A 114,294-nucleotide genomic window follows, 5' to 3' on the forward strand; every position below is an offset into this window, starting at 1 on the left:
AGCCAGATCGCGATGATCTTCCAGGACCCGCTGTCGTCGCTGAACCCGGTGGTACCCATCGGGGTCCAGGTCACCGAGATCCTGGAGCGCCACCGGGGCCTGAAGGGCGAGTCCGCCCGCAAGGAGGCCGCGTCCCTGCTCGACCGGGTCGGCATCCCGGACCCGAGCCGGCGCCTCAAGGAGTACCCGCACCAGCTGTCCGGCGGCATGCGCCAGCGCGCGCTCATCGCCATGGCGGTGGCGTGCGCCCCCCGCCTGCTCATCGCCGACGAGCCGACCACCGCCCTGGACGTCACCATCCAGGCGCAGATCCTGGAGCTGCTCAAGGAACTGGTGGACCAGGAGGGCACCGCCCTGCTGATGATCACCCACGACCTGGGCGTCGTCGCCGGACTGTGCGACCAGGTCAACGTCCTGTACGCGGGCAAGGTGGTGGAGTCCGCGGGCCGCCGCGAGCTGTTCGCGCACCCCACCCACCCGTACGCGCACGGCCTGCTCGGCTCCATCCCGCGCCTGGACGCCCCGCGCGGCGAGCCGCTCAACCCCATCCGCGGCTCCATCAACGACAAGATCGCCTGGGCCGACGGCTGCGCCTTCGCGCCCCGCTGCGACCACTACACGATGGAGTGCCTCACCGGCACCCCCGAACTGACCGAACCACGAGCGGCCGGACACCAGGTGCGCTGCGTCAACCCGGTCCTGCCCCCGGTCCTGCCCACGGCGGAGGTCTCGGCATGAGCCTGCTCGAACTCAAGGACCTGAAGGTCCACTTCCCCATCCGCAAGGGCATGATCTTCGACCGCACGGTCGGCCATGTGTACGCGGTCGACGACGTCTCCCTCTCCGTCGAGTCCGGCCAGACGTACGGGCTCGTCGGCGAGTCCGGCTGCGGCAAGACGACGCTGGGGCGCGCGGTGCTGCGCCTGGTCGACGTCACGGACGGCGAGGCCGTCTTCGACGGTACGGACCTGGCGAAGCTGCCGGACGAGGAGATGCGCCGCTTCCGGCGGCGGCTCCAGATGGTGTTCCAGGACCCGCTGGGCAGCCTCAACCCGCGCCAGAACATCGAGTCGATCCTCTCCGAGGGGATGGCCGCGCACGGGATCGGCGCCAACCAGGAGGAGCGCCGCGAGAAGATCAAGGCGATCCTCGCGCGGGTCGGCCTCCCGGACAACGCCCTGTCCCGCTACCCGCACGAGTTCTCCGGAGGCCAGCGCCAGCGCATCGGCATCGCCCGCGCGCTGGTCCTCGAACCGGACCTGATCATCTGCGACGAGCCGGTCTCCGCGCTCGACGTGTCGATCCAGGCGCAGGTCGTCAACCTCCTGGAGGAGCTCCAGGAGCAGCTGGGCCTGACGTACCTGGTCATCGCGCACGACCTGGCCGTGGTCCGCCACATCTCGGACGTCATCGGCGTGATGTACCTGGGCTCCCTGGTGGAGGAGGCGCCGAGCGACGCGCTGTACGCCGCGCCGAAGCACCCGTACACCAAGGCCCTGATGTCGGCGGTGCCGGTGCCGGACCCGGAGGTCGAGGACCGCCGCGAGCGGATCCTGCTCCACGGCGACCTCCCGTCGCCCGCGAACCCGCCCACCGGGTGCCGCTTCCACACGCGCTGCCCGTGGAAGCAGGACACGCTGTGCGCGACGGACCGGCCGGAGCTGCGGGACGCGGGCGGGGGCCACAAGGTGGCCTGCCACTTCGCGGCCGAGATCGAGGCGGGCACGGTCGAGCGGACCCGCGCGACGGGCATCGAGGCGGTCACGGAGACGGCGGCGGTGGCTGCCGAGCCGGAGCCTGAAGCCGATCCGAAGGCGGCGGACCAGGTCGTATGACGGCCGGGAGCACCGGACGATGTAGAACTGTCCGGTGCTCCAGGAACTCTTCACGCCCTCCGTCCAACACGCGCTCGAGCTCGTCGGGATCTTCGTCTTCGCGATCTCGGGCGCGCTGCTCGCCGTACGCAAGAACTTCGACGTGTTCGGCATCGCCGTCCTCGCGGAGGTCACGGCGCTGGGCGGAGGGCTGTTCCGGGACCTCGTCATCGGCGCCGTACCGCCCGCCGCGTTCACCGATCTCGGTTACTTCGTGATGCCGCTGGTCGCCACGGTCCTGGTCTTCTTCCTGCACCCGCAGGTGGAGCGCACCCAGACCGCGGTGAACGTCTTCGACGCCGCCGGCCTCGGCCTCTTCTGCGTGTCGGGCACGACGAAGGCGTACGAGCACGGCCTCGGTCTGACCTTCTCCGCCGTGCTCGGCCTCGCGACCGGCGTCGGGGGCGGCGTGCTGCGCGACGTGCTCGCCAACGAGGTGCCCTCGCTGCTGCGCTGGGACCGGGACCTGTACGCCGTGCCCGCGATCGTCGGCGCCACCATGGTCGCGCTCTGCATCCGCTTCGATGTGCTGAACCCCTTCACCAGTGGCCTCGCCGCCCTCACCACGTTCGTCCTGCGCCTGCTGGCCCTGCGCTTCCACTGGCGTGCGCCCCGGGCCTGGAACCGTCGCTCGGCGCGCTCCGAGGACGAACTCCCGCAGAAAGCTACCGCTTAGTAGTTACTTGTTGTACGGTTCCGTGCCATGGACAGCGAGTTCGAGTTCGACCGCGACACCGCGGTGACCCTGCGCGAGCCGGGCGTCTACGACGCCGAGCTCTCCGCCGGCTGGACGATCATCCACGCCGTCAACGGCGGCTACCTCCTCGCCCTGCTCGGACGCGCTCTCGGGGACGCCCTGCCGCACCCCGACCCGTTCACGATCTCGGCGCACTACCTCACGCCGTCGGTGCCCGGACCCGCCGTGATCCGCACCGAGACCGTCCGCACCGGCCGCACCCTCTCCACCGGCCAGGCGTCCCTCTTCCAGTACGCGGACGACGGCTCCGAGGTCGAGCGCATCCGGGTCCTCGCCTCCTACGGCGACCTCGACGCCCTCCCCGACGACGTCCGCACCACCGCCAAGCCGCCCGCCATCCCGCCGCGCGAGCACTGCTTCGGCCCCTCCGACGGCCCGGCCCCGCAGATCCCGGGCTCCTCCGCGATCACCGAGCGCCTCGACATCAAGCTCGACCCCGCGACCCTCGGCTGGGCCCTCGGCGCCCCGTCCGGCAAGGGCGAGATGCGTGGCTGGTTCGGCCTCGCCGACGGCCGCGACCCGGACCCGCTGTCCCTCCTCCTCACCGTCGACGCGCTGCCGCCGACCTCCTTCGAGCTGGGCCTCAAGGGCTGGACCCCGACCGTCGAACTCACCACCCACATACGCTGCCGCCCCGCCCCCGGACCGCTGCGGGTCGCCATCACCACGCGCAACCTCGCCGGCGGCTTCCTGGAGGAGGACGCCGAGGTCTGGGACAGCGCCGACCGCCTCGTCGCCCAGTCCCGCCAACTCGCCCGCGCGCCCCGGTCATAGCCGGCGTCCGGCCGGGTGCTCGCGGGCGAGGACGCCACCCGGCCCCCGCCTCGTAGAATCGAGGCACCATGGCCTACCTCGACCACGCCGCGACGACTCCGATGCTCCCGGAGGCGATCGAGGCGATGACCGCCCAGCTCCCCGTCACCGGCAACGCGTCCTCGCTGCACTCCGCCGGGCGCCGGGCCCGCCGTACCGTCGAGGAGGCCCGCGAGACCCTCGCCGAGGCGCTGGGGGCACGCCCCAGCGAGGTCGTCCTCACCTCCGGCGGCACCGAGGCCGACAACCTCGCCGTCAAGGGCCTCTTCTGGGCCCGCAGGGCCGCCGACCCGCGCCGCACGCGGGTGCTGGCCAGCCCCGTCGAGCACCACGCCGTCCTGGACGCCGTGCACTGGCTCGGCGAGCAGGAGGGCGCCACGGTCGAGTACCTGCGCGTCGACGCGTACGGGCGCGTCCACCCGGACGCGCTGCGCGAGGCCATCGAGCGGGACCCGGACAGCGTCGCGCTCGCCACCGTGATGTGGGCCAACAACGAGATCGGCACCATCATGCCGGTCGCCGAACTGGCCGCCGTCGCGCGGGAGTTCGGCGTCCCCCTGCACTCCGACGCCGTACAGGCCTTCGGCCAGGTCCCGGTCGGCTTCGCCGACTCGGGGCTAGCCGCCATGACGGTCTCGGGCCACAAGATCGGCGGACCGTACGGCATCGGCGCCCTGCTGCTGGGCCGCGAGTACACCCCCGTCCCGGTGCTGCACGGCGGCGGCCAGGAGCGCCACGTCCGCTCCGGCACCCTCGACGTCCCGGCCGTCGCCGCCTTCGCCGTGGCCGGGCGCCTCGCCGCCGAGCGCCGGGAGGCGTACGCCCGCGAGGTTGGCGCCTTGCGCGACGCGCTTGTCGACGCCGTCCGCACGGCCGTCCCGGACGCCGTCCTCGGCGGCGACCCCGACCCGGCGGGCCGCCTGGCCGCCAACGCGCACTTCGCCTTCCCCGGCTGCGAGGGCGACTCGCTGCTGCTGCTCCTGGACGCCCAGGGCATCGAGTGCTCCACCGGCTCCGCCTGCACGGCCGGCATCGCCCAGCCCAGCCACGTCCTGCTCGCCACCGGCATCGACCCCGACCTGGCGCGCGGCACCCTGCGCTTCACGCTCGGCCACACCTCCACGTACGCGGACGTCGAGGCGGTCGCGAAGGCCATCGGCCCGGCGGTGGAGCGGGCGCGGACGGCGGGCCTCAGCTAGCGGCGGACCCGGAGCCGGATCCCGCGGGCGCCGCGGCGCGCACCAGCTTCATGTACCGGTCCCAGTCCCAGTGCGGACCGGGGTCGGTGTGATCCGTGCCCTCCACCTCCACATGGCCGATGACGTGCTCCCGGTCGGCGGGTATGCCGTACCGCGCGCATATGCCCGCCGTCAGCCGCGCCGACGCTTCGTACATCGCCGCCGTGAAGTCCTGCGGGCGGTCCACGAACCCCTCGTGCTCGATGCCGATGCTGCGCTCGTTCATCTCCCGGTTCCCGGCGTGGAAGGCCACGTCGAGCTCGCGGATCATCTGGGCGATGTGCCCGTCCTTGCGGACGACGTAGTGGGTCGCGGCGCCGTGCCCCGGGTTCTTGAAGACCCGCAGGGCGGTCGGATAGCTGCCCTGGACGACATGGATGACGACCCGGTCGATCGTGTAGTCGTCGGGGCGGTCCGCGCGCCGCCAGTTGGCCCGGGCCGCCGCCGTCCACTCCGCGCCCCGGTGGTCCAGCTCGCCCTCGACGCGCTTCTTCTCCATGCCGGGCAGCCGCCACCAGGCACGCTTCAGCTCGTCCCGGGCCAGCACCGCCGTGCCCGCCATGGCCGCGCCGCCGCCGATCAGCACCGCGCGCCGGCCGACCCGTCGCTTCCCCGCCCTGTCCGTACGCCCCATGTGATCGTCAACGCACGCGCGTACCTATTCGGTTCCCGGACGCTTCCCTCGGCCCCGTACCCTGGTAGCGCTATGACTCAGACTCCGCAGCGGACCCCCCAGCGCCCCCTCCGTGTCCTCGCCGCCATGTCGGGCGGCGTGGACTCCGCCGTCGCCGCCGCCCGTGCCGCCGAAGCAGGCCACGACGTCACCGGGGTGCACCTGGCCCTCTCCGCGAACCCGCAGTCCTTCCGCACCGGCGCACGCGGCTGCTGCACCATCGAGGACTCGCGGGACGCGCGCCGCGCGGCCGACGTCATCGGCATCCCGTTCTACGTGTGGGACCTGGCCGAGCGGTTCCGCGAGGACGTCGTCGAGGACTTCATCGCCGAGTACGAGGCGGGCCGCACCCCCAACCCGTGCCTGCGCTGCAACGAGAAGATCAAGTTCGCGGCCCTGCTCGACAAGGCGCTCGCGCTGGGCTTCGACGCCGTCTGCACCGGCCACTACGCGACCGTGGTGACCAAGGAGGACGGCACCCGGGAGCTCCACCGCGCCTCCGACATGGCCAAGGACCAGTCGTACGTCCTCGGCGTCCTGGACGAGAAGCAGCTCGCCCACGCCATGTTCCCGCTGGGCGACACGCTCACCACCAAGGACGAGATCCGCGCCGAGGCCGAGCGCCGCGGCCTCGCCGTCGCCAAGAAGCCCGATAGCCACGACATCTGCTTCATCGCCGACGGCGACACCCAGGGCTTCCTGGCGTCGCGCCTCGGCAAGGCGGAGGGCGACATCGTCGACGAGACCGGCACCAAGCTCGGCACCCACGACGGCGCGTACGGCTTCACCATCGGCCAGCGCAAGGGCCTGCGCATCGGCCACCCGGCGCCCGACGGCAAGCCCCGCTACGTCCTGGACATCTCCCCGGTGAACAACACCGTCACGGTCGGCCCCGCCGAGGCCCTCGACGTCACCGCCCTCACCGCGATCAAGCCCCGCTGGTGCGGCACGGCCCCCTCGGGCCCCGGCACCTACACGGCCCAGCTCCGCGCCCACGGCGGCGAGACGCCGGTGACGGCCGAGCTGGTCGACGGCGAACTGCACGTCGCCTTCGCCGAGCCGGTCCGGGGCGTGGCCCCGGGCCAGGCGATCGTCCTCTACGACGGCACCCGCGTGGTCGGCTCGGCGACGATCGCGACGACCACGCGCCGCGACGCCCCGGAGCCGGCCACGACGGCCTGACCCGGAAGACGGGTCCTCGTCGGCTTCGTCCCCGGCTCCTAGTCGGCGGCCTCCCCGAAGAAGCCCCGCAGCACCGGCGCCAGCACCTGCGGTGCCACCTCGTGTACCTGGCCCGTCAGGGTGGTGTGCCGGGCGCGGGGCACCGCCGCGGCGACCGCGCGGGCCGTGTCGCGCGTCCGGGCCGGGCTCGCGCCACCGTCGAGGACCAGCACGCGCGCGGAGACGGCGGCCAGCCGCTCGGCCGGCGCCGGGACGGCCCCGTACGGCGGCTCGTACACCGACAGCCGGCGGATCGGCAGCCCCGCCGCGGCCGCCTCCAGGGCGAGCACCCCGCCCGAGGAGGTGCCGTGGACGTACGCGCTGCCGCCCGCCCGCGCGATGAGCGCCGCCAGGTCCTGGAGGTCGGTCTCCCCGCCGCGCCGGTCGTAGGTGTACGTGGTGAAGCGCGGCGCCAGCAGCCGGGCGAGCGCCGCCTCACCCGCGCCCGTGCCGGGCGCCCCGCTCACCAGGATCAGCGGCGGTCCGTCGCCGCGCCGCTCGTACTCCGGCACCGTCGTGTTCAGGTTCTCCATACGGGGGCAGACCGGAGCCGGACGCGAAACTCATCGCCGCGGCGTCACATCACCTCTGTTTCGTAGAAACAGAGGTGGTCCTTGATCGCGGCGACCTCCGCCTTGGGCTCGGGATACGCCCAGGCCGCGTCCTTCGCCCCGTCCAGGGACCAGTACGACGCCGTCCCCTTGAACGGGCAGTACGTGTGCGTGTCCGAGGGGGACAGCAGGTCCATCCGTACGTCCGCCACCGGCAGGTAGTAGCGCACCGGGCAGCCCGTCTCCCGCAGCACGAGCGGCCGCCGGCTCTCGGCGATCACCCGGCCCCCGTGAACGACGCGTACGTGGTCCGTGCCCGGCTCGACGGTGATGCGGTGTCCTGTCGTCGTCATGACCGGTCCAACGGCGGCACCCGGCCCCCGATTCCCCGTACCGTTGCGCCATGAACATCTGCGTCTTCCTCTCCGCCGCCGACCTCGACGACCGCTACACCGGCCCCGCCCGCGAATTCGCCGAGCTGCTCGGCAAGGGCGGCCACACGCTCGTCTGGGGCGGCTCCGACGCCGGCCTGATGAAGGTCGTGGCGGACGGGGTCCAGGACGCGGGCGGGCGGCTCGTGGGGGTCTCCGTGGAGTTCCTGTCCCACAAGGCCAGGAACGGCGTGGACGAGATGGTCGTCGCGAGGGACCTCGCCGAGCGCAAGGCGCAGATGCTCGCCAAGTCCGACGCGATCGTCATCATGGTCGGCGGCACCGGCACCCTGGACGAGGCCACCGAGATCCTGGAGCTGAAGAAGCACGGCCTGCACGCCAAGCCGGTGGTGCTCTTGAACACGGCGGGCTTCTACGACGGCCTGAAGGAGCAGTTCCGGCGGATGGACGCCGAGGGCTTCCTGCCGGTGCCCCTCACCGACCTGGTGTTCTTCGCGGAGGACGGGGTCTCGGCGCTCGCGTACCTCGAGGAGGCCGCCGGGATCCAGTAGCCGGATCCAGTAGCCGGTCCGGTAGTGCGAGCATGGCTCGTATGGCTACACATCTGATCACCGGGGCAGGGTCCGGCATCGGCGCGGCGATCGCGCGACGGCTGCACGCGCGGGGCGACGACCTCGTCCTGCTGGCCCGCGACGCCGGGCGCGCCAAGGAGCTGGCCGAGGCATACCCGGGTGCCCGTACGCTCGTCGGCGACCTCGCCACCCCCGACCGGCTCTCCTGGGCCTTCTCGCACCAGTCCCTCCCCGACCGGCTCGACTCGCTGCTGCACGTCGCGGGCGTCGTCGACCTCGCCCCGGTCGGCGACCTGACCCCCAAGACCTGGCGCCACCAGCTCGACGTGAACCTGCTCGCCCCCGCCGAGCTCACCCGGCTGCTCCTGCCCCAACTGCGGCTCTCCCAGGGACATGTCGTCTTCGTCAACTCCGGCGCCGGTCTCAGCGCCCACGCCGAGTGGGCCGCGTACGCCGCCTCAAAGCACGGCCTCAAGGCGCTGGCCGACGCCCTGCGCCACGAGGAGCACGCCAACGGCGTACGCGTGACCTCGGTCTACCCGGGCCGTACGGCCAGCCCCATGCAGGCCAAGGTGCACCAGCAGGAGGGCAAGGAGTACGACGCCTCCCGCTGGATCGACCCGGAGTCCGTCGCCACCACGATCCTCACCGCGCTCGACCTGCCGCGCGACGCGGAGATCAACGACCTGACGGTACGGCCGGGACGGTAGGGACGACGGGCCTCCTCACGCCGGCGCGTACGCTTCCCGGGTGAGCGAGAACAACGACTTCAGCTGGGGCCCGGCCACCGGGGTCGGGTCCATGCCGGGCGGCGACGCGCGTGAGGCCGTCAAGACCGTCACCGGGTCCTTCGAGGACTTCCCGCATCTCCCCGAACTGCCCGCGCGCGGCCCCGGCGCCGACATGATCGGACGCACCCTCGGGATGCTGGTCGAGATGTACGCCCACCTCGAGCCGAGCGGCTGGCGGATCAGCGACCGCCCCGGCCGCGACACCCGGCGTGCCCGGTCCTGGCTCGGGGAGGACCTCGACGCACTGGAGGAGTACACGCAGGGGTACGAGGGGCCGGTCAAGGTCCAGGCCGTGGGCCCGTGGACGCTGGCCGCCGCGCTGGAGCTGCGCGGCGGCGAGGCGGCGCTCGGCGATCCGGGCGCGTGCCGCGACCTGGCGGCGTCGCTGGCCGAGGGGTTGCGCGCCCACCTCGCGGACGTACGGCGCCGGGTGCCGGGCGCGCGGGTGGTGCTGCAGCTGGACGAGCCGTCCCTCACCGCCGTCCTGCGCGGGCAGGTGCGCACGGCGAGCGGCTACCGGACCTACCGGGCGGTCGACCGGCAGGTGGTGGAAGGCGCGCTGCGGGACATCGTCGGGGTGAGCGACGGTCCGGTGATCGTGCACTCGTGCGCGCCCGACGTGCCCTTCGCGCTGCTGCGCAGGGCGGGCGCCGCGGGCATCTCGTTCGATTTCTCTTTGATCACCGAGCGTGACGACGATCAGATCGGTGAGGCGGTCGAGGGCGGCACGAAGCTGTTCGCGGGCGTCGTGGGGTCCACCGACGGCCCGTTGTCAGACCCTGCCGGTAGCGTCATGGGTGTCAGGACGCTGTGGCGCAGGCTGGGGCTGCGTCCGGGGGCTCTCGCGGAGTCCCTGGTGATCACCCCGTCGTGCGGGCTGGCGGGCGCCTCGCCCGCGTACGCCCGGGCGGCGCTCGCCCACTGCGTCAGGGCGGCGAGATCGCTCGCGGACAACCCTGAGTAACGTAGGCAACGGGAGGATTACGGTGGCTGTCGAACAGCAGGACGCGGTGCCGGCCGAGGTACGGGAGAAGCACGCGCAGCTGGCCGAGCAGGTGGAGGAGCACCGCTTCCGGTACTACGTGAAGGACCAGCCGGTCATCAGCGACGCGGAGTTCGACAAGCTGCTGCGCGCGCTGGAGGCGCTGGAGGAGGAGTATCCGGAGCTGCGGACGCCCGACTCGCCGACCCAGAAGGTCGCCGGGGCGTACGAGACGGGGTTCACCGCCGTCGAGCACCGCGAGCGCATGCTCTCGCTGGACAACGCCTTCGACGACGCGGAGCTGGCCGCCTGGGCGGACCGCGTCGCCAAGGAGGTCGGCACCTCCGCGTACCACTTCCTGTGCGAGCTCAAGGTCGACGGCCTCGCCGTGAACCTGACGTACGAGAAGGGGCGCCTGACGCGCGCCGCGACGCGCGGCGACGGCCGCACGGGCGAGGACATCACGCCGAACGTCCGCACCATCGCGGACGTCCCGGACCGGCTGAGGGGCGAGCGGATCCCGGAGCTCGTCGAGATCCGCGGCGAGGTCTACTTCCCGATGGAGAAGTTCGAGGAGCTCAACGCCCGCCTGGTGGAGGCCGGCGACAAGCCCTTCGCCAACCCGCGCAACGCCGCGGCCGGTTCGCTGCGCCAGAAGGACCCGAAGGTCACCGCCACCCGCCCGCTGCACATGGTGGTGCACGGCATCGGCGCCCGCGAGGGCCTGGAGATCAGCCGGCTGTCGGAGGCGTACGGCCTGCTGCGCGAGTGGGGCCTGCCGACCGCCCGGCACAACAAGGTGGTCGACGATATCGAGGGCGTGCGGGAGTTCATCGCGTACTTCGGCGAGCACCGCCACTCCGTGGAGCACGAGATCGACGGCGTGGTCGTCAAGCTCGACGAGATCCCCCTCCAGGGGCGCCTCGGCTCCACCTCCCGCGCCCCGCGCTGGGCGATCGCCTGGAAGTACGCGCCGGAGGAGGTCAACACCAAGCTGATCGACATCCGCGTGGGCGTGGGCCGCACGGGCCGGGTCACGCCGTACGCCCAGGTGGAGCCGGTCACGGTCGCGGGCTCGGAGGTCGAGTTCGCCACCCTCCACAACCAGGACGTGGTCAAGGCCAAGGGCGTGCTCATCGGCGACACGGTGGTGCTGCGCAAGGCCGGTGACGTCATCCCGGAGATCCTCGGCCCCGTGGTGGACCTGCGGGACGGCACCGAGCGGGAGTTCGTGATGCCGTCCGAGTGCCCCGAGTGCGGCACGCCGCTGCGCCCGATGAAGGAGGGCGACGTCGACCTCCGCTGCCCGAACGGGCAGACGTGCCCCGCGCAGTTGCGCGAGCGCCTCTTCTACCTGGGCGGCCGCAAGGCCCTCGACATCGAGAACTTCGGCTATGTGGCGGCGGCCGCGCTGACCAGGCCCCTGGAGCCGGCCGAGCCGCCGCTGAGGGACGAGGGCGACCTGTTCGACCTGACGATCGAGCAGCTGCTGCCCATCAAGGCGTACGTCCTGGACCAGGACAGCGGGCTGCCCAAGCGGGACCCCAAGACGGGCGAGGAGAAGATCGTCACGGTCTTCGCCAACCAGCAGGGCGAGCCGCGCAAGAACGCGCTGGCGATGCTGGAGAACATCGCGGCGGCCAAGCAGCGGCCGCTGGCCCGCATCATCACGGGCCTGTCGATCCGCCACGTCGGCCCGGTGGCGGCGGAGGCGCTGGCGCGCGAGTTCCGCTCCATCGACCGCATCGAGCAGGCGACCGAGGCGGAGCTGGCGGCCGTCGAGGGCGTCGCCGACACCATCGCGGCCTCGGTCAAGCAGTGGTTCGAGGTGGACTGGCACCGCGAGATCCTGCGCAAGTGGCGGGCCGCCGGGGTCCGGATGGAGGAGGAGAGCACCGGGGAGGACGAAGGGCCGCGCCCGCTGGAGGGGCTGACGGTCGTCGTGACCGGCACCCTGCGGAACTACACCAGGGATGGCGCGAAAGAGGCGCTCCAGAGCCGCGGAGCGAAGGTGACGGGTTCCGTTTCGAAGAAGACGTCCTTCGTGGTCGTCGGCGACAATCCCGGTTCCAAGTACGACAAGGCCATGCAGCTGAAGCTTCCGGTTCTGGACGAGGACGGCTTCACCGTCCTGCTGGAACAGGGTCCTGACGCGGCGAAGGACGCCGCGCTCCCGCTCGAACAGTAGGAGCGAAAGGACGGGTTCCGGACACGGAACGATGGGAAATCATCACCCGTTCAGCGCATACCAGATGGATAAGGGTGGCCGGGTCGCATTCGGGCAAGAGCTGTAGAGCGGTGCCCGTCGAAGCCTTCCGCGGCCTACTGTTGAGACGTGCGCCTGTCGTGCGCGGCCGCGGAGTTTCGGTTTCGGCCGTGGTGGCATGACAACGGGCCATCACGTGGCAACGGCACAGCCGGCTGTGAGAGGGACGGAATGAAACCGACCGAGAGTGCCGCCCCGGTCTCACGGCCGTGTGTGTACGCGGCCTGCGAGGGCATCGCGTCGAGGCTCCCCGCCATGGTGGTGGTCCTGGCCGGACTGCTCCTCGCGACCGGGCTGTTCAGCGCGGTCCGCGACGGCCACGCGCTCTTCCCCGGCGCCGCGGCGGGCTGGTCGCTCGCCGTGCTCACCGGCATCATCGTCGGCCACCTGGTGGCGCTGGGCCGCGACCGCTGGTGGGGCGGCACCGGCTCGGGCGCCGCGCTCACCCTCGCGGTGCTGCTCCTGTACGGGTGGGTGCCGGCCGGGCTGGTCAGCCTCGCGGTCGTCGTCCTGGTGGGCGTGGCCCGGCGGCACCGCTGGCGCCAGGGGCTGCTGCACGGCGCCGCGGACATCCTCGGCATCGGGGCGGCGGCGCTGGTGCTCGCCGCCTTCGGCGACGTACCGAGCGTCGAACGCCCGTGGCGACCGCTCGAATGGGGGATCGAGGCCGTCCCGGAGGTGGCGCTGGCGGCCACGGCGTATCTGGTGGTGACCCGGCTGCTGCTGTGGTACACGCTCGCCCCGCAGAGCGGCGGACTGCCCACGGCCGCCCGCACCGCGCTGCTGCGCCAGGGGCTCGTGGCGGTCGCCCTGCTCGGCATCGCCCCGCTGATCTGCGTGGTGGCGGTCTCCCTGCCGGTGCTGCTGCCGCTGTTCGCCGTCCCGCTGATCGCGCTGGACTCCACGCTGTGGATCGCCCGCGCGCGGGCCGAGGAGCAGCTGCGCGACCCGCTGACCGGGCTGCCCAACCGCCAGTGGCTGCTGGAGCGGACCTGGACCGCCCTGGAGGACGCGGAGGGCGAGGGCGCCCGTGCCGCGCTGGTCCTGATCGACCTCGACCGTTTCCGGTCGGTCAACGACACGCTCGGTCATCTGGCGGGCGACCGGCTGCTGCTCCAGATCGCCGACCGGCTCCGGCTGGCGCTGCCGCGCGGCGCCGAGGCGGCCCGGCTCGGCGGCGACGAGTTCGCCGTCCTCCTGCCCACCGCCGACTCCACGACCAGCGCCCAGCGGGTGGCCCGGCAGCTGGCCGCCGAGCTGTCCTCGCCGCTCGACCTCGACGGCCTCACGCTCGTCCTGGAGGCCAGCGCGGGCGTCGCGGTCTTCCCCGACCACGCGCGCGACGCCGAAGGGCTCCTCCAGCGCGCCGACGTCGCCATGTACCAGGCCAAGCGGGACCGCACGGGCGTGGAGGTGTACGAGTCCAAGCGCGACTCCAACACCCCGGACCGGCTCGGCCTCCTCGGCGACCTGCGGCGCGCCCTGGACGCCGGCGACGTCGAGCTGCACTACCAGCCCAAGGTCGGCTTCGACGGCCATGTGGCGGGCCTGGAGGCCCTGGTCCGCTGGGTCCACCCGGAGCGCGGACGGGTCCCCCCGGACGAGTTCATCGCCATCGCCGAGTCCTCCGGCCTGATGCCCCACCTCACCGAGTACGTCCTGGAGACCGCCCTCGGCCAGGTCGCCAAGTGGCGCGCCCAGGGCCTGGAGGTCCCCGTAGCCGTCAACGTCTCCCCGCGCGACGTCCACAGCCCCGGCTTCGCCGGCGCCGTCGCCGCCCGGCTGGCCCGCCACGGGGTGCCCGCCGGATTCCTGCAACTGGAGATAACCGAGCACGTCCTGCTGGAGGACCCCCAGCGCGCCGCCGACACCCTCGCCGGCCTCACCGGCCACGGCGTCAAGATGTCGCTCGACGACTTCGGCACCGGCTACTCCTCGCTGGTTCACCTGCGCCGCCTCCCGGTGAGCGAGCTCAAGATCGACCGCTCCTTCGTGGCGCGCCTCGCCGTGGACAACGAGGACGCCGAGATCGTCCGCTGCACCGTCGACCTCGCCCACTCCCTCGGCCTCCTCGTCGTCGCCGAGGGCGTCGAGGACGACGAGACCTGGGAGCGTCTGCGGGACCTGGGCTGCGACGCCGTCCAGGGCTGGCTGGTCGCCGCCGCGATGCCCCCCGCCGAAACCACAGCCTGGCTGCGCGCCCGCGATCACCAGACCCCCGCCCCCGCCCAGCTGCCCCCGGCCGAACTCCCGGCCCCGCCGCCCCCGTCCCCCCAGAGCGCGGACCAGGTGGTTCCGTAGAGCCGCCGTACGGGCCCTCGCCCGGCGGCTCCGCGGCGCCCCCGGCAAACCGTTTCACGGGCACGGGGCCCGGCCCCATAGGATTGGGCCAAAACCATCACACTCACCCCTGAGGATCGCTGCATGCCTGGCATCACGCGCGAGGAGGTCGCCCACCTCGCCCGGCTGGCGCGTCTGGAACTGAAGGGCGAAGAGCTCGACCACTTCGCCGGACAGCTCGACGACATCATCGGCGCGGTCGCCCGCGTCTCCGAGGTCGCCGACCAAGACGTACCGCCGACCTCCCACCCGCTGCCGCTGACCAACGTCATGCGCCCGGACGAGGTCCGTCCTTCGCTCACCCCCGAGCAGGCGCTCTCCGGCGCGCCCGCCCAGGAGCAGCAGCGTTTCAAGGTGCCGCAGATCCTGGGGGAGGACTAAGACCATGACGGACATCATCAGGCTCACCGCCGCCGAGATCGCGGAGAAGATCGCCTCCGGCGAGCTCACCGCCGTCGAGGTCACCGAGGCCCACCTCGCCCGGATCGAGGCCGTCGACGAGAAGGTCCACGCCTTCCTGCACGTCGACCGCGAGGGCGCCCTCGCCCAGGCCCGCGCCGTCGACGAGAAGCGCGCCAAGGGCGAGAAGCTCGGCCCCCTCGCGGGCGTGCCCCTCGCGCTGAAGGACATCTTCACCACCCGGGACATGCCGACCACCGTCGGCTCCAAGATCCTGGAAGGCTGGCTTCCGCCGTACGACGCGACGCTCGTGCAGAAGCTGCGCGCCGCCGACGTCGTCATCCTCGGCAAGACCAACATGGACGAGTTCGCCATGGGCTCCTCCACCGAGAACAGCGCGTACGGGCCGACCGGCAACCCCTGGGACCTCACCCGCATCCCCGGCGGCTCCGGCGGCGGCTCCTCCGCCGCCCTCGCCTCCTACGAGGCCCCGCTCGCCATCGGCACGGACACCGGCGGCTCCATCCGCCAGCCCGCCGCCGTCACCGGCACGGTCGGCGTCAAGCCGACGTACGGCGGCGTCTCCCGCTACGGCATGGTGGCGTTCTCCTCCTCCCTCGACCAGGGCGGCCCCTGCGCCCGCACGGTCCTGGACGCGGCGCTGCTCCACGAGGTCATCGGCGGTCACGACCCGCTCGACTCCACCTCCATCGACGCCCCGGTCCCGCAGGTCGTCGAGGCGGCCCGCAATGGGTCCGTGCAGGGCATGCGCGTCGGCGTGGTCAAGCAGTTCCGCGGCGAGGGCTACCAGGCCGGCGTCCTCCAGCGGTTCGACGAGTCCGTCGAGCTGCTCAAGGAGCTCGGCGCCGAGATCGTCGAGCTGGACTGCCCGTCCTTCGACCTCGCTCTCTCCGCGTACTACCTGATCGCCCCGTCCGAGTGCTCCTCCAACCTCGCCCGGTTCGACGGCCTCCGCTACGGCGTGCGGGTCGGCGACGACGGCACGCGCTCCGCCGAGGACGTCACCGCCCTCACCCGCGAGGCCGGCTTCGGCCCCGAGGTCAAGCGCCGCATCATGCTCGGCACGTACGCGCTCAGCTCCGGCTACTACGACGCGTACTACGGCTCCGCGCAGAAGGTCCGCACGCTCATCACCCGGGACTTCGAGAAGGCCTTCGAGCAGGTCGACGTGATCGTCTCCCCGACGACGCCGACCACCGCCTTCCCGATCGGCGAGCGCGCCGACGACCCGATGGCGATGTACCTGGCCGATCTGTGCACCATCCCGACCAACCTGGCCGGCAACGCCGCCATGTCGCTGCCCTGCGGCCTCGCCCCGGAGGACAACCTCCCGGTCGGCCTGCAGATCATCGCCCCCGCCATGAAGGACGACCGCCTCTACAAGGTCGGTGCGGCCGTCGAGGCCGCCTTCGTGGAAAAGTGGGGGCACCCGCTGCTGGAGGAGGCTCCGTCGCTGTGAGCGCACTGACCAAGGCCAAGGGCTTCAAGAAGTCCAAGACCGGTACGTATCTGTCCATCGGCACCACCGCGTTCGGCGCCGTCAGCGTGGTCAAGCAGCTGCGCAAGGCCCGCGGTGAGAGCGACACGCTCCTGCTGCTCGACGCCGTCGTGTCCGCCGCCGCCATCGCCACCGGCCTCGCCATCCTGCTGCGCGAGCTCAAGCGCGCCGGTGACGACGACGTCCTGCTGGGCTGAGAGGGAAAGTTTCACCGTGACCGTCATCACCGAACTGGTGCCGTACGAGGACGCCCTCGCCGCCTACGACCCCGTCATGGGCCTCGAGGTGCACGTCGAGCTCGGCACCAGGACCAAGATGTTCTGCGGCTGCTCGACCGAGCTGGGCGCCGACCCCAACACGCAGACCTGCCCCACCTGCCTCGGCATGCCGGGCTCGCTGCCGGTGGTCAACGCCACCGCCGTCGAGTCCGCCATCAAGATCGGCCTCGCCCTCAACTGCGAGATCGCCGAATGGTGTCGCTTCGCCCGGAAGAACTACTTCTATCCGGACATGCCGAAGAACTTCCAGACCTCCCAGTACGACGAGCCGATCGCCTTCAACGGCTACCTGGACGTCCAGCTGGAGGACGGCGAAATCTTCCGCGTGGAGATCGAGCGCGCCCACATGGAGGAGGACACCGGCAAGTCGACGCACGTCGGCGGCGCCACCGGCCGTATCCACGGCGCGTCGCACTCCCTGCTCGACTACAACCGCGCCGGCATCCCGCTGATCGAGATCGTCACCAAGCCGATCACCGGCGCCGGCGAGCGCGCTCCCGAGGTCGCCAAGGCGTACGTCGCCGAGCTGCGCGAGCTCATCAAGGCGCTCGGCGTCTCCGAGGCCCGGATGGAGATGGGCCAGATGCGCTGCGACGTGAACCTGTCGCTGCGCCCCCACGGCGTCGAGAAGTTCGGCACCCGCAGCGAGACCAAGAACGTCAACTCGCTGCGCTCCGTGGAGCGGGCCGTCCGCTTCGAGATCAGCCGCCACGCGGGCGTGCTGAACGCCGGCGGCACGGTCATCCAGGAGACCCGCCACTTCCACGAGGAGGACGGCTCCACGACCTCCGGCCGTGTGAAGGAGGAGGCCGAGGACTACCGGTACTTCCCGGAGCCGGACCTCGTCCCCGTCGCCCCGTCCCGCGAGTGGGTCGAGGAGCTCCGCCAGGGGCTGCCGGAGCTGCCGCGCGTGCGCCGCAACCGGCTGCGCGAGGAGTGGGGCGTCTCCGAGCTGGACATGCAGGCCATCCTCAACGCGGGCGCCGTCGACCTCATCGTCGCCACGACCGAGGCGGGCGCCCCGTCCGACCAGGCCCGCAAGTGGTGGATGGGCGAGCTGGCGCGCAACGCCAACGAGTCCGGCACCTCCCTGGACGCGCTGCCCATCACCCCGGCACAGGTCGCCCGCATCACCGAGCTCGTCACGTCCGGCGATCTCAACGACAAGCTGGCCCGCCAGGTCATCGAAGGCGTGCTCGCAGGCGAGGGCGACCCGGACACCGTCGTGGAGAAGCGCGGCCTGAAGGTCGTCTCCGACGAGGGAGCGCTGGGCGCGGCCGTGGACGAGGCGATCGCGGCCAACGGCGCCATCGCGGACAAGATCCGCGGCGGCAAGGTGGCCGCGGCCGGCGCCCTGGTCGGCGCGGTCATGAAGGCCACGCGCGGCCAGGCGGACGCGGCCCGCGTGCGCGAGCTGATCCTGGAGAAGCTCGGCGTGACCGAGGGCTGACCCGCCCCGGCTCGCCTTCGGCGACATCGCCCCGGCCCCCGTACTCCCGCGTGGAGTACGGGGGCCGCGGCGTGTCCGCCCGAGGAAGGGAAGCGGCCCCCTGCCGCCGGGGGGAAGAGCGGCAGGGGGCCGTCGGTGAGGGACGGATCGCCGTCCCAGAGGGGGTGCGGTGCTTGTGCCCCGCATCGCGCGGCGCATGCCTGCGCCGCGCCGGTTTTTCTTCCTTGCCCTGCCGTCGACTCTCCGACGTGTGCGTCCGCCGGAGCGGGGCATACGGCGGAGCGGAGGTGGAAAACAATGGTTCCCTTGCTTCTCGTTCTTCTTCTCGCACTGCTCCTTTTCGGTGCGGGATTCGCACTCAAGGCCCTGTGGTGGATAGCCGTCATCGTTCTCGTGGTGTGGCTGCTCGGTTTCGTGATGCGTTCCACTGGACCCAGCGGAACGCGCGGGCGCTGGTATCGCTGGTAGGCGGTTCCGGTGGACCCGGAAAAGGAGCTGCTGAACGGGCTGACCGTCGACGACAGCCGGCCCGAGCAGCCCATCCTGCTCGACGGGGACGGGCGACCGATCCGTACCTGGCAGGAGAACTACCCGTACGACAGCAAAGTGCGTCGCGCGGAGTACGAGCGCACCAAGCGCGTGCTGCAGATCGAGCTGCTGAAGCTCCAGCGGTGGATCAAGGACACCGGTGGGCGGCTGGCCGTGATCTGCGAAGGCCGGGACGCCGCGGGCAAAGGCGGGACCATACAACGGTTCATGGAACGCCTGAATCCCCGCGGCGCCCGGGTCGTCGCCCTGGACAAACCCACCGAGAGGGAGGCCGGACAGTGGTATTTCCAGCGTTACGTCTCTCATCTTCCCGGCCCCGGTGAGATCGTTTTCTTCGACCGGTCCTGGTACAACCGGGCCGGAGTGGAAAAGGTCATGGGGTTTTGCACGCAGGAGCAGTACGAACTGTTCCTGCGGCAGTGCCCCCAATTCGAGCGGCTGCTGGTGGAGGACGGAATCCTCCTGGTCAAATTCTGGTTCTCGGTCTCCCGTGCCGAGCAGCGGACGCGTTTCGCGATCCGCCAGGTGGATCCCGTACGGCAGTGGAAGCTGTCGCCGACGGATCTCGCGTCCCTCGACCAGTGGGACGACTACACCGAGGCGAAGGTCGCCATGTTCCGGGCGACCGACACGGAGGAAGCGCCGTGGACGGTCGTCAAGAGCAACGACAAGCGCCGGGGGCGGCTGGAGGCCATGCGGCACCTGCTGTGGCGGATCGACTACGACCGCAAGGACCCGGAGGTGGTCGGAGAGCCCGACCCCTTGATCATCGGGGCCGCGGACACCCTGCTGGAGCCGGGTGAGGAGGACAGCGCCCTGTCGCCCACGCCGCTGGCGGACCACATCAGCGGGCCGGGCGAGCATCCGCCGCGCTGAACCACGCCGAGCGGGAACACGAGGGCCCCGCCGCTCCGGAAGGCGGAGCGGCGGGGCCGTCAACCGGGACCGGTTGTCGTCCCGTGGGGGGTGAGGTGCTCCTGCCCGGCGCCGCGTGGATCATGCCTGACTGGCGTGTACTGGCCGCGAGCGCCTGCGCCGGATCGGCAGAGGCGGGCAGCGGCGCGTCGAGCCGGGCCAATGGTCCGGCACGGAACCACCCGCCGCCCCGCTGTCCCGGCCGCCCCGACTCCGCCCCCTCCTTGGACTTCCCTCGCGACCTGTTGGACGTTCACCTTTCGTCCCTCCCGGGGCCTTCCCAGGGTCACGTGGCCTCACTACCGTCCGGCCCGTACCACTCAATGGCTCGCACCCGGACCATTGGGCGACCACGGGACGTCGACTGGGAGGTCGGGCTTGTCACCGGAGAACCCGCGGGGGATTTCGCGCAGGAACGTGCTCGGGCTCGGGGGAGGCGCCCTCGGTGCCGCTGCCGCCGGCTCGCTCCTGCCGCCGTCGTTGCGAGCCGCGCTCGCCGCCGAGCCGGCCGCCGGCGGGCTGCGCGCCGTGCAGCACGTGGTGATCCTGATGCAGGAGAACCGTTCCTTCGACCACTACTTCGGCACGCTGCGCGGCGTCCGCGGCTTCGGTGACCGCAACGCCGTCGAACTGCCCTCCGGCAGGCCGGTTTTCGAGCAGCCCGCGCCGCTCGGCCGCACCGTGCTGCCGTTCCCCGTCCGGGACGCCGCCGAGGCGCAGAAGAAGGACCTCCAGTACATCGGCGACCTCGACCACTCCTGGAACGGCGGAGCCAAGGCCTGGCGCGACGGCTGGATGGACGGCTGGGTCTCGGCGAAGACCGCCGCCACCATGGCGTACTACGACCGGCGCGACATCCCGCTGCACTACGAACTCGCGGACACCTTCACCATCTGCGACGCGTACCACTCCTCCATCCACACCTCCACCAGCCCCAACCGCAACCACCTGTGGTCCGGCTGGACCGGCTTCGAGGCCGACGGCTCGCGCGCCGTGACGAACGCCGCGTACGCCGAGGGCACCCACCCCGGCTACCCGTGGCCGACCTACGCCGAGCGCCTGGAGGCGGCGGGCCGCACCTGGAAGACGTACACGGAGTGGGAGAACTTCACCGACAACAACATCGAGTTCTTCACCACCTTCAAGGCGATCGCCCGCAAGGCGCTGGCGGCCACCGGCGGCCACACCTACATGGAGTCCTTCTACGCGGCCGTGCGCGACACCGACGACGCCGCCGAGCGGGCCCGGCTGCTCGCCGCCCTGGAGGACGGCGTCGCCACGCTCGACCCGCAGGAGCGCTCCCTCTTCGAGCGCGGGCTGCGGCGCGTCGAGACCGGCACGCTCGCGGACGCCTTCCGGGCCGACGTGGCCGCCGGCGCGCTTCCCGAGGTCTCCTACCTCGTCCCGTCCGCCATCGACTCCGAGCACCCCGGCTCCTCGTCCCCGATCGCCTCCGCCACCCTGGTCTACAAGGTGCTGGACGCCCTCGCCTCCCACCCCGAGGTCTGGCGCCACACCGTCTTGCTGATCAACTACGACGAGAACGACGGCTTCTTCGACCACGTCCCGCCGCCCGTGCCGCCCGCCGACGACCCCGACGAGCGCTGGAAGGGCCTGCCCACCGGGCTCGGCATCCGCGTGCCGCTGCTCGTCGTCTCGCCCTGGACGGTCGGCGGCTACGTCTGCTCCGAGGTCTTCGACCACACCTCGGTGATCCGCTTCCTGGAGAAGTGGACCGGGGTCGCGGAACCCCACATCACCCCCTGGCGCCGCCGGGTCACCGGCGACCTGACGTCCGCCTTCGACTTCCGGCGCGGCCGGCCGCAGCCGGAGGTCGACCGGCCGGGCGCCATCCCGCCCTTCACCGGCCGCTGGCGGCCGCAGCCCCCGCTCGTCCAGCACATGCCCGTACAGGAGCCCGGCACGCGCCCGGCGCGCGCGCTGCCGTACCAGCCGGACGCGTACGGGCGGGTCGAGAGCGGCGCCTTGGCCGTCACGCTCAGCAACAGCGGCGCGGCGAGCGCGCCCTTCGCCCTCTATCCGTACGCGGGCGAGTTCGCCACCCCGCAGCACCGGGATGTAAGGGGTACGGCGCAATGGAGGGTGCCCCTTACCGGGCTCCCCGGGGGCGCCTACCGCTTCACGATCACCGGCCCCAACGGCTTCCGCCGCGAGTTCGCGGGCCCGGCCTCCGGCGGCGCCGAGGTCACCTCGCACCTCGACCCGGCAGAACGCGACGTCCACCTCACCCTGCGGAACACCGGCAGCGCCCCGGCCGCCTTCACCGTCCGGCCGCTCGGGTACGTCGACGAGGCCGACCTCGGCGACTGGACCCGCACCCTCACCGTGAAGCCCGGCCGCAGCCGTACCGTCGTGCACTCCGCCGCCGACGCGCACGGCTGGTACGACATCGAGGTCACGGGCCCCGACGGCTTCCGGCGCCGCCTCATGGGCCACATCGAGAACGGCCGCGCGAGCGTCTCGGGCTGACCGGTCCCACCCCGCACGTGGGCTTGCTCACTGGCCGCCGACCGACGCTGTGAGGAAGCCCACGAAACGGACAAACGATCACTTTAGGCTGCCAGAGTGACTATCCGAAGGTCATGCGTTCTTTGCGGGCAGTTCCCGATAAAGAGCTGGAACCACTCAGGGAGCGAACCCGTTGGCAGCCCTCGCACGGTGGTGCATCAACCACCGCCTTGTCGCCGTCCTGCTCTGGCTCCTCGCCTTCGGCGGCGTCACGGCGGCCGCGAGCGCCGCGGGCCCCGCGTACTCCAACGACTACGGCGTCCCCGGCACCGAGTCCGGCCGCGCGGCGGCGCTCCTGGAAGAGGGCTTCCAGAGCGCCGGCGGTGACGGCGACACCATCGTCTGGCACACGGACCGCGGCAGCGTCCGCGCCACCGCTCTCGAACAGCGCATGACCGACATGCTGGACGAGGTCGCCGAGCTCCCCGGCATCGCCGACGTCATCAGCCCGTACGGCGCCGCAGCCGGCCAGATCAGCGAGGACGGCCGCACCGCCTACGCCACCGTCATCTTCGACCGGCCCGTCGACGACATCCCCAAGGAGCAGGCCCAGGCCGTCGTCGACACCGCGCGCGAGGCCGCCTCCGACGGCGTCCGGGTGGAGCTCGGCGGCAGCGCCATCGCGCTCACCGAGGCCCCCACCTCGCACACCGCCGAGATGGTCGGCGTCGCCGTCGCCGCCGTCGTCCTCTTCCTCGCCTTCGGCTCGCTCGCCGCCAGCCTCCTGCCCATCGCCACCGCGATCGTCGGCGTCGGCACGGCGTACGCGGGCATCGGACTGCTCGGCCACGCCATGACGGTCGCCGACTTCGCCCCCATGCTCGGCATGCTCGTCGGGCTCGGCGTCGGCATCGACTACGCGCTCTTCATCGTCACCCGGCACCGCAAGGGCCTCAAGCGCGGCCTGTCGGTCGCCGAAGCCGCCGAGAACGCCGTCGCCACCACCGGCCGGGCGGTCGTCTTCGCCGGCGCCACCGTGTGCATCGCGCTGCTCGGCATGCTCATCCTGCGGCTCGGCTTCCTCAACGGCGTCGCCATCGCCGCGTCGCTCACCGTCATCCTCACCGTCGCCGCCTCCATCACCCTGCTGCCCGCACTGCTGTCCTTCATCGGCATGCGGGCCCTCTCGCGCCGCGAGCGCCGTCGCCTCACCGAGCACGGCCCCCAGCCGGAGCTGCCCACCGGCTTCGCCGCGCGCTGGTCCGCGTTCGTCGAACGCCACCCCAAGCTGCTCGGCTCCCTCGCCGCCGTCGTCATGCTGGTCCTGGCCCTGCCCACTTTCGGCCTGCACCTGGGCACCTCCGACCAGGGCAACAACCCGGCCGGCACGACCACCCGCAAGGCGTACGACCTGCTCGCCGAAGGCTTCGGCCCCGGCGTCAACGGACCCCTCACCCTGGTCGCCGAGCTCGACGGCGCCGACGACCGGATCGCGCTCAGCCAGCTGCCCGAGGTGCTGCACGCCACCCAGGGCGTCGAAGCGGTCAGCCCGGTCGCGTACAGCGGCAGCGGCCACACCGCCGTCCTCACCGTCGTACCGGACTCCCCGCCGCAGTCCCAGCGCACCAGCGAGCTCGTCGAACACCTCCGCGACGAGGTCCTGCCGCGCGCCGAGCACGGCACCTCCCTGGAGGTGTACGTCGGCGGCGTCACCGCCGGCTACGACGACTTCGCCCAGGTCATCGTCGGCAAGCTGCCGCTCTTCGTCGGCGTGGTCATCGCGCTCGGCTGCCTGCTGCTCCTGCTCGCCTTCCGCTCCCTGGGGATCCCCCTCAAGGCCGCCGCGATGAACATCGCCGCCGTCGCCGCCGCCTTCGGCATCGTCGTCGCGATCTTCCAGTGGGGCTGGGGCAGCGAACTCCTCGGCCTCGGCCGGGCCGGCCCCATCGAACCCTTCCTCCCGGTGATCGCCGTCTCGGTCCTCTTCGGACTCTCCATGGACTACCAGGTCTTCCTGGTCAGCCGGATGTACGAGGAGTGGCTGGAGACCGGCGACAACCGGCGCGCCGTCCGCGTCGGCCTCGCCGAGACCAGCAGGGTCATCAACTCCGCGGCCGTCATCATGATCGCGGTGTTCCTGGCCTTCGTCCTCTCCGGCGACCGCGTCATCGCGATGTTCGGTATCGGCCTCGCCGCCGCCGTCGCCCTCGACGCCTTCGTGCTCCGCACCCTGCTGGTCCCCGCCCTCATGCACCTGCTCGGCGGCGCCAACTGGTGGCTCCCGCGCTGGCTCGACCGCCTGCTGCCGCGCATCAGCATCGAGACCCCCGAACGCCGCGACCCCACCCACACGAAGATCGCCGGCCAGCGCGCGAGCGAGGACGGGGAGCTGGTGCCGTAGCTCCCCGGTCCCCTGCTCACTTCACCGACGCGGGGGGCTCACCAGGGACGGTGGGGTCGTTCTCGCAGTCGAGCGCATCGGTCATGACCTGCGCCGAGTGCAGCAGGTGGCGGAAGTGGGTGCGGGCGCTGGCGTCTCCCGTGAGGGTGTCCGACATGATCCCTTCGAGAGGCACGTCGTTCTTCTGCGCGGCCGGCGTTCCGGGCACCTTGCAGGTGACGAATACGACGTACTCGACGTTGCCGTCGGTGATTCGCTGCAGGAGCCGCACATCAGAGCTCACCGGTGTCTCGATCAGCTTCGCGCCCGTGGTACCGGTAATGGGTGAGTCGAACGGCAGAATCGACGGGCCGTATTCGATGGCAACCTTTCCACCAGGGCCGGCGGCCGTGCACACCTCGGCCTCTGCGTAAGAGGGGATGCCCTTCCGGCCGGGCGTCCAGTTCTCGACCTGCCCTCGAAACAAGGAGCTTGCCGCAGCCACGCTGTGGCGGCCCCCCATCCGCACGCTTTCCCCGTCGTGCGTGCCGCTGTGCAACCACTCGATCCCGGCGGAGCCGAGGAGCTCCTCACACGCGGAGGAGGTCGCACTCGGCTCTTGGTCCTCGTCGACAGAGCTGCAGGCGGTCAGCATGGCGAGGGCCAGTGCGATGCGGGGGAACAGGGCGGAAGGCCTGAGCATCAGTATCCTCGCGCATTGTCCGTGTCAGTGCGGCCGTTGCCGACTTGGTATTCCTTCTCCGCCGCGACCACGAGATCCCATATCTCGTCCGAGGACATTCCGCGCGACGCGGCCCAGTTCAGGAGCGGCACCATGGCGTTGTGTTCACCTTCCTGTCGCGCCTGGTCGATTCCCTTGACCGAGTCGTCCGAGTTGTCGTACTCGTTTTCCTTCAGCCATTCCATCGTTTGGGTTTCAAAGTAGGTTTCGGCTGCACCACCCGCAACCTCGAAGGCGAGGGGGACGGCGATAGCCGCCGCTGCACCGGTCGGGATGACGACAGCCGCACCGACCCCGACAGCTGTGCCAATAACAGCCGAGGCGGCAAAATCACGCCAAGCGCCCTGCTGTTCGAGCTCTAGGTTGCGCTTTTCCTTGTCGTCGGCAAACTGACTTCCGATTGCTTCGCTCCGCACTTCATCCAGCATTCCATGCATCTTGACGCTATGCATTCCGATCCGCTTGGCGTCTCCCTCGTCATCGCCTTGGCCGGCCATGGCGCTGGAACTGTAAATCTGCTGAGCGGCGGAAACGGTGTCGTATGCTTCCTTATCGGTGGCGAGCGCCCTGAGGAAGCTCGTACTTGACATCTGGTCGAAGTCGCGCAGCAGGTTTTTTTCTGCATCGAAGAGGTCGTCACGGCCGGAGCGCTCACCGCTTCCGCCAAAGTTAGCCGTGGAGTAATTCAGGCTGTCGATGTGACCTGCCGCCATCCGGGCCAGGCTGTTACGGATTCCGTCCTGGTCGTCGATCATGCTCGAGGTTTGATAATGGTCCACAACGCGGTCCATCAGCAGGGTGCGCTGCTCGCGCGTCTCAATCTGCTCCGGCGTCTTCATCGGGGGAATGGACGGGGTCTTGTCGTCGTATGAATAGCCGAGTGTGGCGGACTCCAGTGCGTGGCCCAGGAACTGGTATCCTGTCGTCTTCCCGTCATCGTCCTGCGGCCATGCTCGGGCCTCTTTGTGGCCCTGGTCCACGAGGTAATCCCAGTTACTGATCTCGTCCAAGCCGTCCTTGTCGCCCCGGCCTGACGTGCCGTCGAAGAACTGGAGAGAGGCTTCGGGGTTGTGCCCCAGGGCTTCCAGTAGGTGGGCTACCGGGTCCCTCTCTGATTCGGTGCCGGGCGGGTAGTTCAGCTGGGCCGGGTTGTACTGGTTCTTCCAGAGTAGATCCGGGGAGCCCAGAACTGGGTCCTTTGCTTTATCCCGTTCAAAGTCAATCAGCTTCTCACCGTACTTGTTCAGGAATCCGGAATCCCACTTACCCTCGCTCATGAGCGGCCCCAGCACCTGAAACCCGAACGGGGCGCTCCTCACACCGTTGGGCCCCTGGATCCGATCGTCGCCAAGCGCGATGATGTTGTCCTTCCACTCTCGCATCGCGGGCGAGTCGACACGTGTGGCGTTGGCCAGGGTGATGCCCAGGTTGTCCTGCACCGAAGCGAGGATCTTGGCGCGATCACCCGCAGGCGTGCGGCCTTGGCCAGGGTCGGCGAGCGTACGCCAGAACTCCAGGGTCCCTTGAGCCCCCAGCTTGGTGGAGAATCGCTCAGCGAAGGCCGGGTTATCCCGGTGGTACTTGCTGATCTCGTTGAATTGCTTGAGCTCGGAATCCGACATCCCGTCGCGCTTTGCGGCAAGCTTGACCAAGGCATCGGCATCCTCGATGCCCTGCTTTCGATCGGCGTCCTGTAGTCCTTTAAAACCCTTCTCGTCGAAGTCGTACTTGCTGTCGGCGTGTTGACGTAGGGCGCGGGCGGTGATGCGATCGGTCTCGTTCGCTGCGGACACGATGCGGTTGATCTCGGCCTGTGCCGTGTCGAGTTCTTCCTGTGTCGGCGGTTTAGGTGCGCCTTCCAGTTGGCGTGTTGGGCCCGCGTACAGGGCCGTTCCTTTGTTATCGAAATAGATGTTCTTTTTAAGCCATGCCTCAACTGTTACGCGAAGGTCTTCCTTGTGCTTTCGTAGGTTCGTCTCCGCGTCACGAAGGATATTGTGGATGCTGCGCGCTTCGATAACCATGTCATCGAATTGGCGTGCTGTTGTGGTGGTGAACTCTTTTGTGACGGTAGCGTTGTCGCCCTTCCAGTCTGCTGCGTTCGCCTTGCGTTCTAGATCGGCGGCATTGACCCCGCCGTCGCCTCCATCGGTGAGTGCGACCAGTTTCTTCAGCATCTGCTCCCACTGCGTAACCGCAGTCTTCAGCTTGCTGAGATTTAAATCATGTAGTTCCTGGTATGTCACCATGCTGAACTCTCCGTTTCCCTGATCCGATGGAGCCTCTGGCGTTCCTGACCGCTTGGGTATTACTTGATCAGACCGTAGATGCGGGAAACAGTCATGGTCTTTCCTTCAGCTGTCTTCATGTCCAAAGCAATCTTCTGCTCAGTCTTCCCGTGCGAGGAGCGCGAGTAGTCGAGGTGGTTTGAAATGTGCCCGCAGGCTTCCTTGAGGGTGGCCAACTTTGTGTTCCACGCATCATGCACTTCAAGAAGGCCGGCGCCCATGTCGAGACCATCGTTGAAGAGAGCGGTGGAGGCCTCGAAAGTCGCTACGCGGGCGTGGTCGCCGTCCTTGGACAGCTGGTCTCGAAGGGTGCGCGCCATATCACCCAACCTCCCGAGGACTTCGTCGTGGACCACGAGATCGGCGCTCACACTCCCCTGACCCGGGGCCTGGTTCAGTTCCATGTTCGCCGTGCTGGAGCGGGATCCAGCCGTGGCCTTGATTTGATTCCACTCATCCCAAGACATCTTTGTGACCTCCCGTTGCGGTTGCGGTGGTGAGGTGCCATGGCTGTGATCGGAGCCTGGGGGGAGTGCGGTTGTTCGCCTGAGGAGCGCGGTTGAGCCGGCTCTCACCCAGGCGGTGCCCCAAGGGTGCTTAACGTGTCTCCGTCGGCCTGTTCAACAGCCCCCTCACGCTGAGTCTGCATCACCTTACAAGTGCTACGGCGTCGGCGTGGCTGTGCAACCGGAAAGGCCCAGGAGGAACCCGATGCATCCTCTGCCCCCTCAGCAGCTGGCAGCGCGTCCCCTCTGCGGCCCGCTCGCGCACATCTAAGGCCTTCCCCTCAGTGACCCGGTGCGGCATAAGGCCCCCCGAGGCCCCAAGATGCGGCACTCTCCCGATGTGGGCCGGCCCCCTGGGGCGCGAGAGTTGAGGCACAGGCAAGCACGCCTCAACCTCACTCAGGGAGAACCGAGATGCTCACGTACGAACCGCACCGCGACCGCCACGCCGCGCTCATCCGCGAGGCCGACGCCGAGCGGCTGGCACGCACCGCGCGCAAGGCGCGGCGTACCTCCCGCCGCCGGTCCGGCGGCCACGGCCCCGAGGGGCGGGTGAGTACCGGCGGCGGAGAGCGGGACCGCTTCGCCCCCGCGGCCTGAACTCCGCGTCCCGTGGAGGCGGTCGGGAGGCCGGGCCCCGTCGGGGGATCGGGGCCCGTCCCGGTATGCGGACCCCTCCAGGAATCGGGACCCGCGATGTCAGACGCCTGTGCGATGCTCGGCATCGTGGAAAACAGGTCCGTCAGCCCGGTGTTCGTCGGCAGAGCCGGTGAACTGACCGCGCTCACCGAAGCGCTCTCCCGCGCCGCCGCGGGAGAGCCGCAGGCGTTGGTCGTCGGCGGCGAGGCCGGCGTCGGCAAGACGCGGCTGCTGGAGGAGTTCCTCGGCGAGGCGGGCCGGCAAGGCGCCGTCGTCGCCGTCGGCGGCTGCGTCGAGATCGGCGCCGACGGCCTGCCCTTCGCACCCTTCTCCACCGCCCTGCGCTCGCTGCGCCGCAAGCTCCCCGAGGAGCTGGCCGCCGCCGCCGAGGGCCAGGAGGGCGAGCTGGCCCGGCTGCTGCCCGAGCTCGGCGGCGACGCCTACGGCCACGAGCCGTACAACGAGGACAGCACCGCCCGCCTCTTCGAACTGACCGTCCGCCTGCTGGAGCGCATCGCCGCCGACCGCACGGTCGTCCTCGCCCTGGAGGACCTCCACTGGGCCGACGCCTCCACCCGCCACCTGCTCGCGTACCTCTTCCGCACCCTTCACCGCGGCCGCCTCGTCGTGGTCGCCACCTACCGCTCCGACGACATCCACCGCCGCCACCCGCTGCGCCCCCTCCTCGCCGAGCTCGACCGGATGCGCACCGTGCGCCGCATCGAGCTGGCCCGCTTCACCCGCATCGAGGTGCACCGCCAGCTGGCCGGCATCCTCGCCGCCGAGCCCGACCCCGCCCTCGTCGACGACGTCTTCAGCCGCTCCGACGGCAACGCCTTCTTCGTCGAGGAGCTCGTCGTCTGCCGGGAGAGCGGCGCCCCCGGCGAGCTCAGCGACTCCCTGCGCGACCTGCTGCTCGTCCGCGTCGAGCGGCTCTCCGAGGACGCCCAGAAGGTCGTCAGGATCGTCGCGGAGGGCGGCTCCACCGTCGAGTACGGGCTCCTCGCCGCCGTCGCCCGGCTGCCGGAGGACGACCTCATCGAGGCCCTGCGCGCCGCCGTCAACGCCAACATCCTGCTCGCCGTCCCCGACGGCGAGGGCTACCGCTTCCGCCACTCCCTCGTCCGCGAGGCCGTCAGCGACGACCTGCTGCCCGGCGAGCGCTCCCGCCTCAACCGCCGGTACGCCGAAGCACTGGAAGCCGACCCCGCGCTCGTACGCGCCGACGAGCGCACCACCCGGCTCGCCAGCTACTGGTACCACGCCCACGACGCCACCAAGGCCCTCCCCGTCGTCCTGCGGGCCGCCGCCGAGACCCGCAAGCGCCACGCCCACGCCGAGCAACTGCGGCTGCTGGAGCGCGCCATGGAGTTGTGGGACGACGTCCCCGCCGAGGTCCGCGCCTCCCTGCGGCCCATCGACTACGCCGACGCCTACCCCGCCTGCGGCTGCGCCCCCGACTCCTCCCCGCTGAGCTACCTCGACCTGCTCGCCGAGGCCGCCGTCGCCGCCCGGCTGTGCGGCGAGCGCGAGCGGGCCCTGAAGATAGTCAAGCGCGCGCTGCACCTCCTCGACGGCGACAACGACCACCTGCGCGCCGCCTGGTTCTGGACCGAGCGCTCACGCCTCATCTCGAACCTGGGGCGGGGCGACGGATGGGCCGAGATCGCCACCGCCCAGGAGCTGGTGCGCGGCCTGCCGCCGTCCTCCGTGCACGCCCAGGTGCTGGCCGTCGCCGCCGGCTGGGGCATGCTGCACGCCCCCGGCCGCGAAAGCCTCGCCGCCGCCGAACAGGCCGTCGAGTACGCCCGGCTCGTCCAGGCCGAGCCGATCGAGCTCAACGCCCGCCTCACCCTCGGCGGCCTCATGGTCGACGCCGGTGACATCGAGACGGGCCTCGCCGAGATGTACGCGGTACGCGACCGGGCCAGGGAGCTGTCCCTGCGCACCGAGGCCGGCCGCGCCTACATCAACCTGGCCTCCTCCCTGGAGGCCGTCGGCCGCTCCCGCGAGGCGGCCCGCGTCGGCACCGAAGGCATCGACTACGCCCGCACCCGCGGCCTCCTCGACAGCGAGGGCTGGGTGCTGGGCAACCTCATCGATTCCCAGATCTCGCTGGGCCACTGGGACGAGGCGAGCGAGGGCGTGAGCAGGCTCCAGCGCATCGCCTACAGCCCCAAGCCGCGCGGCAGCGCCCACCTCAAGCGCGCCCAGCTCGCCCTGCTCCGGGGCGAGCCGGCCGTCTGCGAGGAGCACCTCGCCCTCGCCCGCGAGGCGTACGGCACGCACGACCCGATGATGCAGTACCTGCTGCCGCTGGCCCAGCTCGACCTCGGCCTCGCCGCCGCGCGCGGCCGCCTCGCCGATGTGCGCGCCCGGTTCGCCGATACCGTCCGGCCCGGCTTCCCGACCGCGGGCAGCTACCGGTATGCCTGGCCGCTGCTCCTCACCGCCGCCACCGCCGAGGCGGACGCCTCCGGCCTGCCCGCCGCCGCCGAAGGGCGCCCCGAGGCGCTGGAGCTCATCCGCTTCCACGCCAAGCGGCTCGCCGCGCCCGTCGCCGTGTGGCGGGCTCACGCCCTCTTCCTCGCCGCGGAACTGGACCGTGCCGAGGGGCACGTCCGCGCCGAGCGGTGGGCCGAGGTGGCCGACGCCTTCGGCCCCCTGGAGCGCCCGTACGAGCTCGCCCGCACCCGCCACCGCTGGGCCGACGCGCTGCTCGTGGAGGGCGGCGGCCGCGACCGGGCCGCCGAGCTGCTGCGCGAGGCCCACCCGGTCGCCGTCCGCCTCGGCGCCCGCCCGCTGCGCGAGGAGCTCGAACTGCTCGCGGCCCGCGCCCGCCTCCCTCTGACGAGGCCCGTCGCCGCCGCGGAGCCGCAGGAGGAGCCGGACCCCGGTTTCGGGCTGACGCCCCGCGAGCAGGACGTCCTGCGCCTGGTGGCGGCGGGCCGGACCAACCGCCAGATAGCCGAGGAGCTCTTCATCTCGCCGAAGACGGCGAGCGTCCACGTCTCCAACATCCTCGCGAAGCTGGGCGTCTCCGGCCGCGGCGAGGCAGCCGCCCTGGCCCACCGCCTCCGCCTCCTCCAAGAGACCCCGGCCTGACGCCCGGCGCCCGTCGGCACGCGCTTTCTCTGCCGTCCCGAACCTTGCGGGTTCAACCAAGGCAGCCCTACTCTCCCGCTAGTAAGCGCTTTCTGTGGGCCGCGTACATGACATGTGCACGACAGAACGCGCGGCGAGGTATTCGACCAAAGGGACGGGCGAGGATGAGGAAGAGACGAACAACCGCACTGCGACTCTCCGCGGCGCTGACCACCACGGCCCTCGCGGCCGCGGCCGGTGTGACGCTGTCGGTGCCCGAGGCGTCGGCGGCGACCGGCGGCGCCACCGGCTACGCCACCCAGAACGGCGGGACCACCGGCGGTGCGGGCGGCCAGACCGTGCGGGCCACCACGGGAACCGCGATCCACGCAGCCCTCTGTGGCCGGGCCAGCAGCAGCACCCCGATCACCATCCAGGTCGAGGGCACCATCAACCACGGCAACACCAGCAAGGTGTCGGGCACCAGCTGCAGCACCGCCGACGGCGTGATCGAGCTCAAGCAGATCAGCAACGTCACGATCGTCGGCGTCGGCGGAGGCGCCGTCTTCGACCAACTGGGCATCCACATACGGGACTCCCGCAACATCATCATCCAGAACGTGACCGTCCGGAACGTCAAGAAGTCCGGCTCACCCCTCTCCAACGGCGGTGACGCCATCGGCATGGAGAGCAACGTCCGCAACGTCTGGGTCGACCACGTCACCCTGGAGGCCTCGGGCGGGGAGTCGGAGGGGTACGACGGCCTCTTCGACATGAAGGACAACACCCAGTACGTGACCCTGTCCTACAGCGTCCTGCGCAACTCCGGCCGCGGTGGCCTCATCGGGTCCAGCGAGAGCGACCTCTCGAACGGCTTCGTCACCTTCCACCACAACCTGTACGAGAACATCGACTCCCGCGCACCGCTGCTGCGCGGCGGCACGGCCCACATCTACAACAACCACTACGTGCGCCTCAACGACTCCGGCATCAACTCCCGTGCCGGCGCCCGCGCCAAGGTGGACAACAACTACTTCAAGGACTCCAAGGACGTCCTGGGCACCTTCTACACCGACGCGGCCGGCTACTGGCAGGTGAGCGGCAACGTCTTCGACAACGTGACCTGGTCCAGCCCCGGCACCGACAACAACCCGGCCGGCCCCAACCCCCAGTCGAACACCACGGTCGCCATCCCGTACGCGTACACCCTCGACCAGGCCTCCTGCGTACCGGGCGTCGTGAGCCAGACGGCGGGCGCCAACAAGGGCCTGCGGGTGTCGGACGGCTCCTGCTCGCCGCAGAACCCGACCCCGACCCCGACGCCGACCCCCACCCCGACCCCCACTCCCACCCCGACGCCGACGCCGACCCAGCCGGGCGGGACCAACCTCAGCATCGGGGCCGGCTCCGACGGCTCCAGCAAGGCCGACGGGACCAGCTACGGCAACGTCCGGGACGGTGACATGGCCACCTACTGGTCGCCGGCCGGCGCGACCGGCTCCGTCTCGATCAAGTGGGGCTCGCCGACCACGGTGTCCCTGATCAACATCCGGGAGGCGACGGGCGCCACCGGCCGGATCGGTACCTGGCGGGTCCTCAACGCCGACACCGGCACCGTCCTGGCCTCCGGAAGCGGGGCGGGCGCCATCACCGTGCCCCGGACCTCGCTCAGCAAGATCACCTTCGAGATCACCGGCTCGACCGCCACGCCCCGGGTCGCCGAGTTCGAGACCTACGCCGGATAGCGGCACGCTCCCGCCGCGCCCGGTGACGGCTCAGGAGCGGGTGACGGCCTGTTCGAGCAGGCCCTGGAGGACTCCCTGCTGCTCGGCGGTGAGGCCGGCCAGCGGGGAGTCCCGCATGAGGAGTTCAAGAAGCCGCTCCCGCAGAGCCTCGCCCTCCGCGGTGAGTACGAGGTGCTTGGCGCGGCGGTCGGTCGGGTGGGCGCGGCGCTCGACCAGGCCCTGCTTCTCCAGCTTGTCGATGACGAAGGTGGCGTTGGACGGCTCGCAGCTCATGCGTTCGGCGAGCTCCCGCATCGTCATCGGCCCGGTCATCTCTCGCAGCGCGGTCGCCTGGGCCGCGGTGAGACCCAGTGTGACGGCGCGTTCGCGCACGTGCTCGGTGATGCGCTGGGCCAGCCCGTTCACCAGACCGCACAGCTCGCGCTCGGCGGCGGCCCGCGTCTCCTGCTGTGCTTCTGGCTGCGTTTCCGGCTCCTTCGTCATGCGCCCATGCTAGCAAGTTCATCAAGCCAGAATAATTAAAGCTTGCATGGTTCTAGCTTGATGTATATGGTGGCGTCGTCGCTCCGCAGCGGAGCGGCGACGCCACCAACAGCCAGTAGGGGAGAGGGCGATGACGAACGCCATGGTGGAGCGGGGCGAGCGGTCGCGACGGCCGGCGGACATCCGTTCGGTGCGGTTGGGCGAGGTGAAGGTGACGTACGTACCGGACGGCGCCGTGCGGCTCAGGCCGCGCGATCTGCTCCCGGACACCACCGAAGCCGTGTGGGCCGCCCGACCGGAGCTCCTGGACGAGTCCGGCTTCCTGGTGGCGAGCATCGGCGGCCTGCTGGTGGAGCACGGCGACCGCGCTCTCCTGATCGACGCGGGGTTCGGCCCGCGCGAGTGGCCGGCCGACCCGCAGGGCCCGCGCGGCCGGATCCACGGCGGCACCCTCCTGGACAGCCTGGCCCGACTCGGTCGCCGCCCCGAGGACGTCGAGGCCGTGGCCTTCACCCACCTCCACCCCGACCACACCGGCTGGGCCTCGCACCCCGCCCCGGGCACGGACCGGTTCGCCTTCGCGCACGCCACCCACCTGGTGACCGAAGAGGAATGGGCCCAGCACATGGCATCGGCGGCACAAGGCGACGCGGACGAGGACGTCGCCGCCCTGGCGCCCCGCGTCCGTACGGTGGCGGACGGCGAGGAGGTGTTCCCCGGCGTGCGGGTACGGATCACCCCTGGACACACCGCCGGACACGCCGAGTACACCATCACCTCGGCCGGACAGCGGTTGATCGCCTTCGGCGACGCCTTGCACTCCCCGATCCAGGTCGACCACCCGGAGTGGTCGGCGACCTTCGACGGCGACCCCGTCCGGTCCGCGGCCCACCGCCACCGTCTCGTCGCCGAGTTGGAGCGCCCCGACACGATCGGCTTCGGCATCCACTTCGCCGACGTGCAGTTCGGGCGGGTCCGGCGCGGTGGCGACGGCCCCGCCTGGCGCGCCCTGGACGCCTGACCCGGCGGGACGACCGGTGACCACGACCACCCTCACGCGCGAACTGCCCACGCATCCGCGCACCACGTACTGGCCGGGCCTCGTCGCCACCGTGTTGACCGCGACGGTCACGGTGATGCCCGGCTTCACCGTCGGCGTCCTCGCCCCGGCGATCGAACGGGACCTGCATGTCTCCCGTACCGGCATCGGGCTGGCGATCAGCGCCTTCTACGCCGCCACCGCGCTCGGCTCGCCGCTGGCCAAGCGAGGGGCCGCCCGCCTGCCCGCGCCCGTGGTGCTCGCGGTCGCCGCGCTGGCCGCCTCCGCCGTACTGCTCATCGCAGCCGGGGCGGACGGCCTCGCGACCATGGCGGCGGCCCTGGTGGCCGGGGGGCTGACCAACGGGCTCGTCCAGCCCGCGGCGGGCAGGCTGATCGCCGCCCGCGTCCCCGGGCACCGGCGCTCGCTTGCCGCCGGTGCGGTCGGCGCGGCGCTGGGCGCGGCCACGCTCGTCCCCGGCCTGCTCCTCGCTCTGGTCGTCCCGGACCACGGCTGGCGTACGGCGATGGTGATCGCCGGGCTGGTCGCCCTCGCCCCGGTCGCGCTCACCCCGCTGGCCCGCGTCCCGCCCGCGGTGCCTCCGGAACCCACCTCCACCCGACACGCCAACCCCACCCGACACGCCAACCCCACCCGACACGCCAACCCCACCCGACACACCAACCCCACCCACGCCACCACCGCACGCGGGACGACCGGCGGAGTATTGGCGCTGTGGGCCCTGGCCGCAGCCCTGTCGGCCACCGGCAACAACGCGGTGGCCACGTACTTCGTCCAACTGGGCACCCACTCCGGGCTGCCCGCCCCGCTCATCGGGAACCTGCTCTCGCTCAGCGCCCTGGTCGCCATCGCCGTCCGGCTCGTCGCCGGCGCCCTCACCGATCGCGCGCCCCGCCGCAACCCGGCGGTGATCGCCGCCATGATGTTCGCCGGCGGCGCCGGCCTCGCCCTCATCGCGATCGGTACCCCGACGGCCTTCGCCCTCGGCGCCGCGCTGGCCTTCTCCGCCGGATGGGGCTGGACGGGACTGCTGCTCGCCACCACGCTGCGGCTGGTCGCCGACCGGGCCGAGGACGCCGGCCACACCGTCCAGACCGGCCTCTACGCGGGTGCCGCCATCGCCCCGTACGCCTTCGCCGCGGTGTCCGGTGCCCTCGGCTACACCGGCGCGGCCCTCCTCGCCGCCACGGCCGCGTTCGCAGCGGCCGCCGCCATGGCCGCCGGGGCACGCCTCGCGCGACGCCTCGGCTAGAGGCCCGCGGGGGGAGAGGTCCGGAGGGCGCCCGGCCTCCCCGGTCTCCCCGGTTTCCGGCGCGCGACTACCGGGCCTCCTCCGCCGGGGCATCGGCCACCGGGGCCTCGGCGCGGATCGTGACCTTGCCCGAGGAGAGGTCTATCGGTCCGCGCGAGGGGTCGTTGTCCCCGAGGTCCTCGCGGGTGAGCGCGAGGCGGCGCTCCTCGTCGCGGGTGTGCTTGCGTCCCGGTGCGAAGAGCTCCTCCATCAGGTTGAACACTGGCTGCCGCCTCTCAGGTCACCTCCAGCAGGAGGATCTTGTCGTCGCCCGGCTCCGGCGTGCCCCTGGTGTCCGTCTCGCTCGTGACCAGCCAGAGTCTGTTCCCACCGGCCGACAGCACCGTGCGCAGCCGGCCGTACTCCTCTCCCAGGAACGCCTGCGGCTGCGCGGAAGGTTCCGCTCCGGCCAGCGGGACGCGCCACAGCCGCTCGCCCCGCAGCCCCGCCATCCACACCGAGCCCTCCGCGACGGCGATCCCGCTCGGCGAGGCCTCGGCCGGCTTCCACTCGGCCACCGGGTCGACGAACCCCGACCGCCCGGCCTTGCCCTCCGCCTCCGGCCAGCCGTAGTTCGCGCCCGGCCGGATCGCGTTCAGCTCGTCCCAGGTGTTCTGCCCGAACTCGGCCGCCCACAGCCGCTTGTCCGCGTCCCACGCGAGCCCCTGCACATTGCGGTGCCCCCACGAGTAGACGACGGAGTCCGCCGAGGGGTTGCCGTGGACCGGCTGCCCGTCCGGCGTCATCCGCAGGATCTTGCCGCCCAGGGACGCCTTGTCCTGCGCCAGGCCCGTCTCCCCCGTCTCGCCCGTGCCCGCGTACAGCATCTTGTCCGGGCCGAAGGCGATGCGCCCGCCGTTGTGGACGGTCCCCTTCGGGATGCCGCGCAGGACGGTGTCCGGCGCGCCGAGCTGCTGACCGGCCGGCTTCTTCTCGTCGTACAGCATCCGGGCGATGCGGTTGTCCGACTCGGTGGTGAAGTACGCGTAGACGAGGTGGTCGGAGGCGTACGAAGGCGAGAGCGCGAGGCCCATCAGACCACCCTCGCCCGCCGGGGCCACCCCGGGCACGGAGCCGAGCACGGTCTGCTCGCCGCTCTCCCCGTCGACGCGCGTAATCGTGCCCTCGTCCCGCGAGGAGACCAGCAGATCGCCGTCGGGCAGCGCGGCGAGCCCCCACGGCGACTTCAACCCCTCCGTGAGGGTCCGCACCACCTTCGCCGTGCCCTTCGCGGGCGGCCCTGCGGGGGACGGCGAGGCGGCGGAGCCGGGGGAGGCGGGCGGGGACGTGGCCGGGGAGGCGGCGCTCCGCCCGTCCGTCGGGCCGCCCCCGCCGCCCCCCGAACAACCGGTGGTGAACACGAGCGCGGCAGCGGCCGACACGGCCAACACGGCCGTCGCAGCAGGACGTTGCACGGTACGAATCCCTTCGAGAACGGCGGTGCGAGCTGTATGACCTCTTGATACACCGCCCACGCCGATCAGGTTCCCACCGCGTGCGGTCAGTCCCACGAACCCTGCGCCGGAGGCAGCGCCGCGATCTCCGCGAGGTCCCGCGGCGTCAGGCTCAACGCGGCCGCGCCCGCGTTCTCCACCGCCCACCGCTCGTGCTTCGTCCCCGGCACGGGCACCACGTGCCGCCCCCGCGACAGCGCCCACGCCAGCGCCACCTGCGCCGGTGTCACCCCGGCCTCGGGCCCGCCGTGCCGCGCGGCGACCCTGCGCAGGCCCGCCACCACCGGCTGGTTCGCCGCCATCATCTCGGCCGTGAACCGCGGGTGCCGGGCCCGCAGGTCCTCCGGCTCGAAACCGCCGCCCGGCGTCAGCGTCCCGGTCAGGAAGCCGTTGCCCAGCGGCATCGCCGCCAGGAACCCCACACCCCGCGCCTCGCACCACGGCAGCAGCCGCCGCAGCGCCTCCGGCGACCACACCGACAGCTCCGCCTGCACGGCGCTCACCGGGAAGACCTGCTGCACCCGCTCCAGCTGGCGAATCGTTCCGTCATAGAGGTCCGCACCCGGACCGCCCGCCCCGCGCCGCCTCGACCGCACCGCCATCGCGCACAGCCCCAGCGCCCGCACCTTCCCGGCCGTCACCAGCTCCGCCATCGCGCCCCACGTCTCCTCGACGGGCACCTCCGGATCGGCGCGGTGCAGCTGGTACAGGTCGATGACGTCCGTCTGGAGCCGCCGCAGCGAGGCGTCGCATGCCCGCCGCACATACCCGGGGCGGCCGTTGGCCACGATGTGCTGGTCGCCCACCAGCAGTCCGCACTTCGTCGACACGAAGGCGTCCGCCCGCCGCTCCTTAAGTACCCGCCCCAGTAGCAGCTCATTGGTGAAGGGCCCGTACATGTCGGCCGTGTCGAGCAGGGTCACACCGGCGTCGAGCGCGGCGTGCACGGTGCGCAGGGAGCGCTCGCCGTGCTGCTGCGAGGCGCTGTAGGCCCAGCTCATCGGCATGCAGCCCAGGCCGATCGCCCCGACCTCGAGCGCTGTCGCCCCGATTGTCCTGCGCTCCAACTCCCCGTACCCCCTGCTCGTGCCGTTTCCCAAACTAACCTCCTGACCATGACTGCTGACGTGTGGCTCCCCGTTCCCGCCGACGAGATCGACGGCCTGCCCGCCTCCGCCGAATCCGGCCTGACCTACCGGTTCTGGGACGGCGGCCCGGACTTCCCGGCCGCCCCCGCCGACTGCGTCTTCTACGTCGTGCCCTACATGAAGGGCAGCGAGATCGCGGTGCGCCCGCTCGCCGCCATGACCTCCGTACGCGTCGTCCAGACCCTCTCGGCCGGAATAGACCACGTGGTCCCGGGCCTGGGCTCGCTGCGGCCCGGTGTGGCGCTGTGCAACGCCAAGGGCGTCCACGAGGCCAGCACCGCCGAGCTCACCCTGGCGCTGATCCTCGCCTCGCTGCGCGGCATCCCCGGCTTCGTACGCGGCCAGGACCGGGAGGAGTGGCGGGCCGGTTTCTACCCGGCGCTCGCGGACAAGTCCGTACTGATCGTGGGGTACGGATCCATCGGCGCCGCCATCGACGACCGGCTCGCGCCCTTCGAGTGCGCGCGGGTCATGCGCGTCGCGCGCTCCGCCCGCACCACCGAGCGCGGGCCCGTGCACGCGCTCACCGACCTGCCCTCGCTCCTCCCGCAGGCCGACGTGGTCGTCCTCGCCACCCCGCTCACCCCCGAGACCCGCCACCTCGCCGACGCGGGGTTCCTGGGCCGCATGAAGGACGGCGCCCTCCTCGTGAACGTCTCCCGCGGCCCGGTCCTCGACACGGACGCTCTCCTCGCCGAGACCGAGCGCGGCCGGATCACCGCCGCCCTGGACGTCACCGACCCCGAGCCGCTGCCCGCCGGACACCCGCTGTGGCACGCGCCCGGCGTGCTGATCAGCCCCCACGTCGGCGGCTCCACCTCCGCCTTCATGCCCCGCGCCAAGCGGCTGCTGGCCGAGCAGCTCACCCTCTTCGCCAAGGGAGAGCCCCTGCGGAACGAGGTGCTCACTACCACGTGAACACGCTCCGCAGCGGAACGCGCGCGGTACGCACCCGTAACTCCGATGATCGTCACGGAGCGTAGATAGGCCCTGTCCCTGAGTGACGGATCTGGTGTATCGTCCCGATCTGGGGGCACGCGTCGATACGGAATGACGCAGGGGAGCGACGTGATTGCCGATCAGAATCCGAGGGGGGCGACGGGCGATGCACGGTCGATGGACCAACGAACCGACGCGACGGGGCACTCGGCTGCGATCCCGCCGCACACCGGTCAGCACAGCGGACAGCACATCGGTCAGCACATCGGTCAGCACAGCGGACAGCGCGCCGCCCGGCGCACCGGTCCGCACACCTGCCGGCGCGTCGGCGCCCGCGTCGGCGCCGTTCCGGCCGCCCCAGCGCCGCCCGCTCGCCGGGGCGTTCCGATGAGCGCCCCCGGGATGGTGATCGAGCGCCCGGCCGTCGCCCAGGGCGGCGGCCCCGGTCCGGGAGCGGGCGGCGAGCCCGGCGGCGCGGGCAGCCTGCTCTGCCAGTTCGCCCTCGCCCTCGTCTGCGCGGCCTACGCCACCGGCGCCGCCCTCGGCTGGGGCTCCGACAAGATGGCCCAGGTGATGGGCGACTTCGGCCTCAGCGCCGCCGCCGTCACCGCGTCCGTCTCCTGTTTCCTGTACGCACGCGCGCGGGGCAGCCGCTTCCGCCCGGCCTGGCTCCTGTTCGCGTTCTCCTCCGCCATGGCCGCCGCCGGGAACTGCGTCTGGGGCTGGTACGAAGTCGTCCTGGGCCGGCCCGTGCCGAGCCCGTCCCTCGCCGACCTGTTCTTCCTGCTCTTCGCGCCGCCCGCCATCGTCGGGCTGCTCGTCCTCGCCAAGCGCCCGGTCACCCGGGCGGGCTGGGTCTGCCTCGGGCTGGACTCCTGGCTCATCGGCGGCTCCCTGCTCACCTTGTCCTGGAGCCTGGCCCTCACGCACACGGCCCGGTTCGAGGGGGAGAGCGTCGCCCACGCCGCGCTCTCGCTCGCGTACCCGCTGCTCGACATCGTGCTGGTCAGCATGGTCCTGGCGCTGCACTTCCGGCGCTCCCAGGCCAACCGCTCCGCCGTCCACACGGCCATCGCGGCCCTCGCGCTGACCGTCCTGTGCGACGCCCTGTTCACCTCGCCGCTGCTGCGCGAGAACTACCGCTCCGGCCAGCTGCTGGACGCCGGCTGGTTCGCCGGGTCGCTGCTCCTCGCGTACGCCCCCTGGGGCGCGCGCCGCACCGTCGAGAGCGCCGCACCGCCGCGCGGCCCGCGCCACCTGGGGCACCCGCGCCACCCGGGCCGGCCCATCGCCGGCTCCCTCGCCGCCCTCACGCCGTATCTGGCGGCGGCCGTCTGCACCCTGGGGATCCTCTACAACGTCATCGAGGGCCGCCGCGTGGACCGCGTCGTGGTCTTCACCGGCTGCACCGTCGTCCTCGCCCTCGTCGTACGGCAGGGCATCATGCTCGTCGACAACATCGCCCTCACCCACGAACTGGCCCAGAAGGAGAACCACTTCCGGTCCCTCGTGCAGGGCTCCAGCGACGTCATCATGATCGCCGCGCCCACCGGTGTCCTGCGCTACGTCAGTCCCGCCGCGTCCGGGGTGTACGGGCGCGAGGCCGACGAGCTCATCGGCTCGGAGCTCGCCTCCCTCATCCACCCCGACGACCTCGGAGCCGTGGTCCACGAGGTGCGGCGGTTCCTGGCCGCTCCTCCTTCGGAGGAGCCCACGACCCGGATCGAGTGCCGCTTCAAGTCGGGCACCGGCGACTGGCTCAACGTCGAGTCCACCGTCAACCGCCACCAGGGCGGCCTGATCTTCAACAGCCGGGACGTCACCGAGCGGGTCCGCCTCCAGGCCCAGCTCCAGCACAACGCCGAACACGACCCGCTCACCGAGCTGCCCAACCGCGCCCTGTTCACCAAGCGCGTCCGCCAGGCCCTCAGCGGCCGCCGGGCCGGCGACTCCGGCGCCGCCGTGCTCTTCATCGACCTCGACGGCTTCAAGGGCGTCAACGACCGGCTCGGCCACCAGGCCGGCGACGAGCTGCTCATCCAGGCCGCCCGCCGCCTCCAGGACTCCGTACGGGCCGGGGACACCGCCGCCCGGCTCGGCGGCGACGAGTTCGCCGCGCTCATCCTCGGCGACGGCGGCCACCAACAGGGCGCACGCGAGATGCAGGTCCACGAGATCGCCGACCGCCTGCGCCTCACGCTCTCGGAGCCGTACCGCGTCGAGGGTCAGGAGGTGCGCGTGGCCGCCTCCATCGGCGTCGCCTTCGCCGAGCCCGGCATCAGCGCCGGGGACCTCCTGCGCAACGCCGACCTCGCCATGTACCGCGCCAAGGCGGGCGGCAAGAACCGCGTCGAGCTGTACGCCCCCCAGATGCAGGCCGAGGTCGTCCGCCGTACGGCCCTGGCCACCCGGCTGCGCAGCGCGCTGAAGGACGGCGAGTTCGCGCTGCTGCACCAGCCCGTGGTCAACCTCGCCACCGGCCGGGTCGCCGCCGTCGCCGCCCAGGCCCGCTGGCGCTCCGCGCAGGGCATCCTCTTCACCCCGGCGGAGTACCTGCGGGGCGCCGAGGACGGCGAGCGCACCGGCGAGCTCAACCGCTGGCTGCTCGAAGCGGCCGTCGAGCAGGCCGCCGAGCGCGGCCGCAGCGGCCACCACGTGCCCGTCACCGTCCGCCTCCCGGCCCGGGGGCTGCTCGACCGGTCCCTGCCGCTGTCGACCGTCGAAACGCTGCTCGGCCGGCACGCGCTGCCCTCCGGCTCCCTGATCATCGAGCTCGCCGACAGCGATCCGCGGCTCTCCTTCGACGAGCTGGAGCACCGCCTGGTGGCCCTGCGCCGCCTGGGTGTACGCATCGCCCTCGACGGTTTCGGCAGCGGATACGCCGCCATCACCGCGCTCCGCCGCCTCCCCGTGGACATACTGAAACTGGACAGAGGTCTGGTCGAAGGTGTGGTCGAGTCACCCCGGCTGCACAAGATCACCAGTGGGCTGCTCCGCATCGCCTGCGACCTCGGCATGCAGTCGGTGGCCGAAGGCGTGGACGCACCGGAGCAGGTGCCGGTGCTGCGCGCGATGGGATGCACGCATGGACAGGGATTGGCCTTCTCCGGGCCGCTCGACGAGTACCGGCTGCGCCGTGCGCTGGTCCGGGACGCCTTCCCGGTGCCCGGCGGCGGCCTCGCCCACCCCGGCCTTCCCGTCCTCACCGGCTCCACCGTGCCCGCGGCCCTGCCCGTCCTGCCCACGGCCCTTCCCTCGATGCGCTCACATAATGAGACGCGCATCCCACCCACTTGACACTGATGGTGCGCCGGGTGGAGGGTCAATGCCATGCGCACCCGAATTCTCGTACTTGGAAAGCGCGTCGGCTGAGCACGGCCCCTCGACGGCCGTGCGGACCCACACCGGCGCGCTCCCCTCGCTTGCCTCACGGCACGAGGGGTTTTTTGTTGCACTGGCACCTCGCCGAACCAGCTAAACCCACGCAAAAACCCTCAGCTTCGAGAAGAGAATGCCGATGACCGAGCAGGCCACCGGGGCCCACCATCCGCAGCCGCGGCCCCGTACCGGCGGACAGGGACCGTCCTCCGCCACCGTTGAGCACGTCACGGGTGCGCAGTCCCTCATCCGCTCTCTCGAGGAAGTGGGCGCCGACACGGTATTCGGCATCCCCGGCGGCGCCATCCTCCCCGCCTACGACCCGATGATGGACTCCACCCGGGTCCGTCACATCCTGGTCCGCCACGAGCAGGGCGCGGGCCACGCCGCGACCGGCTACGCCCAGGCCACCGGCAAGGTCGGCGTCTGCATGGCGACCTCGGGACCCGGCGCCACCAACCTGGTCACCCCGATCGCCGACGCCCACATGGACTCCGTCCCGCTGGTCGCGATCACCGGTCAGGTCGCCTCCAAGGCGATCGGCACGGACGCCTTCCAGGAGGCGGACATCTGCGGCATCACCATGCCGATCACCAAGCACAACTTCCTGGTCACCAAGGCCGAGGACATCCCGAAGACGATCGCCGAGGCGTTCCACATCGCCTCCACCGGCCGCCCCGGCCCGGTGCTGGTCGACATCGCCAAGGACGCCCTCCAGGCCAAGACCGTCTTCAGCTGGCCGCCGCAGCTGGACCTGCCCGGCTACCGTCCGGTCACCAAGCCGCACGCCAAGCAGATCCGCGAGGCCGCCAAGCTCATCACCCAGGCCAAGCGCCCCGTCCTGTACGTCGGCGGCGGCGTCCTCAAGGCCGGCGCCACCGCCGAGCTGAAGGTCCTGGCCGAGCTCACCCAGGCCCCGGTCACCACCACCCTGATGGCCCTGGGCGCCTTCCCCGACAGCCACCCGCTGCACGTCGGCATGCCCGGCATGCACGGCGCCGTCACGGCCGTCACCGCGTTGCAGAAGGCCGACCTGATCGTCGCCCTCGGCGCCCGCTTCGACGACCGCGTCACCGGCAAGCTGGACAGCTTCGCGCCGTTCGCCAAGATCGTCCACGCGGACATCGACCCGGCCGAGATCGGCAAGAACCGCGCCGCCGACGTCCCGATCGTGGGCGACGCCCGCGAGGTCATCGCCGACCTGGTCCAGGCCGTCCAGGCCGAGCACACCGAGGGCAACGCCGGCGACTACAGCGCCTGGTGGAAGGACCTCAACCGCTGGCGCGAGACCTACCCCCTCGGCTACGACCAGCCCGAGGACGGCACCCTCGCCCCGCAGCAGGTCATCCAGCGCATCGGCCAGCTCGCCCCGGAGGGCACCATCTACGCGGCCGGCGTCGGCCAGCACCAGATGTGGGCCGCCCACTTCATCGACTACGAGAAGCCGGCGACCTGGCTGAACTCCGGCGGCGCCGGAACGATGGGCTACGCCGTCCCGGCCGCCATGGGCGCCAAGGCCGGCATGCCGGACCGCACGGTCTGGGCCATCGACGGCGACGGCTGCTTCCAGATGACCAACCAGGAGCTGGTCACCTGCGCGCTGAACAACATCCCGATCAAGGTCGCCATCATCAACAACGGCGCCCTCGGGATGGTCCGCCAGTGGCAGACCCTCTTCTACAACCAGCGCTACTCCAACACCGTGCTGCACTCCGGCCCGGAGGCCACCGGCAAGGAGCCCAGCGCCGGCACCCGCATCCCGGACTTCGTGAAGCTGTCCGAGGCCATGGGCTGCGTCGCGCTGCGCTGCGAGCGCCCGGAGGACCTGGACAAGGTCATCGCCGAGGCCAACGCCATCAACGACCGCCCGGTCGTCATCGACTTCATCGTCCACGAGGACGCCCAGGTGTGGCCCATGGTCGCCGCCGGCACCTCCAACGACGAGGTCATGGCCGCCCGCGGCGTCCGCCCCGACTTCGGCGACAGCGAAGACGACTGAGAGAGAGCTGAGTCAAGAAACATGTCCAAGCACACGCTCTCCGTCCTGGTGGAGAACACCCCCGGCATCCTCGCCCGGATCGCCGCCCTGTTCTCCCGCCGCGGCTTCAACATCGACTCGCTCGCCGTCGGTGTCACCGAGCACCCCGACATCTCCCGCATCACCATCGTGGTCAATGTCGAGGACCTGCCGCTGGAGCAGGTGACCAAGCAGCTCAACAAGCTGGTCAACGTCCTGAAGATCGTCGAACTCGAGCCCAGCGCCGCGATCCAGCGCGAGCTCGTCCTGGTGAAGGTCCGCGCCGACAACGAGACCCGCTCCCAGATCGTCGAGATCGTCCAGCTGTTCCGCGCCAAGACCGTGGACGTCTCACCCGAGGCGGTCACCATCGAGGCCACCGGTTCGAGTGACAAGCTCGACGCCATGCTGAAGATGCTGGAGCAGTTCGGCATCAAGGAGCTGGTCCAGTCCGGCACGATCGCCATAGGGCGTGGCGCCCGGTCCATCACCGACCGCAGCCTGCGGGCCCTGGACCGTTCCGCGTAAGCCTTCCGCGCAACCCTGGTTTCTCGCGTAGCGAGACCCCTCAACTTTCACATCCCTCCCCGCCGTACGGTGGGACGCACCATCAGCACACCAAGGAGAAACCCAGTGGCCGAGCTGTTCTACGACGACGACGCCGACCTGTCCATCATCCAGGGCCGCAAGGTCGCGGTGATCGGTTACGGCAGCCAGGGCCACGCCCACGCGCTGTCGCTCCGTGACTCGGGTGTCGACGTCCGCGTCGGTCTGCACGAGGGCTCGAAGTCCAAGGCCAAGGCCGAGGAGCAGGGCCTGCGCGTGGTCACGCCGGCCGAGGCCGCGGCCGAGGCCGACGTCATCATGATCCTGATCCCGGACCCGATCCAGGCCCAGGTCTACGAGGCGTCCATCAAGGACAACCTCAAGGACGGCGACGCCCTGTTCTTCGCCCACGGCTTCAACGTCCGCTTCGGCTTCATCAAGCCCCCGGCCGGCGTCGACGTCGCGCTCGTCGCCCCGAAGGGCCCGGGCCACCTGGTCCGCCGCCAGTACGAGGAGGGCCGCGGCGTCCCGGCGATCGCCGCCGTCGAGCAGGACGCCACCGGCAACGCCTTCGCGCTCGCCCTGTCGTACGCCAAGGCCATCGGCGGCACCCGCGCGGGCGTCATCAAGACGACCTTCACCGAGGAGACCGAGACCGACCTCTTCGGCGAGCAGGCCGTGCTGTGCGGCGGCGCCAGCGCCCTGGTGAAGGCGGGCTTCGAGACCCTGGTCGAGGCCGGCTACCAGCCGGAGATCGCGTACTTCGAGTGCCTCCACGAGCTGAAGCTGATCGTGGACCTGATGTACGAGGGCGGCCTGGAGAAGATGCGCTGGTCGGTCTCCGAGACCGCCGAGTGGGGCGACTACGTCACCGGCCCCCGCATCGTCACCGACGCCACCAAGGCCGAGATGAAGAAGGTCCTCGCCGAGATCCAGGACGGCACGTTCGCCAAGAACTGGATGGACGAGTACCACGGCGGTCTGAAGAAGTACAACGAGTACAAGACCCAGGACTCGCAGCACCTGCTGGAGACCACCGGCAAGGAGCTGCGCAAGCTCATGAGCTGGGTGGACGACGAGGAGGCGTAAGCCTCTTGGCGGCGGGTCCGGAGGAGCGCTCCGGCCCGCCGCCTTCGTGTCGCTCGGGGTTGGGTCGGGGTTGGACACCGAGGCCAACCACGGATGGGTGATCCTTCCGCAGTGGCGGAAAAGAAGCCCCTCATCCGCACTACACTTCTGAACAACAACGCGTCAGGCCCACAGCGTCGTGCGTCTTCCACGCGGCATGCCCCCTCCACCGCCTGCGGCCGTCGGGACGGCCTCCGCACTGGACTTGTGAGGACTCACGTGAGCTCGCACCCCACGAAAAAGCCGGTTGTACTCATCGCTGAAGAGCTGTCGCCCGCCACTGTCGACGCGCTGGGTCCGGACTTCGACATCCGGCACTGCAACGGCGCCGACCGGGCCGAACTGCTCCCCGCCATCGCGGACGTGGACGCGATCCTGGTGCGCTCCGCGACCAAGGTCGACTCCGAGGCCATCGCCGCCGCCAAGCGGCTGAAGGTCATCGCCCGCGCCGGCGTCGGCCTCGACAACGTCGACGTCTCCGCCTCCACCAAGGCCGGCGTGATGGTCGTCAACGCGCCGACCTCCAACATCGTCACCGCCGCCGAGCTCGCGTGCGGCCTGCTCATCGCCACCGCGCGCAACATTCCGCAGGCCAACACCGCCCTCAAGAACGGCGAGTGGAAGCGCAGCAAGTACACCGGCGTCGAGCTCAGCGAGAAGACCCTCGGCGTCGTCGGTCTCGGCCGCATCGGCGTCCTGGTCGCGCAGCGCATGTCGGCCTTCGGCATGAAGATCGTCGCGTACGACCCCTACGTCCAGCCGGCGCGCGCCGCCCAGATGGGCGTCAAGCTCCTCTCCCTGGACGAGCTGCTGGAGGTCTCCGACTTCATCACGGTCCACCTGCCGAAGACCCCCGAGACGCTCGGCCTCATCGGCGACGAGGCGCTGCACAAGGTCAAGCCGACCGTGCGCATCGTCAACGCCGCGCGCGGCGGGATCGTCGACGAGGCGGCGCTGTACGCGGCGCTCAAGGAGGGCCGCGTCGCGGGCGCGGGCCTCGACGTGTACGCGAAGGAGCCGTGCACCGACTCCCCGCTGTTCGAGCTCGACCAGGTGGTGTGCACCCCGCACCTCGGCGCGTCGACGGACGAGGCGCAGGAGAAGGCCGGTATCGCGGTCGCCCGCTCGGTGCGCCTCGCGCTCGCCGGTGAGCTCGTGCCGGACGCGGTCAACGTCCAGGGCGGTGTCATCGCCGAGGACGTCAAGCCGGGCCTGCCGCTCGCCGAGCACCTCGGCCGGATCTTCACCGCGCTGGCGGGCGAGGTCGCCGTACGACTGGACGTCGAGGTCTACGGCGAGATCACCCAGCACGACGTCAAGGTGCTGGAGCTCTCCGCGCTCAAGGGCGTCTTCGAGGACGTCGTCGACGAGACCGTCTCGTACGTCAACGCCCCGCTGTTCGCGCAGGAGCGCGGCGTCGAGGTCCGCCTCACCACCAGCTCCGAGTCCCCCGACCACCGCAACGTGGTCACCGTGCGCGGCACGCTCTCCGACGGCGAGGAGGTCGCGGTCTCCGGCACCCTGGCCGGCCCGAAGCACCTCCAGAAGATCGTCGCCGTCGGCGACTACGACGTCGACCTCGCGCTCGCCGACCACATGGTCGTCCTGCGGTACGAGGACCGTCCCGGTGTCGTCGGCACCGTGGGCCGCATCCTCGGCGAGGCCGGGCTCAACATCGCCGGCATGCAGGTCGCCCGTGCGGCCGAGGGCGGCGAGGCGCTCGCGGTCCTCACCGTCGACGACACCGTGCCGCAGCAGGTCCTGAACGAGGTCGCGGAGGAGATCGGCGCCACGTCGGCCCGCTCGGTGAACCTGGCCTGACCTTCCGTACGTCTCCGTACGTTCCCGCACCCGGCCCGTGGAAAGCTCCGCGGGCCGGGTGCGTTGCTGTTCGCGCCGGACGGCACCGCAGCGAGAGGCCGGTTACCTCACCGCCGAGGAGCTGAAGGCGTCCCTGGACGGCGACCGCCGTATCGACTGCGAGGAGTACGCGCAGTTCGACCTGGGGACCTCTGCTCACAGCCGGTGGGACTTGAGCGCCATGTGGAGCAGGAGCCGGTCCTCGCCCTCGTCGAGGTCGAGGCCGGTCAGCTGCTCCACGCGTGAGAGGCGGTAGTAGAGCGTCTGCCGGTGGATGCCCAGGGCCGCCGCCGTGCGGCCCGCCTGGCCCGCGCAGTCGAGGAACACCTCGGCCGTGCGGGCCAGTTCCGTATGGGCGGGTGCGAGCAGGGTGCGGACCGCCGGGTCGGAGGGCGTGGCCGCCGGGAGGGACGTCAGGAACCGGTACGGTCCGATTGACGCCCACGGGGCGAGTGGTCCCAGCCGGGGCTGGGCCATGGCCGCACGGGCGGCGGACGTCGCCTCCCGCCACGCCCCCGCGAGGTCGCCCAGCCCGCGCCGAGGGTCGGCCACCCCGGCGACGACGCCGTCACCGGCGCTCCTCCCGGCCGCGCCGCGCGCCGCCCACGCGGCCGCGGGCGTGGCGGCGGACGAGGTCGGCGACGCGCCGCCGGCCGCGTCCCGGAGACGGGCGGCCGCGGTGAGCGCGGGGGCCGGGGCGTCGGCCGAGCGGAGCCGGATCAGGGCGGCGAGAGCCTGGGGGCCGTGGGCCGACTGCGGGGCCTCCCGCCCCGGCCACGGCAGCGTGCACAGGGCCGCCGCGCCCGGCGCGATGCGTACCGACGGGGTGTCCGCGCCCGGCCACGGGGCCACGCACACCAGCGCGTGCACCCCCTCCGCGTCCGGGCCCAGGGCCGTGCGCAGCGCCGCCAGCGCCATGTCGTACTGCCAGCCCCGCTCGGCCGTGAGCACCGCGCGCAGCTCGCGCGAGAGGTCGGCGCCCGCGCGCTCCTCGTCCGCCAGCAGCGCGCCGATCCGGGAGGCCACCTCCATGGCCGCCGTCAGCCGTTCGGGCGAAGGCCCCGGGTCGGCGTCGAGGAGCCATACGTAGCCGAGGGCGACACCCCGGTGGCGTACCGGGAGACAGATCCGGCCGCGGTAGACGCCCGCGTCCGGGGCGGCGGGGATGCGGACCGGGCCGGTCGCCCGCGTGATGCCGAAGCCCTCGAACCAGGCGCGCACCGCGGGCGTGGACTTCCGGGTCAGGATCGACCGCGTCCGGACGGGGTCCATCGCGGAGTCGTCGTCGCTGTCGTGCGCGCCGAAGGCGATCAGCCCGAAATCCCGGTTCTCCAGCGTCGCGGGGGCGCCCAGCAGCGCCGAGATCTCATCGACCAGGTCCTGGTAATCCGCCTTCACCCGGACATTCTGTCACCCCTCTCAGACAGATGTATGAGATGTGGGGCACGGATGCGTGACAGCTGTCGATGGCAGCGCATCCGCGCGATCCTTAGGTTTCACGGTGGTTCTCCGTGCTGTTGCGGATCTGTTCCGGAACGGCCCCCTTCCATCCGTGTTCCGTGGAGGTGCCCCGTGCTGGGTCCCGTGATCCTCGCCGCGTCGCGCAGCGACAAGATGCGCCGTTTCGTCTCTGCCGCCCCGGGCACCAAGCAGGTCGTCGCCCGCTTCATCGCGGGCGAGACGGTCGACCAGGTCGTCCCGATCGTCGAGGAGACCATCGCCAAGGGCCTGGAAGTCACCCTGGACGTCGTCGGCGAGGACATCACGACCCGGGAGCAGGCCTACGCCGCCCGCGACGCCTACATGGAGCTGATCGAGCGCCTCGAGGACCTCGGCCTGGGCGCCAAGGCCGAGATGTCGGTGAAGCTGTCGATGTTCGGCCAGTCCCTGGAGGGCGGCCACGAGCTGGCGCTCACCAACGTCCGCCAGGTCGTCGAGGCCGCCGCCTCCATCGGCACCACCGTGACGCTGGACGCGGAGGACCACACCACCCTCGACTCGATGTTCGCCATCCACGAGGAGCTGCGGAAGGACTTCCCGCAGACGGGCTGCGTCATCCAGGCGTACCTCTTCCGCACCGAGGAGGACGCCCGCCGCCTCGCCGCGAACGGCAGCCGCGTACGGATCGTGAAGGGCGCCTACAAGGAGCCCGCCGAGGTCGCGTACCAGGACAAGCACGAGATCGACAAGGCGTACGTCCGGATCCTGAAGATCCTGATGGAGGGCGACGGCTACCCGATGATCGGGTCCCACGACCCGCGGCTCATCGCCGTCGGCCAGGAGCTCGCGCGCCGCGCCGGGCGCAAACTGGACGAGTACGAGTTCCAGATGCTGTACGGGATCCGCAGCGACGAGCACGTGCGGCTCGCCGCCGAGGGGCACCGGATGCGCGTCTACACCGCGTACGGAACGGACTGGTACGGGTACTTCATGCGCCGCCTCGCGGAGAAGCCGGCCAACCTGCTGTTCTTCGTCCGCTCGATGATCACCAAGAACTAAGAGGAGATTCGGAACCCATGGACGCTGTGACCCAGGTCCCCGCTCCGGTCAACGAGCCGGTCCACACCTACGCCCCCGGCTCGGCCGAGCGCATCCGCCTCGAGGCCAAGCTCAAGGAGCTCGCCGAGAACCCGATCGACCTGCCGATGACCATCGGCGGCGTCAAGCGGATGGGCGGCGGTGAGCGCGTCGACGTCGTACAGCCGCACAACCACGCCAAGGTCCTCGGCACCTTCGCGGCCGCCACGCAGGCGGACGCCCAGGACGCCATCGACGCGGCCCTCGCCGCCGCCCCGGCGTGGCGCGCGATGTCCTTCGACGACCGCGCGGCGATCATCCTGCGCGCCGCCGAGCTGCTGGCCGGCCCGTGGCGCGAGACCATGGCCGCCTCGACCATGCTCGGCCAGTCCAAGACCGCCCAGCAGGCCGAGATCGACACGCCGTGCGAGCTCGTCGACTTCTGGCGCTTCAACGTCAAGTACGCCCGCGACCTGCTCGCCGAGCAGCCGCCGGCCAACTCCCCGGGTGTCTGGAACCGCCTCGACCACCGCCCGCTGGAGGGCTTCGTCTACGCGATCACGCCCTTCAACTTCACGGCCATCGCGGGCAACCTCCCCACCGCCCCGGCGCTCATGGGCAACGTGGTGGTCTGGAAGCCGTCCCCGACGCAGACCCACGCCGCCGTGCTGCTCATGGAGCTGCTGGAGGAGGCCGGGCTGCCCAAGGGCGTCATCAACCTGGTGACGGGCGACGGCATCGCCGTCTCCGAGGTGGCCCTCCACCACCCGATGCTCGCCGGCATCCACTTCACCGGTTCGACCAAGACCTTCCAGCACCTGTGGAAGACGGTCGGCACCAACATCGAGAAGTACCGCTCCTACCCGCGTATCGTCGGCGAGACGGGCGGCAAGGACTTCGTCGTCGCGCACCCGAGCGCCGACCGCGCCGTTCTGAAGACCGCGCTGACCCGCGGCGCCTTCGAGTTCCAGGGCCAGAAGTGCTCGGCGACCTCGCGCGCGTACATCCCGGCCTCGATCTGGAACTCCGGCTTCAAGGAGGAGTTCGCCACCGAGGTCGACGGCATCAAGATGGGTGACGTCACCGACCTGACGAACTTCATCGGCGCCGTCATCGACGAGCGGGCCTTCGCCAAGAACAAGGCCGCCATCGACCGCGCCAAGGCCGACCCGGCCTGCACGATCGTCGCGGGCGGCACGTACGACGACTCGGTCGGCTACTTCGTCCGCCCGACCGTCATCGCGTGCACCGACCCCGAGAACGAGGTCTTCACGACCGAGTACTTCGGCCCGATCCTCGCGGTGTACGTGTACGAGGACGACCAGTACGACGCGATGCTGGAGCAGATGGAGTCGGTGTCGGCGTACGCCCTGACCGGCTCGGTCATCGCCAACGACCGCGCCGCCGCCGCGTACACGATGGAGAAGCTGCGGTACGCCGCGGGCAACTTCTACATCAACGACAAGTCGACCGGCGCCGTCGTCGGCCAGCAGCCCTTCGGCGGTGGCCGCGCCTCCGGTACGAACGACAAGGCGGGCGCCCCGCAGAACCTGATGCGCTGGACGCTGACCCGCGCCATCAAGGAGACGCTGGTCCCGCCGACGGACTACACGTACCCGCACATGGGCTGATCTCCGCCCCCTGAGCGCCGCCCCCGTCCCGGCCCCCACGCCGGACGGGGGCGGCTTTCTGCGCGCACGCGTGCGCGCACCCTTGTGCTCATGTGATGAACATGTCAAATTCCCGAGTACCCCACCCGTCATTCACGACGAAGGAGACCCGGGATGAGACGACGCACCACCCGTGCGCGCATCGCCCTGTCCGCCGCACTCGTCTTAGGCTCGCTCGGCTTCGGCGCCACCCCCGCCGGAGCCGCGGACCCCGTCAGCGTCCACGCCGTCGACTCCGCCGTCGAGCGGGAGCTCGGCGCCGACAGCGCCGGTACGTACGTCGAGGGCGGCCGGCTGATCGCCACCGTCACCTCCGAGGCCGCCGCCGAGCGGGCCCGCGCAGCCGGGGCCGTGCCGCGGATCGTCGAGCGCGGCGCCGCCGAACTCGACGCCGCCATGGCCGCACTGGAGTCCCGGGCGAAGATACCCGGCACCTCCTGGGGCCTGGACCCGCGCACCAACCAGATCGCCGTCGAGGCCGACTCCTCCGTCTCGGCCCGCGACATGGCCCGGCTCCGGAAGGTCGCCGCCTCGCTCGACGGAGCGGTGCGCGTCAGCCGCGTCCCGGGCGTCTTCACGCGCGAGGTGGCGGGCGGCGACGCCGTTTACGGCGGCGGCTACCGCTGCTCGGCGGCCTTCAACGTCCAGAAGGGGAGCACCAAGTACTTCCTGACGGCCGGGCACTGCACCAACGCCGCCTCCAGCTGGTCGGCCACGTCCGGCGGCGCGCAGATCGGCGTCCGGGAAGGCACCAGCTTCCCCACGAACGACTACGGCCTCGTGCGCTACACCAACACGGCCAACACGCCCGGCAGCGTCACCCTCCACAACGGCTCCTTCCAGGACATCGCCTCCGCGGCGGACGCGGTCGTGGGCCAGGCCATCAAGAAGAGCGGCTCCACGACCAAGGTGACGAGCGGGACGGTCACCGCCGTGAACGTCACCGTCAACTACAGCGACGGCCCGGTCTACGGCATGGTCCGCACCACCGCCTGCTCCGCCGGCGGCGACAGCGGCGGCGCCCACTTCGCCGGCTCGGTCGCCCTCGGCATCCACTCCGGCAGCTCGGGCTGCACCGGTACGAACGGCTCGGCCATCCACCAGCCGGTGCGGGAGGCGCTGAGCGCGTACGGCGTCACCGTCTACTGATCCGCGCTCGCGGTCAGTTTCGGAGCGCCTCAGCCGGTTACACGCACCCCATGGCGCAGACGACGAAGACAAACCAGAAGCAGGAATCCACCACGGCCCCCAAGAAGGCCGTCCAGGACGCCGCCGAGTCCGCGCGGGGCATCGGCGGAGTGACCGCCGACAAGGCGCTCGCCACGGCGCGGACCGTGCAGCGGACCGCCGTGTCCGCCGCGTCGACGGCCGCCGAGCGGGCCGCCGGCACGGCGGGTGTCGTGTGGACGGTGGTCAAGGCCCGCAAGGCCGCCGTGGCCGGGGCGGGCGCCAGCGTCGCCACCGCCGTGGCCGGCTCCTACGTGCTCGGCCGGCGCGCGGGCCTGCGGCAGCGCGGGCCGCTGTCGCGTCTCACCGGCGGCCGGCTGTAAACCCGAGGGGCGTCAGACCTCGACCATCACCTGGTCCAGGGACTTTCGTACGAGGTCGGGCACCTCGCAGTCGTCCGCCGGATAGCCCACCGGGATGACCGCGAAGGCCTTCTCGTTCTCGGGGCGGCCCAGCACCTGGGACAGGAAGCGCATCGGGCTCGGTGTGTGCACCAGGGCCGCCAGGCCCGACAGGTGCAGGGCCGACAGCAGCATGCCGACGGCGATGCCCACCGACTCGTCCACGTAGTAGTGCTTGTGCTTGGTGCCGTCGGCGCCCAGCCAGTAGCGCTGCTGGAACACCACGATCAGGGCCGGGGCGTCCGTCAGGTGCGGCTTCACGGCGTCCGTGCCGAGCGGCCGCAGCGCCGCCAGCCACTCCTCGCCGAGCCGGCCGTCGTAGGAGACCTGCTCCTCTCGCTCGGCGGCCTGACGGATGCTCCGGCGGACGTCCGGGTCCTTGACGAGGACGAACGTCCACGGCTGCTGGTGCGCGCCGGACGGGGCGGTCGACGCGCACGCGATGGCGTCGCGCACCACCTGCTCCGGGACCGGGTCGGGCGCGAACTGCCGTACCGTACGCCGTTGGTCCATGCGCTCGCGCAGCTCCGCCGCGCGGGCCAGGGACTCGGCCGCGGACATGCGCTCGGGGCGGTACGGGACGGGGCGGTAGGGGGCGCCGTGGGTGGGCGTCCACCGTCGTTCGGTCGTGGGTGACATGAGGCCGAGTGTGCGGCGCGGATGTGGCCCACGGGAAGAGCGTGGCGCACGTACGCCGCTACCGGACGGCGTCCCGCCGCCCGTCCGTCACCGGACGTCTCCCTTCAGGACGTCGTCGCTCCACGCCGCCAGCCGCTGTTCGAGCTCGCCGTCCCCGCTCAGCACGTGCCTGGTGAACGCGTCCCGCTCGTGCGCCAGCACCGCTTCCTCCCATACGCAGGGGGCGAGACCCTGCCGCCCGGGACGCATCCGACCGGGGTCTCCGGCGGGACCGGCGAAAATCGCCAGATCGGACATGTACCCCTCGATCCAGGTGTGGACGAGGGTGTAGTCGCCGTCACCGCCGGCGTGCACGAGCAGCACGGCGAGCCCGAGGGAACCACGGGCCCCCGCCGACGCCAGGTGGTCCGCGGCGAGCTTCAGCGCCGCGGACTTCTCCCGGTCGGCCACCACACGTCCGGGCGCCTCGATCGCGTACACCTTCACGAGGTGCCCCGCCGCCTCGTGCGTACCCAACGGGGTGACGGCGCGGGCGTGGTACCCCGCGGCGAGTTCCAGCAGATCGGGCGCGGTTACGGAGGCCGGCAGCCGTCCCGGCGTCACAAGATCGGTCATACGGGCATTCTGTCCTGCGGGTTCCGTGCCGGTCGGCACCGGCCGGACGGGACTTCGACGACGCGGCCCAGGCCGTGCGCTCACACGCCGATCGCTCCGTCGATCCGCTCCCGGAGCAGGTCGGCGTGCCCGTTGTGCCGGGCGTACTCCTCGATCATGTGGATGAGCACCCAGCGCAGCGACACCGTCCCGCGCCATTCGTCGTGTCCCTCGACGTCGAGGTCGGGTGCCTCGGCGGCGAACCGTTCGGCGAAGGCCACTTCGGAACGCCACGCCTCCCACGCCTCCGCGATGACCGCGGGGTCGGACACCGCGCCGTCGAAGTCCCCGTCGGGGGCCGCACTCGACGAGAAGCGAAGGGCCGCGTCCTGCCCGGCCAGCACCTGCCGGAACCAGCGGCGCTCGACATCCGCGAGGTGCCGGATCAGACCGAGCAGCGAGAGCGTGGACGGTTCCACGGACCGCCGGGACAACTCCCCGTCCAGGCCTGCGCACTTCAGCTCCAGGGTCGCGCGCTGGGCCGCCAGGACGCTGACCAGCATGCGCCGCTCGTCCCCGGTCGCGGGGCCGCTGAACCGGCCGTCGTCCTCCGTACCCGTGAAGAATTCGGCTCTCCTGCTCAGGCTCGTCATGCTCCCATCATTCACCACACGCGCCGGACGTGGACGCCGGGCCGGGCCCAACAGGCGGTTTCCAGGCGGCGATTGAGGTGAGCGAACCCCGTCCGCTCAGCCCTCCGGCTGCGTATCCTGGTGGCCATGACCCCCCAGCCACCGGAGCCCTCTCCGCGCCGCGTCCCCTCCGGAGAGCTCCGCGCCTCTCACGACGAACGGGAAGCAGTGGTGGAGCAGCTGCGCGATGCGGCAGCCGAGGGGCGCATCGATTTCGACGAGCTGGACGCGCGCGTCGAGCAGGCGCTGACGTCCAAGACCCGCGCCGAGCTGGCTGCCCTCACCGCCGACCTGCCGACGCCGCACTCCTCCGAGGGCCGACCGCCGCTGGTGCTCAAGGGCGGCGTGTTCGGCGCCTCCGTAGGCCCCGGTCGCTGGGAGGTTCCCGGGCGCGTGATCGCTCACGGAGACGTGGGGGGTGTGAAGGTCGACTTCACCCGGGTCGAGTGCCGCCTCGCGGAGGTCGCGGTGGAGGCGTACGGGGAGACCGCCGGTGTCACGATCGTCATCCCCGACGGCTGGGCCGCGGACACCAGCGGCATGGACCCCGGTCTCGGCGGCCTGAAGGACGAGACCACCCCCGGCCGACTCCCGGGAACGCCGCTGATCAGGCTCACCGGGTCCGGCGGCATGGGGGGAGTGGTCATCCGCCACCCGAACCGCCGGGAACGGCGCAAGCTGAGCAGCAACCCGCCCGCCGACTAGAGGGTTGGCCTGGCCGGATCCCCACCATCGAGCGGTCGCGCACGTGAGTTCGGCGTACCGGGACTGCCACAGTGGGCCCTATGACCGACTCGCTGCGCACCGCCCACACCTACGCGCTCACCCCCGCCACGCTCGACGCCCTCCGCGCGATGCTGGAGGCCGCCTTCGACGGGGACTTCGGCGACGAGGACTGGGACCACGGGCTCGGCGGCGTCCACGCGTACGTGGAGGACGAGCGCGGCATCGCGGCGCACGGCAGCGTGATCATGCGCCGGGTGGTGCACGCGGGGCGCGCGTACCGCGTCGGGTACGTCGAGGGCGTCGCCGTACGGGCCGACCGGCGCCGACAGGGCCTCGGCGGCCGGGTGATGGCCGCGCTGGAGGAGGTCGTCGACGGGGCGTACGCGTTCGGCGCGCTGTCGGCGTCCGACGAGGGGGCCGAGCTGTACCGGGCGCGCGGCTGGCAGCTGTGGAACGGCCGGGTCGAGGCGTACGGGCCGGGCGGCGTGGCGCACCTGCCCGACGAGGAGGACTCCACCTACCTGCGGCCCTCTGCCGGCCGGCCGCTTCCGGCGGCGGAGAAGGGCGCGCTGCTGTTCGACTGGCGCGACGGCGACGTGCTGTAACGCCCCCAGCGCAAGGGCTGCGGGGCGGCCGCGTCTCAGATAGTAGGAAGTCCGAGTAATTGTGGAGACAGATGCGTGGCCCGCGCGTAGCGTTGTAGAAGCCGAACGTCTCGCTCCATCAAGCGAATGGCGGTCGCGAGCGCCCGTGCCCGAGCAGGTCACCCCTGCGGCAGCGCTCCCCGCCCCTTCCGGCGCCTTCGATCATCTCGCTGATCCCCCGCTGATCCTCCAGCCGACCAGCTGATCTCAAGGAGTCGACCACCATGGCCTCTCAGACCCTCCGCCGCCGTGTCCGCCACACCGCGGCCCGCCCCAGCGACGCCGAGCGCAAGAACGCCGCCGCCGCCCTCCAGCGGGCCCTCGACCGCAGGGACAACGGCGGCGCGACCGGCCACTGAGCCCACCGTTCAGCTCGAGCGCCGCACCTCGAAGTGGTCGATCCGCTGCCCGCTCTCCGCCAGCGCCGACACCTTGAGGACCGGCGAGGCACCGCTCACGGCCTCCACCGCGAGGAACGAGAAGCCGGTGTACCGCACCCGTGACCACTCCACGACGTCCGGGTCCGGCAGCCGCGCCTTCGTCCAGTGGAACGTCAGGATGTGGTCGTGGTCGTGGACACGCCCCTCGTAGCTGTCCCGCACGCCCGGTCCGAAGCCGTACAGCTCCCTGCCCGCGCCGCCCGCCGTCACGTACACGATCCCGTCCCGCACCGGATCGGTGGTGGCGCCGATCGGCACCGGCCGCCCCACCTCGCCGCCCCTGATCGCGTCGGTCCGCTCGTAGACGTGGTTGTGGCCGTTGATCACCAGGTCCACCTGGTGCTTGGCGAACAGCGGCACCCACGCGTCCCGCACCCCGCCGTCCGAGGCGTGCGTCGACGTCGAGTACGCGCAGTGGTGGAAGAAGACCACCACGAAGTCCACCGCCGGGTCACGCCGCAGCGCGCCGAGCCGCCGGTCGAGCCAGGCGGTCTGGGCGCCGTCCGTGTAGCCCAGGTTGGCCGGGATCTCGTACGACACGTCGTTGGCGTCCAGCGCGACGACGCCGACGTTGCCGTAGACGAACGAGTAGACGCCGGGTGCCCGCGCGGGGTCCGGGCCGTTCTCCGGAAGGGAGAAGCGGGCCGACTGGCCGCCGTAGCCGTGGGGCGAGTACCACGCCTCCATGTCGTGGTTGCCGGTCGTCACCATCCACGGCACGCTCGCCGCCACGCTCTCCGTCTGCGCCAGGAACTGGTCCCAGACGCGCGCGTCGTACGTGTCCGAGGTCGTGCCGTGCCCGCTGTCGTCCGCGTAGCAGATGTCGCCCACGTGCAGGTGGAACGCCGGGTCCTGCCCCAGGATCAGCTGGTCGTTGGCGAGCGCGTGGTAGCTCACGCCCTGGTCGCCGAAGGCCGTGAAGACGAACCGCTCGGGCGGCGTCGCCGGAGCCGTGCGGAACGAGCCGATCGTGCCCAGCCGGGCGGGGGCGGCCGGGTCGAAGCCGTCGTGCCCGACGCCGTAGTAGTACGTGGTCCCCGGCCGCAGCCCGTCCAGTCCGGCGTGCAGGTAGTACTGGTCGACCGCCGGCAGCTTGCGCGACAGCGACGGCGTGTGCAGCGGCCGCACCTCGGCCTCGATCTTCCGGCTCAGCTCCCAGGGCGCGAGCCCGATCCGTACGTACGGCCGGGTCACCGCGAGCGGCACCTGCCAGGAGACGCGCATCTGCGTCCTGGGGTCGGCGCCGAAGGCGAGGTGGCGGCCGAAGGGGGCGACGAGCGAGCCGTCGACGCCCCCGGTCGCGGGCGCCGTGACCAGGGTGGGGGAGGTGAAGGTGGGGGAGGCGGCGGAGGCCGGGGCCGCCGGCAGGCCGACCGCCGCGCCCGCCGCGGCCGTTCCCGTCAGCACCCGCCGACGGGAGAGTCTCGCCCGCAGGTACGCGTGCTGCTCGGGCATGGACATGCGGCGGGCGAGGGACTCGGGGATGCCGAAGCGTGGGGTGTCTTCAGTCATGCCCGGCAACTTGCCAGTAACTTCCGACGCGCCGCCAGACTCCGGATGAACGAAATCCGACGAACACGCGCCCGGGAAGTCGGCCGAAAGGCGTCCACATCATGGACTGTGCATGTCCGGGCACTGGACCCGGGAGTAGGGTGCCGTCATGTCTCGCAGCATCAATCTCGCAGTGATCCCCGGTGACGGCATCGGCCAGGAGGTCGTGGCCCAGGGCCTCAAGGTCCTTCGCTCCGTCCTTCCGCAGGATGTGAAGCTGGAGACCAAGGAGTACGACCTCGGCGCCCAGCGCTGGCACCGCACCGGGGAGACCCTCCCCGACGCGGAGCTGGAGTCGCTCAAGAACCACGACGCGATCCTGCTCGGCGCGATCGGCGACCCGTCCGTGCCGTCCGGCGTCCTGGAGCGCGGGCTGCTGCTGAAGCTGCGCTTCGCCTTCGACCACTACGTGAACCTGCGCCCGTCGAAGCTCTTCCCGAACACCGCGACCCCGCTGGCCGGCCGCCCCGACATCGACTTCGTCGTCGTCCGCGAGGGCACCGAGGGCCCGTACACCGGCAACGGCGGCTCGCTGCGGACGGGCACGGAGCACGAGGTCGCCACGGAGGTCAGCCTCAACACGGCGTACGGCGTCGAGCGCGTCGTCCGTGACGCGTACGAGCGGGCCAACGCCCGCCCGCGCAAGAAGCTGACGCTGGTGCACAAGAACAACGTGCTCGTCTACGCCGGCCACATGTGGAAGAAGATCTTCGACAAGGTCGGCGCGGAGTACCCGGACGTCACCACCGACTACCTGCACGTCGACGCCGCGACGATCTTCTTCGTCACACAGCCGGAGCGCTTCGACGTCATCGTCACCGACAACCTCTTCGGTGACATCCTCACCGACCTCGCCGCCGCCGTGACCGGTGGCATCGGCCTGGCGGCCTCCGGCAACATCAACCCGACGGGCGCCTTCCCGTCGATGTTCGAGCCCGTCCACGGCTCCGCGCCCGACATCGCGGGCCAGGGCAAGGCCGACCCCACCGCGACGATCCTCTCCGTCGCGCTGCTCCTGCGCCACCTCGGGTACGAGGCCGAGGCCGTCCGCATCGAGGACGCCGTCGCCGCCGACCTCGCGGCCCGTGACGGCTCGACGCCGCGTACGACGGACGAGATCGGCGACGCGCTCGCGGTACGCGTAGCGAGCTGACCCGCCGACTGGAGAAACCTCAGACACAGCCGCCGGGTCGCATCCGCACCCGGCGGCTTCTCCTGTGCGGCCCCGGGTGCCACCATCAACCCCTGGACCGCACTCAACCGCTCCTCCTCCATACCGTTTCGTTCATGGGCTCCCGCGGGCGATAATCGAACGCGGGGCCGCGGCATGCGGGAAAGCTCGGACGTCCTAGCAAGTCGTAGCGGCGTGAGCGCGGTCCGTCACAACCAACCGGTGAAGGACACAGCACTCATGACGACGACGCCCACGATCGAGCTCAAGCCCTCCTCGAACCCGCTGTCCGACGCGGAGCGCGAGGCGATCCTGGCCAACCCCGGATTCGGCCGCCACTTCACCGACCACATGGTGACGATCAAGTGGACGGAAGGGCGCGGCTGGCACGACGCCCAGCTGACGCCGTACGCGCCGCTGTCCATCGACCCGGCGAACATGACCCTGCACTACGCGCAGGAGATCTTCGAGGGCCTGAAGGCATACCGCCGCCCCGACGGCTCGATCTCGATGTTCCGGCCCGAGGCGAACGCCGAGCGGTTCCAGCGCTCGGCGCGCCGCCTGGCGATGCCGGAGCTGCCCATCGAGACGTTCGTCGCCGCCTGTGACGCGCTCGTCCGGCAGGACCAGGCGTGGGTGCCGCCGCACGGCGGCGAGGAGTCGCTGTACCTGCGGCCGTTCATGATCGCCAACGAGGTCGGGCTCGGTGTCCGCCCGGCCAACGAGTACCTCTTCCTCGTCATCGCCTCGCCCGCCGGCGCGTACTTCCCCGGCGGCGTGAAGCCCGTCTCGGTCTGGCTGTCGGAGAACTACGTCCGCGCCGTCCCCGGCGGCATGGGCTTCGCCAAGACCGGCGGCAACTACGCGGCCTCGCTGCTCGCGCAGGCCGAGGCGGCCGAGAAGGGCTGCGACCAGGTGGTCTGGCTCGACGCGCTGGAGCACAAGTGGGTCGAGGAGATGGGCGGCATGAACCTGTACTTCGTGTACGGGGACAAGATCGTCACCCCGGAGCTCACCGGCTCCCTCCTCGCCGGTATCACCCGTGACTCGCTCCTCCGGCTCGCCCGCGACCTCGGGTACGAGTCCGAGGAGGGCCGCATCTCCACCGAGCAGTGGCAGCGGGACACCGAGAACGGCACCCTCACCGAGGTCTTCGCCTGCGGCACGGCCGCCGTCATCACGCCGGTCGGCCTGGTCAAGTCGGAGAAGGGCGAGTGGACCCAGTCGGGCGGCGAGCCGGGCGAGGTGACGCTGAAGCTGCGCAAGGCGCTGCTGGACATCCAGACCGGCGCCGCCGAGGACCCGCACGGCTGGACGCACAAGATCGGCTGAGCCGGATCGGCTGAACCGGCACCGGCACCGGACATGCGAAACGCCCGCACCCCCCGCTCGAGGGTGCGGGCGTTCCGCTGCGCCGCGCGTCAGGACGCGGCGGTCTCGGGGGCGGGCGTTTCGGCCGCGGGCGCGGAGGCCTCGGCGGGCCTCGGGAACGCCGCCCGGCTGCTGAGGGTCAGTGCCGTGTACACGCCTCCGCCCACCAGGCCCGACAGGATGAAGCTGCAGTCCACGCCGCCGGTCAGGGGCAGCAGCGGGCCCTCGTAGAGCGGGGTCGACACGGCCGCCAGGCCCACCGCCGCGCCCAGCGCCCATGCCAGGGTGGCGCGCGGCTCCCAGCCGGCCCGGTACCAGTAGATGCCGCCCTTGGCGCGGCGGTTGTAGACCTGGAGCGCCTCGGGGTCGTACGCGCCGCCGCAGCCGACGTGGCCCATCAGCGTGATGACGGCCCACGGCGTGCCGATCGCGGTCAGCAGCAGCACGAACGACGTCATCGCGGACTGCGCGTCCCACGCGAAGTGGCCGAGGAAGACGAACGCCGTCGCGACGACCGCCACCACCAGCGTCGCCGTGGTGCGGGTGGCCCGCGGAATGATCGCGTCCAGGTCGAGGCCCATCGAGTAGAGCATCAGCCCCGCGTTGCCGACCGACCCGGCGCTCGCCGCCAGCAGCAGCGGCACCAGGTACCAGGGCGCCGCCGTCGCGACCAGCGGCCCCGCGTAGTCGAGTCCGGCGCGCGCGGCGAGCGCCGTGAACGTGCCGAACAGCTGCGGCACCAGCAGGCCCGCGAACAGGCCCACGCAGGTCGCCCGCAGCACCGTGCGCGAGCTGTGCCGCTGCGGCGAGACGTAGCGCGTGTAGTCGCCGAGCAGCGTGATGAAGGCGACGGGCCCGCTCAGGCCCGCCGCGACGGCGGACAGCAGCCAGGTCGGCCAGAAGGAACCCAGGAGGTACGGCGTGTCCGGCGGCGGCGCGGTCGTGAAGTCGCCCGCGTACGCGACGATGCCGAGGGCGAGCAGGATCGTCATGCCGATCGCGAGCGCCTTGCTGAGCCGTAGCAGCAGCCCGTAGCCGTACACGGCGGCGACCACCGTGCAGCCGGCGAGCAGGACGTAGACGAAGGTGTGCGCCATCGGGCCGGTCGACACGTCGAACAGGCGGGACAGCGTGCCGAGCATCACGTCGCCGCCGATCCACAGCGTCAGCGCGGTGTACCCGAGCGACAGCAGGAGGCCCACGATCGAGCCGACGAGCCGGCCGCGTACGCCGAAGAAGGCGCCGCTGGAGGTGGAGAGGTTGGTCGCGGTGCGCAGGGAGACGAGCGCGAGGGGAGCCGTGAAGGCCACCCCGACGACGGTGCCGGCGAGGACCGAGGTGACGGCGGGCCACAGGCCGAGGCCGAAGGAGACCGGTAGCCAGCCGAAGACGATCACGCCCAGGCACAGATTCGATCCGAGGAGGATCGAGATGAGGTCACGCGGCCCGCTCGTGCGTTCCGCTTCGGGGATGGTGTCGACTCCGCGCTGTTCCATCGGCATGCGCTGCTCCCTCTTCTGGGGGCTCGGTTCACCTCCGGGGCGCCCAAGGCGGTCTCGACGGTCGATCGTGCTCGGTCCGCTCGTACCTCACGAACCTCCGCGCGTTCTCCCTTTCGACACCGCCGCGCCCCTTCGGCTCACTCGCCTGGTGCTGCGTTCGTAGATTTGAGTGTCGCTCTAATTAGAGCGACACTCAATGTGACGCACGCCGCGCACCCGCGTCAATGCTTCTCGGGTGGAAATCTTCGGGTTAGAGTGATGCTCAAACAGGAAGGTGTGGTGACGTGCGACTGACCCCCACGGAACGCGACCGGCTGCTGCTCTTCGGCGCCGCCGAGCTCGCCCGGGCCCGCCGGGCCCGTGGCCTCCGGCTCAATGTGCCCGAGGCCACCGCCCTCATCGCGGACACCGTCTGCGAGGCCGCCCGTGACGGCAGGCGCCTCGCCGAGGCGATCGAGGCCGCCCGGTCGGTGCTGGGACCCGACGACGTCCTGCCGGGCGTCGCGGACGTCGTGACCGAGGTCCATGTCGAGGCCGTCTTCGACGACGGATCGCGGCTCGCCGTGGTCAGCGACCCCATCGGGGGAGGCCTGGGCGACCAGGCGCCGGGCGCCCTGCTGCCGGGCCCGGAGCACTCCGACCCGGAGCCCGTGGTGCGCCTGCGGGTCACCAACACCGCGAGGGTGCCGGTCTCCGTCACCTCGCACTTCCACTTCTTCGAGGCCAACCCGCGGCTCGACTTCGACCGCGCCCGCGCCTACGGCATGCGGCTCGCCGTCCCCGCCGGATCGTCCGTGCGCTTCGGGCCGGGCGAGAGCGAGGAGGTCGGGCTGGTGCCGATCGGCGGCGACCGGATCGCGATCGGCTTCGCCGGCCTGGTCGACGGGCCGCTGGACGCCCCGGGCGCCCGCGAGGAAGCACTGCGCCGCGCCGCCGCCTGCGGCTACCTCGGCGTACCGGACACCACTGAGCAGGAGCAGGAGGTCGAGCGATGAGCCGCCCCGGAGGCCACCCCGCCGAAGCGCGCCGCCTCACCCCGTACGAGTACGCCGCCACCCACGGCCCCCGCGCCGGCGACCGCGTCCGCCTCGGCGACTCGGGCCTGACGGTCCGGGTCGAGTCCGACTCGCAGCGGTACGGCGAGGAGTTCCTCGCCGGCTTCGGCAAGACGGCCCGCGACGGCCTGCACCTGAAGGCCGCGGCCGTCCGCGAGACCTGCGACGTCGTGATCAGCAACGTCCTCGTGATCGACGCCGTCCAGGGCATCCGCAAGGTGTCCATCGGCATCCGCGAGGGCCGCATCCACGCCATCGGCCGCGCCGGCAACCCCGACACCCTCGACGGCGTCGACGTCGTCATCGGCACCGGCACGTCCATCGTCTCCGGCGAGGGCCTCATCGCCACCGCGGGCGCCGTCGACACCCACGTCCACCTGCTGTCGCCGCGCATCATGGAGGCGTCCCTCGCCTCCGGCGTGACCACCATCATCGGCCAGGAGTTCGGCCCGGTCTGGGGCGTCGGCGTCAACTCGCCGTGGGCGCTGCGCCACGCCTTCAACGCCTTCGACGCCTGGCCCGTCAACATCGGCTTCCTCGGCCGCGGCTCCTCCTCCCACGAGGCCCCGCTGGTCGAGGCGCTCGCCGAGGGCGGCGCCTCCGGCTTCAAGGTCCACGAGGACATGGGCGCCCACACCCGCGCGCTGGACACGGCGCTGCGCGTGGCGGAGGAGTACGACGTCCAGGTCGCGCTGCACAGCGACGGCCTCAACGAGTGCCTGTCGGTGGAGGACACCCTCAAGGTCCTGGAAGGCCGCACCATCCACGCCTTCCACATCGAGGGCTGCGGCGGCGGCCACGTCCCCAACGTCCTGAAGATGGCGGGCGTGCCGAACGTCATCGGCTCGTCCACCAACCCCACCCTCCCCTTCGGCCGGGACGCGGTCGCCGAGCACTACGGCATGATCGTCTCCGTCCACGACCTGAAGACCGACCTGCCCGGCGACGCGGCCATGGCCCGCGACCGGATCCGGGCCGGGACGATGGGCGCGGAGGACGTCCTCCACGACCTCGGCGCGATCGGCATCACGTCGTCGGACGCCCAGGGCATGGGAAGGGCCGGCGAGACCGTACGCCGGACCTTCGCCATGGCCGGGAAGATGAAGGCCGAGCTCGGCCCGCTGGACGGCGACGGGGACGGCGACGACAACGCCCGCGTCCTTCGCTACATGGCCAAGCTCACCATCAACCCGGCGATCGCCCACGGCCTCGCGCACGAGGTCGGCTCGATCGAGGTCGGCAAGCTCGCCGACATCGTGCTGTGGCGGCCGGAGTACTTCGGCGCCAAGCCGCAGCTCGTGCTCAAGTCGGGCTTCCCCGCGTACGGGGTCGTGGGCGATCCGAACGCCGCCACCGACACCTGTGAACCGCTCGTGCTCGGCCCGCAGTTCGGCGCGCACGGCGCCACCGCCGCCGACATCTCCGTCGCCTTCGTCTCGGGCGCGGCGGCGCAGCTCGGCGCCGACAAGATGCCGACGCGCCGACGCCGGGTCGCGGTGCGCGGCACGCGCGGCATCGGCCCCGGGAACCTGCTCCTCAACTCCCGTATCGGCGAGGTGGCCGTCGACGAGCGCACCGGGCTCGTCACGCTCGACGGCGACCCGGTCCGCTCGGACCCCGCCGACTCCGTCTCCCTCAACCGCCTCTACTTCCTCTGAAGTACCTCCTGTGAAGGACCACGCGATGTTCCGCATGCCCGCCGAATGGGCCCCGCACGAGCGCACCTGGATGGCCTGGCCCGGCCCCAACCCGACCTTCACCAACGACGAGGAGCTGGCGGAGGCGCGCCGCGCCTGGGCGTCGGTCGCCCGTGCCGTCCGCCGCTTCGAGCCGGTCACCGTGGTGCACGGCCCCGGCCAGGAGGAGTCCGCCCGCGAGCTCCTCGGCCCGGACATCGACCTGGTCGAGCGGGACCTGGACGACGCCTGGATGCGCGACATCGGCCCGACCTTCGTCACCGACGGCGAGCAGCTCGCGGCCGTGGACTGGGTCTTCAACGGCTGGGGCGCCGCCGACTGGGCGCGCTGGGAGCACGACTCCAAGATCGCCCGCCATGTCGCGGACCTCGCGGGCGTGCCCGTACACAGCAGCCCCCTCGTGAACGAGGGCGGCGCCATCCACGTCGACGGCGAGGGCACCGTCCTCCTCACCGACACCGTGCAGCTCGGCCCCGAGCGCAACCCCGAGTGGACGCGCGCGCAGGTCGAGGCCGAGATCCACGCCAAGCTCGGCACCACCAAGGCGATCTGGCTGCCGCGCGGCCTGACCGGCGACTACGGCATGTACGGCACCCGCGGCCACGTCGACATCGTCGCCGCCTTCGCCCGCCCCGGCACGGTCGTGGTCCACACCCAGCCCGACCCGGCCCACCCGGACCACGAGCTGTGCAAGGCCAACGTCGAGCTGCTGCGCAACCAGACGGACGCCAAGGGCCGCCGCCTGGAGGTCGTCGAGATCCCCGCGCCGACCGTCCTCCAGGAGGACGGCGAGTGGGTCGACTACTCCTACATCAACCACTACATCTGCAACGGCGGTGTGGTGCTGTGCGCCTTCGACGACCCGCGCGACGAGATAGCGGCCGGCATCTTCCGCCGCCTCTTCCCGGACCGCACGGTCACGCTGGTCGACGCCCGCGCGATCTTCGCGGGCGGCGGCGGCATCCACTGCATCACCCAGCAGCAGCCCAAGGTCTGAGCCCGATCGGGTACAACGTACGAGTGAACGAACCACCCCAGGCGCCTTCAGGGCCCCTTCCCGTCACGCGGCGGCGCGGCCGCAACGCCGCGCCGCCGCGTGAAGAGGTGCTCGCCGCCGCCATGGAGACCATCGCCGAGCGCGGGCTCGAAGGGCTCACCATGGCGGGCCTCGGGCGGGAGGTCGGGATGAGCAGCGGGCACCTGCTCTACTACTTCCGCACCAAGGACGAGCTGCTGCTCCAGACCCTGGAGTGGAGCGAGGGCAGGCTCGGCGCCGAGCGCAGCGCGCTGCTCTCGCCCCAGTCGACACCGGTGCGGGAGCGGCTCGAGGCGTACGTCGACCTGTACGTGCCCGACGGGCCGCGCGACCCGCACTGGACGCTGTGGCTGGAGGTGTGGAACCGGTCGCAGAACGCCGACGACGACGCCCGCGCCCGCCAGGCCGCCATCGAGGGGGCCTGGCACCGCGACCTGGTGGCGCTGCTCGCCGAGGGCGTCTCGCGCGGCGAGCTGCGGCCCGTCGACCCCGACCGGTACGCGGCGCGACTGCGCGCGCTGCTGGACGGGTTCAGCGTGCACGTCGCCGTGGGCATCCCGGGCACCGGGCGGGCGCAGGTGCTCGCCCACGTCCGGGAGTTCATCGAGGACAGCCTCATACCGTGACGCTCACACCGTGACCCGCATACCGTGACCGCGAGAGGGGGGCGGGGCCGACCGCATGGACCGTGCCGACCGCATCGTGAGACCCGCCCCCACCGGTCTTCCCATCTGTGGCAAACTGCCCGGGTGCTTGCTACCACCATGATTATGGGCAGCAGCGCGCCGGTCCGCAGTGACCGCTGAACTCGCGGAAAGAACCCCCGCGGCAGTGGACACCGTGCCTCAGACCCGCGCGCAGACCTCTCGCACCCGCGAGAGGTTTTTTCGTTTTCCGGCACCCACCCCCGGCGGAAGCGAGCGGCGCGCGACGATGGGGGCAGTGGAGCTAAACGTCCGGAGCCGTATCCAACAGGAGCCATCACCGTCATGACCACGGAGACCGACAGCCATTCCGTCGACGCGAGCCCCGTCGACGACAGTTTCCATGTCTTCGACACCACGCTGCGCGACGGCGCCCAGCGTGAGGGGATCAACCTCACCGTCGCCGACAAGCTGACCATCGCCCGGCACCTGGACGACTTCGGCGTGGGCTTCATCGAGGGCGGCTGGCCCGGCGCCAACCCGCGCGACACCGAGTTCTTCGCCCGTGCGGCGAGCGAGCTGCGGCTGAAGCACGCGCAGCTCGTCGCCTTCGGCGCCACCCGCCGCGCCGGCACCACCGCCGCCGAGGACCCGCAGGTCAAGGCGCTCCTCGACTCGGGCGCCCCGGTGATCACGCTGGTCGCCAAGTCCCACGACCGCCACGTCGAGCTGGCCCTGCGCACCACGCTGGACGAGAACCTCGCGATGGTCGCCGACACCGTCTCGTACCTGCGCGAGCAGGGCCGCCGGGTCTTCGTCGACTGCGAGCACTTCTTCGACGGCTACCGCGAGAACCCCGCCTACGCCAAGGCCGTCGTCCGCGCCGCGTACGAGGCCGGGGCCGACGTCGTCGTGCTGTGCGACACCAACGGCGGCATGCTGCCCGCCCAGATCCAGGCCGTCGTCTCCACCGTCCACGCCGACACCGGCGCCCGCCTGGGCATCCACGCCCAGGACGACACCGGCTGCGCCGTCGCCAACACCCTCGCCGCCGTGGACGCGGGCGCCACGCACGTCCAGTGCACCGCCAACGGCTACGGCGAGCGCGTCGGCAACGCCAACCTCTTCCCGGTCGTCGCCGCGCTGGAGCTGAAGTACGGCCGCAAGGTCCTCCCCGAGGGCGCGCTGCGCGAGATGACCCGCATCTCCCACGCCATCGCCGAGGTGGTCAACCTGACCCCCTCCACCCACCAGCCCTACGTCGGTGTCTCCGCCTTCGCCCACAAGGCCGGGCTCCACGCCTCCGCGATCAAGGTGGACCCGGACCTCTACCAGCACATCGACCCGGAGCTGGTCGGCAACACCATGCGGATGCTCGTCTCCGACATGGCGGGCCGCGCCTCCATCGAGCTCAAGGGCAAGGAGCTCGGCATCGACCTCGGCGGCGACCGCGAGCTGGTCGGCCGGGTCGTCGAGCGCGTCAAGGAGCGCGAGCTCAAGGGCTACACGTACGAGGCCGCCGACGCCTCCTTCGAGCTGCTGCTGCGCGCGGAGGTCGAGGGCAGGGCGCGGCGCTACTTCCGTACGGAGTCGTGGCGCGCGATCGTCGAGGACCGCCCCGACGGCACCCACGCCAACGAGGCCACCGTCAAGCTGTGGGCCAAGGGCGAGCGCATCGTCACCACCGCGGAGGGCAACGGCCCGGTCAACGCCCTGGACCTCGCCATGCGCGCCGGGCTGGAGCGGATCTACCCGCAGCTCGCCAAGCTGGAGCTGGTGGACTACAAGGTCCGCATCCTGGAGGGCGTGCACGGCACGCAGTCGACCACCCGCGTCCTGATCACCACGAGCGACGGCGCCGGCGAGTGGTCGACGGTCGGCGTCGGCGAGAACGTCATCGCCGCGTCGTGGCAGGCGCTGGAGGACGCGTACACCTACGGACTGCTGCGGGCGGGCGTCGAGCCGACGGACTAGGCCCTGCTGAGTAGACCCCCCAGGGGTAAGAGTGCCGGCTTGTGACTGTGGCGGTCGAGACGCACGTGTCCCGACCGGCCACACCCCTCACTGGGAGGCGAGTCGGCCCTCCACTCTGCCCACGAGGTCACGGCATTTCGTGGTGTTCTTGAACAACGGCGCCAGATAGTTGTTCGGGTACGCCTCTTCAACAGACTGGATCAGGGTGTCCAGCACGCTTCCGGTGACGTCATGCACCCGGTCGAGCTCGATCTGCCAGTCGTACTTCGGCTCGTCCACCTTGTCCAGGTTCAGCTGGTTGAAAACCAGCTGCAGAATCAGGCGATTTCCGTGTGTGGCGATTGCGTAGTCCCGGTCGGCCAGATTGGTGCGCCGCTCGGCGAGGTCTGCCTCGACGACCCGCATGACTTGCACGCAACGCCAGACCTTGTGGGCGGTTGTCCCGCCGTTGAACAGGTTCACGTACGGAGCCCGCGCCGTGTTCTCGGAGAGCCGCCCCACTGCACTTTTGGCCATCACGGAGTAATAGGGGTCGTTGTAGGCGCACGCCAACGCCACCAAGGCGTCTTGTACGGTGCAGCCGTCGGCCTCGGCCGGAGGGTTCTCGCCGCGCTTCACGGAGTACTGCTTGCGGAGCGAGAGGAGCATGTCCCGCCGAATCCGCTCCTGCTGCTGATCCAGAGCGACGAAGTCCCGGCTTTCGACACTGTTCTGCGTATTGGTCGCTCGCGTGACATCGATGGCGAAGTCAGGAGGGCAGCCTTCGAGCGAGATGAAGCGTACCCACACCCGGGCGTCGTCGAGGGCCTGGGGATCCTTCCTCGCGGCCCGGTGAATGCTGGCCACTGTCTGGGCGCCGTTCACCACACTGACGCCTGTGATGGCGAAATCGCCGTAGGTGTGCGTGGCACCGCCGCGGGGGGTCTTCTTGATCGATTCACAGAGGGCGGTGATGCCGTTGTTGAAGTACCAGAAGTGCTGCCCCTGGGTGAGCAGTGTGTTTGTCAGCCCCTCGTTCACGTCGGTGTTCCCGAGTGACTTGCGAAGGTTCTGCGAAAAGAGCCGGTCGCCGTGGTTTTCGTACCATGAAGCGATCTCGGACGCCTGTACCAATCCGTAGTAGGCCTGATAGGGCAGGTCCACCGTCCCCCACTGCTCGATCGGCACGTTGAGCTCGATGCTGGGGCCGGCGGTGCCCTCCACCACCATGGAATGGAACTCCCTCAGCCCCAGTGTTTCGAGAGAGACCACCGGGTCGTTCTCGTTGACCTCGTTGAGGAAGTCGTCGAAGACCAGGCGAGCCTCCTCCGGGAGCGTGGTCCTGCCCGTGGTTGCCACCACGATGATGAAGGTAATCGAGGCGTCGCTCAGGGCGTCGGCGATGGACTTCTGCCGCGCCTGAAGCGCAGGGGAGAAGCGGTCGAAGCGCATATTGAACAGATCGCTGCAGCCGTTGCGGATCTTCAGCGCGTCCGCTTGAGAGAGGCCTGCGTCTCCCGACCCGTCCCACTTCGACTGCACGAGAACGATCCGGCGGTTTTCATTGTCGATGGCCAGCGCGTCAATGCCATTGTCGTGGAAACCATCCACCACTGCTTCGGCTGCTTCTTCGGGGGGCATGCCGGTGAAGCGCTGAATCGCCCGAGCTGCGAGGGCCCGGCTGAGGAAGGCCGGGCGCCGCTGCTTCTCGGGCTTCCCGTCGTAATCACTGAGGTCGATCCGTCCCTCGAAGTCCTCCGTCAGGGAGTCCTCAATGTGTCGAACGCGCAACGCACGCACAGCCGTCCCACCCCTCGGTGTCGTGTCAATGCGACAAGGTTACCGATCACTCAGGGGCTGATCGTCGGTTTATGTGGTCCGCGCCTGATCGTGGGCTATGGCTTCCGCTCTCGATCCTGTTTCGCTGCCGTCGCACTGCAGTCGTGGCCCGATTCGCTCGCTCTAGTCCGAATGGGGGTATTTTTGACTCATGAGGACCAGGCCGTTCCCTCTTCTGTCGGCGCTGGCAGGGCTGGTGCTGATGCTGCTGGTCGCCTTGGCTCCCGGAGCGGGGGCCAAGGCCACGGGGCTGTCCGACGCCGGTGACGCGCTGCGGGCGGGCCCGGTGTACGTCCACCCGGAGGCGACCGGTGAGCTGTCGCAGGCGGACGCGGACGCCCTCGCCGACAAGATCCTCGACGCGGACAAGCCGGTCTTCGTGGCCGTGCTGCCGGCGACCGAGGAGTTCCCGCGCGAGAACCTGCTGCGCAATCTGCGGACCGAGACCGGCGTCACCGGTGTGTACGCCGTGCGGCTCGGTGACGCGTTCGCCGCCGGGGCCGACCGGGCCGTGATGTCGAACCAGGCCGTGCAGAACATCGTCACGGCCGTCCGCCAGCCCGGCGTGGACGCCGCGACCGAGCTGAACGCCTTCGTCGACCAGGCGCTGCCGCTGGCCCGTGGCTCGGCACCCAGCACCTGGGAAGGCGTCCCGGGTGACGGCGTGCCCGTCGGCGGGCTGGTCACCCTGGGCGCGGTCGCCGCGGCCGGCGGCGCGACCGCCTTCACGGTCGTACGGCGCAGGCGGCAGCGGCGCGAGGCCGAGGAGCGCGAGGCGCTGGAGCGGATGCGGGTCGTCGTGGACGAGGACATCACCGCCTTCGGCGAGGAGCTCGACCGGCTCGACTTCCACCCGGCCGAGCCCGGCGCGGACGACGCGATGCGCACCGACTACGAGCACGCCCTCGACGCGTACGACAAGGCCAAGTCACAGATGGGCCAGGCCCGGCACCCCCATGACGTACGGGGCGTGACCGAGGCCCTCCAGGACGGCCGCTTCGCGCTGGCCGTCCTTGCCGCCCGCCGCGAGGGCCGCCCGCTTCCCGAGCGGCGGGCACCTTGCTTCTTCGACCCGCGCCACGGCCCGGCGGCCACCGAGGCCCCGTGGGCCCCGCCCGGCGGCGCGGTCCGCGAGGTGCCGGTCTGCGCGGCGGACGCGGCACGCCTGGAGGCGGGCGAGGAGCCGATGGCCCGCACCGTCGACACCGACTACGGCCGCCGCCCCTACTGGGAGGCCGGCCCCGCGTACGGCCCCTGGGCGGGCGGCTACTTCGGCGGCGGCCTGCTCCCGGGCCTGCTGATGGGCACCATGCTCGGCTCGATGCTCGCCACACCCGCGTACGGCGCGGAGTACGGCGGCGGCGAGTTCAGCGGCTACGAGGGCGGCGACTTCTCCGGCGGCGACTTCAGCGCCGGCGACTTCGGCGGCGGAGGCGACTGGGGCGGCGGCGGAGGCGGCTTCGGCGGCGGGGACTTCGGGGGCGGCGGGTTCTGACGCCCGAGCCGCGACGGGCGCGGACCGCCTCCGCCAGGGTTGTCAGCTTGGCTGTTGAAGCTGCTGGAGGCGGCGGTTCGCCGCGTTGCGGACACGGCGGGTTCGTCCGCGTGCACCGAGCAGTCCGAGGGCATCGGGTGCGGTCACGGCCTCTGTGGCCGCGACCATGCGCTGACACCAGTCGGAGGCCCCGGTGACATCCTCGGCTGCCCACGGCTCGCCCAGGGCGAGGGATCTGAGCAGGCTCCACTCGCGCAGCCGACGAGTGAGGAAGCCGCGCTCGCCGATCACCTCCGTCATGGCTTGGGCCCAAGCGGTGAACCGAGGGTCGGTCAGCAGCATTGCCGCCCGACGGTCCACATGGCGGCCCACCGCGCTGTCCGCCATCGCCGCGTCCCGGTCGCACAGCACAGATGCCACCAGGTCGGCTTCATCCGCCTCGGCGACCACCTCCAGCGCCAGCAGGTACCCGGCAAACCGCCGGTGCTCGGCGGGCTCTTCGTCGCGATGGGGTCCGGTCATGCCAGTCATCCCTTGCAGGTGGTCTCCGTCCAGGTCGCCTGAAGGTCACGGCAGATGATGGTGAGTGTGCCGTCCCAGCAGGCGATCTCGTGGCTGCAACCGTCCCTGTGAGGCAGGATCTCGTCGAGGATCACAGCCCCGAGGTCCGTCCCTCGTTCCTCGTCGGCGGGATCGATGGTGAAGCTGGACACCCCTGCGTAGCGTATGACCAGGTCACGGTCATGCTTCCAGCAGTTGTGCTGGAATTCGACCTCCATCTCCTCCCCGCCGGAACCCCGGAGGGCCCGAAGCGTCAGGTCCTTCACGCATCGCCTGCTCCGGAAGTCGTAGTGGTCCGTGTCAGTGGCGAAGGTCCGGGCACCGGGCGGCAGATCACCAGAGATCGAGGGCAGCTGGTCCAGGTAGGGACCTGGGTCCAAGACCCCTGACAGGTCGCCGACCCGCGCATCGAGGTTGACGTACTCCATCGGCCTTCGCCCCCGCCCATGAGTTCCTGCCGGCCGACGCATCGTCGCATGCCTCCGGTTGCGGTGCCGCAACCGGCCGGCCTGCGCCGTCGCCACAGCCGGGCGGGCGGATCTCTGTGCGGACCGTTGACCGGAAAGCGCTTTCCCCCTAGCGTCTGTCCGCCAGTGTGACCCGCGTTCAGCCGCCCGTACACCCTCCCGGAAGGGACGCCCGCATGCCCGCGCGCCGACTCGTCCCGGCGGTCACCGCCGCCGTCGCCCTTCTCGCCCTGACCGCCGCCCTCCCGCACTCCGCCGCCCACGCCGCCGAGACGCAGATCTACGTGGCGCCGGGCGGCAACGACAGCAACCCCGGCACGATCTCCCAGCCGTTACGCAGCATCCAGCGCGCCGTGGACCTCGCCCAGCCGGGCGCCACCATCCATCTCAGAGCCGGTACGTACGCGCCCACCACGAACATCCGGCTGAACAAGAGCGGCACCGCGAGCCAGCCCCTCACCCTCCGGGCCTACGCCGGGGAGCGGGCCGTCATCGACGGCGAGAGCATGCCGCACACCCCCGCGCCCGTGGGCGCGAGCATCCCTCGGGCCGAGCGCGGGGCGATCCACATCGAGGGCGAGTACTGGCGGATCACCGGGCTGGAGATCGCCAACGGCCCGTACGGCGTCTTCGGCGTCGACACCAGCCACAACGTCTTCGACCGCCTCACCACCCGGAACAACTACGAGAGCGGCCTCCACCTCCAGGGCGCCTCGGCCGACAACCAGATCCTCAACCTCGACAGCCACGGCAACCGCGACCCCCGCAAGAACGGCGAGAGCGCGGACGGCCTGGCCATCAAGGAGGGCTCCGGCACCGGCAACGTCGTGCGCGGCGCGCGGCTCTGGAACAACTCCGACGACGGCTTCGACGCCTGGGAGTTCCTCACCCCCATCCGCATCGAGAACAGCCTGGCCTGGGGCAACGGCTACAACCGCTGGAACCTGCCCGACTACACCGGCGACGGCAACGGCTTCAAGCTGGGCGGCGGCGGTGACACCGACCCACCCGCCGCCCACGTCACCCGCAACAGCATGGCCTGGGACAACTCGGCGGGCGGATTCATCGACAACGCCAACCCGGGCGCCCTCGTCGCCGACCACTGCACGGCCTGGCGCAACGGCGGCACCGGCTTCGACTTCGCCGACGCGGACGGCACCCTTACCGCCAACCTCGCCGTCACCAACCGTACGAACGTGTCGCTGGGCTCGCAGTCCGGCGGCAGCGGCAACTCCTGGAACCTCGGCGGCACCTGGTCGTTCGCCAGTACGGACCCGAGCTCCCTCACCGGCCCCCGGCGGGCCGACGGCTCCCTGCCGCCGAGCACCTTCCTGCGCCCCGCCAACGGCACGGACGTCGGAGCCCGCTTCTGAGGCGGCTTGTGGGCGGCGGCAAACCTACACGATTCGGCGATGTCGTCACCGGACAGGGCCTGGCTACGCTGACTGAACCGGCGCTGACCTGCGTCAACGCCGTGGGGCCCCGCTGTTCGCGGGAGCCCGGCCTTGTCCTGTCCTGGCGACGGAAGTGGGTCCGCGATCATGTACCGACGTCATCTGAAGTCCGCCGCCGTGGGGTTGTCCTCCGTGCTGCTCCTCGGTTTCCTCACCCAGCACGGCTCCGCCGCCGTGGCCGCCCCCGGGCAGTGCGGGGGCAGCGAACGGGACTTCATCGATCCACCGCAGTCCGGCGGACGGGCGGCGTTCGAGCTGTCCAAGCCGTACACCCAGGCCGGCACCAAAGTGCAGACGGTGCAGTTCAACGAAGGCGGCTCGCTCACGGTCGTGCCGACGGAGGGGTCCGCGACGGCGACCGGATCGTGGATCTTCGAAGCGCCGAACGGCAGCAACCCCGCCAAGAAGGGCGTGGTCAACTTCGTGACGCAGGTGACCACGTCCGACGGGGCCAGATACGTCACTGTCTTCACCGTCACGGTCCCGGAGTGCAACCCCCGGAACACTCAGCGGCCCACCAACGTCTTCCAGATCAGGGGCGATCGTACGCAAACGGTCATCGCCCCTGACGGCAGGAGGGCCACGGGCGCGGACGCGGCCTACCAGGCCGACCGCTGACAAGGGCTGTGGGGCAGCGTCACCGGTTGAGCAGCGTCACCGGTTGAGCAGCGACTCCGCGATTGCGACGGAGGACGGGGCGAGAGCGGTCTCGCCGTCCTCGATGGCCCAGAGCGAGTTCTGCAGCAGCCGCCCGAGCGTCCAGCCGGTCGCGCGTGAGCGGTCCAGGCCGAGGACCTCGGTGAGCAGGTCGAAGCGGCGCCGCACCACGCGCCGGACATCGTTCTTCGCGACGACGTCGTCCCACCTGCTGTCCAGGGCGGGCCACAGATCGAAGCCGGGGTCCCCGGCGAGCGGCTCGGGATCGATGGCGAGCCACGGCTCGCGCTGCGCGGCGAGCACGTTGTCGTAGTGCAGGTCCCAGTGCAGCATCCGGTCGCCGGCCTCGCCGACCAGCTCGGCCACCGCCGACGCCCAGCCGCGCAGGCGTTCCCGCTCTGCGCGGTCGGCCAGAGCCTCGACCGCCTCGGGCACCTGCTCCAGCATCTCGGTGGCGATGTCGCCGAGGCTGCGAAGTCCCTCCGGCGCGGGGACGCGGACCAGTCGGGCCTGAAGTTCGGCGAGGATGCCCATCGCGACGTCGTCGTCCTCGATCGAGGTCAGCGTGCGGGTGGCGTCCAGCCGCTCCAGGAGCATGGTGCTGCTGCCGGGATCGTGGTCGAGCAGCCGCACCGTCCCGTCGCCGTCCCAGGCACGCAGTCCGATGAGTGCGGCGGTGGTCTCCTCCCTGGGCATCTGCAGTTTGAGGACCGCGCGCGTGCCGTCCCTCCGCAGCACCGGGAGCACCAGCGAGGCTTCCCCGGCTCCGACCGCGCCGTCCCGCCTCAACTCCCAGCGGTCCAGGAATTCCGCAGCGAGGGCCGGTAGTCCGGCGACCCAGGCCCTTCCTTCCTCGCCGAAGCCTCTGGCGTACGACATCGCCAGGGAATGCGGGACCTCGGACGCTTCCAACGTGTTCAAGTCATCTGCCCTTCAACGGGGGTCGCGTCGCCCGCTGCAACCTACCGGAGGAGTTCTGCGTAGTGTCGCGGGCATGGTCGAACACGATGCTCTCAGTGCCACCCGCGAGGCCTACGACGCCGCTGCCCCCGCGTACGCGGAGCTGTTCCGCGACACGCTGCGCGACAGGCCCCTGGAACGGGCGATGCTCGGCGCCTTCGCCGAGGTCGTGAGGGCGAGTGGGGGCGGGCGGGACGGGCAGGTCGCGGACCTTGGATGCGGTCCTGGTTATGTCACCGCATACCTGGCCGAGTTGGGGCTGGCGGCGGTCGGCGTGGACGCCTCTCCCGCGATGATCGAGCTGGCTCGGCAGGCCTATCCGGGACTGCGGTTCGAGGTGGGCTCGATGGCCGCGTTGGAGATCGGTGACGGCGAGCTGGGCGGCGTCCTCTCCCGGTGGTCCATCATCCACACCCCGCCGCACGAACTCCCGGTCGTCCTCGCCGAGTTCCACCGCGTGCTGGCGCCCGGCGGCCACCTGCTGGTCGGCTTTTCGGCGACCGAAGACCCGTCTCACCCGACCCAGGTCTTCGATCACGCGGTCGCTCCGGCCTATCGGTGGTCGCCCGATCACCTCGCGGGGCTGCTGCGCGAGGCGGGGTTGGTGGAGGTCGCCCGCATGGTGTGCGAGCCCCAGCCCGCCGACCGGCGGCAGTTCCAGGAGGTTCAACTCCTCGCGCGCAAAGCGTAGGCAGGGCTGTCCGCACACCTTGTGACCGGTGTCAGTGGCGCGGATACTCGACAGCTACCCGGCGCAGCACAGGGAGCCGCGGGGCGGGGGGCGCCGTATGAGCGAAGGCCTGAGCGTAGTCCTTTTCTGGCTGGGGATCTTCGCTTCCCTCCATGCCGCCCTGCTGATCCGCCGGGTCGTGCGCAACCGCACCGACCGGCGGATCGTGGGTGAGGTCATCGACTCCCGCCCCAACCTGGTGCAGGCCGCCCACCTCGCCGAACCGGACGATGTCGACGCCATCGCGGTACGTCTGCTGCTCGCCGGCCGCGCGGTCCGGGTGGATGCCGACGGGCTGATCCTGCCGACGGCCGATCAGCCGCCGCCCGCCATCGACAGCGGTACGGGCCAGGCGGCCCTGGACGCCCTGTCGGACACCGTACGTGCCCGGCCCTCGGGTACGAGGTTGTACGAAGTGCGGGGCGAGAGCCCGGAGTTCTCCGACTACCGGCGCCTCCGTGACGAGGCCGTACGGCGCATTCCCCATGAGAGACGGATCAGCGGGATGACCGAGAACGGCCGCGTTCCCCTGCTGGTCGCGGCCTTCCTGCTGACGGCGGGCATGGCCCTGCACGGTTTGGTGGTGCGCGCACCGGTGCCCTGGCTCGGCGACATGGGCTGGTGGATATTCGCCTGGGTCCCGCTGTGGGGGCTGGCCGCGCTGACGGCGCTCGCCTGGCCGGACGGCGATCCCCGCCCTCAGCTGGTACGGCTGCGGGCGCACTGCCGCGACATGCTCCGCACGGCACTCGGGGACGAGGACCCCGCCGCGCCGGCCGCGCTCCGGTCGAGCAAGTACCGCCCCGTTCGGTCCGGCAGCTGGTGGGAGCGCGGTGGCGCGGACGGCGGGAGCTGCGGCAGCTCGTGCGGTAGTACGTGCGGCGGCGGTTGCGGAGGTGACTGACGTGAGCTCCACCGACTCGGAGGATGCCCTATGAGAGGACGTCTCGTTGCCGCGGCCATGACCGTGGCCACGGTGGCCACCATCGTCGCGGCCGTCATGGTGCGGTCGACACCGGTCTCCGTCGTGGCGATGGTCATGGCGGGTGTCACATTCGTCGCCTGGGTCTTCGTCGCCATCGGATTCCCGGGCCCAGGGCCCTCCGGGCACTCATCCTCCGGCGACGGAGGCCATGGCCCAGGCGGGGGGTGCGGCGGTGACGCCGGCGGGTGCGGAGGCGGCGGCGGGTGTGGCGGAGGGCTCTGAGTGCTGCTCGCGGCCCTCCTGAGCGCTACGCCTGCTCGGCCACGAACGCGGACCAGGTGGCGGGGGAGACCGTGAGGACGGGGCCGTCCTGGACCTTGGAGTCCCGCACGTGGACGGCGGCGGGGTGGGCGGCCACCTCGACGCAGTTACCGCCCTCATCCCCGCTGTAGCTGGACTTGTGCCAGTCGTAGGCGACTTCGACGCACGCGCCGCCTTCGGGGCCGCTGTAGCTGGACTTGAACCAGGTCAGTGCTGCTGGGGCTGTCATGACTCTCCTGCCAGATCGTCCAGGAGGCCCATGCTCTCCTCGGGGGTCAGGGCCTGTGACCGCAGCATCCCATAGATCTGGTGCAGCACACTGACCTCATCCGGATCATCGACAAGGAAGCTGACGCGCTGCCCCTCAAGGTAGGCCAGCTGGTCGTGGTCGGGGGTCTCCAGCAGCACCATGGGGCCGTTGAGACCTGCGTGCTTCTCACGGGCGGTCGGCATGATCTGGATGGCCAGGAAGGGCAATTCGGCGCAGCGGCGTAGATGACGGATCTGGTCGCGCAGGACATGACGGCCGCCGAGCGGCTGGTCCAACACGGGCTGGTCGATGATGAAGTTCATCATCGGGGGCCAGGGCTTGCGGTCGAAGAGCTTTTGCCGGTCGAGCCGGGCGGAGAGCCGCTCCTCGGACTCCTCCGGGGTGATCGGCGGGAAGAGCGAGGCGAAGACGGCCTCCGCGTACGCCTCTGTTTGAAGCAGACCGGGGACCAGTTTCTGCTCGTACCAGAGCAGCGTCAGCGCCTGCTGCTCGTGCTCCACGAAGTCCTGCGCGAACGCCGGATACCGCTCCCGCTCCGGTACGCGCAACACCCCCGCCGCCAACACGCCCCCCGTGTTCAGCAGTTGGTCGATCTCGACGGCCAGGTCGTACTTCAGTGTTCTCCGGCCCTGCTCGATGGAGGCGAGCGTCTCGACGCTGATGCAGAGCTGCTCGGCCAGTTCCGGCTGCTTCATCCCCGCCGCTCTGCGGAGTTGGCCCAGTTGGGCACCGAGTACGTGCCATGTGGCGTTCTTCCTGGGCTTGTTCGCTGGGTGCATGGTCGCCCTCTTCCCGCCCGCTGGAGTACCTGACCGTGCGCACGCCGTACAACCGACTTGTACGGCTTGACGCTGTGTTCAAGCCTAGTGACCCGCAGTGACAGTGGGCGCCATGAACGACGAACTGGAACTGCCCTACCTCTGCGAGGCGTTCTTCCGGCGCGAGCGCACGTCCGTGCGGGCCGCCCGGCGCTTCACCGCCGAGGCGCTCACCCGCTGGGCGATCAAGGAGCGCGCCGACGACGTGGTGCTCTGCGTGAGCGAGCTCGCGACCAACGCGCTCCTGCACGGCGTGCCCCCGGGCCGCGGCTACCGGCTGCGCCTGCTGCGTCCGGCGGAGGACGGGCCGCTCCGGGTGGAGGTGCACGACAGCGGGGACGGCACGGTCCTCGCGCGGCAGGCGGACGCGGCGGCGGAGTCCGGGCGCGGACTGCCGCTGGTGGCGGCGCTCGCCGACACCTGGGGGGTGGGGGAGCGGAACCCCGGGAAGCTCGTGTGGTGCGAGTTCCGGTCTAAAGTGCTTCCGTCCCCTACACGTACCCGCGAGGAGCAACCGTGACCGACCTGGCGTCCATACCCCAGCAGCAGCGGATCGCCCAGGACCTCCAGGTGAGCGCGTCCTTCGATGCCGAGCAGGAGATCGAGCGGCGGGTGGCCTTCCTCGCCGACCGGCTGACCTCCACGGGGCTGCGCTCCCTGGTGCTGGGCATCAGCGGCGGGGTGGACTCCACGACCACGGGCCGGCTGTGCCAGCTCGCGGTCGAGCGGGTCCGGGCCGCCGGGCAGGACGCGACCTTCTTCGCGATGCGCCTGCCGTACGGCGTCCAGGCCGACGAGAAGGACGCGCAGCTGGCCCTGGAGTTCATCCGCGCCGACCGCGTTCTGACCGTCGACGTGAAGCCCGCCAGCGACGCCGCGCTGGAGGCCGCTCTGGCCGGGGGCACGGAGTTCCGTGACGCGCACCACCAGGACTTCGTCCACGGCAACATCAAGGCGCGGCAGCGCATGATCGCCCAGTACGCGGTGGCGGGCGCGCACGACGGTCTGGTCGTCGGCACCGACCACGCGGCCGAGGCGGTCTCCGGCTTCTTCACGAAGTTCGGCGACGGCGCGGCCGACGTGGTCCCGCTGACCGGCCTCACCAAGCGGCGCGTCCGCGCCGTGGCGGAGGCGCTGGGCGCGCCCGCCGAACTGGTGTGGAAGACGCCGACGGCCGACCTGGAGACGCTGGCCCCGGGCAAGCCCGACGAGGAGGCTCTCGGCGTCACGTACGACCAGATCGACGACTTCCTGGAGGGCAAGCCGGTCGACGAGGCCGCATCGGCGGCCATCATCCGCCGCTACGAGCTCACGGAGCACAAGCGGCAGCTGCCGATCGCGCCCTGACGCCCACCACCGGTCAACCTGATGGCCGGTCTCGCCCTCCATGGGGTGAACCGGCGTCATCACTCGGCGTGGTCGATCGTTACTCGGCGCTAGGGTCCGCGGCATGAGCATCCCCACCGAGCCGATCGGTAGCATCCCCCGGCCCCGCGCCCTCGTCGAAGCCCTCGCCGAGCACGCCGCAGGGCGGCTGAGCGACGCCGAGCTGGCGAAACTCCAGAAGCAGGCCACGGCCGACACGCTGGCCAAGCTGGAGCAGCTCGGCTGCCCCGTCCTGGTGGATGGTGAGCAGTCCAAGCCGAGCTTCGTCACGTACCCGATCGCGGGTCTCGCCGGCCTCGCCCCAGACGGCGCCGTCATCCCCTTCGCGGACGGTCACACGCGGCAACTGCCCCGCCTGACGGCGGGGCCGTTCCGCTACCAGGTCCGGGCGGACAGCTATCTGCGCAACGCGCAGAACCACACCGACGCCCCGATCAAGCAGGCGGTCATCGCGCCGTCTGCCCTCAGCCTGCTTTACCCGGCCGACGGTATCGGCGGCTACTCCCGTGAGGCGTTCCTGCGCGACCTCGCGAACGAGGCCGAGGCCGACATCCGGGGCTGCCTGGAGGCGGGCGCCCACGGCGTACAGCTGGACTTCACGGAAGGACGGCTGTCTCTCAAGCTGGACCCGAGCGGCGGGGTGCTGGAGCAGTTCATCGCGCTCAACAACCAGGTGCTCGACCGGTTCTCCGAGGACGAGCGGGCCCGCATCGGCGTCCACACCTGCCCGGGCGGCGACCAGGACTCCACGCACAGCCTGGACGTCGACTACGCCGAGCTGCTGCCCAAGCTCTTCGAGCTGAAGGCGGGCAACTTCTACGTCCAGCTCGCGAGCGAGCCCGACCCCGAGCGCGTCCTGCGCGTCATCGCCGACCAACTGCGCCCCGGCATCCGTGTGTTCATCGGCGTGACCGATCCGATCGGCACGACCGTCGAGACGCCCGAGGAGGTACGCGACCGGGTGCTGTTCGCGGCCCGGTACATCCCGGTCGAGCAGCTGGGCACCTGCGACGACTGCGGCTTCGCGCCGTTCGCGGACGACACCTCCACCTCGCGCGACGTCGCCTTCGCCAAGATCGAGGCGCGGGTGCGGGGCACCGAGCTGGCGGCGCAGGCGCTCGGTTTGTGAGACGGCCCTCCGGCGCGGGATCCCGCGCCGGTTCGGGCGTCCTGTCGAAGCGAGGCCTCAGGCGTTGCGGATCGCGGAGATCTCGAAGGTCAGCTTGATCTTGTCGCTGACCAGCACACCGCCCGTCTCCAGGGCCGCGTTCCAGGTCAGGCCCCACTCGGAGCGCAGCAGCTCGGCCTTGCCCTCGAAGCCGACGCGCTCGTTGCCGAAGGGGTCCGTGGCCGAGCCGTTGAACTCCAGGTCGATGGAGATCGGACGCGTGACGCCCTTGATGGTCAGGTCGCCGGTGATCCGGTAGTCGCTGCCGCCGAGTGTCTCCGCGGAGGTGGAGCGGAAGGTCATCAGCGGGAACTGCCCGGCGTCGAAGAAGTCGGCGCCGCGCAGGTGCGCGTCACGGTCAGCGCTGCCGGTGTCGATCGAGTCGATCTTGACGTCGATCGACGCGGAGGAGGCGGCCGGGTTCGCGCCGTCGAGCGTCAGCGTGCCGGAGTAGTCGGCGAAGGCGCCCCGGACGTTGGTGACCATGGCGTGGCGGGCGGTGAAGCCGATGCTGCTGTGAGCCGGGTCGATGGCGTACTCGCCGGTCAGGGCGGCGAGCGCCGGGTCCACGGCGGCGGGGGTCGCAGTGGCGGCGGTGGCGGTGTTGCGGCTGAAGAGACCCATGATGACGCGCTCCCTTGGTAGTGGTTTAACATTCAACAAGAACGACGGTAGACCCATTCCGTTTAATTTTCAACCACTGGTTTCGGGCGCCCGGTCCGACCGGACGATGCTGCCGTTCAGTACCAGCGACACGTTCCACGTCCACGAAGGCCACATCATCGAGCAGGGCGGCGGCCTGAGCCTGAAGCTCACGCCCATCGAGGGCGGCGCCGCGCCCGAGGGCCAGGGCCCTGCGGGACCGGGGCCAGGACCGGGTCCAGGGCCGCAGCTAGGTCCTTGACCTCAACTTCGGTTCAGGTTTTAGCGTGACAACTCCGCAGCACCAGTAGGTCCGGCCCGGACGGGCCGGACCACTGCAACCGGGGATGGAGCGCCTTCGATGAACACTGCCTCAGAACGAACCACTGCCCAGTCGGCCGTGACCGTGATCGGTCTGGGCGAGATGGGCCTCGCGCTCGCCGGCGTCTTCCTGGAGGGCGGGCACCCGACCACGGTGTGGAACCGTACGCCGGAGAAGGCCGGCCCCCTGGTCGCCAAGGGGGCCGAGTGGTCCGCCACGGTCCGCGACGCCGTTGCCGCCAGTCCTCTCGTGGTCGTCAGCGTGAAGGGCAACGCGACCGCCCGCGCGGTTCTGGAATCGTCGGGCGACGCGCTGTCCGGCCGCTCCGTGCTCAACCTCACGGATGGGACGTCCGCGGAGGCCAGGGCCGTGGCCGAGTGGGTCGTGGACCAGGGCGCGCGGTATCTCCATGGGCAGATCATGACGATCGCCCCGGGTATCGGGGGAGCGGAGACGGTGATTTTCTACGGCGGTTCCGACGCCGTCTTCAAGGACTTCCAGCCCATGCTCCAACTCATCGGTGGCGGGGGAACGCTGATCTCGGCCGATGCCGGAGTGCCGGCCCTGTACGGAATGGCTGTGCACGGCACCATGTGGGGCGCGCTCAACGGGTTCCTGCACGCGGCTGCCCTGCTGTCCAGCGAGGGCATCGAGGCGAAGCGGTTCCTGGACGACGCCCGCCCGTCCGTCGAGGCACTGCTCGGGTTCTTGCCGATGCTCGCCGACGAGGTCGACCGGGCTGAGTACGCGACGCCGTACGGAGCGCTCCAGCACCACCAGCCCTCGGTCGAGGACCTGATCCGCGAGAGCGAGGCGCGGAACGTCGACGTCGCCTTCCCCGCCTACACCCTCGGCCTTGTGAACAAGGCCGTGGAAGACGGCCACGCCACCGACAGCTACTCGCGTCTGATCGAGTACTTCAGGAAGCGGTGAGTTGGATTAACCGGGGGCCGTTGTTGGACTGGTGTCGCCGCCCGGAGTCCGTTTCGTTGACGGTGCCCTGAGGCGGCCGTTACGCCAGAGGCCATGTCGCCACGATTCCGTGCGGTGTGCGCCCTCGCCGCCGCCTCCTCCGTCGTGTTCGCCCTGGCGGGACCGGCCACCGCCGGACCGCCACCCGCGCCCGCCACCGCTGCCGGGGAGCCGCTCCTCATCGGATCCCCGCAGCTGGCGGTGGCCGTCGCCCCCGACTTCCCGCGCGTCGTCTCGTACACCGACCGCGCGAGCGGCGCGCGCCTGCTGGGCAGTACGAGCCCGGTCGCGCACGTCACCCTCAACGGCACGGCGTACGAGGTGCGGCTCACGGCCCCGCCCGTCCTCGGGGCGGGGAACGCCCGCTACACGCTGGCGTTCCCCGCTCTGCCCGGCGTGGAGATGGACACCGTGCTCGCGGTGTCCGGCCGCGTCACCACCTTCAAGGTGACCGCCGTCCGGGACACCGACGCCTTCCGGGTCGGGACCATCGACATACCCGGGCACGACCTGGTGTCGGTCGGCTCGGACGAGCAGGGCGCCGCCACCGCGTTCACGCGGCTCGACGTCGACTCGACGCGTACCGCCGACGTGTTCGCGGCCGTGCCCGAGCGGGCGGAGGCCGCGCCCGCCGGGGCGAGCTACGCGCTGGTCAACACCAGCTCCCTCGCCGCCGCCGTCGAGTCCAACTCCAGCTACGACAAGCCCTCGGGCCCCACCAACGGCGACGACGCCCGCTTCTGGCACCAGGCCCGCGAGGCAGCGGACGGCGGTGTGCGCGTCGGCGTGTGGTCCGGGCAGTGGACCTACCGGGGCGCCGGCGCGGACCGGCCCGAGAGCGGCGCCGACCTGCCGTGGGCCAAGGTCGTCGTCACGCCGGACGCCAACGGCGACGGCCGGACCGACTGGCAGGACGGCGCCATCGCCTTCCGTACCATCGGGATCCGAGCACCCGGCAGCGAGCGGACGCCGGAGCGGGTGGTCACCCACATCCCGTTCAACTTCGCCAGCCAGGCCACACACCCCTTCGCCCGCACCCTCGACGACGTCAAGCGCGTCTCGCTCGCCACGGACGGCCTCGGGCAGCTCGCGGTGCTCAAGGGGTACGGGTCCGAGGGCCACGACTCGGCCCACCCCGACTACGGCGGCAACTACAACAAGCGCGCGGGCGGCCTCGACGACCTCAACAAGCTGCTGCGCCACGGCGAGAAGTGGGGCGCCACCTTCGGCGTCCACGTCAACGCCACCGAGTCGTACCCCGAGGCCCGCCACTTCAGCGAGACCCTCGTCGACACGACCAAGCCCGGCTGGAACTGGCTCAACCAGAGCTACTACATCAACCAGCGACGCGACGTCACCAGCGGCGACCTGGCCCGCCGCTTCCAGCAGCTGCGCGACGAGACCGACCGCAACCTCGGCTTCCTCTACATCGACGTCTACTACACGCACGGCTGGGTCGCCGACGAGACCCTCCGGGCCGTGCAGGCGCAGGGCTGGCACGTCGGCACGGAGTGGTCGGACAAGTTCGAGCGGGCCTCGCTCTGGTCGCACTGGGCCAACGACCTCGACTACGGGGGCGCGACCAACAAGGGCCTCAACTCGCAGATCATCCGGTTCATCCGCAACGGCGAGAAGGACGTCTGGAACCACCACCCCGTCCTCGGCCAGACGGCCCTGGAAGACTTCGAGGGCTGGACCGGCGAGACGGACTTCACCGCCTTCACCGCCAACATCTGGCAGAAGAACCTGCCCGCCAAGTACCTCCAGCGGCAGAAGATCCTCCGCTGGAACGGCGACGACATCACCTTCACCGGCGGCGTACGCGGCACCGTCGAGAACGGCCGCCGCACCTTCCACGAGCACGGCCGCAAGGTCCTTGACGGCGACCGGTACCTTCTGCCCTGGGAGGGCGGCAAGAAGCTGTACCACTACAACAAGGCGGGCGGCACGAGCAGTTGGGCCGTGCCGCCGGGCACGTACACCGTCTACAAGCTCACCGACAACGGCCGCGTGAAGACGGGGACGGTCCGCGCGGAGAGCGGCCGGATCACGCTCACGGCCGCGCCCGGCCAGGCGTACGTCCTCTACCCGGACCGCGCCCCCGCCCTGCCGCTCCCCGATCCGCGCTGGGGCGAGGGCACGCCGGTCGCGGACCCCGGCTTCAACGACGCGCGGCTCGGGGCATGGACCAAGGCCGGGGCGGTCGCCCGCCACACCGACGAGCAGGGCCGCACCAGCGCCGCGCTGACCGGGGCGGCGGCTGCCGGGCTGGCCCAGCGGATCGAGGGCCTCGCGCCCGGCACGCGGTACAGCGCCTCCGCCTGGATCGAGGTCCAGCCGGGCGCCTCGCGCCGTACGACCCTGTCCATCGGCGGCGCGTCCGTCACCGTCGAGCGCTCGGCCGTGACGAACCGCATCGCCGCCTCCGACTGGCACGGGACGCGCATGCAGCGCGCCAAGGTCCACTTCACCGCGCCCGCCGACGGCCGCGCCACGCTCGCGATCCGCGCCGAGGGCGGGAGCGCGGCGACCGTGCGCGTCGACGACGTACGGATCGTCGCCAACGACCCGGCGGGCAGGGCGGACGCGGTCGTGTACGAGGACTTCGAGGCCGTCGACCAGGGGTGGGGGCCGTTCCTGAAGGGCGACGCGGGCGGGGCGAACGACCCCCGTACGCACGTGAGTCAACTCCACGCGCCGTACACCCAGGCGGGCTGGAACGGGAAGCCCGTCGACGACGTCCTGGAGGGCCGTGAGTCCCTCAAGGCCCACGACGAGAACACCGGCCTCGTCTACCGCACCGCGCCCTGGACCGCGCCGATGAAGGACGGGCACAGCTACCGGGTGGAGTACGACTACCAGTCCAGTCACGCGGGCGCGTACGAGTGGGTGACCGGGTACGACCGGGCCGACGGCACCTCGGTGGAGACCCGCCGCACGCCGATCCCGCACCAGCACACCACCGGCCGCTTCACCGAGACCGTCACAGCCGGCTGCGGCGACACGTTCACCGGTCTGCGCAAACGCGCCGACGCCCCGGACGGCGCCGACTTCGTCCTCGACCGGTTCACCGTCACCGACCTGGGCCCGTCCGCCCGGCCCGCCACCTGCGGCACGCTCGCCCTCACGACGAACGAGACCCTCGAACCGGGACGGGCGAACGACATCACGGCGACCTTCACCCACGACGAGACGGCCGCCGTGACCCCGGCCCTCACCCTCACCCTGCCGGACGGCTGGACCGCCGAGCCGTCCGGCCCGATCACCCTGGACGCGGTCGCACCCGGCGCCAAGGCCACCGCCACCTGGCGCGTGACCCCACCGGCGGACGCGCCGTACCGGGCGTACGAGCTCCGCTCCTCGGCGTCGTACGCGGCCGGCGGCACGGAACGCACCCTCACCGCCGCCACGACCGTCCGCACCCTGCCGCCCCCGCCGGCCACCGACGCCTGGGCGAGCGACCTGGACTGGGCATCCGCCCGCAGCGGCTGGGGCCCCGTCGAACGCGACATGTCCAACGGCGGTACGGCGCCGGGCGACGGCACCCCGCTGCGGATCGGGGGAGTGGCGTACACCAAGGGCCTGGGCACCCACGCCCCCGCGACCGTGCGCTACTACCTGGGCGGCAAGTGCACCGCGTTCACCGCCGAGGTGGGGGTGGACGACGCCCAGGCGACGCGGGGCAGCGTGCAGTTCACCGTCCTGGCCGACGGCGCGCAGAAGGCGGCGTCACCCGTGCTGAGGGCGAGCGACGCCGCCTGGCCGCTGACGGCCGACGTCACGGGCGCGTCCTACGTGGACCTGGTCGTCGGCGACGGCGGTGACGGCAACGGCAACGACCACGCGGACTGGGGGAACGCCCGGTTCGGGTGCGGTGGCTGACGTCCAGGGCAGCAATGTCACGGGAAGCCGAGCGTGTTCGTCTTGCGCGTACGCGTGTCCGATAATGGGGCGGACTCTGGGGGGCGCGTGGAATCGTCGGTGGTGTCGGCTGCTGCCTTGCCGTGTGGGGACAGGTTCGACTGGTTCTGCGAGACGGTGTCCAGTGATCTGATGCCCGTCGCTCTCAGCACCCGGCACCCGGCCGACTTCCGGGCGCGGATCACGGATCTCGATCTCGGTGCGGTGCGGTTGTCGACCTTCGGTTTCTCACCGGTGCTGTCCCGCCGGACGCCGGCCCACATCCGGCGGGGCGATCCCGAGCAGTTCCAAGTGGCGCTGGTGACACGAGGTGCGTTCCGGATCGTGCAGCAGCGCCGCGAGTCGGTGGTGACGGGCGGCCTGGTCGTGACGGACACCTCGCGTCCGATGGAGAACGAAGCAATCGGCGCCGCCGACGGGCAGACCGAGGCGGTCGTGTTGCAGATCCCCCGTGCGGTACTGCCGCTGCGTGCGGACAGGGTGGACCGCCTCCTCGCGCAGGGAATCGGGATCGGTGAGGGACCGGCCGCCGTCCTCGGCGGCTTCCTGAAGACGCTCGTCGACCACGGCGCGCGCTGTCGTCCCGAGGAGCTGCGCGGTATGGGGTCCGTCGCCCTCGACCTCGCCACCACGTGCCTGGCACGGCAGCTCGGCGATCCCGGTGAGGCGCCGGCCGAGGCCCGTGCGCAGGAGTCGCTGCAGCGGATCCTCCGCTTCATCGACAACAACCTCGGCGACCCGGAGCTCACGCCCCAGACGATCGCGGATCGGCACGGTATCTCCCTCCGCGGTCTGTACGCCCTCTTCCGCGGCCAGCCCGTGAGCGTGGCGGCGTACATCCGCAGGGGCAGGCTGGAGCGAGCTCGCGCGGACCTCGCGTGTCCGGGCCTCCGCGGCCGGCCCGTACAGGTGATCGCGGCTCGCTGGGGCTTCGCCAGTGCCACCGCGTTCAGCCGGGCGTTCCGTGAAGCGTACGGAGTCACCCCCACCGAGCACCGCGCGAGCGCCCTGGAGAGGTCGGCCTAGGCCGACTGCCGCTTGTACGGACACGCGCTGCACGCAGTGCACAGAAAGCCTGCACGCCCCGCATACCGCGGCACTCCGCGCGGGCCTAGATTCACCCGTGTGAGCCCGCGCCGCGGGGTCCGCGCCGTGCGGTGACCGCATGCCCGGCTCCGCTCGCCGACCCGGCCTCGGCCCTCGCGCCCACCCTCCAAAACCGCACTCCGGTCCGGCTCCCGCACGGGCCCGACGGGCTCTCGTGCCGCGCCTCTTACGGACCTTTTGTGACACTCGCGAAGGAAGAACTCATGAAGAAGACGCTGGGCGTACTCGCCGCGAGCGTGACCCTGCTCGGTGCCGGCCTGGTCAATGCCGGGCCTGCCGCGGCGGCCCCTCCGTACTGGCAGCCGGTGGACACCAACTCCAACTGGAGCTGCTCGACGTACAAGTCGCACCGGCTGTCCTACAACATCAAGTTCAAGACCTGCATCGTGCGCAACGCCAACAACGACGCCCAGGCCGTGCTCGTCGTACAGAACAGCGGTACCAAGGCCGCCGATATCCGCGGTGTGCTGGAGTCGGAGAACACCGGGGGCATCTACGAAGGCTCCTGGCGGGCCGTGTGCACGCATTCGACGCTCAACCCGGGCTTCACCCGCGGCTGCTTCGGCACGACCTTCTCGGGGACCCGCGACATCGCGGCGACCTCCCACCTCTACATGAACGGTGACGAGGAGGCCAACCTCAGCGTCGACTCGTGGCACGGCTGATCCGCTGCCTTATTTGTCGCTTCAACCATTCGTAAGGCCTTGGAGGTCTTGATGCGGAAACTCTCATCCTCTGCCGTCGACGGACGTCTCCCCCTGCGCGCCGTGCGCCGCGCGGGAGCGGTCATCGCAGCTCTCGCGGCCATCCTGCTGATGGGTTCCCAGCCTGCCTACGCCTCGGACTACTGGCAGGAGATAAAGCCCAACGCCAACTGGCACTGCGGTACCACCACCGCTCTGTACAAGGCTCCGGCAGGCGTCGTCGGCCAGACCTGCATCATCGCCAACTCCAGCGGTTACGCGCAGGCCGTCTCGGTCATCTCCAACAACTCGGGACAGGCGATCGACTTCGGTTCGTTCATCCAGTCCAACCAGATCTATTACGAGAACGCCCACCACTGCAAGCTCAGCACTCTCAACCCCGGTTTCCAGCGGGGTTGTCTGGGCCCGAGCGTGTACGTGGGCTGCAAGCCCTTCACCATCACCGCTCACAGCACATGGAGTGTCGACGGACGGGGCTCTTCGGTGACGAGCCGCTCGTACACCCACAGCTGCTGAGCGCCCTCGGCTCCGTCTCGCGGCCTCGAAACCGCCCCGCCACCCAGGAGAACGCATGAAGAACCCGTCCGTACGCCGCTCACTCGGGCTCGCCACCGCGATGCTCGGCTTTCTCGCCCTTGCCACCCCGCAGGCCTCGGCCGCGGAGGTGAACTGGAAGGCCGTCGACAGCGACCCGACCTGGGACTGTACGACCTACCAGCAGCACAAGGGCTCCCGCAACGTCTTCTTCAAGGTGTGCGGTGTGCACAACAGCAGCGGCGGCCACCAGACCATCCTCGTGGTGCAGAACAAGGCGAGCGTCGCCATCGCGATCGAGGGAGAGGTCATCACCAACTACGGCGGCGACGTCGACTGCGCCCCGTCCACCCTCCAGCCCGGCTACACCCGTGGGTGCTACGGCCCGACGAAGATCGCTTCCGGCCTGCTGACCATGAACGCGCGGCTGAACTTCAACGGTATCGACGCCTACATCTAAGCGAGGCCGCTGCGGCGGCTGACGTCTCGGAACCTGCGGGTGAACGGTTGAGCGTTCGATCGATTTTGAACGATCGTGTGCGATTCATTGACCACTTGCTCACGGTGTGGGAAAAACCGTTCACCCGAATGGTTCTCGGTTCAACGACGTACCGCCTTCCGGAGGTTCCCCCCGTGCCCTCCCGCCGTGCCCTCCTGCTCGCCGCCGCCACCGTCCCCCTCACCCTCTCGGCGACGCTGGCCCACCCCGCCTCCGCCGCCGACGCCTACGACACCCTCCGCCTCACCTGGCGCGACCTCATCCTCGGCACCGGCTTCAGCCCTACCGCCGAGCCGTACGCGTCGAAGCTCGCCGACCTCGGCACCACCGCCCGGGGCCTGCGCTCCACCATGGCCCCGGCGGACGGGTCCCTGTGGCCCGACCTGCCGTACGCCGACCCCGAGCCGGACACCGACGCCGAGTCGTACACGTACTCCGGCAACCTGGGCACCAGCTTCAACCGGCTGCGCACCATGGCCGAGGCGTACGCCCAGCCGGGCACCGGGCTCACCGGTGACGGCGGCCTGCGCGGCGAGATCCTCGCCGGGCTCGACCACCTCCACGACCAGGCGTACAACGCCTCCCAGGCCCGCTACGGCAACTGGTACAACTGGCAGATCGGCATCCCGCAGGCCCTGCTCGACATCGACGTCCTGCTGTACGACCACCTCGGCGCCGCACGGATCGCCGCACACTGCGCCGCCGTCGACCACTTCGTCCCCGACAGTGCGGTCGCCGCCTACTCCGGCACCTCCACCGGCGCCAACCGCGTCGACCTGTGCCGCGTCCTCGCCCTGCGCGGCGTCCTCGGCAAGACCCCGGCGAAGCTGGCCCTCGCGCGCGACGCGCTCTCGCCCGTCTTCCCGTACGTCACCTCCGGCGACGGGCTGTACGCCGACGGCAGCTTCATCCAGCACCTGTACGTGCCGTACGCCGGGTCGTACGGCGCCGTGATGCTCGGCGGGCTGTCCCACCTCTTCGCGCTGCTGAAGGGGTCGGCCTGGGAGGTCACCGACCCCGGACGGCAGATCGTCCTCGACTCCGTCGAGAAGGCGTACGCACCCTTCCTCTTCAACGGCCTCGCCATGGACGGCGTCTCCGGGCGGGCCGTCAGCCGGGGCGTCCAGAAGGCCGACACCCGCCGGATCCGCCAGGACGACCACCTGCGCGGGCACGGGATCATCGCCTGTGTCGCGCTGCTCGCGCGCACCGCCTCCGCCGCCGAGAAAGCGCGCTGGGACTCCATGGTCAAGGGCTGGATCGCCCGCGACTACTACAGCCCCCTCCTGTCCAGCCCGGCCCTGGGCGTCGCCGCCCTCTCCCGGCTGGCGGCCGTCGACGACGGCCCGGCCGCCCCGAGCCCCGAACCGGCCGGGCACCGCCTCTTCCCCGGCATGGACCGGGCCGTCCACCGCCGCCCCGGGTGGGCCGCCGCCCTCTCCATGGCCTCGCAGCGCATCACGTACTACGAGAACGGCAACGGCGAGAACCTCCGCGCCTGGCACAGCGGCTCCGGAATGCTCTACTGGTGGGGCGACACCTACGCCAACGGCCAGTACAGCGACGACTTCTGGCCCACCGTCGACCCCTACCGGCTGCCCGGCACCACCGCCTCGCGCAAGGCCCTGGCGGACGGGGAGGGCGGCACCTGGGGCGCGGCGCGGCCCGACGTGCGCTGGGTCGGCGGCGCCACGGACGGCACGTACGCCGCCGTCGGCCAGTACCTCAAGGGCCTGTCCTCGACGCTGCTCGCCAAGAAGTCCTGGTTCTTCCTCGACGACGCCGTCGTCTGCCTCGGCGCCGGTATCCACGGCCGCGACTCCGCCCGCGTCGAGACCACCGTCGACAACCGCAACCTGGGCGCCGCCGGAGTCCACGGCTTCACCGTCGACGGCTCGGCCCAGTCCACCAGCCCCGGCTGGAGCGCCGCCCTCACCGGCGCCCGCTGGGCGCACCTCGCCGGGCACGGCGGGTATGTCTTCCCCGGGGGCGCGCCCAGCGGCCTCAAGGCGCTGCGCGAGGCGCGCACCGGCGCCTGGTCCACCATCAACAAGGGGGCGAGCACCGACCCTGTGACCCGCCGCTATCTGACGCTCTGGTTCGACCACGGGACCGATCCGACGTGGGCGACGTACGCGTACGCCCTCATGCCGGGCGCCACGGCCGCACAGACCGCGGCCCGCGCCGCCGACACGGCGTGGCTGAGCGTGCTCGCCAACACCGACGAGCAGCAGGGCGTCCGCGTCCCCGCGCTCGGCCTCACCGGCGTGAACTTCTGGTTCGCCGGGACGGCCGGGCCGGTGACGGTCTCCGCGCCCGCGAGCGTACTGATCCGCGAGAGCGGCGGCACGGCCACCGTCTGCGTCTCCGGGCCCCTGCGCGACGGCGCCGTGATCGACCTGACCTGGAACCGGGCCGTCGCGTCCGTCTCGTCCAAGGACCCCTCCGTCCAGGTCCTGTCGACCGGCTCCGCGCTGGCGCTGCGGATCACGCCCGGCACACTGGGCGCCGTCCACAAGGCGGTGGTGCGACTGGCGTGAACCGCGCTCGACCGGTCCACACCACTTCCCCCGGGAGGCTCCCGTGCCGCCGAACGTGCCGCCGAACATGCCCCACTGGACCCGCCGCACCTTCCTCGCCGCCACCGCTCTGGGATTGACCGTGACAGCAGCCCCCGGCGCTCATGCCGCCGCCGACGCCGACTTCGAGACCCTCCGCCTGCGCTGGCTCGGCCTCCAGCTCGGCACCGGCTACGACCCGGCCGCCGAGCCGTACGCCTCCCGCCTCGCCGAGACCGGCGACCTCGCCGCCCGCTTCCGCGCCTCCATGGCTCCCACCGCCACCACCCTGTGGCCCGGCTACCCCTTCAACCCGCCCTCCGGCATCACCCAGAGCTACCACCGCCTGTGGGCCATGACCCAGGCGTACGCCCAGCCGGGCACCGGCCACACCGGCGACCCCGGCCTCCTCGCCGACGTCCTGAGCGGCATCGACCACCTCTCCGAGCGCGTCTACAACCCCTCCACCACCCGCTACGGCAACTGGTGGGAGTGGCAGATCGGCAGCCCCCGCCTCCTGATGGACATCACCGCCACCCTGTACGAGGAGCTGGGCCCGGCCCGGGTCGAGGCCGCCTGCGCCGCCGTCGACCACTTCATCCCGGACGCGATGCTCACCGACTACACCGGCACCTCCACCGGCGCCAACCGCGTCGACCTGTGCCGCTCCGTCGCCCTGCGCGGCGTCCTCGGCCGCCGCCCCGACAAGATCGCCCTCGCGCGCGACGCGCTCTCACCCGTCTTCCCGTACGTCACCTCCGGCGACGGGCTCTACGCCGACGGCAGCTTCGTGCAGCACACGTGGGTGGCGTACTCGGGCACGTACGGACAGGTCATGCTCGACGGCCTCGGCCGCCTCTTCGCCCTGCTCGCCGGCTCCCCGTGGGAGGTCACCGACCCCGCCCGCCAGATCGTCCTGGACTCGGTCGAGAAGGCGTACGCGCCCCTCCTCTACAACGGCCTGATGATGGACAGCGTCAACGGCCGGGCCATCAGCCGCGGTCTGCTCCGCAACGACGTCCGCGGCATCATGCGCGGCGACCACTACCACGGGCAGGGCGTCATGGCCGCCATCGCGCTGCTCGCGGACGCCGCGAGCCCCGCCGAGCGCGCCCGGTGGCACGCGCGCGTGAAGGGCTGGATCGAACGCGACACCGTCTCCCCGGTCCTCACGGCCGGTCAGTTCGGCGTCGCCGACCTCGCCCGGCTGCACGTGGTCGCCGCCTCACCCGTCCCCGCCGCGCCCGAACCGGTCGGCCACACCCTCTTCGCGTCCATGGCGAGGGCCGTGCACCGCCGCCCCGGCTGGGCCGCCTGCGTCGCCATGGCCTCCGACCGCATCGCGTACTACGAGTGCGGCAACGGCGAGAACCCCCGCGGCTGGCACACCGGCGCCGGAATGCTCTCCTGGTGGACCGACACGACCGGTGACCAGTACACCGACTGGTTCTGGCCCACCGTCGACTGGTACCGGCTGCCCGGCACCACCGTGTCGACCAAGCGGCTCCCCGACCGCGCGGGCGGCGAATGGGGCGCGCCCAAGCCCGACGTGCGGTGGGTCGGGGGAGTGACGGACGGCGCGTACGCGGCCGTCGGCCAGCACCTGCGCGGCCTCGGCTCGACCCTGGAGGCCCGCAAGTCCTGGTTCTGCGCCGCCGACGCCGTCGTCTGCCTCGGCGCGGGCATCACCGCCGCCGACGGCGTCCCCGTCGAGACCATCGTCGACAACCGCTGCCTCGGCGAAGCCGGTGAACAGCGCCTCACCACCGGCACCCACTGGGCGCACCTCGAAGGCCACGGCGGCTGGGTCCTCCCGGACGGTACGGCGGCGCTGCGCACCCTGCGCGAGGACCGCACCGGCGCCTGGCGCGACATCAACACCACCTCCACCACCGAGCGCCGCACCCGCCGCTACCAGACCCTGTGGCTCGACCACGGCACCGACCCCGCCGACGCCTCGTACGCGTACCTGTTGATGCCCGGCGCCTCCCTGCGTGCCGTCGCCGCCCGCGCCCACGACCCCCACTGGCTGGACGTCCTCGCCAACACCGCCGCCCAGCAGGCCGTCGCCGTACGCTCCCTGGGGCTGACCGCCGCGAACTTCTGGCAGCCCGGTACGGTGGGGCCGCTCACCGCGACCGCCCCGGCGAGCGTGCTCGTCCGCCGGCGGGGCCGTACCGCCACCCTCCACATCGGCGAGCCGCCGCGCACCGGCGAGCCGCTGGAGATCACCTGGCACCATCCGGCCCACCGCGTCCTCGGCCGTGATCCGGCCGTCGAGGTCCTGGCGACCGGACGTACGCTGAGGCTGCGCGTCACACCGGGCACGGCCGGCGCGGGCCACCGCTGCCAGGTGGCTGTTGGCTGAAGCGCAGCCGAACCTTGTCGGACCCCCACAAGGACCAATGGTCCGGGGCTGGCACTTCCACCGCTCGGCCGAATGGTTCTGTTCAAGGCTCACAGGAGATCAGTCCGGAGACTGTACGGAGTCGACGGCGGGATTTTCTTGGTCGGCTTCGTAGGGTCGGTACATGACCGTTGTGGACGAAACCCAGGGCGAGCCGACCGACGCCCGGGGGCGTGTGGCCGAGCTGCACGCCCTGCGCGAGGAGGCCCTCCGTGGCCCGAGTGACCGTGCGACGGAAGCGCAGCACGCCAAGGGCAAGCTGACCGCGCGTGAGCGCATCGAGCTGCTCCTGGACCCGGACTCGTTCCACGAGGTCGAGCAGCTGCGGCGGCACCGCGCCACCGGCTTCGGCCTGGAGAGCAAGAAGCCCTACACCGACGGTGTGATCACCGGCTGGGGCACGGTCGAGGGCCGCACGGTCTTCGTCTACGCGCACGACTTCCGGATCTTCGGCGGCGCCCTGGGCGAGGCCCACGCCACCAAGATCCACAAGATCATGGACATGGCCATCGCGGCCGGCGCGCCGCTGGTCTCCCTGAACGACGGCGCGGGCGCCCGCATCCAGGAGGGCGTCTCCGCGCTCGCCGGCTACGGCGGCATCTTCCAGCGCAACACCCGCGCCTCCGGTGTCATCCCGCAGATCAGCGTGATGCTCGGCCCGTGCGCGGGCGGCGCGGCCTACAGCCCCGCCCTGACGGACTTCGTCTTCATGGTCCGCGACACCTCGCAGATGTTCATCACCGGCCCCGACGTGGTCAAGGCGGTGACGGGCGAGGAGATCACCCAGAACGGCCTGGGCGGCGCGGACGTCCACGCCGAGACGAGCGGCGTCGCGCACTTCGCGTACGACGACGAGGAGACCTGCATCGCCGAGGTGCGGTACCTGCTGTCGATGCTGCCCTCCAACAACCGCGAGAACCCGCCGGCGCACCCGAGCGACGACCCGGCGGACCGCCGCTCGGACGTCCTGCTCGACCTGGTCCCGGCCGACGGCAACCGGCCGTACGACATGGCCAAGGTCATCGAGGAGCTCGTCGACGACGGCGACTACCTGGAGATCCACGAGCGCTGGGCCCGCAACATCATCTGCGCCCTCGCCCGCCTCGACGGCCAGGTCGTCGGCATCGTCGCCAACCAGCCGCAGACGCTGGCGGGCGTGCTCGACATCGAGGCGTCCGAAAAGGCCGCGCGCTTCGTCCAGATGTGCGACGCCTTCAACATCCCGATCATCACGCTGCTGGACGTGCCCGGCTTCCTGCCCGGCGTCGACCAGGAGCACGGCGGCATCATCCGCCACGGCGCCAAGCTGCTGTACGCGTACTGCAACGCCACCGTGCCGCGCATCTCGCTGATCCTGCGCAAGGCCTACGGCGGCGCGTACATCGTCATGGACTCCCAGTCCATCGGCGCCGACCTCACCTATGCCTGGCCGACGAACGAGATCGCGGTCATGGGCGCCGAGGGCGCGGCCAACGTCATCTTCCGCCGCCAGATCGCCGACGCCGAGGACCCCGAGGCCATGCGCGCGCGCATGGTCAAGGAGTACAAGGCCGAGCTGATGCACCCGTACTACGCCGCCGAGCGCGGTCTCGTGGACGACGTCATCGACCCCGCCGAGACCCGCTCCGTGCTCATCGCCTCGCTGGCGATGCTCCGCACGAAGCACGCCGACCTGCCTTCCCGCAAGCACGGCAACCCGCCCCAGTAAGCCCCTCAGAGGAGACCTTTCGTGACCACCGCTTCCCTCCTCCGTGTCGAGAAGGGCCACGCCGACCCCGAGGAACTGGCCGCCATCACCGCCATCCTCATGGCCCGCGCGGGCGCCCGGCCCGCCGACACGGCCACCGCGCCCCGCCGCTCCACGGCCGGCTGGCGCCGCCTGGAACGCCAGTCCGGCTTCCGCGCCCCGCACAGCTGGCAGGGCTGACGCACGACGTACGACAGGGCCCCGCACTCCTCTTCGGAGTGCGGGGCCCTGTCGTAGGCCCAGGAGCACGAAAGGGCCCGCACACCTGAAGGTGTGCGGGCCCTTCCGACGGAAGACCTACCGGAGGCGTGCCATCAGCGCATGCTCGACGAGCGTGATGAGGGCGCTCTTGGCGTCGGCGCGGTGGCGGGCGTCGGTGGTGATGATGGGGGTGTCGGGGCCGATCTGGAGGGCTTCGCGGACCTCGTCGGGGGTGTACGGCTGGTGGCCGTCGAAGCCGTTGAGGGCGATGACGAACGGCAGGCCGCTGTTCTCGAAGTAGTCCACGGCCGGGAAGCAGTCGGCGAGGCGGCGGGTGTCGACGAGGACGACGGCGCCGATGGCGCCGCGTACGAGGTCGTCCCACATGAACCAGAAGCGGTCCTGACCGGGGGTACCGAAGAGGTACAGGATCAGGTCCTGGTCCAGGGTGATGCGGCCGAAGTCCATGGCCACGGTCGTGGTGGTCTTGTCGCCGGTGTGGGTGAGGTCGTCGATTCCGGCAGACGCGGACGTCATGACGGCCTCGGTACGCAGCGGGTTGATCTCCGAGACGGCACCGACGAACGTGGTCTTGCCCACGCCGAAGCCGCCCGCCACCACGATCTTCGCGCTGGTGGTTGAGCGGGCTGCACCGCCGCTAGAGCTTGCGAAGTCCACTGAGCACCCTTTCGAGCAGTGTCACGTCTGGCTGGCCGCCGGCGGACTCGTCGCCGCCGGGCTGGTGGATGGCGACAAGTCCGGCCTCCGCCAGGTCGGCGACGAGGATCCGGGCAACGCCGAGGGGGATGGAGAGAAGCGCCGAGATCTCAGCCACCGACTTGATCTCGATGCACAGCCGGCAGATCCGCTGGTGCTCGGGCAACTGCCCTTGCAGCCGCGACGGATCGGCCGTGGTCGACACCAGCGCCTCGATGGCGAGCTGGTAGCGCGGCCGCGTCCGGCCGCCGGTCATGGCGTACGGACGGACCAGCGGATTGTGGGTGGTCCCCGCGGAGCCCGACGACGAGGCCGGACCCGGTTCCGGGGCCCTGCGCCGCTGCTGCACCGGCTGGATGCGCGGTGCCTGCGGCTGTACGTACGACGGGGGTCCCTGGTAGGGCTGCTGGGTGCCGTGTCCGCTCGGTGCCGAAGGGAAGTTGAAGCGGTTCTGGCCTGCCTCACCCTGTGACTGGTGCGCACCGTCGTATGGGTGGTGTCCGCCCGGGGGTGTTGCCACGTTTCTTCCTCCTCCGACTACCGTTCGCCGGTCCATGTCCCTGTGGACCCGCGCCACCGCACCTTATGGCGCGGTGGCGAGAAACGCACGGTCCGTCTGCTAGTTGAGAAGACTTCCCTGGAGTTCCGCGCGCAGATCCGGGGTAAGGACAGTGCCCGCACGGTCGACCAGAAGCGCCATCTCGTAGCCGACGAGACCGATGTCGGCGTCCGGGTGGGCGAGGACGGCCAGCGAGGAGCCGTCCGAGATCGACATGATGAAGAGGAAGCCGCGCTCCATCTCCACCACGGTCTGGTTGACCGCACCGCCTTCGAAGATCCGGGACGCCCCCGCGGTCAGCGAGGTCAGTCCGGAGGCGACGGCGGCGAGCTGGTCGGCACGGTCACGGGGGAAACCCTCGGACATCGCCAGCAGGAGTCCGTCGGCGGAGACCACCACCGTGTGGGACACCCCGGGGGTGTTGTCCACGAAGTTGGTGATCAACCAGTTCAGATTCTGCGCCGCCTGGCTCATCGGGCTCACACTAACGCTCCTGGTTGTAGGTGCTACTTGGGCCGAGGCCCGGTCCGTTCGTGTCCGTTCCCGCGTTGCGTCCCTGCTGGACACCGCGGCGCAGGTTGCTCAACCTGCCTCGCACGTCCTCAGGGGCGCGGGAGACCTGTGGGCCGCCCTGCGGGGTCTGCTCAGCCTTGCCCTCGACCAGATTGGCCTTGGGGACCCGCCGCGGCAGTCCGGAGGGGGTGACCCCGCCGGCCGCGGGCTTGCGGAGCTTCTCGGCCCGCTGCCAGCGCTCGTCGTTCGTCGAACGCCAGCCCTCGGAGCCGTCCTCGCTCTGCGAACCCTGCTGCTGCGGAGTCTGCTGCTGCGAACCCTGCTGCCGCGCCTGCTGCTGCGAGCGCTCCTGCTGCTGCGGAGCCTGCTGCCGCGTGGGCGGCTGCTGGCCGCCGCTGCCGCCACGGCGCGGCAGACCGGCGTCGGTCAGCTCGTGTCCGGTGCTGGGGGCGGGGCCCGAGGAGAAGCCTACGCGCTCAGGGCCGTTCGTGTGACCGCCCTGCGCAGATTCCGATTCCGTACCGAACGCGTCCTCGTAGCCGCCCGCGTGCGCACCCTGATCCGACCAGTCGCCCTGGTGGGTACCGGTGTCGAACGAGCCGTCGTACTGCTGCTGCGGGCCGTCCCGATCCGGGAACACCGATTCCGTATAGCCGGGTTCCGGGTACTCGCCAGTGGCGTATTCGCCGGTCGCGTACTCGCCCGTCGGGTAGTCCTGGCCGCCGTACTGGTCGTAGCCGTTCTGCGGGTACGCCGCCTGCGGCTCGTACGACTGCTGCTGCTCGTACGCCTGCTGCTCGTACTGCTGCTCGGGCTGGGGCTCGTACTGCTCGCGCTGCGCCTCGTAGGGGTCGCGCTGCGGCTCGTACGGCTCCTGGGGCTGCCCGTACGCGCCCTGGGGCTGCTCGTCCGACTCGTCGCGGAACAGCTGCGCGCCCAGCGCCGCACGGCGCTCCTCACGCATCAGCGAGCGGCCCACCGGGTCCAGCGCCGTCTCCTGGCCGGAGCCCTGCTCGTAACGGGAGTCGTCGAAGCCCAGCTCCGCCGCCGTACGCAGCGGGGCGGCCTCGTACACCTGCTGCTCCGGGATGATCTGGGAGACGGTGAAGTCGTCCTCCGCCATCGGGTCGCCACCACCACCGTGGGTGATCGCGTCCGGGAGCATGACCAGCGACGTCGTACCGGCCTGCTCGCCCGAGGGGCGGAGCTGGACGCGGATGCCGTGCCGGTCGGCGAGGCGGCCGACCACGAAGAGGCCCATGCGCTGCGAGATCGCGGCGTCGACGGTCGGCGGGTTCGCCAGCTTGTGGTTGATGTCCGCGAAGTCCTCGGCCGTCAGGCCGATGCCCTTGTCGTGGATCTCGATCATCACGCGGCCGTCCGGGAGACGGGTCGCGGTGACGCGGACCTTGGTCTGCGGAGAGGAGAACGTGGTGGCGTTCTCCAGCAGCTCGGCGAGCAGGTGCACGAGGTCGGTCACGGCCTGGCCGTGGATCTCCGACTCCGGCACGCCGGTGAGCTCGATGCGCTCGTACTGCTCCACCTCCGAGGAGGCGGCACGGAGCACGTCCACCAGCGGCACCGGCTGGTTCCAGCGGCGGCCGGGCTCCTCGCCCGCGAGGATGAGGAGGTTCTCGCCGTTGCGGCGCATACGGGTCGCCAGGTGGTCCAGCTTGAAGAGGTTCTCCAGCTGGTCCGGGTCGGCCTCGTTGTTCTCCAGGTCGGTGATCAGGGTCAGCTGGCCCTCGATCAGCGACTGGTTGCGCTGCGACAGGTTGGTGAAGATCGCGTTGACGTTGCCCCGCAGGAGGGCCTGCTCGGCGGCGAGCCGGACGGCCTCGCGGTGGACCTGGTCGAAGGCGCGGGCGACCTCGCCGATCTCGTCCTGGGAGTTGATCGGGATCGGCTGCACACGGGTGTCGACGCGGCCCGGGTCGGTGCGCGAGAGCTGGTCGACCAGCATCGGCAGGCGCTGCTCGGCGACGTCGAAGGCGGCGGTACGCAGCCGGCGCATCGAGGTGCTCATCTGGCGGGCCATCATCCCGGCGAGGATGAACGCGGCGAGGAGGGCGATCACGACGATGCCACCGGTGACGAACGCGTCCGTCTGGGCGTCGTTGGAGATGTTCTCGGCCTCTTCCACGGCCTTGGTGACGAGGTCGGCCTCGATCTCGCTGTAGCCCTCGAACTTCGCCGTCGCGGCGCCCATCCAGGTCTCGGGCGTGATGTCCTTGTCCCGCAGGTCCTTGATGCCGTCGGCGTCCTGGGCCTTGCCGATCTCGGCGGCCATGCCGGCGAAGACGGAGCCCTGCTTGTCCGTGGGCGGGTTCAGGCCCGCGTCCTTGAGCCGCTTCGCGCCCTCGGTCGCCTTGCCCGTCATGACCTGGACGAGCTTCTCCTGGTCCTCGGCGGTGCCGCCGGAGATGTACTCGCCGAGGGCGATCTGCTCCAGGTAGTTGTACGACTTGAAGGCCACGGACTGCTCGGCGAAGGTGGCGTCGTCCTTGCTGGGCCGGATCAGCAGGTGCATGCCGATGGAGCGCTGGAGCGACTCGGCAGCCTTGGCGAGCTGGATGGCGTAGACCGTACGGCCGTAGGCGGTGACGTTGCCGGTACCGAGGCCCAGCTCGTTGGCGAACTCCATCAGCGAGTGCTGGACCTTGACGTAGCCCTCTTCGGTCTTCGTCGGGTCCATGGCCCTGGTGTACGCGGTCTCCCGCAGCTGCTCCAGGGTGGGCTCCTCCGCGCGGAAGAGCTTCAGACGGCGCTGGAGGCCCGGGTCGTCGGGCATGTTCTGGACGGCGGCGTCGAACTTCGCCTTGGCGGCGTCCGTCTTCGCGTACGCCTCCTTGACCGGGGCGGCCTCGCGGTCCTCGGCGCTCTTCGCGGTCAGCAGGGGCGCGGCGGTGAGGTCGCGCTCGTTGAGGAGGGCCCCGCCGTACTCGGCGGCGGCACGTACGAGGAGGGCCGTCTTCTCGGCGTCCTGGGCTTCGTTCCAGGTGTCGATGGACGACTTCACCTGGAAGCCGCCCATGACGAGGCCGACCAGCACGGGTATGAGGAGGATCGCGTTCAGCCTGGTCGGCACCCGCCAGTTGCGCGGGGACAACTTGCTTGTGCTGCCGGTGCCGGCGGCGAGGCCGTCCGACGGTGTTCCGGGCGCATCGGCAGGCGGCACCGCAGTGCGCGCGGGCGGGGTGAAGTTCCCCCGCGCCTGCTGCTCCGCGGCGCTGTTCTTGCTTCGCCTCACTCGACCAACAACCTCTCGGCGCCGGCACCTACGTTGTGCCGTTTTTCTGTTCAGGGCCGTACTACTCGGGAGTTCGTCGCATTGCAGCACGTAAAGCGGCCGCGTTCCAAACAGCGGGATTCGGCCGCCGTCACTGGTCCAGACCCCCGATAAAACGGGCATAAAGAGCGAGCCCCGCCAAAAGGCGAGGCTCGCGTGAGCGCAGCGGCACCGCGCGAACGCGGGTCGTGTCCGGCGCGCCCCAATTCTCTGTCGAAACGTTATGAATGGGCGGGCCGACCGTGTCCCAGGACACATGTCATCTCGATCTCCATTCACTGGATGTCTACGACAACTACCGTATATGCACGCCTACTTGAGCCGTGCCATGAGTGCGTGTTCCACGAGCGTGATGAGGGCGCTCTTGGCGTCGGCGCGGTGGCGGGCGTCGGTGGTGATGATGGGGGTGTCGGGGCCGATCTGAAGGGCTTCCCGCACCTCCTCCGGCGTGTACGGCTGGTGCCCCTCGAAACCGTTGAGGGCCACGACGAACGGCAGGCCGCTGTTCTCGAAGTAGTCCACGGCCGGGAAGCAGTCGGCGAGGCGGCGGGTGTCGACGAGGACGACGGCGCCGATGGCGCCGCGTACGAGGTCGTCCCACATGAACCAGAAGCGGTCCTGACCGGGGGTACCGAAGAGGTACAGGATCAGGTCCTGGTCCAGGGTGATGCGGCCGAAGTCCATGGCCACGGTCGTGGTGGTCTTGTCGCCGGTGTGGGTGAGGTCGTCGATTCCGGCAGACGCGGACGTCATGACGGCCTCGGTACGCAGCGGGTTGATCTCCGAGACGGCACCGACGAACGTGGTCTTGCCCACGCCGAACCCACCCGCCACCACGATCTTCGCGCTGGTGGTCGAACGGCCGCCGCCTCCGGCGCCGCCGCTAGAGCTTCCGAAGTCCACTGAGCACCCTTTCCAGCAGCGTCACGTCCGGCGTACCGCCGGCCTCTCCATTGCCCGGCTGGTGGATCGCCACCATGCCCGCCTCCGCCAGGTCGGCGACGAGGATCCGCGCCACCCCGAGCGGCATCGACAGCAGCGCCGACACCTCCGCCACCGACTTCACCTCACGGCACAGGTGGCAGATCCGCTGGTGCTCGGGGAGCAGGCTTCCCAGGTGCGCCGGGTCAGCGGTCGTGCTGACCAGCGCCTCGATGGCGAGCTGGTAGCGCGGCCGCGTCCGTCCGCCGGTCATGGCGTACGGACGGACCAGCGGCTGATCGCCTTCGTGTCCGTACGCGGCGTCCAGGGACGCGCCGTACGGATCGTGAGAGGCGGTGGGCGGGGTCATGGATCCTCCGGGTCGTGACAGCAGGTGGTCTGCGTGCCGTCGTGACGGGGCCGGTGGGGGGCCGGATGGGGCGGCCGACAAATGAACAAGTACGAGAGGCGGTACGTACACGAGGGGGGAGGGAGTACGTACCGCCCCGGGGTTGAGCTAACGGAGCAGGCTGCCCTGGAGCTCGGCTCTGAGGTCCGGGGTCAGGACGCTGCCGGCCCGGTCGACCAGCAGCGCCATCTCGTAGCCGACGAGACCGATGTCGCAGTCGGGGTGCGCGAGCACCGCCATGGAGGAGCCGTCCGAGATCGACATGATGAAGAGGAAGCCACGCTCCATCTCCACCACGGTCTGGGCGACCGGGCCGCCTTCGAAGATCCGGGACGCCCCCGCGGTCAGCGAGGTCAGCCCGGACGCCACGGCCGCGAGCTGGTCCGCGCGGTCGCGGGGGAATCCCTCCGACATGGCCAGCAGGAGGCCGTCGGCCGAGACCACCACGGTGTGGGACACCCCGGGGGTGTTGTCCACGAAGCTGGTGATCAACCAGTTCAGGTTCTGCGCCGCCTGGCTCATCGGGCTCAACTAACGCTCCTGCGGGTTGGTGGGGCCGATATTGAAGCTGCCAGTCGTCGAGCCGCCTGCCTGGCGGCCCTGCTGGATGCCCCGGCGGAGGTTGGTCAGCCGGCCGCGCACGTCGTCGGGCGCGCGCGAGACCTGCGGACCGGACTGGTGCGGCTGCTCCTGTGCGGTGCCCGGCACCAGGTTGGCGCGCGGGACCCGCTTGGGCAGACCGGACGTGGTGACGCCGCCGGCCGCGGGCTTGCGGACCCGCTCGGCCTGGCGCACCAGCTCGTCGTTGGGGGACGTGCGCCAGGCGGCCGTGGTGGCCGCGTCCGGCCGGGCGGCCGCGCGCTGCTGCTGGGCCGGCTGCTGCGGTACGACCGGGACGGGGACCGTCTGGTCGAGCGCGGCGAACCGGTCTTGCTGCTGCTGCTGCGGCTGCTGGTGCTGGGACTGCTGCTGGGCCTGGTGACCGCCCGGCTGGGCCTGGCGGCCGTCCTGCTGCCCGGCACCGTGGAACCAGTTGGTCTCCAGCGTGTCGTACAGCGGCGTGCGGCCGTCCCCGGACTGCGGGGAGGGCGGCAGCGCGTACTGGCCGGTGGCCTCGGGCTCCTCGTGACCGCGCGGCGCGTCCAGCGGGGTGGTGCGCTGCTGCTGCGGGGGCACGGAGCCCTGGTCGCTGCCCCAGCTGGTGGTCTGCGGGCGCGCGGAGCGCTGCGGCTGCTGCTGCTGGGGCTGCCGTGCCTGCTGGGACTGCTGCTGCTGCGGGGAGCCGCCGGGCAGCTCGGCGCGCGGACCGCCGGCGGACCCGGGCAGCGGCTGCTGGCGGCGCCGGCCGGAGGGCTGGCCCTGCTGCTGCCCGGCCTGCTGGCCCTGCTGCTGGTGCTGGTTGCCGGAGCCCTGCTGGGGGCCGCCTGCCTGCGGGGACTTCGCCTGGCTGTTCTGCCAGACGTCCGAGCGGGTCGGGATGCCCGAGGGCGCGGCGTTGCCGGCACCGTTGAAGGAGCCCGCGAGCCCGGCGTCCTGACGCTGCGGGTCCTGCTGCTGGGCCGACTGCTGCGGCTGCTGCGACTGCGGCTGGGACTGCTGCTGCGGCTGGCCGGGGCGGCCGTGCTTGCCCTGCTGCCCCTGTCGCGCCGGCTGCTGACCCCCGGGCTGACCGGGCTGACCCGGCAGCGCCGTCCGTCCCGCGGAGCCCGCGCCCACCTGACCGCGCGCGGCACCGGCGCCGGCGCCGAGACCCGTGGCGGGACCGCCCTGGCCACCGCCCAGTCCGGGACGGCCGCCACCGGCCGCACCCGGGCCGCCGGGCAGGCCCGCCCGGCCGCCGGCCGGACCCTGCGGCATCGCGCCCTGGCCGCCGGGGCCACCGGGACCGCCCTGGCCCGGCTTGCCCGGCAGCTTGCCGCCCTGGGCGACGTCGACGGGGAGCATGACCAGTGCCGTCGTACCGCCCGAGTCGGACGGCCGCAGCTGGATGCGGATGCCGTGGCGCAGGGACAGGCGGCCGACCACGAACAGACCCATGCGCCGGGAGACCGACACGTCCACGGTGGGCGGCGACGCCAGTCGCTCGTTGATCGCGGCGAGGTCCTCGGGGGAGAGGCCGATGCCGGTGTCGTGGATCTCGACGAGCACGCGCCCGTCGGGCAGGGCGTGACCGGTGACGCGCACCTTGGTCTGCGGCGAGGAGAACGACGTGGCGTTCTCCAGCAGCTCGGCGAGGAGGTGCACGAGGTCGTTGACGACGCGGCCCGCGACCTCGGTCGCCGGGACGGAGGAGAGCTCGATGCGCTCGTACTGCTCCACCTCGGACGCGGCGGCGCGGAGGACGTCGACGAGCGGGACGGGCCGCGTCCACCGGCGGCCCGGCTCCTCACCGGCGAGAACGAGCAGGTTCTCACCGTTACGGCGCATACGCGTGGCGAGGTGGTCGAGCTTGAACAGCGAGGACAGCTGGTCCGGGTCGGCCTCGCGCGACTCCAGCTCGGAGATGAGCGACAGCTGACGCTGGATCAGACCCTGGGAGCGGCGCGAGAGGTTGGTGAACATCGCGTTGACGTTGCCCCGCAGCAGGGCCTGCTCGGCGGCGAGGCGGACCGCCTCGCGGTGGACGTCGTCGAAGGCCGCGGCCACCTGGCCGATCTCGTCCCGGGAGTGCACACCGACCGACTCCACGGACGTGTCCACGTCCTGCGGGTCGGACTCGGACAGCTGCTTGACCAGCTCGGGCAGGCGCTCCTGGGCGACCTTGGTCGCGGTGTCCTGGAGGCGGCGCAGCGAGCGGATCATGGAGCGGGCCACCACGAAGGCGCCGATCAGCGAGACGCCGAGGACGAGCAGGATGAGCGCACCGTTGATGATGGCGTCGCGCTGCTCCTCCTGGCGCAGCTCACGGGCCTTGGTGTCCATCTCGCCCAGCAGCTGGAACTCGATGCGCTTCATGGCCTGGATCTTCGAGTCGTACTCGTCGGTCCAGTCCAGGTAACCGCGCGGCGGCTGGGTCTCCATGCCGCTGGCGTCGTTCAGCACGCGGTCCGCGTACTTGTCGGCCTCGACGATGTTGGGGTTGCCGGTGTTGAGCGGGGCCAGCAGGTCCGTGGCGTCGCCGCCGGAGGACGAGTAGATCGCCTGGAACGACTGGAGGGCCGCGCGCTCGTTGCTGCGGGCGGCCTGACCGTAGAGGCGGTCGTTCGGGTTGAGGTTGCCCTTCTCCCGGTCGCTCTTGGGCAGCGCGGCGGCGATGATCGCGCGCTGGATGGACGCGTACTCCTTGGCGGACGAGAACGCCGCCAGCGCACGCGTGCGCTTGATCATGTCGGGGTTGCTGGTCGCCTGGGCCATGTCCTGGGAGAGGCTCAGCAGCGACTCGATCAGCCGGCTGTAGCGCTCGACCGTCTGCGAGTGCTGCACGCCGTCCTTGTAGGCGTCCTTGCGGATGTCCCCGAGGGTGATCACCTGGGTGGCGATCTGGTTCACGTTGGACCGGATCGACTGCAGGGCCTCGTCGTCCTGGGTGTCACCGATCTCCTCGGTGGCGTCCAGGAAGGCCTTCTGCGCGAGGTCGGCCGTCTTCCGCTTCTCGGTGATCTTGTAGTCCGAGCTGACCGGACCGTCCGCGTCGGTGCGGTTGGCGAGCGGGCCCGCCGTCAGGTCGCGCTCCTCCTGGAGCGCCTGGGCGAGGTCGGTCGCCTCTTTGGTGAGCTTGGTGAGCAGCTGCATGTGATCCAGCTGCTCCATGTCGTTCATGGACTCGTTGATACGGAGTCCACCCAGCGTGGTCGCGGCGACCACGGGCAGGGCGAGCAGGGAGACGAGACGGGTGCTGATGCGCCAGTTGCGCAGGGCTATTCGGGAGCCGGCGTCGCTCGGCCCGGCGCTCTTGCCCCGGGTGCCCTTGGCGCCCTTGATGCCCTTGGCACCCTTGGCCTTCGGGGTCGCCGGGGACTCGGAGCCGCCCGGTGCGGCACTTCCGCGCCCGGTACGGCCGGCGCCGTCACCGGCGGCCGCCTGTCCGGGGTTCTGGGTGCGCTGGGGTGAGGAGCCGCGGTCGGTCCCGCCGCGCGGCTCCTGCTCCGCCGCAGCTTCCCCTCGGCCCTTGCGGGCCGGGGGAGACCCCATGCCATCCCTCTTGAAACGTCCCTGCACTAGCGTCGCAACCTCTGGACCAGGCGTCCCTCCGCGTGAACGGACAGGACGGTGTCGGCGTCGTGGAGCGCGAGTCGCGCTCCATGGTGGTCGTGAGTGACCGGCGCAGATCCCCTTCCCGCCGCCGCTTCGGCGCTGCGTTGCGCCGCTGCGCGCCGGTCTGATTCCCGCGGCGGTGCGTGGAATTCCAGCACAGTGCCGGAACTCCAACAAGGGCGACGGTACCCACCCCCGACCCGGTCGCGCAGTGTGCGTGGGCCCTCACCGTACGTGGAGGCTGTTAGGGGAGGAAACGGACTTCGGTGGACGAGTCGCTTACGGGCAGGGGGTGTCCTAGTCGCCATGATCAGGAGCGGAATGAGCGCTTCACGTGCGCAATGTCCGTTTTCACTGGTCCAACCGGCGGCCTGAAAGGTCCGGATTGTCCCTGGTGTCGTGAGCAAACTCACATATAGATCGGTGCCTCTTACCGCTATGGGCGGGGAATCGAATGTTTAGCCTGACGCTTTACATAGTCAGCCGCTCTGTCCATCCCCGACCCGAGGTCCGACACCACCGATGAAGACGACGATGACCTTCCGCTCCATCGCCAACCCCCGCCGCACCACCCTGGCGCACTTGGACGACGCCGGTGAACTCACTCAGGGCGCGAAGCCGGAGCACACGACGGACCTCCCCGCCAGCACCGCCAACCCGCGGCGCACGACCTTGATGGACGCCCCGGTCCCCGCCGCGCGGTAATCCCGGCAGGTCGGCCGCGCCTCCCGCGTTAGCCTGGAGCGTCAGACTCCAGTCACCAGCGGAAGTAAGGGGCACGGCATCCCGTGCGCATCGCCAGGTTCTCCATCGACGGCAATGTCGCCTTCGGCGCGGTCGAGGGCGACCCCGCCCCCGGCACCGGGGGCGGTCTCGTCCTCGACATCATCAAGGGTATTCCGTACGGGGACTTCGAACTCAGCGGGACCAAGGTCCCGCTGAGCAAGGTCCGCCTCCTGCCGCCCGTCCTCCCGAACAAGGTCGTGGCCATCGGCCGCAACTACGCGGAGCACGCCGCGGAGCTCGGCAACGAGGTCCCAGACGTACCCGTCGCCTTCTTCAAGCCCACCACCTCGGTGATCGGCTCCGGCGACGCCATCGAGTACCCCACCTTCTCGAACGAGCTCCACCACGAGGCGGAGCTCGCCGTCGTGATCGGCCGCATGTGCCGCGAGGTCCCGCGCGAGCGCGTCAAGGACGTCGTCTTCGGCTACACCTGCGCCAACGACGTCACCGCGCGCGACGTCCAGCAGCGCGAGAAGCAGTGGGCCCGCGCCAAGGGCTTCGACACCTCCTGCCCGCTGGGCCCCTGGGTGGAGACCGACCTCGACCCGGGCGACCTCACGATCCAGTGCACGGTCAACGGCGAACAGCGCCAGCTGGGTCGTACGAGCGACATGATCCGCTCCGTCGAGGACCTCGTCGTCCACATCACCGAGGCCATGACGCTGCTCCCCGGCGACGTCATCCTCACGGGCACTCCGGCCGGAGTCGGACCGCTCAACGTCGGCGACGAGGTCGCCGTCACCATCGAAGGCATCGGCACTCTCACCAACAAGGTGATCAAGCGTGGCTAACGCAGACGTCCGCGTACGTTTCTGTCCCTCCCCGACCGGCAACCCCCACGTGGGCCTGGTCCGCACCGCCCTGTTCAACTGGGCCTTCGCCCGGCACCACCAGGGCACCATGGTCTTCCGCATCGAGGACACGGACGCGGCGCGCGACTCCGAGGAGTCGTACCAGCAGCTCCTCGACTCCCTGCGCTGGCTCGGCCTCGACTGGGACGAGGGCCCCGAGGTCGGCGGCCCCCACGCGCCGTACCGCCAGTCGCAGCGCATGGACATCTACAAGGACGTCGCCGACAAGCTGCTCGCCGGCGGTTACGCGTACCGCTGCTACTGCACCGCCACGGAGCTCGACGAGCGCCGCGAGGCCGCCCGCGCCGCCGGCAAGCCCTCCGGTTACGACGGCACCTGCCGCGACCTCACCGCCGAGCAGAAGGCGGCGTACGAAGCGGAGGGCCGCGAGTCGATCGTCCGCTTCCGGATGCCCGACGAGCCGATCACCTTCACCGACCTGGTCCGCGGCGAGCTCACCTTCACCCCGGAGAACGTCCCGGACTACGGCATCGTCCGCGCCAACGGCGCCCCCCTCTACACGCTCGTCAACCCCGTCGACGACGCGCTGATGGAGATCACCCACGTCCTGCGCGGCGAGGACCTGCTCTCCTCCACCCCGCGCCAGATCGCCCTTTACAAGGCGCTGATCGAGCTGGGCATCGCCAAGGAGATCCCCGCCTTCGGCCACCTGCCGTACGTCATGGGCGAGGGCAACAAGAAGCTCTCCAAGCGCGACCCGCAGGCCTCGCTGAACCTCTACCGGGAGCGCGGCTTCCTCCCCGAGGGTCTGCTGAACTACCTCTCGCTCCTCGGCTGGTCCTTCTCCGCCGACCAGGACGTCTTCACCATCCCCGAGATGGTCCAGAAGTTCGACATCGCGGACGTCAACGCCAACCCGGCCCGCTTCGACCTGAAGAAGGCCGAGGCGATCAACGCCGACCACATCCGCCGCCTGGACGTGAAGGCGTTCGCCGAGGCCTGCGAGCCGTGGCTGCGCGCCCCGCACGCCCCCTGGGCCCCCGAGGACTTCGACCGCGCGGCCTGGGAGGCCATCGCGCCGCACGCCCAGACCCGTCTGACCGTGCTTTCCGAGATCACGCAGAACGTCGACTTCCTCTTCCTCCCGGAGCCCGTCGAGGACGAGGCGTCCTGGCAGAAGGCCATGAAGGAGGGCTCCGACGCCCTGCTGCGCACGGCCCGCGCCAAGCTGGAGGCGGCGGACTGGACCATCCCGGAGTCCCTCAAGGAAGCCGTCCTCGCCGCCGGCGAGGAGCACGGCCTCAAGCTCGGCAAGGCCCAGGCCCCGGTCCGCGTCGCGGTCACCGGCCGCACGGTCGGCCTGCCGCTCTTCGAGTCCCTGGAGATCCTCGGCAAGGACCGCACCCTGGCCCGCATCGACGCGGCTCTGGCGAAGCTCGGCGGCTGACCCCGTCCCGGCGGTACCGTCGGGACCATGCCGATCCGCGCGGTCCTCTGGGACATCGACGACACGATCTTCGACTACGCCAGCGCCGACCGCGCCGGAATGCTGCACCACCTGAAGGCCGAGGGCCTGGTGGACGGATACGACTCCGTCGACCAGGCCCTCAGCCGTTGGAAGGAGCTCACCACCCATCACTGGCGCCGCTTCGAGGCCGGCGGCGTGGCCTTCGAGGACCAGCGCCGGGACCGGGTGCGCGACTTCGTACGGCGGCCGCTGAGCGACGCCGAGGCCGACGAGTGGTTCGCGCGGTACCTGCGGCACTACGAGGCCGCCTGGGTGCTCTTCCCGGACACCCTGCCCGTGCTGGACGTCCTGGCGGCGGGCTACCGCCACGCCGTCCTGTCGAACTCCAGCATCCACAACCAGGACCGCAAGCTGCGGGCCCTGGGCGTACGCGACCGGTTCGAGGCGCTGCTGTGCGCGGCCGAGCTGGGCGTCGCCAAGCCCGCGCCCGAGGCCTTCCATGCCGCCTGCGACGTCATGAACCTGCCGCCCGAGGAGGTGGCGTACGTGGGGGACCAGCCCGACATCGACGCCCGGGGCGCCGTCGAGGCGGGCCTGAAGGGCATATGGCTGGACCGTACGGGGGTCGGCGGGCGGCCCGAGCTGATCAGGATCACCGGGCTCGACCAGCTCCCCGGGCTGCTGCGGCGGCTGCGCGGCGATACCCGTTTTGGAGCCCAGGACACCTTCGGGTAATGTTCTTCCTGCGCCGAGGGGAGCGGGCCGAAAAGCCCGAAGCCCCGGAGCGTAACCCGAACAAAACCCTCGCAAGGGGGTTGAGTTTTGGTGGCCTATGGTGTAATTGGCAGCACGACTGATTCTGGTTCAGTTAGTCTTGGTTCGAGTCCAGGTAGGCCAGCTCGCAGAGCTTCATCTGCAAAGCCCCCGTTGTGTAGCGGCCTAGCACGCTGCCCTCTCAAGGCAGTAGCGCCGGTTCGAATCCGGTCGGGGGTACAGATCCTTCCCGCGTGATCATCAGGGTCGCACCCGATGATCACGAGACGCAGGATCGCTAGGGCCCCCGTTGTGTAGCGGCCTAGCACGCCGCCCTCTCAAGGCGGTAGCGCCGGTTCGAATCCGGTCGGGGGTACCAACTGGTCTAAACCACCAGTGGCCTATGGTGTAATTGGCAGCACGACTGATTCTGGTTCAGTTAGTCTTGGTTCGAGTCCAGGTAGGCCAGCGGATCGTACAGCGTACAGATCTTGCCCCCGTTGTGTAGCGGCCTAGCACGCCGCCCTCTCAAGGCGGTAGCGCCGGTTCGAATCCGGTCGGGGGTACGCATAGAGGAAGCCCTCCCCAGCAGGGGAGGGCTTCCTCGTTTTCCGGATGCGGAGGGACAACTCCTCCCCACCGCTGCGGCGTTGAAGCGATGGGGCAGGAGAGGGAAGCAGGGTCAGCCGGAGCGGCGCAGCGCCTCGGTCAGCCGGGCGGCGGCGTCGATGACGGCCTGGGCGTGCATACGCCCTGGGTGGCGCGTCAGACGCTCGATCGGGCCCGAGACGGACACGGCGGCCACCACGCGGTTCGACGGGCCCCGCACGGGCGCGGAGACGGACGCCACGCCCGGCTCCCGCTCGCCGATCGACTGGGCCCAGCCACGGCGCCGTACGCCCGACAGTGCCGTCGCCGTGAAGCGGGCGCCCTGAAGGCC

98 protein-coding genes and 5 tRNA genes (2 of these 103 only partly in view) are annotated in these 114,294 nt (G+C 71.1%); 71 read left to right on the forward strand and 32 right to left on the reverse strand.

Translation table 11 applies throughout. The features are described 5' to 3' along the window. The 5 genes from ACIRNI_RS01725 to ACIRNI_RS01745 all read left to right on the forward strand — a co-directional run. Positions 1 to 738, forward strand: the 3' portion of a protein-coding gene (locus ACIRNI_RS01725) for an ABC transporter ATP-binding protein (protein WP_403547391.1). 267 nt of this gene lie to the left of the window's left edge; 738 of the gene's 1,005 nt are visible here — the last part of the coding sequence; the start codon falls outside the window, past its left edge; it ends in the stop codon at positions 736 to 738. Then, a complete protein-coding gene (locus tag ACIRNI_RS01730) occupies positions 735 to 1,835 on the forward strand; it encodes an ABC transporter ATP-binding protein (RefSeq protein WP_403547392.1) in 1,101 nt (366 codons plus the stop codon). The genes ACIRNI_RS01725 and ACIRNI_RS01730 overlap by 4 nt, the downstream gene beginning before the upstream one ends. Positions 1,836 to 1,869: 34 nt before the next feature. Further along, a complete protein-coding gene (locus tag ACIRNI_RS01735; protein WP_403547394.1) occupies positions 1,870 to 2,550 on the forward strand; it encodes a trimeric intracellular cation channel family protein in 681 nt (226 codons plus the stop codon). Between the two features lie 27 nt (positions 2,551 to 2,577). Next, positions 2,578 to 3,405, forward strand: a complete 828-nt coding sequence (locus ACIRNI_RS01740; RefSeq protein ID WP_403547396.1) for a thioesterase family protein — start codon at positions 2,578 to 2,580, stop codon at positions 3,403 to 3,405. Positions 3,406 to 3,473: 68 nt separating this feature from the next. Next, a complete protein-coding gene (locus ACIRNI_RS01745; RefSeq protein WP_403547398.1) occupies positions 3,474 to 4,643 on the forward strand; it encodes a cysteine desulfurase family protein in 1,170 nt (389 codons plus the stop codon). Here the strand turns inward: ACIRNI_RS01745 and ACIRNI_RS01750 are convergent. After that, positions 4,636 to 5,316, reverse strand: a complete 681-nt coding sequence (locus ACIRNI_RS01750) for an N-acetylmuramoyl-L-alanine amidase (protein WP_403547400.1) — start codon at positions 5,314 to 5,316, stop codon at positions 4,636 to 4,638. The genes ACIRNI_RS01745 and ACIRNI_RS01750 overlap by 8 nt on opposite strands. A gap of 72 nt (positions 5,317 to 5,388) precedes the next feature. Between ACIRNI_RS01750 and mnmA the strand changes: the two genes are divergently transcribed. After that, complete coding sequence (mnmA, locus tag ACIRNI_RS01755; protein WP_403547402.1) at positions 5,389 to 6,537, forward strand: tRNA 2-thiouridine(34) synthase MnmA; 1,149 nt, start codon at positions 5,389 to 5,391, stop codon at positions 6,535 to 6,537. Between the two features lie 38 nt (positions 6,538 to 6,575). On the opposite strand, the gene ACIRNI_RS01760 is transcribed toward mnmA, so the two are convergent. Both ACIRNI_RS01760 and ACIRNI_RS01765 read right to left on the reverse strand, forming a co-directional pair. Further along, positions 6,576 to 7,109, reverse strand: coding sequence for an alpha/beta fold hydrolase (locus ACIRNI_RS01760; RefSeq protein WP_403547403.1), 534 nt, complete (start codon positions 7,107 to 7,109; stop codon positions 6,576 to 6,578). A gap of 44 nt (positions 7,110 to 7,153) precedes the next feature. Beyond that, positions 7,154 to 7,480 carry a DUF427 domain-containing protein gene (locus ACIRNI_RS01765; protein WP_403547405.1) on the reverse strand — a complete coding sequence of 109 codons (327 nt, stop codon included), beginning with the start codon at positions 7,478 to 7,480 and terminating at the stop codon, positions 7,154 to 7,156. Between the two features lie 50 nt (positions 7,481 to 7,530). Between ACIRNI_RS01765 and ACIRNI_RS01770 the strand changes: the two genes are divergently transcribed. The 13 genes from ACIRNI_RS01770 (at position 7,531) to ACIRNI_RS01830 (ending at position 24,450) form a co-directional block, all read left to right on the forward strand. After that, positions 7,531 to 8,070, forward strand: a complete 540-nt coding sequence (locus ACIRNI_RS01770; protein WP_403547407.1) for a TIGR00730 family Rossman fold protein — start codon at positions 7,531 to 7,533, stop codon at positions 8,068 to 8,070. Between the two features lie 32 nt (positions 8,071 to 8,102). Next, complete coding sequence (locus ACIRNI_RS01775) at positions 8,103 to 8,801, forward strand: SDR family oxidoreductase (protein WP_403547408.1); 699 nt, start codon at positions 8,103 to 8,105, stop codon at positions 8,799 to 8,801. A 40-nt stretch (positions 8,802 to 8,841) separates the two neighbouring features. Beyond that, positions 8,842 to 9,846, forward strand: coding sequence for a methionine synthase (locus tag ACIRNI_RS01780; RefSeq protein ID WP_403547410.1), 1,005 nt, complete (start codon positions 8,842 to 8,844; stop codon positions 9,844 to 9,846). Positions 9,847 to 9,868: 22 nt separating this feature from the next. After that, positions 9,869 to 12,052 carry an NAD-dependent DNA ligase LigA gene (ligA, locus tag ACIRNI_RS01785; protein WP_403547412.1) on the forward strand — a complete coding sequence of 728 codons (2,184 nt, stop codon included), beginning with the start codon at positions 9,869 to 9,871 and terminating at the stop codon, positions 12,050 to 12,052. Between the two features lie 333 nt (positions 12,053 to 12,385). Then, the gene (locus ACIRNI_RS01790) at positions 12,386 to 14,431 is read left to right on the forward strand and encodes a putative bifunctional diguanylate cyclase/phosphodiesterase (RefSeq protein WP_403547414.1); all 2,046 of its coding nucleotides are present in this window, start codon (positions 12,386 to 12,388) and stop codon (positions 14,429 to 14,431) included. A gap of 123 nt (positions 14,432 to 14,554) precedes the next feature. Next, positions 14,555 to 14,851, forward strand: a complete 297-nt coding sequence (gene gatC, locus ACIRNI_RS01795) for an Asp-tRNA(Asn)/Glu-tRNA(Gln) amidotransferase subunit GatC (RefSeq protein ID WP_355363428.1) — start codon at positions 14,555 to 14,557, stop codon at positions 14,849 to 14,851. A gap of 4 nt (positions 14,852 to 14,855) precedes the next feature. After that, positions 14,856 to 16,349 carry an Asp-tRNA(Asn)/Glu-tRNA(Gln) amidotransferase subunit GatA gene (gene gatA / locus ACIRNI_RS01800; protein ID WP_403547416.1) on the forward strand — a complete coding sequence of 498 codons (1,494 nt, stop codon included), beginning with the start codon at positions 14,856 to 14,858 and terminating at the stop codon, positions 16,347 to 16,349. Further along, complete coding sequence (locus ACIRNI_RS01805) at positions 16,346 to 16,585, forward strand: hypothetical protein (RefSeq protein WP_355363424.1); 240 nt, start codon at positions 16,346 to 16,348, stop codon at positions 16,583 to 16,585. Before gatA ends, ACIRNI_RS01805 begins: the two co-directional genes overlap by 4 nt. Before the next feature lie 16 nt (positions 16,586 to 16,601). Next, on the forward strand, positions 16,602 to 18,116 hold the full coding sequence (gene gatB / locus ACIRNI_RS01810; protein ID WP_403547417.1) for an Asp-tRNA(Asn)/Glu-tRNA(Gln) amidotransferase subunit GatB: 1,515 nt from the start codon (positions 16,602 to 16,604) through the stop codon (positions 18,114 to 18,116). A gap of 297 nt (positions 18,117 to 18,413) precedes the next feature. Beyond that, the gene (locus ACIRNI_RS01815; protein WP_355363420.1) at positions 18,414 to 18,584 is read left to right on the forward strand and encodes a DUF5670 family protein; all 171 of its coding nucleotides are present in this window, start codon (positions 18,414 to 18,416) and stop codon (positions 18,582 to 18,584) included. A gap of 9 nt (positions 18,585 to 18,593) precedes the next feature. Further along, positions 18,594 to 19,541, forward strand: a complete 948-nt coding sequence (gene ppk2 / locus ACIRNI_RS01820; RefSeq protein WP_403547420.1) for a polyphosphate kinase 2 — start codon at positions 18,594 to 18,596, stop codon at positions 19,539 to 19,541. A 417-nt stretch (positions 19,542 to 19,958) separates the two neighbouring features. Beyond that, positions 19,959 to 22,070 carry a phosphocholine-specific phospholipase C gene (locus ACIRNI_RS01825; protein WP_403547422.1) on the forward strand — a complete coding sequence of 704 codons (2,112 nt, stop codon included), beginning with the start codon at positions 19,959 to 19,961 and terminating at the stop codon, positions 22,068 to 22,070. Positions 22,071 to 22,242: 172 nt separating this feature from the next. Next, on the forward strand, positions 22,243 to 24,450 hold the full coding sequence (locus tag ACIRNI_RS01830) for an MMPL family transporter (RefSeq protein ID WP_403547424.1): 2,208 nt from the start codon (positions 22,243 to 22,245) through the stop codon (positions 24,448 to 24,450). Between the two features lie 16 nt (positions 24,451 to 24,466). Here the strand turns inward: ACIRNI_RS01830 and ACIRNI_RS01835 are convergent, their stop codons facing one another. From ACIRNI_RS01835 to ACIRNI_RS01845, 3 genes are read right to left on the reverse strand one after another with little or no spacing between them, the layout of a single operon-like run. Continuing rightward, positions 24,467 to 25,132: a hypothetical protein gene (locus ACIRNI_RS01835; RefSeq protein WP_403547426.1), complete on the reverse strand. Its 666-nt coding sequence runs from the start codon at positions 25,130 to 25,132 to the stop codon at positions 24,467 to 24,469. Continuing rightward, the gene (locus ACIRNI_RS01840; protein WP_403547428.1) at positions 25,132 to 27,420 is read right to left on the reverse strand and encodes a hypothetical protein; all 2,289 of its coding nucleotides are present in this window, start codon (positions 27,418 to 27,420) and stop codon (positions 25,132 to 25,134) included. The genes ACIRNI_RS01835 and ACIRNI_RS01840 overlap by 1 nt, the downstream gene beginning before the upstream one ends. Positions 27,421 to 27,479: 59 nt before the next feature. Further along, positions 27,480 to 27,926 carry a hypothetical protein gene (locus ACIRNI_RS01845; protein ID WP_403547430.1) on the reverse strand — a complete coding sequence of 149 codons (447 nt, stop codon included), beginning with the start codon at positions 27,924 to 27,926 and terminating at the stop codon, positions 27,480 to 27,482. 453 nt (positions 27,927 to 28,379) lie between these two features. Here ACIRNI_RS01845 and ACIRNI_RS01850 point away from each other — a divergent pair, with 453 nt between their 5' ends. The 3 genes from ACIRNI_RS01850 to ACIRNI_RS01860 all read left to right on the forward strand — a co-directional run bounded on the left by ACIRNI_RS01850 (position 28,380) and on the right by ACIRNI_RS01860 (position 33,433). Further along, entirely contained in the window at positions 28,380 to 28,565 is a 186-nt protein-coding gene (locus ACIRNI_RS01850; RefSeq protein ID WP_403547432.1) for a hypothetical protein, read from the forward strand. A gap of 114 nt (positions 28,566 to 28,679) precedes the next feature. Then, on the forward strand, positions 28,680 to 31,709 hold the full coding sequence (locus ACIRNI_RS01855; protein ID WP_403547783.1) for an AAA family ATPase: 3,030 nt from the start codon (positions 28,680 to 28,682) through the stop codon (positions 31,707 to 31,709). A gap of 164 nt (positions 31,710 to 31,873) precedes the next feature. Beyond that, positions 31,874 to 33,433 carry a polysaccharide lyase family 1 protein gene (locus ACIRNI_RS01860; protein WP_403547434.1) on the forward strand — a complete coding sequence of 520 codons (1,560 nt, stop codon included), beginning with the start codon at positions 31,874 to 31,876 and terminating at the stop codon, positions 33,431 to 33,433. Positions 33,434 to 33,463: 30 nt separating this feature from the next. On the opposite strand, the gene ACIRNI_RS01865 is transcribed toward ACIRNI_RS01860, so the two are convergent. After that, positions 33,464 to 33,916: a MarR family winged helix-turn-helix transcriptional regulator gene (locus ACIRNI_RS01865; protein WP_403547436.1), complete on the reverse strand. Its 453-nt coding sequence runs from the start codon at positions 33,914 to 33,916 to the stop codon at positions 33,464 to 33,466. 130 nt (positions 33,917 to 34,046) lie between these two features. On the opposite strand from ACIRNI_RS01865, the gene ACIRNI_RS01870 reads away from it, so the two are divergent. Both ACIRNI_RS01870 and ACIRNI_RS01875 read left to right on the forward strand, forming a co-directional pair. Further along, positions 34,047 to 34,937, forward strand: a complete 891-nt coding sequence (locus tag ACIRNI_RS01870) for an MBL fold metallo-hydrolase (protein WP_403547438.1) — start codon at positions 34,047 to 34,049, stop codon at positions 34,935 to 34,937. Between the two features lie 16 nt (positions 34,938 to 34,953). Then, entirely contained in the window at positions 34,954 to 36,228 is a 1,275-nt protein-coding gene (locus tag ACIRNI_RS01875) for an MFS transporter (protein ID WP_403547439.1), read from the forward strand. 67 nt (positions 36,229 to 36,295) lie between these two features. Here the strand turns inward: ACIRNI_RS01875 and ACIRNI_RS01880 are convergent, their stop codons facing one another. From ACIRNI_RS01880 to ACIRNI_RS01890, 3 genes are all read right to left on the reverse strand, one after another. After that, the gene (locus ACIRNI_RS01880; protein WP_403547441.1) at positions 36,296 to 36,490 is read right to left on the reverse strand and encodes a DUF6191 domain-containing protein; all 195 of its coding nucleotides are present in this window, start codon (positions 36,488 to 36,490) and stop codon (positions 36,296 to 36,298) included. A 13-nt stretch (positions 36,491 to 36,503) separates the two neighbouring features. Continuing rightward, complete coding sequence (locus tag ACIRNI_RS01885; protein ID WP_403547443.1) at positions 36,504 to 37,682, reverse strand: PQQ-dependent sugar dehydrogenase; 1,179 nt, start codon at positions 37,680 to 37,682, stop codon at positions 36,504 to 36,506. Positions 37,683 to 37,768: 86 nt separating this feature from the next. Further along, a complete protein-coding gene (locus ACIRNI_RS01890; RefSeq protein ID WP_355363405.1) occupies positions 37,769 to 38,788 on the reverse strand; it encodes an aldo/keto reductase in 1,020 nt (339 codons plus the stop codon). Positions 38,789 to 38,836: 48 nt separating this feature from the next. Here ACIRNI_RS01890 and ACIRNI_RS01895 point away from each other — a divergent pair, with 48 nt between their 5' ends. From ACIRNI_RS01895 to serA, 6 genes are all read left to right on the forward strand, one after another. Continuing rightward, entirely contained in the window at positions 38,837 to 39,787 is a 951-nt protein-coding gene (locus tag ACIRNI_RS01895) for a 2-hydroxyacid dehydrogenase (protein WP_403547445.1), read from the forward strand. Between the two features lie 408 nt (positions 39,788 to 40,195). Then, positions 40,196 to 43,105, forward strand: coding sequence for a putative bifunctional diguanylate cyclase/phosphodiesterase (locus tag ACIRNI_RS01900; protein WP_403547785.1), 2,910 nt, complete (start codon positions 40,196 to 40,198; stop codon positions 43,103 to 43,105). Between the two features lie 220 nt (positions 43,106 to 43,325). After that, entirely contained in the window at positions 43,326 to 45,185 is a 1,860-nt protein-coding gene (locus ACIRNI_RS01905) for an acetolactate synthase large subunit (RefSeq protein WP_355363401.1), read from the forward strand. 21 nt (positions 45,186 to 45,206) lie between these two features. Next, entirely contained in the window at positions 45,207 to 45,731 is a 525-nt protein-coding gene (ilvN, locus tag ACIRNI_RS01910; RefSeq protein ID WP_019889675.1) for an acetolactate synthase small subunit, read from the forward strand. A 105-nt stretch (positions 45,732 to 45,836) separates the two neighbouring features. Continuing rightward, entirely contained in the window at positions 45,837 to 46,838 is a 1,002-nt protein-coding gene (ilvC, locus tag ACIRNI_RS01915; RefSeq protein WP_403547447.1) for a ketol-acid reductoisomerase, read from the forward strand. Positions 46,839 to 47,096: 258 nt separating this feature from the next. Continuing rightward, on the forward strand, positions 47,097 to 48,698 hold the full coding sequence (gene serA / locus ACIRNI_RS01920; protein ID WP_403547449.1) for a phosphoglycerate dehydrogenase: 1,602 nt from the start codon (positions 47,097 to 47,099) through the stop codon (positions 48,696 to 48,698). Positions 48,699 to 48,893: 195 nt separating this feature from the next. Here the strand turns inward: serA and ACIRNI_RS01925 are convergent, their stop codons facing one another. After that, positions 48,894 to 50,135, reverse strand: a complete 1,242-nt coding sequence (locus tag ACIRNI_RS01925) for a PucR family transcriptional regulator (protein ID WP_403547451.1) — start codon at positions 50,133 to 50,135, stop codon at positions 48,894 to 48,896. A gap of 174 nt (positions 50,136 to 50,309) precedes the next feature. Between ACIRNI_RS01925 and ACIRNI_RS01930 the strand changes: the two genes are divergently transcribed. The 4 genes from ACIRNI_RS01930 (at position 50,310) to ACIRNI_RS01945 (ending at position 54,474) form a co-directional block, all read left to right on the forward strand. Then, positions 50,310 to 51,236 carry a proline dehydrogenase family protein gene (locus ACIRNI_RS01930; protein WP_403547453.1) on the forward strand — a complete coding sequence of 309 codons (927 nt, stop codon included), beginning with the start codon at positions 50,310 to 50,312 and terminating at the stop codon, positions 51,234 to 51,236. A gap of 17 nt (positions 51,237 to 51,253) precedes the next feature. Beyond that, entirely contained in the window at positions 51,254 to 52,885 is a 1,632-nt protein-coding gene (gene pruA / locus ACIRNI_RS01935; RefSeq protein ID WP_403547455.1) for an L-glutamate gamma-semialdehyde dehydrogenase, read from the forward strand. Between the two features lie 153 nt (positions 52,886 to 53,038). Further along, positions 53,039 to 54,073 carry a S1 family peptidase gene (locus ACIRNI_RS01940; protein ID WP_403547457.1) on the forward strand — a complete coding sequence of 345 codons (1,035 nt, stop codon included), beginning with the start codon at positions 53,039 to 53,041 and terminating at the stop codon, positions 54,071 to 54,073. A 50-nt stretch (positions 54,074 to 54,123) separates the two neighbouring features. Further along, entirely contained in the window at positions 54,124 to 54,474 is a 351-nt protein-coding gene (locus tag ACIRNI_RS01945) for a hypothetical protein (RefSeq protein ID WP_403547459.1), read from the forward strand. A gap of 12 nt (positions 54,475 to 54,486) precedes the next feature. Here ACIRNI_RS01945 and ACIRNI_RS01950 read toward each other — a convergent pair whose 3' ends face one another. From ACIRNI_RS01950 to ACIRNI_RS01960, 3 genes are all read right to left on the reverse strand, one after another. Then, complete coding sequence (locus ACIRNI_RS01950; RefSeq protein ID WP_403547461.1) at positions 54,487 to 55,191, reverse strand: nitroreductase family protein; 705 nt, start codon at positions 55,189 to 55,191, stop codon at positions 54,487 to 54,489. A gap of 87 nt (positions 55,192 to 55,278) precedes the next feature. Further along, positions 55,279 to 55,806 (reverse strand): hypothetical protein, encoded by a 528-nt coding sequence (locus tag ACIRNI_RS01955; protein WP_403547462.1) that lies wholly within the window; start codon positions 55,804 to 55,806, stop codon positions 55,279 to 55,281. An 80-nt stretch (positions 55,807 to 55,886) separates the two neighbouring features. After that, the gene (locus ACIRNI_RS01960) at positions 55,887 to 56,438 is read right to left on the reverse strand and encodes a DinB family protein (protein ID WP_403547464.1); all 552 of its coding nucleotides are present in this window, start codon (positions 56,436 to 56,438) and stop codon (positions 55,887 to 55,889) included. A 126-nt stretch (positions 56,439 to 56,564) separates the two neighbouring features. On the opposite strand from ACIRNI_RS01960, the gene ACIRNI_RS01965 reads away from it, so the two are divergent. The 3 genes from ACIRNI_RS01965 to ACIRNI_RS01975 all read left to right on the forward strand — a co-directional run bounded on the left by ACIRNI_RS01965 (position 56,565) and on the right by ACIRNI_RS01975 (position 58,206). Beyond that, a complete protein-coding gene (locus ACIRNI_RS01965) occupies positions 56,565 to 57,182 on the forward strand; it encodes a DUF1707 domain-containing protein (RefSeq protein WP_403547466.1) in 618 nt (205 codons plus the stop codon). Positions 57,183 to 57,262: 80 nt separating this feature from the next. Beyond that, complete coding sequence (locus ACIRNI_RS01970; protein ID WP_403547468.1) at positions 57,263 to 57,808, forward strand: GNAT family N-acetyltransferase; 546 nt, start codon at positions 57,263 to 57,265, stop codon at positions 57,806 to 57,808. 263 nt (positions 57,809 to 58,071) lie between these two features. Then, positions 58,072 to 58,206, forward strand: a complete 135-nt coding sequence (locus ACIRNI_RS01975) for a hypothetical protein (protein ID WP_403547470.1) — start codon at positions 58,072 to 58,074, stop codon at positions 58,204 to 58,206. 9 nt (positions 58,207 to 58,215) lie between these two features. Here the strand turns inward: ACIRNI_RS01975 and ACIRNI_RS01980 are convergent, their stop codons facing one another. Beyond that, positions 58,216 to 59,799, reverse strand: coding sequence for a purple acid phosphatase family protein (locus ACIRNI_RS01980; protein WP_403547471.1), 1,584 nt, complete (start codon positions 59,797 to 59,799; stop codon positions 58,216 to 58,218). Positions 59,800 to 59,947: 148 nt separating this feature from the next. On the opposite strand from ACIRNI_RS01980, the gene ACIRNI_RS01985 reads away from it, so the two are divergent. Continuing rightward, complete coding sequence (locus tag ACIRNI_RS01985) at positions 59,948 to 60,991, forward strand: 3-isopropylmalate dehydrogenase (RefSeq protein ID WP_356645531.1); 1,044 nt, start codon at positions 59,948 to 59,950, stop codon at positions 60,989 to 60,991. A 258-nt stretch (positions 60,992 to 61,249) separates the two neighbouring features. Then, entirely contained in the window at positions 61,250 to 62,341 is a 1,092-nt protein-coding gene (locus ACIRNI_RS01990) for a branched-chain amino acid aminotransferase (protein WP_403547473.1), read from the forward strand. An 89-nt stretch (positions 62,342 to 62,430) separates the two neighbouring features. On the opposite strand, the gene ACIRNI_RS01995 is transcribed toward ACIRNI_RS01990, so the two are convergent. Next, a complete protein-coding gene (locus ACIRNI_RS01995) occupies positions 62,431 to 63,882 on the reverse strand; it encodes a cytosine permease (protein WP_403547475.1) in 1,452 nt (483 codons plus the stop codon). Positions 63,883 to 64,166: 284 nt separating this feature from the next. On the opposite strand from ACIRNI_RS01995, the gene ureA reads away from it, so the two are divergent. The 5 genes from ureA (at position 64,167) to cimA (ending at position 70,288) form a co-directional block, all read left to right on the forward strand. Then, complete coding sequence (gene ureA, locus ACIRNI_RS02000) at positions 64,167 to 64,877, forward strand: urease subunit gamma (RefSeq protein WP_403547477.1); 711 nt, start codon at positions 64,167 to 64,169, stop codon at positions 64,875 to 64,877. Further along, entirely contained in the window at positions 64,874 to 66,595 is a 1,722-nt protein-coding gene (locus ACIRNI_RS02005) for an urease subunit alpha (RefSeq protein ID WP_403547479.1), read from the forward strand. Before ureA ends, ACIRNI_RS02005 begins: the two co-directional genes overlap by 4 nt. 25 nt (positions 66,596 to 66,620) lie before the next feature. Then, positions 66,621 to 67,631 (forward strand): agmatine/peptidylarginine deiminase, encoded by a 1,011-nt coding sequence (locus ACIRNI_RS02010; protein ID WP_403547481.1) that lies wholly within the window; start codon positions 66,621 to 66,623, stop codon positions 67,629 to 67,631. Between the two features lie 122 nt (positions 67,632 to 67,753). After that, on the forward strand, positions 67,754 to 68,296 hold the full coding sequence (locus ACIRNI_RS02015) for a TetR/AcrR family transcriptional regulator (protein ID WP_403547787.1): 543 nt from the start codon (positions 67,754 to 67,756) through the stop codon (positions 68,294 to 68,296). A 363-nt stretch (positions 68,297 to 68,659) separates the two neighbouring features. Then, the gene (gene cimA / locus ACIRNI_RS02020; protein WP_355363354.1) at positions 68,660 to 70,288 is read left to right on the forward strand and encodes a citramalate synthase; all 1,629 of its coding nucleotides are present in this window, start codon (positions 68,660 to 68,662) and stop codon (positions 70,286 to 70,288) included. 87 nt (positions 70,289 to 70,375) lie between these two features. Here cimA and ACIRNI_RS02025 read toward each other — a convergent pair whose 3' ends face one another. Then, on the reverse strand, positions 70,376 to 72,067 hold the full coding sequence (locus ACIRNI_RS02025) for an AIPR family protein (RefSeq protein ID WP_403547482.1): 1,692 nt from the start codon (positions 72,065 to 72,067) through the stop codon (positions 70,376 to 70,378). 190 nt (positions 72,068 to 72,257) lie between these two features. Between ACIRNI_RS02025 and ACIRNI_RS02030 the strand changes: the two genes are divergently transcribed. Continuing rightward, positions 72,258 to 73,601, forward strand: a complete 1,344-nt coding sequence (locus ACIRNI_RS02030; protein WP_403547484.1) for a hypothetical protein — start codon at positions 72,258 to 72,260, stop codon at positions 73,599 to 73,601. Between the two features lie 42 nt (positions 73,602 to 73,643). Here ACIRNI_RS02030 and ACIRNI_RS02035 read toward each other — a convergent pair whose 3' ends face one another. Both ACIRNI_RS02035 and ACIRNI_RS02040 read right to left on the reverse strand, forming a co-directional pair. Continuing rightward, the gene (locus ACIRNI_RS02035; protein WP_403547486.1) at positions 73,644 to 74,123 is read right to left on the reverse strand and encodes a hypothetical protein; all 480 of its coding nucleotides are present in this window, start codon (positions 74,121 to 74,123) and stop codon (positions 73,644 to 73,646) included. A gap of 5 nt (positions 74,124 to 74,128) precedes the next feature. Next, entirely contained in the window at positions 74,129 to 74,590 is a 462-nt protein-coding gene (locus tag ACIRNI_RS02040; RefSeq protein ID WP_403547488.1) for a hypothetical protein, read from the reverse strand. 215 nt (positions 74,591 to 74,805) lie between these two features. Here ACIRNI_RS02040 and ACIRNI_RS02045 point away from each other — a divergent pair, with 215 nt between their 5' ends. Together ACIRNI_RS02045 and ACIRNI_RS02050 are read left to right on the forward strand one after the other, a co-directional pair. Continuing rightward, positions 74,806 to 76,002, forward strand: a complete 1,197-nt coding sequence (locus ACIRNI_RS02045; protein ID WP_403547489.1) for a right-handed parallel beta-helix repeat-containing protein — start codon at positions 74,806 to 74,808, stop codon at positions 76,000 to 76,002. 168 nt (positions 76,003 to 76,170) lie between these two features. Further along, a complete protein-coding gene (locus ACIRNI_RS02050; protein ID WP_403547491.1) occupies positions 76,171 to 76,701 on the forward strand; it encodes a hypothetical protein in 531 nt (176 codons plus the stop codon). A gap of 36 nt (positions 76,702 to 76,737) precedes the next feature. Here ACIRNI_RS02050 and ACIRNI_RS02055 read toward each other — a convergent pair whose 3' ends face one another. Next, positions 76,738 to 77,619, reverse strand: a complete 882-nt coding sequence (locus tag ACIRNI_RS02055; protein ID WP_403547789.1) for an aminoglycoside phosphotransferase family protein — start codon at positions 77,617 to 77,619, stop codon at positions 76,738 to 76,740. Between the two features lie 115 nt (positions 77,620 to 77,734). Between ACIRNI_RS02055 and ACIRNI_RS02060 the strand changes: the two genes are divergently transcribed. Further along, positions 77,735 to 78,391 carry a class I SAM-dependent methyltransferase gene (locus tag ACIRNI_RS02060; protein WP_403547493.1) on the forward strand — a complete coding sequence of 219 codons (657 nt, stop codon included), beginning with the start codon at positions 77,735 to 77,737 and terminating at the stop codon, positions 78,389 to 78,391. A gap of 97 nt (positions 78,392 to 78,488) precedes the next feature. After that, on the forward strand, positions 78,489 to 79,334 hold the full coding sequence (locus tag ACIRNI_RS02065; protein WP_403547495.1) for a hypothetical protein: 846 nt from the start codon (positions 78,489 to 78,491) through the stop codon (positions 79,332 to 79,334). A gap of 328 nt (positions 79,335 to 79,662) precedes the next feature. On the opposite strand, the gene ACIRNI_RS02070 is transcribed toward ACIRNI_RS02065, so the two are convergent. Together ACIRNI_RS02070 and ACIRNI_RS02075 are read right to left on the reverse strand one after the other, a co-directional pair. Beyond that, positions 79,663 to 79,905, reverse strand: a complete 243-nt coding sequence (locus ACIRNI_RS02070; RefSeq protein ID WP_403547497.1) for a DUF397 domain-containing protein — start codon at positions 79,903 to 79,905, stop codon at positions 79,663 to 79,665. Then, positions 79,902 to 80,726, reverse strand: a complete 825-nt coding sequence (locus tag ACIRNI_RS02075; RefSeq protein WP_403547499.1) for a Scr1 family TA system antitoxin-like transcriptional regulator — start codon at positions 80,724 to 80,726, stop codon at positions 79,902 to 79,904. The genes ACIRNI_RS02070 and ACIRNI_RS02075 overlap by 4 nt, the downstream gene beginning before the upstream one ends. A 112-nt stretch (positions 80,727 to 80,838) precedes the next feature. On the opposite strand from ACIRNI_RS02075, the gene ACIRNI_RS02080 reads away from it, so the two are divergent. From ACIRNI_RS02080 to ACIRNI_RS02090, 3 genes are all read left to right on the forward strand, one after another. Then, entirely contained in the window at positions 80,839 to 81,285 is a 447-nt protein-coding gene (locus ACIRNI_RS02080; RefSeq protein WP_403547501.1) for an ATP-binding protein, read from the forward strand. Further along, positions 81,282 to 82,112, forward strand: coding sequence for an ammonia-dependent NAD(+) synthetase (gene nadE / locus ACIRNI_RS02085; RefSeq protein ID WP_403547503.1), 831 nt, complete (start codon positions 81,282 to 81,284; stop codon positions 82,110 to 82,112). Before ACIRNI_RS02080 ends, nadE begins: the two co-directional genes overlap by 4 nt. Before the next feature lie 103 nt (positions 82,113 to 82,215). Next, the gene (locus tag ACIRNI_RS02090) at positions 82,216 to 83,280 is read left to right on the forward strand and encodes a cobalamin-independent methionine synthase II family protein (RefSeq protein ID WP_403547504.1); all 1,065 of its coding nucleotides are present in this window, start codon (positions 82,216 to 82,218) and stop codon (positions 83,278 to 83,280) included. Between the two features lie 57 nt (positions 83,281 to 83,337). On the opposite strand, the gene ACIRNI_RS02095 is transcribed toward ACIRNI_RS02090, so the two are convergent. Beyond that, positions 83,338 to 83,943, reverse strand: coding sequence for a YceI family protein (locus tag ACIRNI_RS02095; RefSeq protein ID WP_403547506.1), 606 nt, complete (start codon positions 83,941 to 83,943; stop codon positions 83,338 to 83,340). 379 nt (positions 83,944 to 84,322) lie between these two features. On the opposite strand from ACIRNI_RS02095, the gene ACIRNI_RS02100 reads away from it, so the two are divergent. The 10 genes from ACIRNI_RS02100 to ACIRNI_RS02145 all read left to right on the forward strand — a co-directional run bounded on the left by ACIRNI_RS02100 (position 84,323) and on the right by ACIRNI_RS02145 (position 98,912). Then, the gene (locus ACIRNI_RS02100; protein WP_403547507.1) at positions 84,323 to 85,216 is read left to right on the forward strand and encodes an NAD(P)-dependent oxidoreductase; all 894 of its coding nucleotides are present in this window, start codon (positions 84,323 to 84,325) and stop codon (positions 85,214 to 85,216) included. A 93-nt stretch (positions 85,217 to 85,309) separates the two neighbouring features. Beyond that, positions 85,310 to 89,137 carry an endo-alpha-N-acetylgalactosaminidase family protein gene (locus ACIRNI_RS02105; RefSeq protein ID WP_403547509.1) on the forward strand — a complete coding sequence of 1,276 codons (3,828 nt, stop codon included), beginning with the start codon at positions 85,310 to 85,312 and terminating at the stop codon, positions 89,135 to 89,137. Positions 89,138 to 89,239: 102 nt separating this feature from the next. Further along, the gene (locus ACIRNI_RS02110) at positions 89,240 to 90,202 is read left to right on the forward strand and encodes a helix-turn-helix domain-containing protein (RefSeq protein WP_403547791.1); all 963 of its coding nucleotides are present in this window, start codon (positions 89,240 to 89,242) and stop codon (positions 90,200 to 90,202) included. Between the two features lie 284 nt (positions 90,203 to 90,486). Further along, entirely contained in the window at positions 90,487 to 90,948 is a 462-nt protein-coding gene (locus ACIRNI_RS02115; RefSeq protein ID WP_403547510.1) for a hypothetical protein, read from the forward strand. A gap of 51 nt (positions 90,949 to 90,999) precedes the next feature. Beyond that, positions 91,000 to 91,503 carry a hypothetical protein gene (locus tag ACIRNI_RS02120; protein WP_403547512.1) on the forward strand — a complete coding sequence of 168 codons (504 nt, stop codon included), beginning with the start codon at positions 91,000 to 91,002 and terminating at the stop codon, positions 91,501 to 91,503. A 55-nt stretch (positions 91,504 to 91,558) separates the two neighbouring features. Further along, positions 91,559 to 91,981 carry a hypothetical protein gene (locus ACIRNI_RS02125; RefSeq protein ID WP_403547514.1) on the forward strand — a complete coding sequence of 141 codons (423 nt, stop codon included), beginning with the start codon at positions 91,559 to 91,561 and terminating at the stop codon, positions 91,979 to 91,981. A gap of 128 nt (positions 91,982 to 92,109) precedes the next feature. Further along, a complete protein-coding gene (locus ACIRNI_RS02130; protein ID WP_403547516.1) occupies positions 92,110 to 94,560 on the forward strand; it encodes a polysaccharide lyase 8 family protein in 2,451 nt (816 codons plus the stop codon). 67 nt (positions 94,561 to 94,627) lie between these two features. After that, a complete protein-coding gene (locus ACIRNI_RS02135) occupies positions 94,628 to 96,946 on the forward strand; it encodes a polysaccharide lyase 8 family protein (RefSeq protein ID WP_403547793.1) in 2,319 nt (772 codons plus the stop codon). Between the two features lie 163 nt (positions 96,947 to 97,109). Next, positions 97,110 to 98,693, forward strand: coding sequence for an acyl-CoA carboxylase subunit beta (locus ACIRNI_RS02140; protein WP_403547518.1), 1,584 nt, complete (start codon positions 97,110 to 97,112; stop codon positions 98,691 to 98,693). 21 nt (positions 98,694 to 98,714) lie between these two features. Beyond that, positions 98,715 to 98,912 (forward strand): acyl-CoA carboxylase subunit epsilon, encoded by a 198-nt coding sequence (locus tag ACIRNI_RS02145; RefSeq protein WP_403547519.1) that lies wholly within the window; start codon positions 98,715 to 98,717, stop codon positions 98,910 to 98,912. A 117-nt stretch (positions 98,913 to 99,029) separates the two neighbouring features. Here ACIRNI_RS02145 and ACIRNI_RS02150 read toward each other — a convergent pair whose 3' ends face one another. The 8 genes from ACIRNI_RS02150 to ACIRNI_RS02185 form a co-directional block, all read right to left on the reverse strand. Continuing rightward, complete coding sequence (locus ACIRNI_RS02150) at positions 99,030 to 99,611, reverse strand: ATP/GTP-binding protein (RefSeq protein WP_069978110.1); 582 nt, start codon at positions 99,609 to 99,611, stop codon at positions 99,030 to 99,032. Continuing rightward, positions 99,592 to 100,170 carry a DUF742 domain-containing protein gene (locus ACIRNI_RS02155; RefSeq protein WP_403547521.1) on the reverse strand — a complete coding sequence of 193 codons (579 nt, stop codon included), beginning with the start codon at positions 100,168 to 100,170 and terminating at the stop codon, positions 99,592 to 99,594. Before ACIRNI_RS02155 ends, ACIRNI_RS02150 begins: the two co-directional genes overlap by 20 nt. 99 nt (positions 100,171 to 100,269) lie before the next feature. After that, positions 100,270 to 100,683: a roadblock/LC7 domain-containing protein gene (locus ACIRNI_RS02160; protein WP_030980891.1), complete on the reverse strand. Its 414-nt coding sequence runs from the start codon at positions 100,681 to 100,683 to the stop codon at positions 100,270 to 100,272. 10 nt (positions 100,684 to 100,693) lie between these two features. Next, a complete protein-coding gene (locus ACIRNI_RS02165; RefSeq protein ID WP_403547522.1) occupies positions 100,694 to 103,972 on the reverse strand; it encodes a nitrate- and nitrite sensing domain-containing protein in 3,279 nt (1,092 codons plus the stop codon). A gap of 351 nt (positions 103,973 to 104,323) precedes the next feature. Then, positions 104,324 to 104,914 (reverse strand): GTP-binding protein, encoded by a 591-nt coding sequence (locus tag ACIRNI_RS02170; RefSeq protein WP_403547524.1) that lies wholly within the window; start codon positions 104,912 to 104,914, stop codon positions 104,324 to 104,326. Further along, positions 104,895 to 105,302 carry a DUF742 domain-containing protein gene (locus ACIRNI_RS02175; RefSeq protein WP_355356342.1) on the reverse strand — a complete coding sequence of 136 codons (408 nt, stop codon included), beginning with the start codon at positions 105,300 to 105,302 and terminating at the stop codon, positions 104,895 to 104,897. The genes ACIRNI_RS02170 and ACIRNI_RS02175 overlap by 20 nt, the downstream gene beginning before the upstream one ends. A 147-nt stretch (positions 105,303 to 105,449) precedes the next feature. Continuing rightward, the gene (locus tag ACIRNI_RS02180) at positions 105,450 to 105,863 is read right to left on the reverse strand and encodes a roadblock/LC7 domain-containing protein (protein ID WP_355356352.1); all 414 of its coding nucleotides are present in this window, start codon (positions 105,861 to 105,863) and stop codon (positions 105,450 to 105,452) included. 9 nt (positions 105,864 to 105,872) lie between these two features. Continuing rightward, positions 105,873 to 109,472, reverse strand: a complete 3,600-nt coding sequence (locus ACIRNI_RS02185) for a nitrate- and nitrite sensing domain-containing protein (RefSeq protein WP_403547525.1) — start codon at positions 109,470 to 109,472, stop codon at positions 105,873 to 105,875. Positions 109,473 to 110,057: 585 nt separating this feature from the next. Here ACIRNI_RS02185 and ACIRNI_RS02190 point away from each other — a divergent pair. The 9 genes from ACIRNI_RS02190 (at position 110,058) to ACIRNI_RS02230 (ending at position 113,920) form a co-directional block, all read left to right on the forward strand. Next, complete coding sequence (locus tag ACIRNI_RS02190; protein ID WP_355356338.1) at positions 110,058 to 110,240, forward strand: hypothetical protein; 183 nt, start codon at positions 110,058 to 110,060, stop codon at positions 110,238 to 110,240. Positions 110,241 to 110,323: 83 nt separating this feature from the next. Further along, positions 110,324 to 111,112 (forward strand): fumarylacetoacetate hydrolase family protein, encoded by a 789-nt coding sequence (locus tag ACIRNI_RS02195; RefSeq protein ID WP_403547527.1) that lies wholly within the window; start codon positions 110,324 to 110,326, stop codon positions 111,110 to 111,112. After that, positions 111,105 to 112,580 (forward strand): glutamate--tRNA ligase, encoded by a 1,476-nt coding sequence (gltX, locus tag ACIRNI_RS02200; protein WP_403547529.1) that lies wholly within the window; start codon positions 111,105 to 111,107, stop codon positions 112,578 to 112,580. Before ACIRNI_RS02195 ends, gltX begins: the two co-directional genes overlap by 8 nt. 27 nt (positions 112,581 to 112,607) lie before the next feature. After that, positions 112,608 to 113,336, forward strand: a complete 729-nt coding sequence (locus ACIRNI_RS02205; RefSeq protein WP_355356332.1) for an HAD family hydrolase — start codon at positions 112,608 to 112,610, stop codon at positions 113,334 to 113,336. 91 nt (positions 113,337 to 113,427) lie between these two features. Next, positions 113,428 to 113,499: transfer RNA gene (locus ACIRNI_RS02210), tRNA-Gln, on the forward strand. 22 nt (positions 113,500 to 113,521) lie between these two features. Beyond that, positions 113,522 to 113,594: transfer RNA gene (locus tag ACIRNI_RS02215), tRNA-Glu, on the forward strand. A gap of 63 nt (positions 113,595 to 113,657) precedes the next feature. Continuing rightward, positions 113,658 to 113,733 (forward strand) — tRNA-Glu (locus tag ACIRNI_RS02220). Between the two features lie 18 nt (positions 113,734 to 113,751). Beyond that, positions 113,752 to 113,823: transfer RNA gene (locus ACIRNI_RS02225), tRNA-Gln, on the forward strand. Positions 113,824 to 113,847: 24 nt separating this feature from the next. Next, positions 113,848 to 113,920: transfer RNA gene (locus ACIRNI_RS02230), tRNA-Glu, on the forward strand. A 116-nt stretch (positions 113,921 to 114,036) separates the two neighbouring features. Here ACIRNI_RS02230 and ndgR read toward each other — a convergent pair. Then, positions 114,037 to 114,294, reverse strand: the 3' portion of a protein-coding gene (gene ndgR / locus ACIRNI_RS02235) for an IclR family transcriptional regulator NdgR (protein WP_355356330.1). It continues 459 nt past the right edge of the window; the window shows 258 of its 717 coding nt (coding positions 460–717); the start codon falls outside the window, past its right edge; its stop codon occupies positions 114,037 to 114,039.

Source organism: Streptomyces sp. NPDC093546 (assembly GCF_044765045.1).
Lineage (GTDB): Bacteria > Actinomycetota > Actinomycetes > Streptomycetales > Streptomycetaceae > Streptomyces.

Excerpts from the sequence above, each read along its gene's own strand:
- ACIRNI_RS01730 (WP_403547392.1), top strand. The coding sequence starts at position 735 with ATGAGCCTGCTCGAACTCAAGGACCTGAAGGTCCACTTCCCCATCCGC.
- ACIRNI_RS01740 (WP_403547396.1), top strand. The coding sequence starts at position 2,578 with ATGGACAGCGAGTTCGAGTTCGACCGCGACACCGCGGTGACCCTGCGC.
- ACIRNI_RS01745 (WP_403547398.1), top strand. The coding sequence starts at position 3,474 with ATGGCCTACCTCGACCACGCCGCGACGACTCCGATGCTCCCGGAGGCG.
- ACIRNI_RS01750 (WP_403547400.1), bottom strand. The coding sequence starts at position 5,316 with ATGGGGCGTACGGACAGGGCGGGGAAGCGACGGGTCGGCCGGCGCGCG.
- mnmA (WP_403547402.1), top strand. The coding sequence starts at position 5,389 with ATGACTCAGACTCCGCAGCGGACCCCCCAGCGCCCCCTCCGTGTCCTC.
- ACIRNI_RS01760 (WP_403547403.1), bottom strand. The coding sequence starts at position 7,109 with ATGGAGAACCTGAACACGACGGTGCCGGAGTACGAGCGGCGCGGCGAC.
- ACIRNI_RS01765 (WP_403547405.1), bottom strand. The coding sequence starts at position 7,480 with ATGACGACGACAGGACACCGCATCACCGTCGAGCCGGGCACGGACCAC.
- ACIRNI_RS01770 (WP_403547407.1), top strand. The coding sequence starts at position 7,531 with ATGAACATCTGCGTCTTCCTCTCCGCCGCCGACCTCGACGACCGCTAC.
- ACIRNI_RS01775 (WP_403547408.1), top strand. The coding sequence starts at position 8,103 with ATGGCTCGTATGGCTACACATCTGATCACCGGGGCAGGGTCCGGCATC.
- ACIRNI_RS01790 (WP_403547414.1), top strand. The coding sequence starts at position 12,386 with ATGGTGGTGGTCCTGGCCGGACTGCTCCTCGCGACCGGGCTGTTCAGC.
- gatC (WP_355363428.1), top strand. The coding sequence starts at position 14,555 with ATGCCTGGCATCACGCGCGAGGAGGTCGCCCACCTCGCCCGGCTGGCG.
- gatA (WP_403547416.1), top strand. The coding sequence starts at position 14,856 with ATGACGGACATCATCAGGCTCACCGCCGCCGAGATCGCGGAGAAGATC.
- ACIRNI_RS01815 (WP_355363420.1), top strand. The coding sequence starts at position 18,414 with ATGGTTCCCTTGCTTCTCGTTCTTCTTCTCGCACTGCTCCTTTTCGGT.
- ACIRNI_RS01835 (WP_403547426.1), bottom strand. The coding sequence starts at position 25,132 with ATGCTCAGGCCTTCCGCCCTGTTCCCCCGCATCGCACTGGCCCTCGCC.
- ACIRNI_RS01840 (WP_403547428.1), bottom strand. The coding sequence starts at position 27,420 with ATGGTGACATACCAGGAACTACATGATTTAAATCTCAGCAAGCTGAAG.
- ACIRNI_RS01845 (WP_403547430.1), bottom strand. The coding sequence starts at position 27,926 with ATGTCTTGGGATGAGTGGAATCAAATCAAGGCCACGGCTGGATCCCGC.
- ACIRNI_RS01850 (WP_403547432.1), top strand. The coding sequence starts at position 28,380 with ATGCTCACGTACGAACCGCACCGCGACCGCCACGCCGCGCTCATCCGC.
- ACIRNI_RS01855 (WP_403547783.1), top strand. The coding sequence starts at position 28,680 with ATGCTCGGCATCGTGGAAAACAGGTCCGTCAGCCCGGTGTTCGTCGGC.
- ACIRNI_RS01860 (WP_403547434.1), top strand. The coding sequence starts at position 31,874 with ATGAGGAAGAGACGAACAACCGCACTGCGACTCTCCGCGGCGCTGACC.
- ACIRNI_RS01865 (WP_403547436.1), bottom strand. The coding sequence starts at position 33,916 with ATGACGAAGGAGCCGGAAACGCAGCCAGAAGCACAGCAGGAGACGCGG.
- ACIRNI_RS01870 (WP_403547438.1), top strand. The coding sequence starts at position 34,047 with ATGACGAACGCCATGGTGGAGCGGGGCGAGCGGTCGCGACGGCCGGCG.
- ACIRNI_RS01895 (WP_403547445.1), top strand. The coding sequence starts at position 38,837 with ATGACTGCTGACGTGTGGCTCCCCGTTCCCGCCGACGAGATCGACGGC.
- ACIRNI_RS01900 (WP_403547785.1), top strand. The coding sequence starts at position 40,196 with ATGAGCGCCCCCGGGATGGTGATCGAGCGCCCGGCCGTCGCCCAGGGC.
- ACIRNI_RS01905 (WP_355363401.1), top strand. The coding sequence starts at position 43,326 with ATGACCGAGCAGGCCACCGGGGCCCACCATCCGCAGCCGCGGCCCCGT.
- ilvN (WP_019889675.1), top strand. The coding sequence starts at position 45,207 with ATGTCCAAGCACACGCTCTCCGTCCTGGTGGAGAACACCCCCGGCATC.
- pruA (WP_403547455.1), top strand. The coding sequence starts at position 51,254 with ATGGACGCTGTGACCCAGGTCCCCGCTCCGGTCAACGAGCCGGTCCAC.
- ACIRNI_RS01940 (WP_403547457.1), top strand. The coding sequence starts at position 53,039 with ATGAGACGACGCACCACCCGTGCGCGCATCGCCCTGTCCGCCGCACTC.
- ACIRNI_RS01945 (WP_403547459.1), top strand. The coding sequence starts at position 54,124 with ATGGCGCAGACGACGAAGACAAACCAGAAGCAGGAATCCACCACGGCC.
- ACIRNI_RS01950 (WP_403547461.1), bottom strand. The coding sequence starts at position 55,191 with ATGTCACCCACGACCGAACGACGGTGGACGCCCACCCACGGCGCCCCC.
- ACIRNI_RS01955 (WP_403547462.1), bottom strand. The coding sequence starts at position 55,806 with ATGACCGATCTTGTGACGCCGGGACGGCTGCCGGCCTCCGTAACCGCG.
- ACIRNI_RS01960 (WP_403547464.1), bottom strand. The coding sequence starts at position 56,438 with ATGACGAGCCTGAGCAGGAGAGCCGAATTCTTCACGGGTACGGAGGAC.
- ACIRNI_RS01965 (WP_403547466.1), top strand. The coding sequence starts at position 56,565 with ATGACCCCCCAGCCACCGGAGCCCTCTCCGCGCCGCGTCCCCTCCGGA.
- ACIRNI_RS01970 (WP_403547468.1), top strand. The coding sequence starts at position 57,263 with ATGACCGACTCGCTGCGCACCGCCCACACCTACGCGCTCACCCCCGCC.
- ACIRNI_RS01975 (WP_403547470.1), top strand. The coding sequence starts at position 58,072 with ATGGCCTCTCAGACCCTCCGCCGCCGTGTCCGCCACACCGCGGCCCGC.
- ACIRNI_RS01980 (WP_403547471.1), bottom strand. The coding sequence starts at position 59,799 with ATGACTGAAGACACCCCACGCTTCGGCATCCCCGAGTCCCTCGCCCGC.
- ACIRNI_RS01985 (WP_356645531.1), top strand. The coding sequence starts at position 59,948 with ATGTCTCGCAGCATCAATCTCGCAGTGATCCCCGGTGACGGCATCGGC.
- ACIRNI_RS01990 (WP_403547473.1), top strand. The coding sequence starts at position 61,250 with ATGACGACGACGCCCACGATCGAGCTCAAGCCCTCCTCGAACCCGCTG.
- ACIRNI_RS01995 (WP_403547475.1), bottom strand. The coding sequence starts at position 63,882 with ATGCCGATGGAACAGCGCGGAGTCGACACCATCCCCGAAGCGGAACGC.
- ACIRNI_RS02005 (WP_403547479.1), top strand. The coding sequence starts at position 64,874 with ATGAGCCGCCCCGGAGGCCACCCCGCCGAAGCGCGCCGCCTCACCCCG.
- ACIRNI_RS02010 (WP_403547481.1), top strand. The coding sequence starts at position 66,621 with ATGTTCCGCATGCCCGCCGAATGGGCCCCGCACGAGCGCACCTGGATG.
- ACIRNI_RS02015 (WP_403547787.1), top strand. The coding sequence starts at position 67,754 with ATGGAGACCATCGCCGAGCGCGGGCTCGAAGGGCTCACCATGGCGGGC.
- cimA (WP_355363354.1), top strand. The coding sequence starts at position 68,660 with ATGACCACGGAGACCGACAGCCATTCCGTCGACGCGAGCCCCGTCGAC.
- ACIRNI_RS02030 (WP_403547484.1), top strand. The coding sequence starts at position 72,258 with ATGAGGACCAGGCCGTTCCCTCTTCTGTCGGCGCTGGCAGGGCTGGTG.
- ACIRNI_RS02035 (WP_403547486.1), bottom strand. The coding sequence starts at position 74,123 with ATGACCGGACCCCATCGCGACGAAGAGCCCGCCGAGCACCGGCGGTTT.
- ACIRNI_RS02040 (WP_403547488.1), bottom strand. The coding sequence starts at position 74,590 with ATGGAGTACGTCAACCTCGATGCGCGGGTCGGCGACCTGTCAGGGGTC.
- ACIRNI_RS02045 (WP_403547489.1), top strand. The coding sequence starts at position 74,806 with ATGCCCGCGCGCCGACTCGTCCCGGCGGTCACCGCCGCCGTCGCCCTT.
- ACIRNI_RS02050 (WP_403547491.1), top strand. The coding sequence starts at position 76,171 with ATGTACCGACGTCATCTGAAGTCCGCCGCCGTGGGGTTGTCCTCCGTG.
- ACIRNI_RS02055 (WP_403547789.1), bottom strand. The coding sequence starts at position 77,619 with ATGTCGTACGCCAGAGGCTTCGGCGAGGAAGGAAGGGCCTGGGTCGCC.
- ACIRNI_RS02060 (WP_403547493.1), top strand. The coding sequence starts at position 77,735 with ATGGTCGAACACGATGCTCTCAGTGCCACCCGCGAGGCCTACGACGCC.
- ACIRNI_RS02065 (WP_403547495.1), top strand. The coding sequence starts at position 78,489 with ATGAGCGAAGGCCTGAGCGTAGTCCTTTTCTGGCTGGGGATCTTCGCT.
- ACIRNI_RS02070 (WP_403547497.1), bottom strand. The coding sequence starts at position 79,905 with ATGACAGCCCCAGCAGCACTGACCTGGTTCAAGTCCAGCTACAGCGGC.
- ACIRNI_RS02075 (WP_403547499.1), bottom strand. The coding sequence starts at position 80,726 with ATGCACCCAGCGAACAAGCCCAGGAAGAACGCCACATGGCACGTACTC.
- ACIRNI_RS02080 (WP_403547501.1), top strand. The coding sequence starts at position 80,839 with ATGAACGACGAACTGGAACTGCCCTACCTCTGCGAGGCGTTCTTCCGG.
- ACIRNI_RS02090 (WP_403547504.1), top strand. The coding sequence starts at position 82,216 with ATGAGCATCCCCACCGAGCCGATCGGTAGCATCCCCCGGCCCCGCGCC.
- ACIRNI_RS02095 (WP_403547506.1), bottom strand. The coding sequence starts at position 83,943 with ATGGGTCTCTTCAGCCGCAACACCGCCACCGCCGCCACTGCGACCCCC.
- ACIRNI_RS02100 (WP_403547507.1), top strand. The coding sequence starts at position 84,323 with ATGAACACTGCCTCAGAACGAACCACTGCCCAGTCGGCCGTGACCGTG.
- ACIRNI_RS02105 (WP_403547509.1), top strand. The coding sequence starts at position 85,310 with ATGTCGCCACGATTCCGTGCGGTGTGCGCCCTCGCCGCCGCCTCCTCC.
- ACIRNI_RS02115 (WP_403547510.1), top strand. The coding sequence starts at position 90,487 with ATGAAGAAGACGCTGGGCGTACTCGCCGCGAGCGTGACCCTGCTCGGT.
- ACIRNI_RS02120 (WP_403547512.1), top strand. The coding sequence starts at position 91,000 with ATGCGGAAACTCTCATCCTCTGCCGTCGACGGACGTCTCCCCCTGCGC.
- ACIRNI_RS02125 (WP_403547514.1), top strand. The coding sequence starts at position 91,559 with ATGAAGAACCCGTCCGTACGCCGCTCACTCGGGCTCGCCACCGCGATG.
- ACIRNI_RS02130 (WP_403547516.1), top strand. The coding sequence starts at position 92,110 with ATGGTTCTCGGTTCAACGACGTACCGCCTTCCGGAGGTTCCCCCCGTG.
- ACIRNI_RS02135 (WP_403547793.1), top strand. The coding sequence starts at position 94,628 with ATGCCCCACTGGACCCGCCGCACCTTCCTCGCCGCCACCGCTCTGGGA.
- ACIRNI_RS02140 (WP_403547518.1), top strand. The coding sequence starts at position 97,110 with ATGACCGTTGTGGACGAAACCCAGGGCGAGCCGACCGACGCCCGGGGG.
- ACIRNI_RS02160 (WP_030980891.1), bottom strand. The coding sequence starts at position 100,683 with ATGAGCCAGGCGGCGCAGAATCTGAACTGGTTGATCACCAACTTCGTG.
- ACIRNI_RS02175 (WP_355356342.1), bottom strand. The coding sequence starts at position 105,302 with ATGACCCCGCCCACCGCCTCTCACGATCCGTACGGCGCGTCCCTGGAC.
- ACIRNI_RS02180 (WP_355356352.1), bottom strand. The coding sequence starts at position 105,863 with ATGAGCCAGGCGGCGCAGAACCTGAACTGGTTGATCACCAGCTTCGTG.
- ACIRNI_RS02185 (WP_403547525.1), bottom strand. The coding sequence starts at position 109,472 with ATGGGGTCTCCCCCGGCCCGCAAGGGCCGAGGGGAAGCTGCGGCGGAG.
- ACIRNI_RS02190 (WP_355356338.1), top strand. The coding sequence starts at position 110,058 with ATGAAGACGACGATGACCTTCCGCTCCATCGCCAACCCCCGCCGCACC.
- ACIRNI_RS02205 (WP_355356332.1), top strand. The coding sequence starts at position 112,608 with ATGCCGATCCGCGCGGTCCTCTGGGACATCGACGACACGATCTTCGAC.